91 protein-coding genes (1 of these 91 only partly in view) are annotated in these 115,343 nt (G+C 63.5%); 40 read left to right on the forward strand and 51 right to left on the reverse strand.

The window, feature by feature from the left end:
- Positions 1-593, reverse strand: the 5' portion of a protein-coding gene (locus C0Z18_RS16490; protein WP_102646493.1) for an ABC transporter substrate-binding protein. The gene continues 460 nt to the left of window position 1, outside the view; only the first 593 of its 1,053 coding nucleotides appear in the window; its start codon is at positions 591-593; its stop codon lies beyond the left edge, outside the window.
- 164 nt (positions 594-757) lie between these two features.
- On the opposite strand from C0Z18_RS16490, the gene C0Z18_RS16495 reads away from it, so the two are divergent.
- The 5 genes from C0Z18_RS16495 (at position 758) to C0Z18_RS33205 (ending at position 7,915) form a co-directional block, all read left to right on the forward strand.
- Positions 758-1,423: a response regulator transcription factor gene (locus C0Z18_RS16495; protein WP_102646494.1), complete on the forward strand. Its 666-nt coding sequence runs from the start codon at positions 758-760 to the stop codon at positions 1,421-1,423.
- Complete coding sequence (locus tag C0Z18_RS16500; RefSeq protein ID WP_102646495.1) at positions 1,410-2,807, forward strand: sensor histidine kinase; 1,398 nt, start codon at positions 1,410-1,412, stop codon at positions 2,805-2,807. Before C0Z18_RS16495 ends, C0Z18_RS16500 begins: the two co-directional genes overlap by 14 nt.
- Before the next feature lie 214 nt (positions 2,808-3,021).
- Positions 3,022-4,119 carry a 3-phosphoserine/phosphohydroxythreonine transaminase gene (gene serC, locus C0Z18_RS16505; RefSeq protein ID WP_233217336.1) on the forward strand — a complete coding sequence of 366 codons (1,098 nt, stop codon included), beginning with the start codon at positions 3,022-3,024 and terminating at the stop codon, positions 4,117-4,119.
- A 185-nt stretch (positions 4,120-4,304) separates the two neighbouring features.
- Positions 4,305-7,544: a hypothetical protein gene (locus tag C0Z18_RS16510; RefSeq protein WP_102646497.1), complete on the forward strand. Its 3,240-nt coding sequence runs from the start codon at positions 4,305-4,307 to the stop codon at positions 7,542-7,544.
- A gap of 227 nt (positions 7,545-7,771) precedes the next feature.
- The gene (locus C0Z18_RS33205; RefSeq protein ID WP_199189465.1) at positions 7,772-7,915 is read left to right on the forward strand and encodes a hypothetical protein; all 144 of its coding nucleotides are present in this window, start codon (positions 7,772-7,774) and stop codon (positions 7,913-7,915) included.
- A 16-nt stretch (positions 7,916-7,931) separates the two neighbouring features.
- On the opposite strand, the gene C0Z18_RS16515 is transcribed toward C0Z18_RS33205, so the two are convergent.
- A complete protein-coding gene (locus C0Z18_RS16515; protein WP_199189466.1) occupies positions 7,932-8,852 on the reverse strand; it encodes a LysR family transcriptional regulator in 921 nt (306 codons plus the stop codon).
- A 98-nt stretch (positions 8,853-8,950) separates the two neighbouring features.
- Between C0Z18_RS16515 and C0Z18_RS16520 the strand changes: the two genes are divergently transcribed.
- Both C0Z18_RS16520 and C0Z18_RS16525 read left to right on the forward strand, forming a co-directional pair.
- Positions 8,951-10,183, forward strand: coding sequence for an MFS transporter (locus C0Z18_RS16520; RefSeq protein WP_233217337.1), 1,233 nt, complete (start codon positions 8,951-8,953; stop codon positions 10,181-10,183).
- A gap of 116 nt (positions 10,184-10,299) precedes the next feature.
- On the forward strand, positions 10,300-11,301 hold the full coding sequence (locus tag C0Z18_RS16525; protein WP_102646499.1) for an urea transporter: 1,002 nt from the start codon (positions 10,300-10,302) through the stop codon (positions 11,299-11,301).
- Here C0Z18_RS16525 and C0Z18_RS16530 read toward each other — a convergent pair.
- A complete protein-coding gene (locus C0Z18_RS16530; RefSeq protein WP_233217338.1) occupies positions 11,219-12,109 on the reverse strand; it encodes a DUF817 domain-containing protein in 891 nt (296 codons plus the stop codon). The two genes, C0Z18_RS16525 and C0Z18_RS16530, sit on opposite strands and share 83 nt — an antisense overlap.
- Before the next feature lie 236 nt (positions 12,110-12,345).
- Between C0Z18_RS16530 and C0Z18_RS16535 the strand changes: the two genes are divergently transcribed.
- Positions 12,346-13,434: a calcium:proton antiporter gene (locus C0Z18_RS16535; RefSeq protein ID WP_102646500.1), complete on the forward strand. Its 1,089-nt coding sequence runs from the start codon at positions 12,346-12,348 to the stop codon at positions 13,432-13,434.
- Positions 13,435-13,458: 24 nt separating this feature from the next.
- Here the strand turns inward: C0Z18_RS16535 and C0Z18_RS16540 are convergent, their stop codons facing one another.
- The gene (locus C0Z18_RS16540) at positions 13,459-13,986 is read right to left on the reverse strand and encodes an Lrp/AsnC family transcriptional regulator (protein WP_102646501.1); all 528 of its coding nucleotides are present in this window, start codon (positions 13,984-13,986) and stop codon (positions 13,459-13,461) included.
- A gap of 152 nt (positions 13,987-14,138) precedes the next feature.
- Here C0Z18_RS16540 and mdeB point away from each other — a divergent pair, with 152 nt between their 5' ends.
- The gene (mdeB, locus tag C0Z18_RS16545) at positions 14,139-16,859 is read left to right on the forward strand and encodes an alpha-ketoglutarate dehydrogenase (protein ID WP_102646502.1); all 2,721 of its coding nucleotides are present in this window, start codon (positions 14,139-14,141) and stop codon (positions 16,857-16,859) included.
- Between the two features lie 17 nt (positions 16,860-16,876).
- On the opposite strand, the gene C0Z18_RS16550 is transcribed toward mdeB, so the two are convergent.
- Positions 16,877-18,199 (reverse strand): chloride channel protein, encoded by a 1,323-nt coding sequence (locus C0Z18_RS16550; protein ID WP_102646503.1) that lies wholly within the window; start codon positions 18,197-18,199, stop codon positions 16,877-16,879.
- 235 nt (positions 18,200-18,434) lie between these two features.
- Here C0Z18_RS16550 and C0Z18_RS16555 point away from each other — a divergent pair, with 235 nt between their 5' ends.
- The 10 genes from C0Z18_RS16555 to C0Z18_RS16600 all read left to right on the forward strand — a co-directional run bounded on the left by C0Z18_RS16555 (position 18,435) and on the right by C0Z18_RS16600 (position 31,061).
- Positions 18,435-18,803: a DUF2946 domain-containing protein gene (locus C0Z18_RS16555; protein ID WP_102646504.1), complete on the forward strand. Its 369-nt coding sequence runs from the start codon at positions 18,435-18,437 to the stop codon at positions 18,801-18,803.
- A gap of 78 nt (positions 18,804-18,881) precedes the next feature.
- Positions 18,882-21,284 (forward strand): TonB-dependent receptor, encoded by a 2,403-nt coding sequence (locus C0Z18_RS16560; RefSeq protein WP_233217339.1) that lies wholly within the window; start codon positions 18,882-18,884, stop codon positions 21,282-21,284.
- 13 nt (positions 21,285-21,297) lie between these two features.
- The gene (locus C0Z18_RS16565; RefSeq protein ID WP_102646579.1) at positions 21,298-22,737 is read left to right on the forward strand and encodes a PepSY-associated TM helix domain-containing protein; all 1,440 of its coding nucleotides are present in this window, start codon (positions 21,298-21,300) and stop codon (positions 22,735-22,737) included.
- A 53-nt stretch (positions 22,738-22,790) separates the two neighbouring features.
- Positions 22,791-23,240 carry a copper chaperone PCu(A)C gene (locus tag C0Z18_RS16570; protein ID WP_233217340.1) on the forward strand — a complete coding sequence of 150 codons (450 nt, stop codon included), beginning with the start codon at positions 22,791-22,793 and terminating at the stop codon, positions 23,238-23,240.
- Between the two features lie 150 nt (positions 23,241-23,390).
- Complete coding sequence (locus C0Z18_RS16575; protein WP_233217341.1) at positions 23,391-24,470, forward strand: LacI family DNA-binding transcriptional regulator; 1,080 nt, start codon at positions 23,391-23,393, stop codon at positions 24,468-24,470.
- Between the two features lie 165 nt (positions 24,471-24,635).
- On the forward strand, positions 24,636-25,667 hold the full coding sequence (locus C0Z18_RS16580) for an ABC transporter substrate-binding protein (RefSeq protein ID WP_102646506.1): 1,032 nt from the start codon (positions 24,636-24,638) through the stop codon (positions 25,665-25,667).
- A 67-nt stretch (positions 25,668-25,734) separates the two neighbouring features.
- Positions 25,735-27,297 (forward strand): sugar ABC transporter ATP-binding protein, encoded by a 1,563-nt coding sequence (locus C0Z18_RS16585; protein ID WP_199189467.1) that lies wholly within the window; start codon positions 25,735-25,737, stop codon positions 27,295-27,297.
- A gap of 23 nt (positions 27,298-27,320) precedes the next feature.
- Complete coding sequence (locus C0Z18_RS16590; protein WP_233217342.1) at positions 27,321-28,298, forward strand: ABC transporter permease; 978 nt, start codon at positions 27,321-27,323, stop codon at positions 28,296-28,298.
- A gap of 7 nt (positions 28,299-28,305) precedes the next feature.
- Positions 28,306-29,391, forward strand: a complete 1,086-nt coding sequence (locus C0Z18_RS16595) for an ABC transporter permease (RefSeq protein WP_102646508.1) — start codon at positions 28,306-28,308, stop codon at positions 29,389-29,391.
- Positions 29,392-29,645: 254 nt separating this feature from the next.
- Positions 29,646-31,061 (forward strand): sensor domain-containing diguanylate cyclase, encoded by a 1,416-nt coding sequence (locus tag C0Z18_RS16600; RefSeq protein ID WP_102646509.1) that lies wholly within the window; start codon positions 29,646-29,648, stop codon positions 31,059-31,061.
- Positions 31,062-31,070: 9 nt separating this feature from the next.
- On the opposite strand, the gene C0Z18_RS16605 is transcribed toward C0Z18_RS16600, so the two are convergent.
- From C0Z18_RS16605 to C0Z18_RS16625, 5 genes are all read right to left on the reverse strand, one after another.
- Positions 31,071-32,294, reverse strand: a complete 1,224-nt coding sequence (locus C0Z18_RS16605) for a sensor histidine kinase (RefSeq protein WP_233217347.1) — start codon at positions 32,292-32,294, stop codon at positions 31,071-31,073.
- Positions 32,295-32,440: 146 nt separating this feature from the next.
- Positions 32,441-33,121 carry a response regulator transcription factor gene (locus C0Z18_RS16610; RefSeq protein ID WP_102646511.1) on the reverse strand — a complete coding sequence of 227 codons (681 nt, stop codon included), beginning with the start codon at positions 33,119-33,121 and terminating at the stop codon, positions 32,441-32,443.
- 94 nt (positions 33,122-33,215) lie between these two features.
- The gene (locus C0Z18_RS16615) at positions 33,216-33,944 is read right to left on the reverse strand and encodes a cytochrome c biogenesis CcdA family protein (RefSeq protein WP_102646512.1); all 729 of its coding nucleotides are present in this window, start codon (positions 33,942-33,944) and stop codon (positions 33,216-33,218) included.
- 27 nt (positions 33,945-33,971) lie between these two features.
- Positions 33,972-34,352: a thioredoxin family protein gene (locus C0Z18_RS16620; protein WP_102646513.1), complete on the reverse strand. Its 381-nt coding sequence runs from the start codon at positions 34,350-34,352 to the stop codon at positions 33,972-33,974.
- Positions 34,353-34,459: 107 nt separating this feature from the next.
- Positions 34,460-34,918, reverse strand: coding sequence for an Lrp/AsnC family transcriptional regulator (locus tag C0Z18_RS16625; RefSeq protein WP_102646514.1), 459 nt, complete (start codon positions 34,916-34,918; stop codon positions 34,460-34,462).
- A 118-nt stretch (positions 34,919-35,036) separates the two neighbouring features.
- Between C0Z18_RS16625 and C0Z18_RS16630 the strand changes: the two genes are divergently transcribed.
- Positions 35,037-35,678 (forward strand): LysE family translocator, encoded by a 642-nt coding sequence (locus C0Z18_RS16630; RefSeq protein ID WP_102646582.1) that lies wholly within the window; start codon positions 35,037-35,039, stop codon positions 35,676-35,678.
- A 66-nt stretch (positions 35,679-35,744) separates the two neighbouring features.
- Here the strand turns inward: C0Z18_RS16630 and C0Z18_RS16635 are convergent, their stop codons facing one another.
- Positions 35,745-36,122: a YunG family protein gene (locus C0Z18_RS16635; protein WP_102646515.1), complete on the reverse strand. Its 378-nt coding sequence runs from the start codon at positions 36,120-36,122 to the stop codon at positions 35,745-35,747.
- 326 nt (positions 36,123-36,448) lie between these two features.
- Between C0Z18_RS16635 and C0Z18_RS16640 the strand changes: the two genes are divergently transcribed.
- Entirely contained in the window at positions 36,449-36,736 is a 288-nt protein-coding gene (locus tag C0Z18_RS16640) for a putative quinol monooxygenase (protein ID WP_102646516.1), read from the forward strand.
- Positions 36,737-36,909: 173 nt separating this feature from the next.
- Positions 36,910-37,929 carry an alcohol dehydrogenase gene (locus C0Z18_RS16645; protein WP_102646517.1) on the forward strand — a complete coding sequence of 340 codons (1,020 nt, stop codon included), beginning with the start codon at positions 36,910-36,912 and terminating at the stop codon, positions 37,927-37,929.
- A gap of 38 nt (positions 37,930-37,967) precedes the next feature.
- Here the strand turns inward: C0Z18_RS16645 and C0Z18_RS16650 are convergent, their stop codons facing one another.
- The gene (locus C0Z18_RS16650) at positions 37,968-38,717 is read right to left on the reverse strand and encodes an SDR family oxidoreductase (protein WP_102646518.1); all 750 of its coding nucleotides are present in this window, start codon (positions 38,715-38,717) and stop codon (positions 37,968-37,970) included.
- A 108-nt stretch (positions 38,718-38,825) separates the two neighbouring features.
- Between C0Z18_RS16650 and C0Z18_RS16655 the strand changes: the two genes are divergently transcribed.
- The gene (locus tag C0Z18_RS16655) at positions 38,826-39,743 is read left to right on the forward strand and encodes a LysR family transcriptional regulator (protein WP_102646583.1); all 918 of its coding nucleotides are present in this window, start codon (positions 38,826-38,828) and stop codon (positions 39,741-39,743) included.
- Between the two features lie 21 nt (positions 39,744-39,764).
- On the opposite strand, the gene C0Z18_RS16660 is transcribed toward C0Z18_RS16655, so the two are convergent.
- Positions 39,765-40,283 (reverse strand): metal-dependent hydrolase, encoded by a 519-nt coding sequence (locus C0Z18_RS16660; protein WP_102646584.1) that lies wholly within the window; start codon positions 40,281-40,283, stop codon positions 39,765-39,767.
- Positions 40,284-40,598: 315 nt separating this feature from the next.
- On the opposite strand from C0Z18_RS16660, the gene C0Z18_RS16665 reads away from it, so the two are divergent.
- Positions 40,599-42,569, forward strand: coding sequence for a putative bifunctional diguanylate cyclase/phosphodiesterase (locus tag C0Z18_RS16665; protein ID WP_102646519.1), 1,971 nt, complete (start codon positions 40,599-40,601; stop codon positions 42,567-42,569).
- Here C0Z18_RS16665 and mdtD read toward each other — a convergent pair.
- The gene (gene mdtD / locus C0Z18_RS16670; RefSeq protein ID WP_102646520.1) at positions 42,537-43,985 is read right to left on the reverse strand and encodes a multidrug transporter subunit MdtD; all 1,449 of its coding nucleotides are present in this window, start codon (positions 43,983-43,985) and stop codon (positions 42,537-42,539) included. The genes C0Z18_RS16665 and mdtD overlap by 33 nt on opposite strands.
- 174 nt (positions 43,986-44,159) lie before the next feature.
- Here mdtD and C0Z18_RS16675 point away from each other — a divergent pair, with 174 nt between their 5' ends.
- Positions 44,160-45,020, forward strand: a complete 861-nt coding sequence (locus tag C0Z18_RS16675; RefSeq protein WP_102646521.1) for a LysR family transcriptional regulator — start codon at positions 44,160-44,162, stop codon at positions 45,018-45,020.
- 29 nt (positions 45,021-45,049) lie between these two features.
- Here C0Z18_RS16675 and C0Z18_RS16680 read toward each other — a convergent pair whose 3' ends face one another.
- The gene (locus C0Z18_RS16680) at positions 45,050-45,955 is read right to left on the reverse strand and encodes an SDR family oxidoreductase (protein ID WP_199189469.1); all 906 of its coding nucleotides are present in this window, start codon (positions 45,953-45,955) and stop codon (positions 45,050-45,052) included.
- Positions 45,956-46,001: 46 nt separating this feature from the next.
- Positions 46,002-46,754 (reverse strand): SDR family oxidoreductase, encoded by a 753-nt coding sequence (locus C0Z18_RS16685; protein ID WP_102646523.1) that lies wholly within the window; start codon positions 46,752-46,754, stop codon positions 46,002-46,004.
- Between the two features lie 121 nt (positions 46,755-46,875).
- Between C0Z18_RS16685 and C0Z18_RS16690 the strand changes: the two genes are divergently transcribed.
- Complete coding sequence (locus C0Z18_RS16690; protein ID WP_233217343.1) at positions 46,876-47,778, forward strand: LysR family transcriptional regulator; 903 nt, start codon at positions 46,876-46,878, stop codon at positions 47,776-47,778.
- A gap of 14 nt (positions 47,779-47,792) precedes the next feature.
- On the opposite strand, the gene C0Z18_RS16695 is transcribed toward C0Z18_RS16690, so the two are convergent.
- From C0Z18_RS16695 to tssB, 23 genes are all read right to left on the reverse strand, one after another.
- Positions 47,793-49,394 (reverse strand): methyl-accepting chemotaxis protein, encoded by a 1,602-nt coding sequence (locus C0Z18_RS16695; protein ID WP_102646525.1) that lies wholly within the window; start codon positions 49,392-49,394, stop codon positions 47,793-47,795.
- A 204-nt stretch (positions 49,395-49,598) separates the two neighbouring features.
- On the reverse strand, positions 49,599-50,354 hold the full coding sequence (locus C0Z18_RS16700; protein ID WP_102646526.1) for a Fic family protein: 756 nt from the start codon (positions 50,352-50,354) through the stop codon (positions 49,599-49,601).
- Positions 50,355-50,478: 124 nt separating this feature from the next.
- Positions 50,479-51,102, reverse strand: coding sequence for a hypothetical protein (locus C0Z18_RS16705; protein ID WP_102646527.1), 624 nt, complete (start codon positions 51,100-51,102; stop codon positions 50,479-50,481).
- A 27-nt stretch (positions 51,103-51,129) separates the two neighbouring features.
- Entirely contained in the window at positions 51,130-52,242 is a 1,113-nt protein-coding gene (gene tssA, locus C0Z18_RS16710) for a type VI secretion system protein TssA (protein ID WP_102646585.1), read from the reverse strand.
- The gene (locus C0Z18_RS16715) at positions 52,239-56,396 is read right to left on the reverse strand and encodes a type VI secretion system protein (RefSeq protein WP_102646528.1); all 4,158 of its coding nucleotides are present in this window, start codon (positions 56,394-56,396) and stop codon (positions 52,239-52,241) included. The genes tssA and C0Z18_RS16715 overlap by 4 nt, the downstream gene beginning before the upstream one ends.
- Positions 56,397-56,433: 37 nt before the next feature.
- On the reverse strand, positions 56,434-57,192 hold the full coding sequence (locus C0Z18_RS16720) for a DotU/TssL family secretion system protein (RefSeq protein WP_102646529.1): 759 nt from the start codon (positions 57,190-57,192) through the stop codon (positions 56,434-56,436).
- A gap of 14 nt (positions 57,193-57,206) precedes the next feature.
- Positions 57,207-58,538, reverse strand: a complete 1,332-nt coding sequence (gene tssK, locus C0Z18_RS16725; protein WP_102646586.1) for a type VI secretion system baseplate subunit TssK — start codon at positions 58,536-58,538, stop codon at positions 57,207-57,209.
- An 81-nt stretch (positions 58,539-58,619) separates the two neighbouring features.
- Positions 58,620-59,159, reverse strand: coding sequence for a hypothetical protein (locus C0Z18_RS16730; protein ID WP_233217344.1), 540 nt, complete (start codon positions 59,157-59,159; stop codon positions 58,620-58,622).
- On the reverse strand, positions 59,156-60,577 hold the full coding sequence (locus C0Z18_RS16735) for a dicarboxylate/amino acid:cation symporter (RefSeq protein WP_102646530.1): 1,422 nt from the start codon (positions 60,575-60,577) through the stop codon (positions 59,156-59,158). Before C0Z18_RS16735 ends, C0Z18_RS16730 begins: the two co-directional genes overlap by 4 nt.
- Complete coding sequence (cuyB, locus tag C0Z18_RS16740) at positions 60,574-61,284, reverse strand: cysteate racemase (protein WP_102646531.1); 711 nt, start codon at positions 61,282-61,284, stop codon at positions 60,574-60,576. Before cuyB ends, C0Z18_RS16735 begins: the two co-directional genes overlap by 4 nt.
- A 9-nt stretch (positions 61,285-61,293) precedes the next feature.
- On the reverse strand, positions 61,294-62,571 hold the full coding sequence (locus C0Z18_RS16745) for a dicarboxylate/amino acid:cation symporter (protein ID WP_102646532.1): 1,278 nt from the start codon (positions 62,569-62,571) through the stop codon (positions 61,294-61,296).
- Positions 62,572-62,601: 30 nt separating this feature from the next.
- The gene (locus C0Z18_RS16750; protein ID WP_102646533.1) at positions 62,602-63,579 is read right to left on the reverse strand and encodes a substrate-binding periplasmic protein; all 978 of its coding nucleotides are present in this window, start codon (positions 63,577-63,579) and stop codon (positions 62,602-62,604) included.
- A 20-nt stretch (positions 63,580-63,599) separates the two neighbouring features.
- Positions 63,600-63,824: a hypothetical protein gene (locus C0Z18_RS16755; RefSeq protein WP_102646534.1), complete on the reverse strand. Its 225-nt coding sequence runs from the start codon at positions 63,822-63,824 to the stop codon at positions 63,600-63,602.
- Between the two features lie 12 nt (positions 63,825-63,836).
- A complete protein-coding gene (locus C0Z18_RS16760; protein ID WP_102646535.1) occupies positions 63,837-64,223 on the reverse strand; it encodes a DUF4280 domain-containing protein in 387 nt (128 codons plus the stop codon).
- A gap of 3 nt (positions 64,224-64,226) precedes the next feature.
- On the reverse strand, positions 64,227-64,955 hold the full coding sequence (locus C0Z18_RS16765; RefSeq protein WP_146014024.1) for a toxin-antitoxin system YwqK family antitoxin: 729 nt from the start codon (positions 64,953-64,955) through the stop codon (positions 64,227-64,229).
- A gap of 30 nt (positions 64,956-64,985) precedes the next feature.
- The gene (locus C0Z18_RS16770) at positions 64,986-66,911 is read right to left on the reverse strand and encodes a type VI secretion system Vgr family protein (protein ID WP_102646536.1); all 1,926 of its coding nucleotides are present in this window, start codon (positions 66,909-66,911) and stop codon (positions 64,986-64,988) included.
- A gap of 1 nt (position 66,912) precedes the next feature.
- On the reverse strand, positions 66,913-69,615 hold the full coding sequence (tssH, locus tag C0Z18_RS16775) for a type VI secretion system ATPase TssH (RefSeq protein WP_102646537.1): 2,703 nt from the start codon (positions 69,613-69,615) through the stop codon (positions 66,913-66,915).
- Positions 69,616-69,625: 10 nt separating this feature from the next.
- Positions 69,626-70,696, reverse strand: coding sequence for a type VI secretion system baseplate subunit TssG (tssG, locus tag C0Z18_RS16780; protein ID WP_102646538.1), 1,071 nt, complete (start codon positions 70,694-70,696; stop codon positions 69,626-69,628).
- A complete protein-coding gene (gene tssF / locus C0Z18_RS16785; RefSeq protein ID WP_102646539.1) occupies positions 70,651-72,414 on the reverse strand; it encodes a type VI secretion system baseplate subunit TssF in 1,764 nt (587 codons plus the stop codon). Before tssF ends, tssG begins: the two co-directional genes overlap by 46 nt.
- A gap of 5 nt (positions 72,415-72,419) precedes the next feature.
- Positions 72,420-72,869: a type VI secretion system baseplate subunit TssE gene (gene tssE / locus C0Z18_RS16790; RefSeq protein WP_102646540.1), complete on the reverse strand. Its 450-nt coding sequence runs from the start codon at positions 72,867-72,869 to the stop codon at positions 72,420-72,422.
- 68 nt (positions 72,870-72,937) lie between these two features.
- Positions 72,938-73,426 (reverse strand): Hcp family type VI secretion system effector, encoded by a 489-nt coding sequence (locus C0Z18_RS16795; protein WP_102646541.1) that lies wholly within the window; start codon positions 73,424-73,426, stop codon positions 72,938-72,940.
- Between the two features lie 78 nt (positions 73,427-73,504).
- Positions 73,505-74,998, reverse strand: a complete 1,494-nt coding sequence (gene tssC, locus C0Z18_RS16800; protein ID WP_102646542.1) for a type VI secretion system contractile sheath large subunit — start codon at positions 74,996-74,998, stop codon at positions 73,505-73,507.
- Between the two features lie 62 nt (positions 74,999-75,060).
- Positions 75,061-75,600: a type VI secretion system contractile sheath small subunit gene (gene tssB, locus C0Z18_RS16805; RefSeq protein WP_102646543.1), complete on the reverse strand. Its 540-nt coding sequence runs from the start codon at positions 75,598-75,600 to the stop codon at positions 75,061-75,063.
- Positions 75,601-76,499: 899 nt separating this feature from the next.
- Between tssB and C0Z18_RS16810 the strand changes: the two genes are divergently transcribed.
- The 6 genes from C0Z18_RS16810 (at position 76,500) to C0Z18_RS16835 (ending at position 85,147) form a co-directional block, all read left to right on the forward strand.
- Positions 76,500-77,720, forward strand: a complete 1,221-nt coding sequence (locus C0Z18_RS16810; RefSeq protein WP_102646544.1) for a DUF5621 domain-containing protein — start codon at positions 76,500-76,502, stop codon at positions 77,718-77,720.
- Positions 77,721-77,899: 179 nt separating this feature from the next.
- Positions 77,900-78,946, forward strand: coding sequence for an efflux RND transporter periplasmic adaptor subunit (locus tag C0Z18_RS16815; RefSeq protein WP_102646545.1), 1,047 nt, complete (start codon positions 77,900-77,902; stop codon positions 78,944-78,946).
- 14 nt (positions 78,947-78,960) lie between these two features.
- The gene (locus C0Z18_RS16820; RefSeq protein ID WP_102646546.1) at positions 78,961-82,194 is read left to right on the forward strand and encodes an efflux RND transporter permease subunit; all 3,234 of its coding nucleotides are present in this window, start codon (positions 78,961-78,963) and stop codon (positions 82,192-82,194) included.
- Positions 82,195-82,204: 10 nt separating this feature from the next.
- The gene (locus tag C0Z18_RS16825) at positions 82,205-82,414 is read left to right on the forward strand and encodes a YgaP family membrane protein (RefSeq protein WP_102646547.1); all 210 of its coding nucleotides are present in this window, start codon (positions 82,205-82,207) and stop codon (positions 82,412-82,414) included.
- 35 nt (positions 82,415-82,449) lie between these two features.
- Entirely contained in the window at positions 82,450-83,820 is a 1,371-nt protein-coding gene (locus C0Z18_RS16830; RefSeq protein ID WP_102646548.1) for a TolC family protein, read from the forward strand.
- 49 nt (positions 83,821-83,869) lie between these two features.
- Positions 83,870-85,147: an NAD(P)/FAD-dependent oxidoreductase gene (locus tag C0Z18_RS16835; protein ID WP_102646549.1), complete on the forward strand. Its 1,278-nt coding sequence runs from the start codon at positions 83,870-83,872 to the stop codon at positions 85,145-85,147.
- A gap of 17 nt (positions 85,148-85,164) precedes the next feature.
- Here the strand turns inward: C0Z18_RS16835 and C0Z18_RS16840 are convergent, their stop codons facing one another.
- From C0Z18_RS16840 to C0Z18_RS16850, 3 genes are read right to left on the reverse strand one after another with little or no spacing between them, the layout of a single operon-like run.
- Positions 85,165-88,371 (reverse strand): EAL domain-containing protein, encoded by a 3,207-nt coding sequence (locus C0Z18_RS16840; protein ID WP_158244248.1) that lies wholly within the window; start codon positions 88,369-88,371, stop codon positions 85,165-85,167.
- 45 nt (positions 88,372-88,416) lie between these two features.
- Positions 88,417-88,836 carry a type 2 periplasmic-binding domain-containing protein gene (locus tag C0Z18_RS16845; RefSeq protein ID WP_102646551.1) on the reverse strand — a complete coding sequence of 140 codons (420 nt, stop codon included), beginning with the start codon at positions 88,834-88,836 and terminating at the stop codon, positions 88,417-88,419.
- A gap of 28 nt (positions 88,837-88,864) precedes the next feature.
- Positions 88,865-89,980 (reverse strand): porin, encoded by a 1,116-nt coding sequence (locus C0Z18_RS16850; protein ID WP_146014025.1) that lies wholly within the window; start codon positions 89,978-89,980, stop codon positions 88,865-88,867.
- Between the two features lie 155 nt (positions 89,981-90,135).
- Between C0Z18_RS16850 and C0Z18_RS16855 the strand changes: the two genes are divergently transcribed.
- The 3 genes from C0Z18_RS16855 to glgX all read left to right on the forward strand — a co-directional run bounded on the left by C0Z18_RS16855 (position 90,136) and on the right by glgX (position 94,562).
- Entirely contained in the window at positions 90,136-91,266 is a 1,131-nt protein-coding gene (locus C0Z18_RS16855; protein ID WP_102646553.1) for a branched-chain amino acid ABC transporter substrate-binding protein, read from the forward strand.
- A gap of 34 nt (positions 91,267-91,300) precedes the next feature.
- Positions 91,301-92,308 carry a trans-3-hydroxy-L-proline dehydratase gene (lhpH, locus tag C0Z18_RS16860; RefSeq protein ID WP_102646554.1) on the forward strand — a complete coding sequence of 336 codons (1,008 nt, stop codon included), beginning with the start codon at positions 91,301-91,303 and terminating at the stop codon, positions 92,306-92,308.
- 70 nt (positions 92,309-92,378) lie between these two features.
- The gene (glgX, locus tag C0Z18_RS16865) at positions 92,379-94,562 is read left to right on the forward strand and encodes a glycogen debranching protein GlgX (RefSeq protein ID WP_102646555.1); all 2,184 of its coding nucleotides are present in this window, start codon (positions 92,379-92,381) and stop codon (positions 94,560-94,562) included.
- Between the two features lie 252 nt (positions 94,563-94,814).
- Here glgX and C0Z18_RS16870 read toward each other — a convergent pair whose 3' ends face one another.
- Positions 94,815-95,960 (reverse strand): hypothetical protein, encoded by a 1,146-nt coding sequence (locus C0Z18_RS16870; protein WP_102646556.1) that lies wholly within the window; start codon positions 95,958-95,960, stop codon positions 94,815-94,817.
- A gap of 133 nt (positions 95,961-96,093) precedes the next feature.
- Positions 96,094-97,137: a double zinc ribbon domain-containing protein gene (locus C0Z18_RS16875; RefSeq protein ID WP_102646557.1), complete on the reverse strand. Its 1,044-nt coding sequence runs from the start codon at positions 97,135-97,137 to the stop codon at positions 96,094-96,096.
- Positions 97,138-97,486: 349 nt separating this feature from the next.
- Here C0Z18_RS16875 and C0Z18_RS16880 point away from each other — a divergent pair, with 349 nt between their 5' ends.
- A complete protein-coding gene (locus C0Z18_RS16880; RefSeq protein WP_102646558.1) occupies positions 97,487-98,353 on the forward strand; it encodes a crotonase/enoyl-CoA hydratase family protein in 867 nt (288 codons plus the stop codon).
- 36 nt (positions 98,354-98,389) lie between these two features.
- On the opposite strand, the gene pdeR is transcribed toward C0Z18_RS16880, so the two are convergent.
- The 5 genes from pdeR to C0Z18_RS16905 form a co-directional block, all read right to left on the reverse strand.
- Positions 98,390-100,393, reverse strand: a complete 2,004-nt coding sequence (pdeR, locus tag C0Z18_RS16885; RefSeq protein ID WP_102646559.1) for a cyclic di-GMP phosphodiesterase — start codon at positions 100,391-100,393, stop codon at positions 98,390-98,392.
- A 197-nt stretch (positions 100,394-100,590) separates the two neighbouring features.
- Positions 100,591-102,357, reverse strand: a complete 1,767-nt coding sequence (locus tag C0Z18_RS16890) for a diguanylate cyclase domain-containing protein (RefSeq protein ID WP_102646560.1) — start codon at positions 102,355-102,357, stop codon at positions 100,591-100,593.
- Positions 102,354-103,496, reverse strand: coding sequence for an extracellular solute-binding protein (locus C0Z18_RS16895; RefSeq protein ID WP_408647027.1), 1,143 nt, complete (start codon positions 103,494-103,496; stop codon positions 102,354-102,356). The genes C0Z18_RS16890 and C0Z18_RS16895 overlap by 4 nt, the downstream gene beginning before the upstream one ends.
- 1 nt (position 103,497) lies before the next feature.
- Positions 103,498-105,300, reverse strand: coding sequence for a methyl-accepting chemotaxis protein (locus C0Z18_RS16900; RefSeq protein WP_102646561.1), 1,803 nt, complete (start codon positions 105,298-105,300; stop codon positions 103,498-103,500).
- 229 nt (positions 105,301-105,529) lie between these two features.
- Positions 105,530-106,387, reverse strand: a complete 858-nt coding sequence (locus C0Z18_RS16905; protein ID WP_199189471.1) for a class I SAM-dependent methyltransferase — start codon at positions 106,385-106,387, stop codon at positions 105,530-105,532.
- Between the two features lie 535 nt (positions 106,388-106,922).
- Here C0Z18_RS16905 and C0Z18_RS16910 point away from each other — a divergent pair.
- The 4 genes from C0Z18_RS16910 (at position 106,923) to C0Z18_RS16925 (ending at position 111,071) form a co-directional block, all read left to right on the forward strand.
- On the forward strand, positions 106,923-108,350 hold the full coding sequence (locus C0Z18_RS16910) for a class I SAM-dependent methyltransferase (protein WP_102646562.1): 1,428 nt from the start codon (positions 106,923-106,925) through the stop codon (positions 108,348-108,350).
- Between the two features lie 14 nt (positions 108,351-108,364).
- Positions 108,365-109,204, forward strand: a complete 840-nt coding sequence (locus tag C0Z18_RS16915) for a 4'-phosphopantetheinyl transferase family protein (protein ID WP_158244249.1) — start codon at positions 108,365-108,367, stop codon at positions 109,202-109,204.
- Between the two features lie 179 nt (positions 109,205-109,383).
- Positions 109,384-109,713 (forward strand): helix-turn-helix domain-containing protein, encoded by a 330-nt coding sequence (locus C0Z18_RS16920; RefSeq protein WP_233217345.1) that lies wholly within the window; start codon positions 109,384-109,386, stop codon positions 109,711-109,713.
- Positions 109,710-111,071 carry a HipA domain-containing protein gene (locus tag C0Z18_RS16925; protein WP_102646564.1) on the forward strand — a complete coding sequence of 454 codons (1,362 nt, stop codon included), beginning with the start codon at positions 109,710-109,712 and terminating at the stop codon, positions 111,069-111,071. Before C0Z18_RS16920 ends, C0Z18_RS16925 begins: the two co-directional genes overlap by 4 nt.
- 28 nt (positions 111,072-111,099) lie before the next feature.
- Here the strand turns inward: C0Z18_RS16925 and C0Z18_RS16930 are convergent, their stop codons facing one another.
- The gene (locus C0Z18_RS16930) at positions 111,100-113,154 is read right to left on the reverse strand and encodes a PAS domain-containing hybrid sensor histidine kinase/response regulator (RefSeq protein ID WP_102646565.1); all 2,055 of its coding nucleotides are present in this window, start codon (positions 113,152-113,154) and stop codon (positions 111,100-111,102) included.
- Positions 113,141-114,652, reverse strand: a complete 1,512-nt coding sequence (locus C0Z18_RS16935; RefSeq protein ID WP_102646566.1) for an ATPase domain-containing protein — start codon at positions 114,650-114,652, stop codon at positions 113,141-113,143. Before C0Z18_RS16935 ends, C0Z18_RS16930 begins: the two co-directional genes overlap by 14 nt.
- Positions 114,653-115,343 lie beyond the last annotated feature (691 nt).

The following is a 115,343-nucleotide window of genomic DNA, read 5'->3' on the forward strand; positions in this document are numbered from 1 at the left end:
GCCTGCGGATGCGGCAGATTGACCGTGATCGAGTCGAGCCGGGCAAAGTGCTCCGGGCCCAGCATCTTGCTCGCAAGCATTTGCAGCACGACGGCGGACAACGAGGTTCGGATGCCCGGCACGGCGATGCGATCGCTCGATCCAAAATCGCCGAGCGATTTGATTTCCGGACGATTCGTATTGAGCGACAGCGTGGTCGTCGATAGGCCGCTGATGCCGATGACCTCGACGTTCGGGATACCGCGCGAGCGCGCCCACAATTCGATGAAGCCCGGGGCGCCGGCCGCCGCGAAATCGAGCGAGCCCGCCATCATGGCGTCGTCGATCGAATTGCCTCCGTCGAGCAGCACCCAATCGACCCGAAGCTCGCGCATACCCAACCGCGCGGCGTGGCGTTCGAACAAGCGCTGACGCTCCATGACGAGCAACGGCAAATAGAGCAGACCATAACCCTTCGAGATGCGAACCGGGCGCACGGTGCCGAGCGCCAGAGCCGGCGACAGCAAAGCGCCGAGGCCAGCCGCCACCAGCGCGCGACGCCGCGGCGAAGGCTGTCTCGAGCCGCCGCGCCGGCGGCCCTGCTCGTCCTGCATCGTATCGTCTCCTCTAATTTCAACTTGGCGCTCGCGCCTTCATGCTTGACAAGGTTATCGAGCGAGTCTGAGAAAATGCTGACATCGGGTCCCCGGGAAAACCCCTAAATCCGTGAACGGGATCGACACACTGTACGACCGCACACATCGGCAGGAACGGCATTATGCGTATTTTGGTGGTAGAGGACGACGCTCAGATCGGCGAGGCGATACGCGCTCGCTTGACGCGTCTTGGGCACGCCGTCGATCTGGAAGCCGACGGTGCAACGGCAAACTCACTGTTGCGCGTCGAGCGTTTCGATCTCATCGTACTCGACGTCATGTTGCCGACGATGGACGGCTTCACCATCTTGCGCAATCTGCGCGCGGCCGGTTCCGTCAGCCCGGTGCTGCTCGTCACCGCGCGCTCGGCGATCGACGATCGCGTCAGCGGCCTGGGGCTCGGCGCCGACGACTATCTGGTCAAGCCGTTCGACTACCGCGAACTCGAAGCGCGCGTGCAAACGCTGTTGCGCCGAAATACGGGGCATGCGAGCAATGTGCTCCAGGTCGGCACGCTCGCGATCGATCGCAGCAGCCGCCTCGTGGAACTCGACGGTAAGCCGCTTTCGCTCTCCCGGCAAGAGTTCGCGCTGCTCGAAATCCTCGCCAGCCGCCCGCAACGTATCTTCTCGAAGGAAGAGCTGCTGAATCAGTTGTTCAGCTTGGGCAACGAGCCCACCACCAACGCCGTCGAACAATACGTCACGCGCGTACGCAAGAAGCTGCAAGGCAGCTCGGTCGAGATACGGACGGCGCGCGGCATGGGGTATCAGATTGCAACGCTTTAAGTGGTTCCCGAAGACGCTATTCGGGCGCACGCTCCTATTCATCGCGCTGATCGTCGTCTCCGGGGCCGTGGCGCTCGCCGTGATCGCCCGCTATTACGCGGGCGTGGCCTCTCAGCGCGCCTATGACCAGCTTCTAGCCGGCGCCACGATCCAGGTGGCCGAGGACCTCTACGTGCAAGGGGGCGTACTCGCGCTGAACCTGCCGGTGGCGGCGCTGTCGACACTCTCGCGCTACGACCTCGTCTATTACAAGGTGGTCGATTCGCGCGGTGTCGTGGTGGCGGGCTACGCCGATCTGCCCAGCCCCGCGAGCAGCGCGGCCGCGCGCACCGGTCCGCAATTCGCGAACGCCGCTTATCAGGGCCAGTCTATTCGCACCGCGTCGCTCGCGCGCTACCTGCCCGAGGAACATACGCCGGGTTGGGCGGTCGTCACCGTCGCGCAAACGACACACGCACGCAAGCAGCTCACGAACGACATGAGCTTCAAGGTGTGGACGCTCATTTTTCTAATGAGCCTCCTCGCGATCGGGGCAAGCGGCCTTGCGATTCGGCGCGGCCTGCGTCCGTTGGCCCGCATCGAGACGATCATCGCCGCGCGCGACCCCGCGGATTTGCGTCCGGTCGCGGCCGATACCCCCAGCGAAATCAACGCGATCATCGGCGCGATCAACGGCCTGATCGGCCGCCTTGCCGAACGTATGACGGCGATGCAACGCTTCATCGCGGATGCGGCCCATCAAATGCGCACACCGCTGGCGCGCCTCGACGCCCAAATCGAGTTGCTTGCCGACGAGCATGACCCGGCTCGCCTTGCCGCGCGCTTGGAAGCGCTGCGCACGACCTGCTCGGACGTGGGGCGGCTCACGGGCCAATTGCTCAATCACGCGATGGTCACGCATCGGACGCAAGCCGTTCCCCTTCAGCCCGTGGACCTCGTGGCACTGGCGAAGGAAGTGCTCGGGCGCGCGATTCCGCTCGCCGACGAGCGCGACGTCACGGTAACGTTCGCGAGCGATGCGCCGCAGGGCTATATCGCCGGCGATCCGATCAGCCTTCAGGAAGCCCTATCGAACGTGCTGCACAACGCGCTGCTGCACGGTAAGGCGGACGACATCGTCGTGTCGGTCGCCACCGCGGGCGCTCCGGTCACCCTGACCGTGACGGACAACGGTCCCGGTATTGCGCCGGAACATTGGGAGGCCGCGCTGCGCCCGTTCGAACGATTGGGCCAAGAGCACGCTTCGCGGCGCACGGGCTCGGGGCTCGGTCTGGCCATCGTGCAAGAGGTCGTGAAGGCGCATGGCGGCAGCATCCGCTTCGCTTTCCCACCGGCGGGCGGCTTTGCCGTGACGTTGGCGTTTCCACCGATGCCCCCGCTCTGAGCGCGCGGCGCGCCCCGCCCGGTCGGCGCCACATTGGAAGGGGCAGAACAATCGGTCGGCTCCATGTAAGGTCGTTTGCCGAAATTGACACCCGTTTCCCCTTCATCTCGCCGAGTGGGCCGCGAATCCGCTCTGGTACGCTTGAGCCACTTCATCACCGTCAGTACGACCGAGCGAACGCGTGCCCGGGCCTGACAGACTCGACCCGATGCCCATGCCGCACGCCAATACCTTGAATTTCTCCGCCGGCCCCGGCGCGCTGCCCGCAGCCGTCTTGGCGCAAGTGCGCGATGCGATCGCCGCCTTGCCCGAGACGGGCGTGTCCGTACTGGGCATGAGCCATCGGTCGGACTGGTTTCTCGCGATTCTCGACGAAGCCGAACGCCACGTTCGCCATCTGCTTGGCTTGTCCGACCGCTACGCGGTGTCCTTTCTGCAAGGCGGCAGCAGCTTGCTGTTCGCCACCGTGCCGATGAATTACGCCACGCCCGCGTTCGCCGCGCCCGAGTATGTCGTCTCCGGGTATTGGAGCGCGCGTGCGTCGGCTGAAGCCGGCCGCGTCGGCCCTCATCGCATCGCTTGGGACGGACAGCGCGCCGGCTTTCGCGAATTGCCCGTGCTCGAGCAACTCGACGTCGATCCGCGCGCCGCTTACCTGCATTACGTTTCGAACGAGACCATCGAAGGCTTACAGTTCGCGTTGCCGGCGCGGCCGGCGAGCGTACCGCTGATCGCCGATATGTCGTCGGATTTTCTTTCGAAGCCGATCGATGCGTGGCACTTCGGGATGATCTACGCGCACGCGCAAAAGAATCTCGGCGCGGCGGGAGTGACCGTCGCCGTGATCGATCGCGAACTGTTGACGCGCATTCCCGGGGGCTTGCCGCACATTCTCGATTTCCGAACGCAGATCGCGCATGGGTCGAACTACAACACGCCGCCGGTTTTTGCGATCTACGTCTTGACGCTGATCACGCGCTGGCTGCGTGATGACATCGGCGGGCTCGAGCAGGTGCAGCGTATCAACGAGGGCAAGGCGGCACGCTTGTATGCGGTGCTCGACGAAATGAGCGATGCGGTGACCATTCACGCCAAGCGGCCGTGGCGCTCGCAGATGAACGTTGCCTTCACGTTCGGCGATGCGCGGCTCGATCGCGCGTTCCTCGATACCGCCGAGGCGCGCGGCATGAGCGGACTCGAGGGCCATCGTTCGCTGCGCGGTTTGCGGGCCTCGCTCTATAACGCCGTTACGCCGCAGGCCGTTGAAATACTATGCGAAACGCTGATCGAGTTCGCTTTGCAACGCGCTTGATACGATCCATACGCAACGTTGCCTCTTCATCACCGCGATGCATACGAGGCTTCGTAGCAACGAAAAAAATCAATCGAAAATCTACGATAGTTCGTAAGTCATCCTAATCAATTCGTTCGATGTGACATGCCGTCGTCATTTGCGGATGGGACGCTAAACGCTCCCGATTTCTTCGATGAGCGACTATGTCCTTCCGAATCGACGGCACCGGCAGCACGACGAGCACCGAACCCCAGCAACCCGCCCCCGCACCGACGCAACCGCCCCCGTTTCAATTGAAGGCAGGCCAAAAGCTCACGGCCGGCCAATCGATTCGATCGGCCGACGGCCGGTTCGAGTTGACGATGCAAAGCGACGGCAATCTCGTCGAATACGATCTCAAGACGAACGTGGCCGTTTGGGTCAGCAAGACCGCAAACTCGGGCGCGACCGTCGCGGATATGCAGCAAGACGGCAATCTCGTGCTCTACAAGACCGACCCGGACACGCTTTGCGTCGCCGGCAAGAACGACGTATGGAGTACGAAGACGAACGGCCACGCCGGGGCCGCCTTGACGATCCAGACGAACGGCGATCTCACCGTCGGCGATACGTCGGGCAGCGCAAAGGGCGCGTTCTGGCATTCGGGCGAGGCCCAGTATGAAGTGCCCGGCGCGTTGCCGCCGCTGACGGTCGGCACTGACTCCACGCCTGACGATCCGCTCTCGCGCGCGGCCGTGGGCCTGTTCGCCCCGGGCGCGGGCGAACTCGGCATCAGCCGTTTCAATTTGAACGAGGGCGGCAGCGCATACGACGTGCTGCGCGATCAGCACGTTTTCGATCAACCGAATCTGACCGACGATACCGCCCTGCTCGATGCCAATCTCGCGGCCACGCCCTCTCTCGATCAAAAGCCGTTCGGCGATCGCCCGGCGAACGCACCGAGCGACCTATCCCACTTGCCCGTGGGGCAAACCGTCGTCGTGCTCGACTCCACGCGACTCGGCTATCTCGAGCAGCAACGTACGCAGCTTCAAGCGATCGAGCAAGGACCGGCCAAGGATCGCGCGAACGCGTCGAGCGAACTGACGGCCAGCGTGTATCAAGAGCTGCTCTACGCTTCGACGCAGCAATCGGTGCCGAATGTCGATCAGCTCGCCTCCACGCTGCGCGGCCGCGCGCCGCAAGACCCGGCTTATCAAAGCGCGATTGCCGATGCCGCCGGCATGCTGCAAAAGACACTGTCGTCGCAGGGCCGCACCGGCGATCAACTCGGCAAGATCGACGCCGCGGCGGCCGCCGGCGATTGGAATGGCGTGCGCCGGCTCGTGCACGATCAAATCGTCGCAACGGCCGGCAGCGATCAAGGCGCGCAAGCGCTTGGCGATATGACCGCGCGCGCCAGCGTCTATCTAACCTATGCGGGCGGCGATCCGCGTTTCGCGGCCGCGGTACGAGGCGGTATCGACGACGCCAAACACACCGTTCTGATCGATCGTCCCGCCCAAGCGGTCGTCGATGCCTACAAGCAGCATGGCGCCGCGGCGGCGATGCAAACGCTCGCGAGCGTCACGGACCCGCAGACGGCCACGATCGGCCAGGTCAGCTCGATCATGGCCGACACGCGGGTGCAAAACGTCATCCAGCAAACGCTGCGCGATACGGCGTCTTGGCAAGGCAATGGCCCGAATCGACCGACGGCCGTCTTGATGTCGTTATCGGCGGCTTGCCAGCATGCGATCGAGAGCGATCAGGGAACGAACGGTACCGGCAAGGCCGCGGTCGATCGCATCGCAGCTTACATCGTCGCGCAGGCCGACGGCGTTCCTCCGGACTCGGGCGAGGACGTCTTTCAAAATGTCCAGTTCACCCGGCAAGTATTCGCCGATGCGGGCCGGCAGGGTAACGTCGCGCTCGCGTTCGCCGTCGGTGCGCAAGCGCGGCTTTATCGGAACGATATCTACGCCAGTTGCGTGCTCGATGGCGCGCGGCAAGGACTCGACGGCTTCGCCGACAACGTGAAATCGCTCAAAGACAAACTATCGAGCGACGGCGCATTCGCCAGCGAGCCGCTCGCGAATTGGGGCGGCGCCGGCACGCCGGCCGAGCAAAGCGCGCTCATCGACAAGCTATTCGCGGCCAACCCGAAGGCGGCCAAGCAATTCGAAGACGATTCGGCCGGCATTCCCGCCTTGCAGGAAACGGCCGACGGCGTGCAAGCCGCCGTGACCGCCTACGGCGGCGAGCTCAAAGGCGTCCAGGGGTTCGATACCGACATCCCGAAGTCGATGCAAAGCGGCCAATACATGTGGTCGGTATCCGATTCGCAGAACATCGTCGCGGCGCTGCATTCGGCCGACAGTCTCGGTATCGTGAGCCCCGACGCGAAGCAAGAGCCGACCAACACGTTATGGCTCCAGCGTTCGATGCGAAAGGTGTACGAGCAGATCGGCAAGCGTCTGATCGGCTCGCTCGCCGCGGACGGGGCCGATAGCGTGCTGTCTCCGAGCGGCGCCAAGATGGCGCAGTCGGTCTGGAAGCGGGCGAATAAGTCGCTCGGCGCCGAATTGTATTTTCAGAACGCGGCTTATTCGCTCGGCGAAGCGTCCTCGGGCGGGCTCTTCTCGGCGCTGCAGAACGGCGCCTCGGCGATTCGGCAAGAACTCGGCGGCGTGTCGTACGCGCTCTCGGCGGGCATCCCCGCCGGCAAGCTGCCGTCGCTGCGGCCCGACTCGGGCGAGACGCCGCTGGCAAAAGGCTATGCAAGCCTCACCGAAAGTATCGACAGTCTAGATATCCCGGCCAGCGCACGCTCGAGCCTGAAAATCTCGACGAAGCTGATGCTGCAGGACACGTCCGATTTGGCATCGGCTATCCTCGGCATCACCGAGGCCGTGGACGACTTCAGCAAAGGCAAGCCGATCCAAGGCGTGGGCGATCTGTTGAATTCGGCGGGCTACGCCACCTTGTTGACGGGTTCGGGCATCGATGCGGCCGAATTGCCCGAAGGCGCCACCGTTCTTGGCCTGAGCGGCGACGCGTGGGACCTCATCGGCGGACCGACGGTTGCGGTTGCCGCGCTTTTGGTCACCACGGCCAATGCTTACGAGAACTCGCACACCCACGACGGCGACGACAAACAGGCCCTGATTTCGATCGGCGTACACCCCGACGTGGCCGCGCAACTGGCCAAGCACGCCACCTCGTTCGACGGCTCGCCGCCGAGCGCCGGCCCTTTCATCACGCAGTACTTCAAGTATGGAAACGCGACGCAAAAGGAAATGGTCGACTGGCTCAACTCGCTGACGCCGCACCAAGCCGATGCGATCGCCTCCGCGCTCAAAGCCGGCGACGGGCTATGGCAAAAGGAGCCGATGTCCACGGCTGCCCGCCAGTTCGACGATGCGTTGCTCCAATACGGCGTGATGCCGCCGGTGCGGTTCTAAGCGCCGTTCGGCACCCATCGAGAGGAGAGCGGCCGGACGCGCCCCGTCGCGCCGGCCGATCCGGTCCGCTTGCGCGCCGGTCCCATTACTTGGATTAACCCGGAAATCCGCTTCATTTCGCCCAATCGATTTGCCCGTACGCGTTCCATACTGCCAATCATCGACTCGCTGACCGGCCCTCGGGCCTGACAGACTCCGTCGCGATCCTCGACTTTCAGGAGATTGGCATGAGCACGTTGGCCGTAATTATTTCGATCTGGGCCCTGATGGCCACTTGCGCCGCCTTGTTCATCCGCGGCGCCAGCCCGCGTCTCGAACGCGCCACGGTATTGGCCGAACGCCGCACGGCGCGCTCGCCCATCGCCGAATAAGACTTCCTGCCGGGATCTAGGCCGAGGCCGGCTCGCGCAGCGCCTCGATCCCGCTCAAGGCCTGAGCGAATACCGCCAGTTTGGCGGGAGGCCTCGGTAGTGCCCGCAGCAATTGAATGTCGTCCCGGCGCTGAGCGGGATCGTCGAACACGCGTATCAAACGCTTGCAGGCCGTCGCCTCGTTCGTTACCCACGTCGGCAAATAGGCCAGGCCAAGGCCCGCCGCCGCGGCTTGCAATAACGTTTCGAAGTCGTCGCACGTCAATGCGTTGTCGGCGGCTTCCGCCGGAATCCATCCTCCCGCGCGCAATCCGCGCCACCCCACTCCGTCCGGATCGCTGCGTTTGTCCAATAAACGGTGCCCGGCCAGTTCCGCCGTCGTCTTCGGATGCCCATGCGCGCGCAAATACTGCGGGCTCGCGCAAATGGTCCAGCGCTGCGTGCCTAGACGCTGCGCATACAGACGGCTGTCCTTAAGGGGACCGATACGGATTACGGCATCGAGCCGGTCGCGCACGGGATCGGCCAAGCGCTCGGTGAAATCGAGCTCCACGCGTAACTCGGGGTATCGGGCCAATAAGCTCGGCAGCAACGGCAGCACATGATGGCGGCCGAACGTCGGATAGCACGCCACGCGCAGCACCCCACGCGGGACATCGCTCAGCGCCGCCACTTCGGCACGCAAATCGACGAGTTCGTCGAGCAAGGCCGGGGCACGCGCGAGCAGCAGCTCGCCTGCATCCGTCAAGGCCAGCCCTTGCGTGGAACGCATGAATAGCCGCGTGCCGAGTTCGGCCTCCAACGCGTCGATCTGACGAGACACCGACGAGGGGGCGATGCCCTGCTTCGCCGCCACGGCCGAAAAGCTGCCCGCGCGCGCCACCGCGACAAAAGCCGGTAAGAGTTCTGCATAGGGAATCGGGGTCATGTTTTGCATTTTACGCAAAACGATTGCGCAAGGCCCGTCGTTCCTTCATGCCCGCACGGCGCGCATCATCGCGCCGTGGCAATGGTGCCGCGCCCATGGAGTTGCCAGTGAATCCCCATCCTTCCGATCCCGCGCCGCTTGCCGATCACAGTGTGTTCGCGTTGTCGGCCGCGTGCGGCTTCGCCGTCGCTAGCCTCTATTACAGCCAGCCGTTGTTACCGGTCATGGCCGCCTCGCTCGCCGCCGGCTCCTTCGCGCAAGGGGCCATCGCGATGCTGACGCAATTCGGCTACGCCAGCGGACTGCTGCTGTTCGGCCCACTCGGCGACCGGCTCGATCGTCGTGCACTGATCCTCACGTTGCTGGCGGTGAACGTGGCGGCACTGGCGTCGTGCGCTATGGCGACGAGCTTGATGTGGCTGTTGATAGCCAGCGCCGTACTCGGGCTGACGGCGATAAGCGCTCAAGTCGTCATTCCGGCCGTATCGGGGCGAGCCGATCCCGCGCGGCGCGGTCAAACCGTCGGCCGGCTCATGAGCGGCCTATTCGCCGGGACCCTGCTGGCTCGCACAGTGAGCGGCTATCTCGGCGCGCACTTCGGTTGGCGGACGACGTTCGAAGTTGCGGCCGCGCTCGAGTTCGTTCCGATGGTATTGGTTTGGCGCTTTTTGCCGAGCACGGTGCCGGACACCGCGCTTGCCTATCCACGGCTGCTTCGCTCGCTTTGGGATTTGCTGCGAACGCAGCCGCGCTTGCGCGAAGCGTGCGTGACGGGTTTCGTCTTGTATGCCGCCTTCAACGTCTTGTGGGGTTCGCTCGCGCTCATGCTCGCACGGCCGCCTTATCACTGGGGCAGCGACGTGACCGGGCTGTTCGGTCTCGTCGGGCTGACGGGAATGCTGGCCTCGCCGGCCACGGGGCGCCTCGCCGATCGCTGGGGCGGGCGCCGCGTCGTCGCGCTCGCGGCCGTCTCGATCATGGCGGCTTTCGTGCTCATCGCCGGCGCGGGGCGCTCGATGGGGTGGCTCCTCGCCGGCATTTTGCTGCTGGACCTCGGCAGCCGCGCGAACCTCGTCGCCAATCAGACGCGGTTGTATGCGTTTCTGCCCCACGCTCGCGGCCGGCTCAATACGGTGTTCATGACCAGCTACTTTCTCGGCGGCGCGATGGGCTCGGCGCTGGGCACCGCGGTAGCGGCCCGCTTCGGTTGGACCGGTGTCTCGGCCGCCGGCTTGCTGTGCGGCGCAGCGGCCCTCGGCGCCACGGCGAAGTTCCGCGCCGCCGCTGGAGGGCGCGAAGACGCGTGGCTTCGACACCCCGCTACGTCGTCCGGCAAATAGCGATTATCAAGGCGCGCGGATGGCGGGTGCGCCAGTTCGCGCCTATGCTCGCCGTTCAAAATCGAGAACCATCGCGCCCGTTCGCCGCAACGCATAGGCGGGCGCCCCTCTTCGCTATGCATGCCGGCCAAGACGACGACTCATCCGCGCTGCGAACCGTACTGCGCTCGATCGGGCAAACGGTCCTGCAGTGCAATGCGCTCACGGGCGCATGCGTGCTCGCAGCGCTCGCGCTGTGCGACCTACGCCTCGCCTGCGCGGCGCTCATCGGCGCCGTGACCGCGCACGTCAGCGCCCGGCTCGTTCACTACGAGCCGAGCGCGATCCGCGACGGTCTGCACGGATTCAACGGCGTGCTCTGCGCGCTGGCGGCCGCCTCGATCATCGACGACACTCAAGTCGCACTCGCCGTCGCCCTGTTGTCGGCGATCGCCGCCACCTGCCTCGCTCTGCCCGCCTCGCGCTGGCTGTCCACGCGCGCGCTCGCGGTTTATTCGAGTCCTTGCCTCGTCGTGACATGGGGTTGGCTCGCGCTGCGAGCAAGCGCGCACGCTTCGACAGGGCCGTCCGGTGCGGACATCGGTCACGTCTACGGCCAAGCGACCTGGGTTCGTTTCCCCTGCGATGCGTGGTTCGGTGGCAGCGCCGTTCCCCTCCCGGGCGCATTCGGTGACGCATGCGCGGCACTGGCACAAACCGTTTTCGCGTCGGGAGCACTGCCTGGGTTACTGATCGCGATCGGAATCGCGCTCGCCTCGCGCCGAGCCGCCGTTCACGCGCTTTTAGGCGCGGCTGCATCGAGCGCCATCGCCTGGTTGTGCGGCGAGTCTCTCGCGCCCCTTCACACGGGCGTCGCCGGTTTCAACGGCGCGTTGGCCGCACTGGCGCTCGTCGATCGGGGCGCCGTGGCGGCGAGCTCGGCTGTCGTGCTCTCCGCCTTGGTCCATCAGGCCGCCGCGCATTGGGGTTGGCCCGCGATGAGCGCGCCGTTCGTCGCCTCGGTGTGGTGTGTGAGAACCGGCGCCGCCGGCCTGATCAACCGATACGCACCGCCCCCACCGGCGCTTCGGCGATCCCGCGCGGGCGATCGACGAGCGTCACCATCACGTAGCTCATGATCGTCAGCATGAACCAAGAGCCCCATTTCGCGACCGATACCATGGCCCAGCCGTTGATTTGGCTCGGATACAGCCACGCGCGACTGTACGTACCGACATTTTCCGCGAGCCAGATGAAGCCCGAGATCAGCACGAAGGCGAGCAAGAACGGCATCCTGTGCACTGCCTTACCGATGACGAAGTACACCCAGCAGCGGCGGAAGAGGATCACGGCGGCGCCCATCAAGAGGTAGCGGCAGTCGGGCAAGTAATGATGCAGGAAGAAGTTCGCGTAGATGCCGGCCGATAGCGCGGCGGTAGCGACGAACGGCGGGTGATGCGAAAAACGCAAATTGAATCCTCGGCACGCGCGCGTAATGTAGCTGCCCACCGACGCATACATGAAGCCGCTGAAGAGCGGAACGCCGCCGATGCGAAGGTATGAGAACTCCGGATAGACCCACGATCCGACCGCCGTCTTGAACAATTCCATGCACGTGCCGGCCACGTGAAATAGCGCAATGACAGCTACTTCGTCCCACGTCTCGAGGCGCAGCGCGATCAGCGCAATCTGAATGACGACGGCCGCGATCGTCAGCGCATCGTACCGAGGCAGCGCCGCGTGCGCCGGGTACCACATGTGCGTACCGATCAACAGCGCCACCATCAGCCCGCCGAAGAGGCACACCCACGCCTCCTTGATCCCGAACGCGAGAAATACGCGAACGGCATGAGCGATGCGGCCGCGTTCGTCGCTCGCGGAAAGAAGCCGGGCAATCACGCTGTCGAGCCATGCGCTCGCACGCCCCGGCGCTGCTTGTAGTTCCACGTTTTGGTCGGTGTCGGTTGGTCGTTCGGAAGCCGGCCGAGCCGTGGCTCGAACCTGGATAGGCGGCGTGACGCGGCCACGCGCAGCATTGTCCGCGAAGAGCTCGCCGCTTAGCAACATCGCACCATGCAACCCACGCGCGCGCCGCGTGTCGTATTGCTTGGCGCCTCGCCGCGGGCGCACGGCGACGCCTGATAATATCGCCGCTTGCGTCAGCCACGATCAAGGACCTCGTTATGTCGACTTCATCGCACGCACTCCCGCGCTGGACGCTTGGGGCCCCGCTCGCGGCATGGGTGATTCTCGGGCTATCGAAGGTCATCGGTGCCGAAGGGTTTGCGATCGCCCTCATTGCGATCGCATTGGCCGGCAGCGTCTTCGCGGCCGTGCATCACGCCGAAGTCGTCGCCCACCGCGTGGGCGAGCCGCTTGGAACGCTCGTGCTCGCCGTGGCCGTGACGGTGATCGAGGTAGCGTTGATCGTCTCGGTGATGCTGTCCGCCGGCCCCGAGAAAGCGGGCCTGGCGCGCGATACCGTCTTCGCCGCCATCATGATCGTTTGCAACGGCATCGTCGGCCTGTGTCTGCTCGTGGGCGGGTGGAAACATGGCGAACAGGACTTCCAAGGGCGCGGGGCGAGCAAGGCGCTTGCGGTGCTCGCGGCCCTATCGGTGCTTTCGCTCGTCATGCCCAACTATTTGAGCGCGATGCCCGGGCCGCAACTGTCCACCTCGCAACTCGCGTTCGCGGGCGTATCCTCGCTCGTGCTCTATGGCGTGTTCGTCTTCGTGCAAACCGTACGCCATCGCGATTACTTCCTTGCCTCGGACGAGGCCGGCGAAGCGTCGCACGCCGCCGCGCCGCCAAGCGGACGCGTCGCGTTGACGAGCCTCGGCTTCCTGCTCGTGAGTCTCGTCGCCGTCGTTTTGCTCGCGAAGCTTTTGTCGCCCGCCGTCGAACACGGCGTCGCCACGGTCGGCGCGCCGGCCGCCACCGTCGGGATCGTCATCGCGGCGCTCGTCTTGCTGCCCGAAGGACTCGCGGCGGTCGGCGCGGCGCGGGCGAATCGGCTGCAAACGAGCATGAACCTGGCCCTAGGCTCCGCGCTCGCCAGCATCGGCTTGACGATTCCTACCGTGGCCGCCGTCTTCGTCTGGACCGGCCGCCCATTGGAACTCGGTATCGGTGGCATGGAAACCGTGCTGCTCGCGCTGACGCTTTTCATCAGCAGTCTCACGCTGAGTACGGGGCGCACGACGGTACTGCAAGGCGCCGTGCACCTCTCGCTCTTTGCCGCGTACTTGTTTCTTTCGATCACGCATTGAGACGGCGCGCGCGGCACCGATCCGCTACTCCCACTCGGTTCGATTGCCGTTGGGGTCCACGAGCGTCAGCCCCGCCGACGGCAACGGCAGCGCAGTCTTGTAGCGCACCTGCTTGAGCGCGAAGCTCGAGCGAATGTTCGACACGCCGGGAATGGTGGTGAGCCGCTCGATGATGAAACGCTCGAGCGCCCGCATGTCGGGCATGACGACGCGCAGCAGATAGTCCGCGTCGCCCGACATCAAGTAGCACTCCATCACCTCGGGCTGCTCCGAAATCGCTTGCTCGAAACGCTGCAGCGCATCTTCCACCTGCTTTTCCAAGCTCACTTGAATGAACACGTTGATGCTCAGCCCGAGCGGCTCGGGGTCGAGCAGCGTCACGTGCTGCTTGAACAGGCCGAGCTTCTCCAGCGCGCGCACGCGATTGAAACACGGCGTCGTCGAAAGATTGACGGCCCGGGCCAGCTCCGCGTTCGTGATCCGCGCGTTGTGTTGAAGCTGGTTCAGGATGCCGATGTCGATGCGGTCCAGCCGCTTCGGGTTTGCACTCATAGTTTCCAAATTCCACGAAAACGCCAACAAGAAGAATATTTACACTACTCGGCGATGAAATCACAGGGAAATCAGACGCAAATTTTGCGACGTTGCCGGTAGCATGACTCTCATTGATGCGCGCCCCAGAGACGGCGCGCGGGAGAGCAGCGATGACCGACTTATCGAACGGTATGCAAGAAGCCCAGCGCATCGGCGAGGCGTCGATCGACGCCGATCCGCAAGAAACGGCCGAATGGCTCGAGGCGCTCGACGGCGTCCTCGCGCATGTGGGCAAGGCCCGCGCGCGATATCTCATCGAGCGGCTGGCCGCACACGCGCATGCACAGGGTATTTCCTGGGACCGCTCGCGCGTCACGCCTTACTTGAATACGATCGCGCCGAGCGAACAACCGCGCTATCCCGGCGACCTGGAGATCGAGGCACGCCTGTCCGCCGCCCTGCGCTGGAACGCCTTGGCGATGGTCGTGCGCGCGAACCGCGCTTACGGCGAGTTGGGCGGCCATATCGCGAGCTACGCGTCGGCGTCGGATTTATTCGAAGTCGGCTTCAATCACTTCTTCCGCGCGGGACCGGCCGAAGCAGAACAAGCGCACGGCGGCGATCTCGTCTACTTTCAGCCGCACTCGTCGCCCGGCGTCTATGCGCGCGCGTTCTTGGAAGGCTTCCTGACCGAAGATCATTTACGGCACTATCGCCAAGAGATCGCGGGCCCGGGATTGTGTTCCTATCCGCATCCGTGGCTGATGCCCGATTTCTGGCAATTTCCCACGGGCTCGATGGGCATCGGCCCGATCAACGCGATCTACCAAGCGCGGTTCATGCGCTACTTGCAGCACCGCGGGCTCGCGCAAACCGAGGGCCGCACCGTCTGGGGCTTTTTCGGCGACGGCGAAATGGACGAACCCGAATCGCTGGGCGCTTTGTCGCTGGCCGCGCGCGAGCGGCTCGACAATCTCGTCTTCGTCATCAATTGCAACTTGCAGCGGCTCGACGGACCTGTGCGCGGCAACGGCCGCGTGATCGACGAGCTCGAGGCGCAATTCACGGGCGCCGGCTGGAACGTCATCAAAGTGCTGTGGGGCTCGGACTGGGACGCGCTCTTCGCGCGCGACCATGCGGGCGCGCTTGCCCGCGCCTTCGCCGATACCGTCGACGGTCAATTCCAAACTTTTTCCGCCAACGACGGCGCCTACAATCGCGCCCGCTTCTTCAGCCAAGATCCTGCGCTCGCGCAATTGGCGGCCTCGCTGACCGATGAAGAGATCCACCGCTTGCGCCGTGGCGGCCACGACGCACGTAAGTTGCACGCGGCCTACGCACGCGCGCTGTCGCACAAAGGGCAGCCGACGGTGATTCTGGCCAAGACGATGAAGGGTTTCGGCATGGGCTCGGCGGGCCAAGGCAAGATGACCACGCATCAACAAAAGAAGCTCGAGTTCGACGATTTGAAGGCGTTCCGCGATCGCTTCGCGTTACCGCTGTCGGACGATGACGTCGAGCAGTTGAAGTTTTACAAGCCGAAGGAAGACAGCCCGGAGATGCGCTACCTGCATGCACGCCGGGCTGCCCTGGGAGGCTATCTGCCCAGAAGGCGGAGCATGGCATCGAAGGGGCTGACCGTCCCTTCGATGCCGTCCTGGGGATCGTTCGCGCTCGAGACGCAAGGCCGCGAGATGTCGACCACGACGGCGCTCGTGCGCATGCTGACCGCACTCCTGAAAGATCCGCAAATCGGCTCGCGCGTCGTGCCGATCGTCGCCGACGAAGCGCGCACGTTCGGCATGGCCAACATGTTCCGTCAAGTCGGCATCTACGCGCCGCTCGGGCAGCGTTACGAGCCGGAAGATCTGGGCTCGATGCTCTATTACAGAGAGGACACGCGCGGTCAAATTCTCGAGGAAGGCATTTCCGAAGCCGGCGCGATTTCGTCGTGGATCGCCGCCGCGACCGCGTACAGCGTGCACGATCTGCCGATGCTGCCGTTTTACATCTACTACTCGATGTTCGGCTTCCAACGCATCGGCGATTTGATCTGGGCCGCGGCCGATCAGCGCTCGCGCGGGTTTCTCGTCGGCGCCACCTCGGGCCGCACCACGCTCGGCGGCGAGGGCTTGCAGCATCAAGACGGCAGCAGCCACCTCGCGGCATCGACGATACCGAACTGCCGCGCCTACGACCCGGCCTTCGCCTACGAAGTGGCGACGATCGTCGAGGCGGGCATGCACGAGATGCTCGAGGCGCAGCGCGACGTGTTCTATTACGTGACGGTCACCAACGAAAATTACGCGCAGCCCTCGTTCCCACACGAGAACGCGGCAGCCGTGCGCGAGGGCATCCTCAAGGGCCTTTACCGGCTTCCCGCCGCTTCGGCCGGCGCGGCGCGCGTTCAATTGCTCGGCTCGGGTGCGATCCTCGGCGAGGCGATCGCCGCCGCCCGGATGCTGAAGGACGATTGGGGTATCGACGGCGCCGTTTGGAGCGTCACGAGCTATACCGAACTGCAGCGAGAGGCGATGACGGTCGAGCGGCAAGCGCGGCTCGGCGAGGAGCCGGCCGTGCCGTATTTAACGGCGACGCTTGGGGCGACTTGCGGGCCGGTCATCGCGGCGACCGATTACGTGCGTGCGCTGCCGGAATTGGTTCGCGCTTATGTGCCGCGCCGCTACGTGACGTTGGGTACCGATGGTTTCGGGCGCAGCGACACGAGGCAGGCGTTGCGATCGTTCTTCGAAGTCGATCGCGCGAACATCGTCATCGCCGCGTTGAAAGCGCTGGCCGACGACGGGGAGATCGACGGCGCTGTCGTGCGGGCAGCGCGGACACGGTACGAGGCGGCGCAGCCTACGAGCGCGCCCGCTTGGCAGCGCTGAAAGGAAAGCAGCCGGTGTTAGACGCTATCGTGCTGCTTCGGCATGTAGCGCTCGGATAGCGCTTCGTAGAGCGGCGGTGCAAAGAACCGCGAGACGCGGCTTGCGATCAAGGCCGTTGCCATCAGCGAAATCACGAGCGCGTGCCCGTTGATCATCTCGATCACGATCACGAAGGCCGTGATGGGGCTTTGGGTGACGGCCGCCAAATAACCGACCATCCCCAGCGCGATCAGCATCGGCAATTGCATCTGCGAAAACACCATGTGCAATGCGTTGCCGATGCCCGCGCCGATCGCGAGCGACGGCGCAAATAGGCCGCCCGGCGCGCCCGGCAGATAAGAGCCCACCATCGTGATCATCTTGAACACCGGGTACAGCGCGCTGACGTTGCCGTGCCCCGCCAGCATCGAGCGGGCCTCGGCATAGCCGCTGCCGAACGTATGCCCCGAACTCGCAATACCGATGACCGCGATCACCAAGCCGCAAGCGGCACCGAACGCGACCGGACGCTGCGCGCGTAGATGCAGGACGTTAGCCGGCATCCATCGCCGCGTATTGAGCAACAACCAGCAGAAAACACCTCCGGCGATCCCCGCGAGCAATCCCATGAGCGGCACCGCGATAAACAGCAAGTCGGGAAGATGAGGACCGATATCGATCGTTCCGAAGTAGACGTAGTTGCCTTGAAGGCCCAGCGACACGACACCCGCGAAGATGATCGCGGTGATCAGCACCCCGCTCGTGCGGGCTTCGAAACTGCGCGTGAGCTCTTCGATAGCGAATACGACCCCGGCGAGCGGCGCATTGAAAGCAGCCGATAAACCGGCCGCGGCCCCGGCCAATGCGAGATTGCGCTCGAGCGCGGCGCCCCGGATCGCGCGGAAGCGCTTCGGATAAAACTCTCGCAAGCTGAACATCAGCGATGCGCCGACGTGGATCGTCGGTCCCTCGCGCCCGATCGTCAAACCGCCGAGGATCGCGAGAAACGAAATCAGGATCTTGCCGACCAGGATCGGAATCGTCAGCAAGCGTTGCCCCAATTCCCTGGGGCCGTGCAACGACGCGATCACCTGCGGAATGCCGCTGCCTTCGGCTCCATCGAAGTAACGCCGCGTAAGCCAAACGCAAGCGGCACTGACGGCGGGCGTCACCAGCAGCGGCAACCATACGTTATGGGCCACGTGTTTGAGGAATAGGTCGTAACCGAAGTCGATCAAGCGGGCATAAAGCACCGCGATCAGCCCGGCGACGACGGCACCGATCCAGAACACCCCGTAGTGAAGCCACAGTTTATGGATGTGCTGGAGGGACCACTTGCTAGCCGAGGCTCGGATTTCCATAACGTCGGGGGTTCACGCGAAAGGGCAAGTATACCGGCCTCGCCGTCGATTTCCGACCTCCGGCAAGCAAGAAAAATGCGCACCCAGCCCGTCCCTTACTGATTGCTAACGATTATTGCGAAATCGAAAGCCCGCACGACGTTCAAAATCGCCCGTTCCCCTGCGGCGACGGCGCACTCGCATACCCATTGCGTCCGATGGTAGACTGCGGCGCACGTCAATCCGACCCTCGACCATGGCTTTCCGCTCCCGAACGCATTTGACCGCATGGCTTGGCCTCATCGCCATGTGGCTCATCGTGCTCGCGCCGATCGTCAGCCAGTTGGTCGTCGCCTCGCACCGGGACGATCCGGCAACCGCGGCGCTGTGTTCGGCGAGTCAACCGGCGGGCGACGCCGCGCATGTCTCGCATGCGGACCCGCTCGCCGCCTGCGGTTATTGCGATCTGCTGGCCGATCACATCGCGGTCCCGGCCCTCCCGCCGGCGCCGCTCGCGCTCGTCATGGTGCTCGTGGCGATCGCGGTGCCCCTCCTTGGCACGCGGCATACGCCGCTCGGCGCCTTCCCTTCCGGGCAACCGAGAGCCCCACCCGCTTTTTCCTGATCCCCGTTATCCGCTGCCGCTCCGGCGCGCCCATCGAAAGCGCGCGCGGCCGCTCGTTCAACGATTCAGGAATATCGCATGTCGTACTTCGCACCGCGAAGGGCGCGCGCTCATGGGCACCGCCCCGCGCGCCTGGCCGCGTCCGCACTCGTGCCGCTCACGTTCGTCACGCCCATCGCATGGGCGGCGGCCGGCGTCACACCGAACCTCGAAGCCGAGAGCCGTCCGGCTCGCCAGCCGCAAACATCGAGCGGCGCCGAACCGAGCCGTGTCGTCTTGCCGACGATCACCGTCAGTGCGCACGCCGATAGCGCGAGCGCCACGCCGATGCTCGACCCGAACTTGCCGGCTTCGACTGAAACGGTCACGCGCAAGCAGTTCGAAAATTGGAATGTCGTCAACACCGAGGACACGCTGAAGTACATGCCGAACCTCGCCGTGCGCAAGCGCTTCATCGGCGATTTGAACTCGATCATCGCCGTGCGCGGGACGAGCAATACGCAAAGCGCACGCGGCCTCGTGTACGCGGACGGGCTTTTGCTGTCGAACCTGCTCGGCAGCAGCTACAGCTTTCCGCCGCGCTGGTCGATGGTCTTTCCCGACGAAATTCGCCGCGTGGACGTCGTCTACGGACCCTACTCCGCGCTCTATCCCGGCAACTCGCTCGGTGCGACCGTGCTGATCTCGACGCGCATGCCCTCGAAGTTCGAAGCCGATGCCGACGTCAAAGCATTCACGCAACACTTCGATCTGTTCGGCGTCAATCAGAGCATGGGCGGCAGCCAAGCAAGCGCGACGATCGGCAACCGCGTCGGCAAGTTCGCGTTCTTCATCGGCGCCAATCACTTCGAGAACACGAGCCAGCCGCTTCAATTCGCCACATTCGCGAAATCGAGTACGCCGGCGAAGGCGAGCGATACCCCGGTCAACGGCGCGTACTTCTACAACAATCAAACGAATACGCCGACCGCGGTCATCGGTGTGAACGGCGAAGGCATCGAGCACGTGGTCCAAGACCAGCTCAAGCTGAAGATGCAGTACGACTTCACGCCGACCGTGCGAGCCGCCTTCACGCTCGGCTATTGGCATCGCACGTACAACAGCCGCACGTCGACGTTCCTATCCGACGCGAGCGGCAAACCCGTCTATAGCGGCCCCGTGAATATCGGCGGCAACGAATACAACATTCCGGCCTCGGCGCTTGCGCCCAGCGCCGGATGGAGCGAGAACTGGCTCTACGGCGTGTCGCTCGCCACGCACAACGCCACCGGCTGGAACGGCGAGGCGATTGCGTCGTACTTCGACGTGCCCAATAGCGTTGCCCGCACGGCCAACGCGGGCGGCCCCGGCAATGGGCCCGGCGTGCTCACGCTCGGCGACGGGACCGGCTGGAAGACACTCGATTTGAAAGCGACGTGGACGCCTTCGTCATCGCGCGCGGGGCTAGCGAATCATGCCCTCGCATTCGGTTATCACTACGACGACTATTTCCTCGACAACGAAACGTACAACACGCGAGCGTGGATCGACGGCGCGGCGGGCAGCTTCGCGAATGCGTTCAAGGGCAAAACCGAAACGCAAGCGTTGTACGTCCAAGACGCATGGCATTTCCTCCCGCGTTGGAAGTTCGTCTACGGCGTGCGCTACGAGGATTGGCAAGCGTTCGACGGGATGCAAGCCGTCGGTGCCGCGGCCTTGCCTTATCCGAATGCCGGAGCCCATCACTTCTCCCCGAAGGCATCGCTCTCATTCGATGTAACCGATGCCTTGACGCTGCGCGCCTCGGTCGGCCGGGCCTATCGATTCCCCACCGTCAGCGAACTGTTCCAAGGGCAGATCAACGGCAGCTCGGTCGTCAACAACAATCCGAGCTTGCAGCCCGAGAACGATCTATCGAAAGAGTTGACCGCCGAATGGGCGAGGGGACAGGGACTCGTTAGGTTGTCGTTGTTCGAGGACGACGTGAAGAACACGATCTTCAGCCAAACCGACACGACCGTCATTCCCAACGTGACGAGCTTCCAAAATATCGGCAAGGTTCGCTCGCGCGGAGCGGAGCTCAGCTACCAAGGCGAGGACGTATTCATGCGCGGGCTCGACTTGATCGGCAGCGTCGCCTATACGCAATCGAAGATTCTGGCGAACGGACAGAACCCGGCGACCGTCGGCAAGTACTTCTATCGCATCCCGCTCTGGCGGGCCGACCTCGCGGCGACCTATCGCTTCGGCGAGCGCTATGCCCTCACGATGGCCGCGCGCTACTCGGGCCGCGAGTACAACACGCTCACCAACACCGACACCAATCCGAATGTGTTCGGCGGGACCAGCACCTATACGGTGGTCGATGCCAAGTTCACGATTCGGCCCACCAAGCAAAGCGAACTCGCGGTAGGCGTCGATAACCTGTTCGACGAGCGCTATTTCGTCTATCACCCTTATCCGGGCCGTACCTTGTATGTCGAAGGCCGGTTGCGAATGTAAAGGAGGCATGCCGATGTCGACTTCTCCTCGTCAAATCGATGGCGCTTACGCTCGGTCGTCCGATGCACGCCCCGCCATGGGCTATCGGACGCTTTGGCGTTGGCATTTTTATGCCGCGCTTTTCGTCATGCCCTTTCTCGTCGTATTGGCGATCACGGGCACGATCTATTGCTTTCAACCGCAGATCGAACCGCTGCTCTACCCGCACCGGCTCGTCGTCGCGCCTCGTCAATCGCCGCGGCTCGATGAAGACGCATTGCTCGCCCGCGCTCGCGCGGCGATGCCGCCGGGCGCCTCCGCTACGACCGCGCGCATCACATCGCGCCCCGATCGCAGTGCCGAATTCATCTTCCGGCTGCCGAGCGGGCACAAACAAAGCGTCTACCTCGATCCGTACGACGGCACCTTGCTCGGTACGCTCGACGTCGATCGCCGTCTCATGCAGATCGACCGGATGATTCATCGCAAGCTGCTGCTCGGCAAGACCGGCGAATTGTTGATGGAACTCGTCGCATGTTGGACGCTCGTGATGATCGGAACGGGCGTGGCATTGTGGTGGCCGCGCCGGAGCGCTTCGATCGGGGCGTTGCTGATGCCTGATTTCAGCCGGCGCGGACGCGCTCTTTGGAAAAGCCTGCACGCGACGCTCGGCATTTGGATTGCGCTCGGCGCGTTTGCATTCGTGACGACGGGGTTGCCGTGGACGGGGTCATGGGGCAAGCAGTTCAAGGCGCTCGCCACCAGCGTCAAGCTGGGCTCGCCCCCCGGCGCCTGGGGCGGGCTGCCGGTGAAGGCGATCCGGCCCGGAAACACAAACGTGGCCATGCCCGGCATGACGATGGACGAGATGCCTTTTCCCCAGGTGCCTTGGGCCGTCGGAGCGGTACGCGTGCCGGGTGCGCGCGATGCAGGGACGCCGGGCGAGCCCGCGCGCCCGATCTCGCTCGCGCACATCGTCGCAACGATGCGTGCGAACGGGCTGATCGACGGTTACGATGTCGCGCTGCCCACCTCGGCGCACGATGTCTATACAGTCTCGTATTTCCCGGCGGACCCGAAACTGGAACGCACGGTTTATATCGACCCGTACAACGGCGCGCTGTTGAAGGACATACGCTATGGCGATTACGGGGCGATCGGCAAAGCCGTCTCTTACGGCACGTCGCTCCATATGGGCCGCTATTTCGGCATTGCCAACCAGATCGTCTGCGCCCTGTTATCGCTCGGGTTGGCCGTACTTGCCATCACCGGCTGCGTGATGTGGTGGCTGCGCCGGCCCTCGGGTACCCTAGGCGCGCCCGCGCGCGAACGCCTTGCCGGGCCGATGCGCGGATGGAAGATCGCCCTCGTCGCGCTCGGCATCGTCTTCCCACTGATGGGGGCGACGCTAGCCGCCGTTTGGTCGATCGATCGCCTTCTTTTTAGCCGTGCCGCCGCATCGGCCACCGTATGAACAACGATCGCTGCAATTTCTCTCAATGCGCTAATCACCACGACAGGAAAATCATGAAACGCTCGATGAAGACCACCTTGCTGCCCCTCGCCCTCGCCGTGTGCGCCGCCCCCGCGTTGGCCGCGCCCGCCTCCTTGATGGTGTCCGATTGCTGGGTGCGCTTATTGCCCGGCGCTCTGCCGTCCGGCGGCTACTTCAGCGTCATGAACATGAGCGCCAAACAGGTCAATCTCGTCGATGTGCAAACCGACGCGTTCGGCATGGCCATGCTGCACCAAACGCGAAGCAACGGCAGTACCTCCGAGATGGTCATGGTCGAAAAGGCCCCGGTACCGGCGAACGGCACGCTCAAGTTCGCGCCGGGCGGATATCACTTGATGCTCGAACAACCGAAGCATGCGCTCAAGGTCGGAGAGTCGATCCGCATGACGTTCGTCTTCGACGACGGCGAAAAAGTGACGAGCCAATGCGCCGTGAAAAGCGCGGGGGCGACGGCGCAGTAAGGCGATTCGCGCCGATGCGGCGTCATCGCGCTAGCTGAAGCACTCGCGCCATCGCCAATTGCGGGTCATAAATATTAGTGATACCGTGACCGTCACCTCGCGCGCTCCAGTTGGCAATCGATGAAAAAATCCACTCAACGTCGACCGACCATGACCGACATCGCCAAGGCAACCGGCGTGTCGCAGTCCACCGTTTCGCTGATCCTGAACGGAGCGGTGGGCGCCAAATTCTCCGAAGGCACGCGTAGAAACGTTCTGAAGGCGGCCCAGGAGTTGGGCTACCAACTGCCCACACGCACGACGGCCCCCGTGGCCCCGGGCGAGCGCAATCTGATCGTCTACGTGGCCGACGAAATTTCCACGAGCCCGCACCCGGTCGTCAACGTAGACGGCGCGCGCGACGCCGCGTGGAATAACGGCTGCCTGCTGGCCGTGTATTCCACGCACGGCAATGCCGATATCGAACAGCGCGTGTTGCACGACGCACTCGCCAATCCCAACGTGCTGGGCGTGATCTACGCAACCGTCTACACGCGCAAAGTCGCGGTGCCGGCCCCGCTGTTGAAGGTGCCGACGGTCCTGCTCAATTGCTACTCGACCGATGCCGTCCTTTCGTCGGTGGTACCGGCCGAAGTCACCGGAGGCTACACGGCCACCGAACACCTGATCGCCGCCGGCCATCGCCGAATCGGCTTCATCAACGGCGAGACCTGGCAAGACGCGGCGAAAGACCGGCTCAAGGGATACCGTCAAGCGCTCGCCACCGCCGACCTGCCCTTCGACGAAAGCCTCGTGCGCGACGGCGATTGGAGTTCCGGCAAGGGCTACGAACTTACGCTGTCGCTGATGCGCGTGCCGAATCCCCCAACGGCGATCTTTTGCGGCAACGACTTGACCGCGATCGGCGCGATCGAAGCGGTCAAGCAACTCGGCTTGCGCGTGCCGGAGGACGTCTCGGTCATCGGCTACGACGACCAGGAAATCGCCCGCCATACGCATCCGCCGCTGACCACCGTCGTCCTACCCAACTACGAGCTTGGCCGCTGGGCCGTCGAAACCCTCTTGCAGGAAGAGGAAAACCGCGGCGCCGGTGCGCCGTTCAAGCGCCGCACGATCAAGCTCGACGGTCCGTTGATCGAGCGCGGCTCGGTCGCGCCGCCGCGCGCGGGCGAGCCGGCACCGCCCGCACGCAGTGCAGGGGATACCCTTATTAATATTCTTAATGAATAGCAAGTAATATTACTTCGCAGCAAGTCGATGAAGCTGGATATAGGCGTTATGCAAGTGGAAACCCGAGGTCGTCCACCGCTGATGTGAAGCCACGCTGCGCAGGACGATGCGGTCGATAACAACGTAGTCGGGCCCCTCCCGGGTCGAGAACAACGGAGACATAGCATGTCAAAAGCAACGCTGCGGCATCGTTTCGCCACATTGACTTTATGCGTCGCCGGCGCATGGTCGCTGGGTGCATGGGCGCAAGAGAACGGTGCGCAGAAGGTCCAAAACGCATCGACCGAAACCTGCACGAATCCCAAACCGAGCAACCTCAAGCTCAGCGGGCTCGTGGTCGGGTTCTCGCAATCGGAAAACGAACAGAATCCGTTTCGCGCGACCGAAACGGCATCCGTGCGCGCGGCAGCGAAGGCCGCGGGCGTGAAACGTCTGCTCTACACGAACGCGAACGACAATCAGGCCAAGCAAGTGGCCGATATCGAAAGCATGATCAATCAGGGCGCCCAAGCCCTGATCGTCGCGCCGAACGACTCCACCGGTTTGCAACCCGCGTTCGCGCAGGCCAAGGCAAAAGGCATCCCCGTCGTCACGATCGACCGGCAAACGGCCGGCACCGCGTGCGAAGACTTCATCACGTTCCTCGGCTCCGACTTCTACGCGCAAGGCAAACGCGCCGCGAAAGCGCTGGCCGATGCAACGGGCGGCAAGGCCGTCGTCGCCGAAATTCAAGGCGGCTACGGCAATACCGTGGAAAGCCAACGCACGGACGGCTTTGCCGAAGTGCTCAAGACCTACCCCGACATGAAGCTTGCCGCCGCGCAAACGGCGAATTGGTCGACCACGGAAGCACAGAAGGTCATGGAGCAGATTCTGCTCTCGCACCCCAACGTCAACGCCGTCTACACGCATGCGGACGTCATGACGCTCGGCGCGATCACCGCGCTGCGGCAGGCCGGCAAACTCAAGGGCGTGACGATCGTCTCGATCGACGGCACGAAGGACGTCGTGCGCGACATCTCCGACGGCATCGTCGCGGCCGACGTCGAGACCAATCCGCGCTTCGGTCCGCTCGCGTTCCAATCGCTGGCGGACTGGTTCGCCGGCAAGCCGGTCGCGCAAAAGCAGATCATGCACGACGCGCTGTACGACAAGGCCAACGCCAAGAAATCGCTGGCCGCGGGCGCGGTGTACTGATCGCCCATCGGGCATAGGCGCGCGTCGTCACGCACCGCGCGCGCTCTTTCACGCTCTAGGCTGACGCATGAACGATCCGATGCATGCAGTCCCCGACCCGGCCGGTCCCGTTAGCGGCCGGGTCGTACTCGAAACCCGCAACGCAAGCAAGACGTTCGGCGTCGTGCGCGCGTTGCGCGACGTATCGCTGACGCTTCGGGCCGGCGAAGTACACGGTCTCGTCGGCGAGAACGGCGCGGGTAAATCGACGCTGATCAAAACGCTCACGGGTTTTCATCGGCCGGACGAAGGCGCGGTCGTGCTCGACGGCACACCCGTGACATTCGATTCGCCGCGCGCCGCGCAACAACTCGGGGTATGCGCGGTCTATCAAGAAATCAATCTGATTCCCGATCGCAGCGTCGCCGAAAATATCTTCATCGGTCATGAACCGAAACGCTTCGGGTTCCTAATCGATCGCCGCGCGATGAATGCGAAGGCCGACGAAATACTGCAACGTTACGGCCTCATGGTGGACCCGCGAGCCAAGCTTGGCACGCTCGGCCTCGGCGAGCAGCAGATGGTATCCATCGCGCGCGGCGTGTCGCTTGGCGCGCGCGTGTTGATTTTGGACGAGCCGACATCGGCCCTCTCGGGCACGGAAGTCGACGTGCTCTTCAAAGTCGTCGATCGATTGAAAGCCGACGGCATCGCGCTGTTGTTCGTGAGCCACCGGCTATCCGAATGCTATCGGCTCTGCGACCGCTTCACGGTCATGCGCGACGGCGCCGTCGTCAAGACCGGCACGCCCGGCGAGTTGCCGCGCAACGCGTTGATCGCCGCGATGCTCGGGCGCGAAGGACACGGACAGGGCACGCGTGCCGGCGAGCGAGCGCTTGAAGCGGCCGAACGCGCCGAGCCCGCGCTGGATGTCGAGGGCCTGCGCTGGAGCACACGCGTGCGCGAGGTATCGATGCGCATCGCGCCGAAAGAGATCGTCGGGCTTGCGGGACTGCTCGGCTCCGGCCGTACCGAGACCTTCAAGGCCGTTTTCGGCGCGCAGCGGGCCGATGCGGGCGTCGTGCGGCTGAAGGGGCGAGCGCTCGGCGGCGCGGGCCCGGCTCGCTCGATCCGCAGTGGACTGGCGTTTCTCTCCGAGGACCGCCGCTCGGAAGGCATCTTCCCTCGCCTGTCGGTGCGCGAGAACATCGTCGCCTCGGTCTTGCCGCGCATCGCTCGCTTCGGCTTTATTTCGCGCCGCAAGGAAGATGCGCTCGTCAAGCAGTACATCGAGCAACTCGGCATCAAGACAGCGGGGCCGAGTGCATCGATCTCGACGCTCTCGGGCGGTAATCAGCAAAAGGCACTGATTGCGCGCTGCCTATCGACGCATCCCGCCGTGCTGCTGCTCGACGACCCCACGCGCGGTATCGACGTCGGCGCGAAGGCCGAGGTTCATCGCGTGATACGCGGGTTCGCCGACGAAGGACTCGCGATCGTCGTGACGTCCTCCGAAATGGAAGAACTGCTCGAGCTGACCGATCGGCTCGTCGTACTCAACGAAGGCATCAGCATCGGCGAGATACAAACGCGGGACGCAAGCGCGGACGACGTGCTTGCGATGCTCGCGACCCACGCGCCGTCGCTATGAACCTGCTACCAGCGAGGAAAAGCTTGAGTCTTTCCACTCCCGCGGCTCCGGGCACGCACGCCACCCGGCAGCCGGGCCATGCGGCGCTCGCGTGGGCCCGCGAAAACAGCGTCTACATCGCGCTCGCGTTGCTCGTTTTGCTGAATCTGGCGTTGACGCCGGGGTTTTCGAATCCGCTCGCCGCCCGCAGCCTGCTGTTCGAATCCGCGCCCGTCATCCTCATCGCGCTCGGCCAGAACCTCGCCATCGCCACACGCGGCATCGATTTGTCGGTCGGCTCGCTCATGGCGCTTTCAAGCGCGACCATCGCCGTATTCCTCGACTACGGCACCGGCACGGCTATTTGCGCGGGTATCGCGATCGGATTGGTCTGCGGCATTTTCAACGGCGCACTGGTCTCGATCGTCAAGATCGATCCGCTGATTTCGGGCCTTGCGCTACTCGTCGCCGCGCGCGGGCTGGCGCAAGCGCTGGTGGGCGGTTCGCGCGTCAACCTGCCCCCCTCGGACGCGTTCGATCTGCTCGGCACGGGTGCCGTCGGGCCGATCCCGGTCGTCATCCTCATTGGGCTCGCGCTGGCAGTGCTGATTGCGGTGGTCGTTCGACGCACGACGTTCGGACGCTACGCGATTTTGATCGGCGCCAGCCGCGGCGCGGCGTTCCTTGCCGGCATCCCCGTGCGGCGCACGCTGTTCATGGTCTATGCCGCGAGCGGCATCCTGGCCGGATTCGCGGGCGTGATCGCTTCGTCGCGCCTGGGCGCGTCCGACCCGAACTATGTCGGCGTGAACTTCGAACTCGATTCGATCGCCGCCTCGGTAATTGGCGGCACGCCGCTGTCGGGCGGCCGCATTTCGATCGTCGGCACCGTCTTCGGCGTGGTGCTCTTGCAGGTGCTCGACGCGAGTTTCATCATGAACAACATCAGTTTCACCTATGCGCAGATCCTGAAAGCGGTGTTCATCGTCGTGGCGCTGTACCTGCAACGCCAGGGAGGCTGACGCGAACATGAACACCGGTCTCGACTCAGCGGATTTGAAAGCCGATACCCACGCGGCCAGCCGGCCCGGCCAGCAGCGGGAGAGCCGGCATCGCGCGCAGGCACGAGCGGCATCGACCGGGGGCAACGCGCCGCTCGGCAACAACAAGGAACGGCGCAATCGCATCGTCCGGGTGGTGCAAGCGCGCGGCGCGATCGGCATTTTGATCGTCGTCAGCCTCATCGCCGGCGCCATCTTCCCCGACTTTCTTCATCCGGCGAACCTCGCCGATATCGTCTCGGCGGGCTCGTTTTTGGGGCTCATCGCGATCGGTCAAAGCCTCGTCATCGTTCTGGGGGGCTTCGATCTGTCGGTAGGCTCCATGGTCGGGCTCGCCACGGTGATCGCGGCCTACGCCGCGCCGTACGGATGGGCGGCGGCGCTCGTCGCGCCGATCGTGGCGGGATCGTGCGTCGGTCTCGTCAACGGCGTGCTGATCGCCCGCGCCCGGATGGCACCGTTCATCGTCACGCTCGCCGCGTTGCTCGGGCTCAAAGGTCTTGCGCTCGTGCTCGCGAATCAAGACCTCTTGATCGCCAACCCGGGCTTTTTTGCCCATCTCGCCAACGGCTCTCTCCTAGGCATCGGCAATCTGATCTGGATCTTGGCGATCGCCTATGCGCTTGGCGCGCTCGTACTCAATCACACCGCCTATGGCGCCGCCATTTTCGCGATCGGGGGTAACGAGGAAGCCGCGCGCATGCTCGGCGTGCGCGTCGAGCGCGTGAAAATCGTCACGTACGGCTTGAGCGGCGCGCTGGCCGGCTTCGCCGGCGCACTGCTCGCGTCCCATCTCGACTCCGGCCTCTCGGGTGCGGGCACCGGCTATGAATTGCAGTCTATCGCCGCCGCGGTCATCGGAGGCGTCTTGCTCACCGGCGGCGTGGGCACGATGGCGGGGCCGCTCGCGGGCGTGATCCTGCTCGGCGTCATCGAAAACGTCATCAATCAGATCGGCACGCTGAGCCCGTATTATCAAAACCTCGCCAGCGGCGCGTTCTTGCTGATCGCAGTCATTGCGCAAACGGTGCTGACGAGTTCGCGCAAGGCATAACCGCGCCGTCGTCACCTCTTCGGAACCCGGGCCGGCCGCGTGGGCGCGACTTGGCCCTGTCTCCACGATCCCCCTTCTCGTACAGGCTCCTTCGGCACATACGCTTCAGTTTTTTCAAAACATGCCGTTGACCAGGGAAATCGTCGCGCTCGGCGCGTGTAATCAATTCGAAAGCTAGTTAATCACGCTTGGAGCCGCGACGCTTCGCTGTTTCGATATCGATACGGCGTGCGCCGATTAGGCAAGATTCGACAATGGAAGCAACGCTTATCCAAGTACCCGTCGAGCGCCGTCACCGCTGGGCGGCCGCGGCCGGCGCCATCGCGCTCGTATGCGTCGTACTCGCGGCTTGGTCGCACTTGACAACGCAAGCCGCCGTGTTGCGCCCGTTCATACCCATCTTCGCGACATCGGTCGCGCTGACCGAAGGATTGACGGCGTTTCTACTGTGGACGCAATACCGCGCTTGCGGGCGGTTCTATTTCGCCATATTGGCGAGCGCGTACGCTTTCACGACCGTCGCGGCGGCGTTTCATTTGGCCGTGTACCCAGGCGTGTTCGTTACCGTTTCCTCGCGCAGCGACGGATCGCAAACGGCCATTTGGATTTGGCTGTTTTGGCGCGGCGCTTTCGCATGCCTCGTGACCGCGGCCCTCGCGGCGCGAACACGGCCGCCCGTTCAACTTGCGGCGCGCCGGTGCTTTTTCGGCGTCGTCACGATCGTTGGCGCAATCGTGTTGTCCGCCGCCCTGTGCCAATGGGCCATTGCCGAGCGAGCGACACTGCCGGACCTCGTCGCAAACGCTGGAGCCTATCGGCACTTGTCGGTGAATCCCGCCACGCTTGTCGTGGCCGCTCTATGTTTCGCGGCTTTATGCATTCATATTTCGGCGACTCGGCTGCGGACGTTGATGGATCTTTGGCTTGCCGTCGCGCTTTTTGCGGGACTGGCCGACGTGGCGTTGACGCTCGGGGCGGGAGCGCGTTATAGCGTGGGTTGGTACGCGGCTCGTATCGCCTCGATGGTCTCGGCCAGCGCGTTACTCGGGATGCTGATGTACGAGACGAGCCGCACGTATTCGAAACTCGCCGATGCGCACCGGGCGCTCAAGGCGTTTTCGGTGAGAGACGGTTTAACGGGTGTCTTCAATCGCGCGCATTTCGACGAACGTTATGCAAGCGAATTGGCACAAGCTATGGATCGCGCGTCCGCGCTGACGATCCTTTTGGTCGACGTCGATCATTTCAAGCATTTCAACGACGCATTCGGTCATCTTGCCGGAGACGAATGCTTACGCCGAATCGCGCGAACGCTCGATGCGGCATTGACGCATCGAACCGAATTCGTTGCCCGCTATGGCGGGGAGGAGTTCGTCGTCGTGCTTCCGGGTTGCGGCGCACACGCTGGCTTGGTCACAGCCGAACGCCTGCGGCAAGCCGTTGTCGACTTGGAAATGGCCGCGCCGACGCCCGGTATGCCCTATGTGACGATCTCCGTCGGTCAAGCATCGAGCGATTCGGGTCTCGACAGTCGCCCCGCCGACTTGCTGGCCAGTGCCGATGCGGCGCTTTACCGGGCCAAGACGTTGGGCAGAAATCGGGTGGAGGGCGAGGTATCACCTGGGCCGAAGACTGCATTCAGTGAGCCTAGCGCCATCTATTCCAGTTAAAGCGAGCGTCTAGCAGACGATCGCGCCGCGAGGCAGCGAAATACGAAAGATGCTGCCCTTGCCTTGCTTCGGCTCGTACTCCAACGTGCCCCCGCTGAGCCCAATCGCCCATCGGGCGATGGCCAGCCCGAGCCCGGAACCGCGCGTGGCCCGCGAACGACCCTCATCGATTCGATAAAACCGTTCGAAGATTCTTTCGCGGTGCTCAAAAGCGATACCGGGACCGTTGTCGTGCACTTCGACGAGCGCCTGCTCACCGGGACAGCGCAGCACGCGCACCTCGATCTCTCCTTGCGCCGGTGTGTACGCGATGGCATTGCCAATGAGATTGATGAGGGCTTGTTCGAACATCGGTTTGTCCAGCATGACATTCAGGTCGGCTTGCTCATGAAAGACGAGCGTTTGTTCCTTCTCCTCCGCCAACACGCGCAGACAATCCACGACCCCGCGCGAGACCTCCGCGAGCCGGACCGCCGCAAGGTCTCGCGGCCGATGCGGCGACTCGGCCCGGGTCAACGTGAGCAGGCCCTCCAGCAGGCGAGTCATACGCTCCGTTTCCTCCAGAATGCTACCCATCGCGTCTTCATAACGCGCGGCATCGTACGGACCACTCATGGCGTTGTCACCGAGCGTTCTGATGACGGCCAATGGCGTACGAAGCTCGTGGGAAGCATCGGCCGTGAATCGCCGCAAGTTTTCAAACGAGCCCTCGAGCCGATCGAAGGTCTCGTTGAATACGCGCGCCAGACGATCGAATTCATCTCGTTGCTGCCCAACGGTTAACCGCTCGGACAGACGATCGGCTGAAATCGCTTGAGCTTTGCGCGCCATGTCGTCGATCGGCGAGAGAAACCGCCCCGCTAGGAAATAGCCTCCGGAAAAGCTAACGAGCAAAATGCCGGGAACGGACAACGACAACACCCATAGCAGCCTACGCAGGTTTTGAACCGTCTGTTCGTTATCTTCCGCTACCCCGATTCTCAACGATCGGCCCTCGAACGGGACAGCGGCCTCGCGCAAAGCATAGTGCCGACCGCTCGAGGAGGCGCGAACAGCGTACCCGCGCGAATCGGCGCGTACCGGGGCCAAGATTGCCGCCCTCGTCCAAGCCGCGCTCGTATAAACCGGCCGGCGATCAGTCGCGACGTAAAAGCTTATCGCCGGCAACGCTTGTTCGGCCGACACAAGACTGCTCGGCGTTTGCACCACCGCATTCGTCACCGACAAAAGCATGGCGTCCAACCGCGCCCTCGATTCGGCGATGCAGCCGTAGCGAAACGTCACGAAGACGCAGCAGGCAAACACCAGATAAATGAATGAGATGGACAGTGAATACCAACACGTCAGACGCCAACGGACGCTTCCGGCGAAAAACCTCATCAGTCAGGCTCCCGCGCGATGAACCCGACACCGCGAATGGTTTGAACGATCGGGAATGCGAAACCCTGATCGATTTTTTTTCGCAGCCTCGCCATATGAACGTCGATGACGTTATCCAACGGCACTGCTCTGGCCGACACTTTCCAAATGTCGCGCGCCAACATCTCCCGCGTGACAATGGTGCCCTCGCGCCGCAGCAGATATTCGATGATTTCAAACTCTTTCGTGGTCAACTCGATCGGGCGATCGTCGCGCGCGACGCTACGCGTCAGCAAATCCACTTCAAGGCCGGCAAGCCGCAGCGTAGTCGCATTTTCGCCGCGTCCCCGCCTTAGCAAAGCACGGATGCGGGCAAGCAACTCCGGTACCGCGAACGGCTTGACGAGGTAGTCGTCGCCACCGCTATCCAGGCCCAGCACACGGTCCTCGACGGTATCCTTCGCCGTAAGGATGATGACCGGCGTCTGTAGCTTAAGCCTCCTTAGCGTCGATAACACGTAAATGCCGTCTCGGCCCGGCAGCATGAGATCGAGCACGATCAAGTCGAATTGCCGCTCGTTCACCAGAAAGAAGGCTTCCTCGCCCGTATGGGCGATTTCCACGGCATACCGCTCGAACTCGAGGCTCTCTTTCAAAGCGAGAGCAAGTTTCTCTTCGTCTTCGACAATCAGAATGCGCATCGTACGTGGTCCTGATCCCCGTCCCTTTAAAACGCAAGCATACCTGTGGCAGTGCTACGCGATGCGAGAACGGTTTTCCCCGAGAGCGATACGCTCAGATACGAGTGGTCAAGTCGAGCAGCCATGGAGGCGAACTATCGACCGCCCAAGCTTCGACGGCCTTGTCGAGACCGCTTAGCGTCAGTACCCCGAGCAACAACAGCGAACCCCCAAGCAAGTACTTTCCATGCTTGCCGGCCAGCGCCAAACCACCGCGCCATCGGGCCGCCGCCGCACGTGACGCCAAGCCCAGCAGCAGCATCGGCGTACCGGCGCCCAAGGCGTAGATCGCCATGAGCATCGACGTTTCAACCAAGTCTTTGCCGCGCGCGGCGAGAGCGATCGCACCGCCTAGCGTAGGCCCGACACAAGGACTCCATACCGCACCCAATGTCAAACCGATCACGAACTGGCCGCCGATACCGCGGAGCTCCATCCGCTGAAGAAAAATTTGACCGCCCGTCGATACGCCGCTCGCGAGCGATGCAAAACGCCGAGAAAGTGCCGGTACCAGCAAAATGGCTCCGGCCGCCAGCAACAAGATCGCGGCACCATAGCGGAACGCACTTTCGCTGAAGCCGAGCATCGTGCCGACGCTCGCGAGGAAGGTGCCCGCCGCCGTGAAGGAGAGCATGACGCCCGCCGTCAATGCTAGCGGCCCGAGCCGATTCGACGCGGCCGCGCCGCCGAGCACGATCGGCAGCAAGGGCAACACGCATGGAGAAAGCGTGGAGATGACACCCGACAAGTACCCGAACACATAAGTTGCAAGCCCGAAGCCCATGACTATCCCTTCGCGACAGAAGCTGCGTCACAGTGCTTTAGCGAACAATGCCTCTATCGAATCCTTGTCGGTATCCGCCAGCGAGCGCCCCAGTTCGACTTGGCCTCGATAGGCGACGAAAAGGCTACGTTTCGATAGATCGAGGGTTTTCATGATGTCTTTGTCCGCATCTACGTCGACGACCAGGACTGGTAGGCGCTTGAAACGCGGTTCTTGCTCGATCGTACTCAATAAATCTTTCTGCTTTCTACAGATCGGGCACCAACCGGCATCGGTATGGACGATGAACGGTTCGCCCTTGCGGCGAAGATCCTCATAGGTTCGCGCGTCGAAATGGATCACTTGCGCGAATGCTGTCAGGCTCATCGCCGATAGCAGTGCGCCGATAAGAACTTGCCGGGCCTTCATGAGATTCTCCTTTGAGTCGTCTCGCGACGAGTTGCGCAAGACTACCAGCCGGACTTTTCAGGGATCAACTGAAGCTTTCGTGAACAAAAAGTAAGGAAATTGGCCGCCTATCGGCTCTTTTTCGCGCCGGCGGGCGGCTGCTTCAACGGCCGCTCGGGCAGCGGCGTGGACATGACGATCGAGGTGCGCGTCTCGCCGTAAAGATTGATGCGGCCGATCAGCCGTTCGAGATCCGCCATGCTGACGGCGACCAATTGCATGATGTACGAGTCCGCGCCCGTCACGTGGTGGCACTCGAGCACCTCCGGGATCGTCTCGAGCAGCTTCAAGAACTTCGTTTTAGCGGGCTGCTGCACCGTGATCGCAATCAATGCCGTCACCAGATAGCCCGCGGCGGCCGGATTGACGCGCGCGGCATAGCCCTCGATGACGCCCGCTTCTTCGAGCCGCCTGACGCGCTCGATCACCGCCGGCACCGACAAAGCGACTTGGCGCGCCAGCTCGGTATAAGTCATTCGGCCATTGTCTTGCAATAGCGACAGTAGCTTCCAATCGAGATCGTCCATTGCGCTGAAGTTTTTAAGGTCGATGGCACATTCTCCCTTAAAAAACGCCTGTTGCGTCGACGCCGATACGCCTACGATCGAGTCTGGTATCCAACTCCATCACGAGGCGACATCGGACATGCTGTTCCTCAAATCCATGACGATCGGTCTATCCATCGCGGCGCCGGTCGGGCCGATCGGCATGCTGTGTATTCAGCGCAGCCTCAGCCGAGGCTTTCGCTACGGCTTCGCGACGGGCTTGGGCGCCGCGTGCGCGGACGCCATCTACGGCTTGCTCGGCGCGCTCGGAATCGCCGGCATCGCGACGGCCCTGCCTGGGCTGAGCACCGTCCTCAAAATCGCGGGAGGCGCGTTCCTGCTGTGGCTAGCGTTCTCGATCGCGCGTGAAAAACCCGTCGCGCAAGATGCGGATGCCGCCGTACCTCGCGCCTCGACGGCGCGCGCGTTCTTGACGACGTTCGGGCTAACGCTGTCGAACCCGATGACGATCATTGCATTCATCGGCATATTCGCCGCGCTAGGGCCGATGGCGACTCCATCCGGTGCCGCGGGCGGTTCGCGGTGGTTGACGGTCGGACCCATGGTGGCAGGTGTATTCGCGGGCTCGGCCGCCTGGTGGCTCTGTTTGAGCGGTGCGAGCGCCGCCCTCGGCAAGAAAATGCCCACTTCATTCATGCACGGTATCGCCCGAGCGTCGGCGCTAGTCATCGGCGTGTTCGGGGCAGTTCAATTGATCGCCGGCGTGCGGTACCTCATTTAGCCGCCGCACGCGGCAAAACCGTCCAGCGGCGCTCCAGGCGAATGCCTTGGATCGACGCTGGTGCGGTCAAACCCGATTCATCTCAGCCTCGAGCCTCGACGTCAGCAACGCATATTTCTCGGGCGACGTATCGGCCAGCGCCGATTCGCGGCTCGAGGCCGTATCGTCGTAGGGGATCGGCTCCTTGAATTGGCTCACCGTGATGTCCCACTTTTTTCCGTCGATAAGATTGTAGAAATGCGTTCCGCCCACGGTCCGGGTGCACAGAATGTCGCCGCCGAAATAGGCTTGCACGACCAGCGCGGTAATACTGCAGTGATTTTGTGCCGGATTCGAAGGCGACCATGCATCGGTCGGGCTCGACGTGTCACCCGACCATACGCGGGAAATGACTCGGTATAAGTCGATGGGCGTTGCGAACTTACTCGTTTTAAGCGACGTCATGGTTTCATCTCAGGTTGAGCCGACAACGTACGGGGTAAGCCAAAAAACAAAAGCCCCGTCGGGATCGGCGGGGCTTCGTAACACGGGGCGCTGCAAACTTTTAACGCACGCACGCTCCCGGCCGCAACCCCAAGTGGGTGTGCCAATGATGGTGCAAGGCGGTGGAGAGCGAGAGCGAATGCATGGGGAACGAGTGTGCCTGCAATGAGTAATGTCGTCAATCCAGTTTTCGAGCATTCGAAGACCCAAGATCGCCACGAGCAAGTACGCGATTCCATATGGCATGATCGAAGGCCCGAATGCAAATCAGAAAATTGAGGCCTGTCATGAGCGTATCGTTGGTTGTCTTAATCGAAGTGCAAGCCGGTAAATCGCAACAGCAAATCGAGGCGTTTCGCGCAATCGCCCCCTTGGTTCGAGCCGAGGCTGGATGCATCGAATACGAGCTTCATCGCGTGCAGGGCAACGACGAGCAATTCGTGATAACCGAACAGTGGGCGTCGGAAGATGCGCTCGCAGCGCACAGCGTCGCGCCGCACATGACCGAGGCGGCGGAGAAGAACAAGGCCTTTCGCGCCGGTCCGGCCAAGCTGCTCAAGTTGATGCCTGTCTAGCTCGAGCGGCGGCGGCTCGTTCCACGCCCCCGGCGGTGAGTTTCGGCATCGCATTTGCTGTTCCTGCATAAACCCATCGCGCGTCCTATAGTCATCAAGGGTCGCCCTCCGCGACTCTCACATGATCCGGACAACGCCGGAATCGGGTTCGGCCACTCATTCAGGAGCCAACGATGCGTACGATGAAAGCCGTGCAGGTAACGAGTGCGGGCGGACCGTTCGAACTCGTGGAACGCGAGGTACCCGAGCCGCCGGACGGCCATGTCTTAGTCAAGGTCCAAGCCTGCGGCATCTGCCATAGCGATTCGCTGACGAAGGAAGGCATGTGGCCGGGGTTGCAGTTTCCGCGCGTGCCGGGCCATGAAGTCGCGGGCGTCATCGATAAGCTCGGTGCCCGCGTCGACGATTGGCGAGTGGGACAGCGCGTGGGCGTGGGTTGGCACGGTGGGCATTGCGGTCACTGCGAGCACTGCCGGCACGGCGATTTCGTGCTTTGCAAAAACGGCCAAATCCCCGGCATCAGCTACGACGGCGGCTACGCCGAGTACATGGTGGCGCCGCAGGAAGCGTTGGCGCGCATGCCCGACGATCTTTCCGATATCGATGCGGCCCCTCTCCTGTGTGCCGGCATCACGACGTTCAACGCGTTGCGGCACAGCGGCGCGCACGCGGGCGACGTGGTTGCCATTCTCGGCATTGGCGGTCTCGGCCACCTCGGCGTGCAGTATGCGAGCAAGATGGGCTATCGGACGGTAGCGATCGCGCGCGGGCAAGACAAAGCCCCGCTCGCGAAAGAACTCGGCGCGCACCACTACATCGACAGCGCGGCGCAAGACGTCGCGCAAGCGTTGCAAGCGCTCGGCGGCGCACGTGTGATCCTGGCCACCGCGACCAGCGGCAAGGCCATGACGGCCGCGATCGGCGGTCTCGGCTTGAACGGCAAGCTGATCATGGTCGGCGTTTCCGAAGAACCCGTCGAGGTCCCGATCACGCAATTCATCATGGGGCGCCAATCCGTTCAAGGCTGGCCCTCGGGCACCTCGGCCGACTCGCAGGACACGCTCGCATTCAGCGCCTTGACGGGTGTGAGGCCGATGATCGAGCCCTACCCGCTCTCGCGTGCGGCCGAGGCTTACGATCGGATGATGAGCGGCAAGGCACGCTTCCGGGTCGTGCTGACACCGGGTAAGTGAGCCCGCCACTCCGACCGCGCCGGGGAGCGTTCGCCCCGTTATAGCTGACTCATTCCGCCGTCGATGACGATTTCGGTGCCGACGATGAAAGCCGACTCGCTCGATGCCAGATGCAGCACGGTCGCGGCGACTTCCCTCGGCTCGCCGAAGCGGCCTGCGGGCACCTGGCCGCGGATGCTTTCCGCTGCGGCGGCAACCTGATCGGCTTGCAGGCCGAGCTTGCCGTAGAGCGGGGTCGTCACCGGGCCGGGGCTCACGACGTTCACCCGCACGCCGCGCGGCAAAAGCTCGGCTGACAGCGTCTTCGCAAACGAAATCAAGGCCGCCTTGCTCGCGCCGTAGATCGCTGTGTTCGGCATGCCGATATGCGCATTGATCGAGCCGTTCAGCACGATCGACGCCCCTTGATTCAGCAGCGGCGAGAGCGCTTGCAGTTGAAAGAAGACGCCCTTCACGTTGCTGTCGAAGATCAAGTCCCAAAGCGCCTCGTCGGCTTGCGCAAGCGATGCGAACTTCGCCACGCCGGCATTGAAGAAAACCGCATCCAACCGCACGCCCGCTTCTTCCAACGCGGCTGCGAGTTCCCTTGCGGCGGCTGCCGTGCCTGTTTCGTTACGCACGCTAAGCGCCATCGAGCCCAGTTCGGCCTTTGCCCGATCGAGTGCTTGCGCATCGCGGCCCGTGATGACGACGCGTGCACCCTCGGCGATGAACGCCTGAGCGGCCGCGAAGCCGATGCCGCTGCTTCCGCCCGTAACCAATACCGTTTTTCCCGAAAAGCGATTCATGATTCTCTCCACCAAAAAATGTCGTTCGACGACGTTGAATTCATGATGGACGCGTTCGGCGTCTATGCCGTACGATCTTGTCGACGCACTCGTTCGAAGGAATCGAACATGTTGTCGGAAGACGAATTGATGCTGCTGGAAGCGATCCGGTCCACGGGGAGCCTGTCGCGCGCGGCCGCTCGGCTCGGCAAGGCCCCTTCGACGGTGTCGCATGCGGCGCGGCAGTTGGAGACGCGCTTCGATGCCCTATTGTTCGACCGCCGCGGCTACCGGTTGCGGCTCACGCCCGCCGGCCAGTTGCTGGCGGACGACGCCGCGCGCCTGATAGAAGACGTCGGCCGCCTAGCGCGCCGCGTACGCCAGGTCGCCAGCGGATGGGAAGACCGCTTCTGGATCGTGACCGATGAACTCATCGAATTCGAATTGCTGTTGCCGGTTATTCGTTCGTTCGACGCGCTCGATTCGGGTGTGACCTTGCGCGTCACGCACGAGGTGCTGGGCGGCACATGGGAAGCGCTGCGCGACGGCCGCGCCGATCTAGTGATCGGCGCCACCAACGATCCGCCGACCATCGCCCATCTGCGCTGGATCGAACTCGGGGCCATGGAATGGGTGTTTGCGGTGTCGCCGCGGCATCCGCTCGCGCGAGAGCAGGCGCCGTTGTCCCGCGAGCGCATCGCCGCCCATCGGGCTGTGGTCGTCGCCGATACGTCGCGCGCCACGTTCGGACGTGCATACGGCGTATTGGGTGGGCAGGCCGCGCTAGCCGTCCCGAGCATGCAAGCGAAAATCGCCGCGCAGCGCAATGCACTGGGCGCCGGCTGGTTGCCGCGACATCGCGTGGCGTCGCTGCTCGAGCGCGGCGAACTCGTGGAGCTGAAAACGGCCGACCCGCGCGAACCGAATACCTTGTATGCGGCGTGGCGCAGCGATAGAGACGGCCGCGCATTGCAATGGTGGATCGATCAGGTACAACAACCGCGGCTTGCGAAGCGCATCGTCAGAGGAATCGATGCCTTCGCTTGAAGCGCGCGGAAGCCGCCGGTGTCAGCGAACGACAGCATGCAACCAATGCGTCAAACGCTCGACACGCTCCATCCATAGCGGCCTCGCGATCCAGCATGCCGCGGCCCAAGCCAGCGCCACGACGAGCAAATCGCACCGCCCGCTCTTCCACAAATTCAGCGAATGCCGCTTCCATATCCACGGCACGCCGAGGGGATTCGGCCAATCCGCGAGCAAGTGCATCACGCCCCCGCAAGCGAAGCCGAACAATGCGGTGGTGTACGGCCTCGCGTGATGAAGCGAAGCGTACGCCAAGACGACCGCCGCGATCCAACCCAATCCCCAATGCGTCGCGGTGCGATGCGTGATCCATAGCCGTCGCGCCCGGCTCCACCACGCTACCTCCATCCAATCGGGCGCAGTGCCGCCCGCCACCCCGGCCACGAACGCGGCAAGCCCGCCGAGATGCCACGGTCCGGCCGCACCGGCTTGCACGACGAGCGCGGCCGCGATCAATCCCGCGGCCCAACCGGTGGCGTGATGTGCGCTATTCGATGCCATATCGTCAATGCGTTGGCGATGCCAAGAAAACAAAGGGGACGGTATTGTCGCAGAACGATGCGCTTCACATGGCGCCTCTTGCGCGCCGCGCACTCGCGGCGCCTCGGCCTGCAACCCACACGCCGAATGGGGATCGCCCGTGCAATTGTCCCTGTATTCGTATGACGTTATGCATCAAATTCGCGGCCGGCAAGCAAGGGTTTTGGAGATAGCGCCGAGGCGTTTCCGACTTCAGAATTCCCCGCATCGCCCGTAAACAAGGACAGGGACATTTCGCTCGAGCGGATCCATATCGACCCGAACTATCCGTCTTAAATGCGATCGATCAACTTATTCAAGCGTAGCGACGCAGCGAACATCGCATTGATGCGTAGCCAGTTCGAGGCGTTCTCAAGACAGTTGCCGCTGCTTTACTTCACGTTGATGGTCAACAGCATCGCCGTGGCGTACACGCACGTCGAGACCGCACCGGTCTTCATGAGCAAGGTCATTCCGTCGATTCTGTGCGCCGGCTGCACGCTGCGCTTGCTCGTATGGGCGCGGCGCCGCGCATTGGGCACGGTGCTGACGGACGGCCAGATCGCAGTGCGGATGCGCAACACGGTGATTTTGGTCGTGCTCTTCGGCATGGCTTTCACTTTCTGGGGCCTGAGTCTGTATCCGTACGGCGGCGCCTATGAGCGTTCGCACGTAGCGTTTTACATGTCGATCACGGTCATCGCCTGCATCTTTTGTTTGATGCATATGCGCATGGCCGCCCTGCTGCTCACGGCCATCGTCCTGGGCCCGTTCGTCGTCTTTTTCTCCCTGACGGCCAACACGGTGCTGATGGCGATCGCGATGAACGTGGTGCTCGTCACGGTCACCATGGTCAAGGTCTTGCTGACCTACTACCGCGACTTCGCCGATCTCGTGAACGCCAAGAAGGTGCTCGAGGACAAGCAGCAACAGTTGCTCGCGCTGAACAGCGAAAACCAGCGATTGGCGAATATCGACAGCCTGACGGCACTGCCGAACCGGCGCCACTTCCTGGCTCTGCTCGGCAAGCATTTCGCCGACGAACGTTTGGACGAAACGCGCTTCGCCGTCGGCATCGTCGATCTCGATGGCTTCAAGCAGGTCAACGACCTTCACGGCCACCGGGCGGGCGACAGCCTCCTGCGCGAAGTCGGCCAGCGGCTCGCCGCGTTCGTGAGCGACGACTTGCAGATCGCGCGGCTCGGCGGAGACGAATTCGGATTGCTGTTCGCGCGCGTCTGCTCGAGCGACGCGCTGCTCTCGATCAGCTCGGCGCTATGCGACGCCCTGCGCAAGCCGTACGCGTTGTCGGAAACGACCATGCGAATCTCCGCCACGATAGGCATCGCACTCTTTCCCGAAGCCGGCCGCACCGCCGAACAACTGTTCGAGCGCGCGGACTACGCGCTCTACCATGCAAAGGCGCACCGCCGCGGACAGGCGACGATCTTCTCGGAGCAACACGAAAGCACGATCCGGCACCTCGGTAGTATCGAGCAAGCCTTGCGGCAAGCCGATCTCGAGCGCGAGATGAATTTGCACTTCCAGCCGATCCTGAACGTCGCGACCGGAGAAGTCGTCTCGTACGAATCGCTCGCGCGTTGGCACAGTCCTACTCTTGGCAAGATCGCGCCCGACGTCTTCATTCGTGTCGCGGAAAAGAGCGATCTGATCCACGAACTGACCGCGGTGCTCCTGCATAAAGCACTCGCTTTCATGGAAAAAAGCGATCCGCGTATCGGCGTGTCGTTCAATCTATCGGCACGCGACATCGCCTCGCCCGATGCGGTCGAATGCATCCGTCAAATCGTGTTGCAAAGCGGCGTCGATACGAGCCGGCTGACGTTCGAGGTCACGGAAACCGCCATCATCGAAGATTTCGCGAAGGGCCGCGAGGCGTTATCGCGACTGAGCGCGCTCGGCGCGAAGATCGCCCTCGACGACTTCGGCACCGGCTATTCGAGTCTGCACTGTATCCATCAGTTGCCGCTGAACAGCGTGAAGGTCGATCGCACATTCGTCGGCGATATCGAGCGCGATAGGCTCGCGCAAGGCATCGTGCGCACGATCGTCGAGCTTTGCCGCAACCTCTCGCTCAGTTGTGTCATCGAAGGCGTGGAAACCGAGCGGCAAGCCGCCGCGCTCGCCGAATTGGGCTGCAACTTCATGCAGGGGTATCACTTCGGCAAGCCAGCCGCGATGGATGACTGCGCCGTCCGGCACCCAAACCTAAAGCTACCCTTTCCCGCCTCCGGTTGCGTCGGCTAACTCGCCGGCCGTTGCCGGCGCGGGAGCGGCCGGCGCGGCAACGGCCGGCGCGGCAACGGCCGGCGACGCATCTTCAATCCGGCGGAAGATGAGCGCCGCTAAAAGCGTGATCCCGCCGACACAAATAAAGCTCATGCGAAAGCCGAAGATGCTCGACCCGGCGTGATCGGAAAAGAGCTTCACCAGCGTGCCGCCGATCGATACCCCGAGGCCCATCGCCAGCATTTGGACCATCGAAAAGAGGCTATTGCCACCGCCGGCATCCTCGTGCGATAGCCCTTTGAGCGTCACGCTGTTCATGGCGGCGAACTGCATCGAGTTGGCCGCCCCGAAAACGGACAGCACGACGATCGTCACGATTGCCGGCGTGGTGCGCGTAATCAAAGCGAACGCGACGATCGCACCGCCGACGATCGATGTATTCGCCAGCAAGAACGTGTCGTACCCGTACCGGCGAACCAACGGCGCGATCCAACGTTTGGCCACCGTTCCCGCGAGCGCGGCCGGCAGCATCATCAATCCGGACTGCAACGGCGCATAGCCGAGTTGGAGTTGCAAGAGCAGCGGAACGAGGAAGGGAACGGCACTCGATCCGATGCGCGACACCAAGTTGCCGATCAAGCCCACGCTGAAGTTCGGCTCTCGGAACAGAGACAGCTTGAACAGCGGATTGCGCCGGCGGCGCGCGTAAGGCACGTAAGCGAGCGCGGCAAGCAAGCCGATCGCGAAAAGCGCAACCGACCACGCCGCGCGGTGCGATTGCGCGGGCGCGTCGACGGCAAGCGAAAACGCGATCATGCATAACGAGAGCAACGCACATCCGCCGAGATCGAACGGCGGCGCGCTGCTGCCGGTGACGCGCGGCAAATAGCGATGCACGGCAACGAGTCCCGCCAGGCCGATCGGCACGTTGATCAAGAAGATCCAGTGCCACGAGATCGCTTCGACGAACCAGCCGCCGAGCGTCGGCCCAACGATGGGGCCGACCTGGCCCGCCACCGAAATGAGCGCCAGCGCCGAGACGTATTGCTCGCTGCTGACGCTGCGCAACACCGCGAGCCGCCCGATCGGCAGCAACATCGATCCGCCGATACCTTGCAGCACGCGCGCGATGACGAGTTGCTGCAGCGTATGCGCGCCCGCGCAACTGAGCGAGCCCAGCACGAAGATCAGAATCGCGCCGAAATAGACGCGACGGGTGCCGAATCGGTCGGCGAGCCAGCCCGAGGCAGGGGTGAGCATGGCCATCGTCAACGTATAAGCGACGATGGCCCACTGCATGGCAAGCGGCTGCACGTTCAGGCTATGCGCGATCGAGGGCAGCGCGGTATTGACGATCGTCGTGTCGAGCGCCTGCATGAAAAAGCCCGCGGCGACGATCCAAAGCAACGCGGTATGGGTCGAATCCTTGCTCATCTTTACTCTCTCGAGCGAGTGGAGGGGCCGAGCCGGCAAGGCTTTCCGACCGGCACGACCCACGCGCTCGACGCCATGACTGGGAACCGGAATATGATATTGGAATCGGTTTCAATCGCGAACCCCACTAACGACATTGACTGTTATCGGAATTGCCGATGACCACTACCGACCATGCTCAATCCTGTCTGGCTCAAGACGTTTGCAACGGTTTCGGCCTGCCATAGCTTCACCGAGGCCGCGCGGCAATTGGGGTTGACGCAATCGAGCGTCAGCGAACATATCCGCCGGCTGGAAGACGCCGTCGGGCGCAGACTCTTCGTGCGCGACACGCACTCGCTCGCCATGACGGCGGATGGCGAAGCCATGCTCGCGCATGCCGGTGTCATCTTGCAGGCGCTCGAGCGGGCCGAATCTCAGTTTCGGGGGCCGCGCCTGAAGGGTCGCGTGCGCCTGGGTTCGTCCGACGACATCGCGCTCGGGCCGCTGCCTACCGTGTTGGCCGCGTTTCGGCGTGCCCACCCCGACGTCGAACTCGAGATCGTGATCGGTATGACGGGCCGGCTTTACGAGTTGCTCGACGCAGGGTCGATCGACCTGCTGATCGGCAAACGGCGGGTGGGCGACAAGCGCGGCGTCCCGCTCTTCACAGGGCGGCTCGAGTGGATCGGGCGCACGGGCACGCGCGTCGATCTCGATCAGCCGTTGCCCTTGATCCTGGTCGCCGAGCCGAGCGTGACACGTGCGATCGTCTTGGACACCCTCGCGCAAACCGATTTCCGTTGGCAAGTCGTCTGCACGAGCAGCAGTCATTCGGGCTGCATCGCGGCGGCGCGCGCCGGGCTCGGCATCACGGTGCGCGCGCAATATCTCTCGGGGCGAGGTTTGTCGCAACCGCTCAATGCCCCGAGCCTGCCCACGCTCCCCGATATCGAATTCATCGCGCTCGCGGCGAAACGGCTCAGCCGCCCCGCGGGGACGCTCTTGCAACTGCTGTACGACAGCGACCTGCGAGGATCTTGGATCGACGAGTGAGCGATTCGGCGCGCCCGCGATTGCGACGCTCAGCGTTGATCGTATCGACGCGGCGCGAGCAACTCGGCCATGCCGACTCGGTGCAGCATCTCCGCTCTGAGCCGGTCGAGTACGGCGAAACCGACGTCGGCGCCATCGCTTGCCGGATCGACGTGCACGCGGAACGGCCGCTCGCCGAATGGCTTATCGACCACATCGACGATCGCATCGGCGACGAGGCCTGCATCGGCATCGGCGGGTACGATCGCGGCGAACGCTTGCTGGATTTGCTCGCCGAACCCGGTGTAGGGTCCTTGTTCATACTGCGCCGACGTCGCTTCGTCTCGTGGGCTGCCCGCGTGCGCGAAGTGGTTCGTGCCGGAGGTGAAGGCGCCGGGCACGACGATCGACGTCTCGATTCCCCAGCGCGATAACTCTCGGGCGTATTGGACGGCGATCGAATCCATCGCCGCCTTGGCTGCGAAATACGGCGCCAAATAGGGTGGCGTGCCGCCGGCCGAGCTGCTGCTCGATACCCACACCAACAGCCCTTGCTTGCGTTCGCGCATATGCGGCAGCACGGCGCGATTGACCCGTTGCGTGCTCAGGACGTTGATGTCGTAGAGCTGGGCGTACTGCTCGGGCGTAAAGGCTTCGGCCGGGCCGAACGCCATATGACCGGCGTTGTGCACGATGACGTCGATGTAGCCGGCCTGCTCGATGACATGCGCGATTGCCGTATCGACCGACTCCTGCGACTGCACGTCGAGTTCGACACTGCGCAGGTCCACGCCGTTGTCTTCGGAAAACGCCGCCATCTGCCGGACGACGTCGGCGTTACGCCCCGTCGTCGCCCGCATCGAGGCATAGACGATATGCCCGGCCCGGGCCAACGCTTCGGCGCTCAGCCGGCCGAAGCCGCTCGACGCGCCAGTCACGACGATGACTTTCTTCATGATCTGCTCCTTTCATGGGTTCGGTAATGACACGAGCGTGCATCGCTCACGCAGCGCCGCCGTTGGCGCGAATGGTTTGCCCATCGATCCACGCGCCGTCCGGCCCCACGAGGAACGACACCACCGATGCGATATCCTCCGGACGCGCCAAACGCTCGAGCGGCGGCATCTTCGCGAGGCGTTCGACCTGCTCGGGCGTCTTGTCCTTCAGGAAGAGCTCCGTCGCCGTCGGCCCCGGCGCCACCGCGTTCACGGTGATGCCGCGACCGCGAAGCTCCTTGGCGAAGATCAGCGTCATCGTTTCGACGGCCGCCTTGGTCCCCGCGTAGATCGAATAACCGGGCAGCGCGAACGCAGTCAAACTGCTCGAGAAATTGACGATGCGCCCACCTTCGCGCAGCTTGTTCGCGGCAAGGCGCAGCGTGTTGAAGGTGCCCTTCAGGTTGATGGCGACCAGCCGATCGAACAGCGCGTCGTCCGTTTCCGCCAGCGTGGTCAGGCCCGGCTGCATGATGCCCGCATTGTTGACGAGCACGTCCACGCCGCCGAACAGCGTGATCGTTTGGTCGAACATGGCGGCTACCTGGGCGGGTACCGAGACGTCGGCTTGGATCGCGGCCGCGCGGCCGCCGTCGGCTTTGATTTGCTCCACGACCGCGTTCGCGTCCGCTGCGCGGCCCGCATAGTTGACGATTACGGCGAAGCCGTCGGCGGCCAGCCGCGTGGCGATGGAGGCGCCGATGCCGCGCGACGCGCCGGTGACGATAGCGACCTTGCCTGCGTTCATTTGGGTGCTCATGGTGATGCTCCTTTTCGGTTGAGGGGGTGATCGAGTGATGCGATGGGTGCATCTTCCCGCCGAATCGGTTATCTTGGAACGCGCATAACCGTCATATCGCCTATGCAAAAACCGTATGAGCATGTTCGACGACCTTACCTTACTGCGTGCCTTCGTCTCGATCGTCGAGAGCGGCAGCATTTCCGCCGCCGCGCGCAAGCTGCGCGTCACGCAACCGACGTTGAGCCGTCAGCTTCGCGCGCTCGAAGCGCAATGCGCGGCGCCGTTGATCCGCCGCGATACGCACCGGATGCATCTGACCGACGCCGGCCATCGGTTTCTTGCCGATGCGCAGGCGCTCCTCTCATTGGCCGATGAAGCGCAGCAGCGCTTTCGCGAAGACGAGCATGCGCTAGCCGGGAATATTCGCGTGTTTTCGACGATCGACTTCGGCCAATCCGTGGTCAGCAGATTGATCGCCAGCTTCATCCAAGCCAATCCGGGTGTGCGGATCGAGCTGGGCTATTCCAACCGCCCGTTGCACATGATCGAGGAAGGGTGCGACGCGGGGATCGTCGCGGGCACGCTCGCCGACGAGCGCGTGGTCGCCCGATCGTTGGGCGAGATTCGACGCTTCCCGGTGGCGGCGCCGTCGTTCATGGCGCGGCACGCGGGACTGAACCGGATCGATAAGGTGGCCGGCGCTGCGTGGATCGCGCTATCGAGCAGTCAATTCGGCGGTGCGAAGGAGGTGGTGTTGAATTCGGGAGCGACGGAGCAACGCTTTTCCATCGATCCCGTGATGATCTCGGAGGGGGTCACGAGCATGCGCGAAGCCGTGCGGATGGGGCTCGGCATCGCCGTACTGCCGCAATGGCTCGTCGAGGAAGACCTGATCTCGGGGCGGCTCGTGCGCATCTTGCCCAAGTGGCACGCCAAGCCGCTACCGGCGCAGATCGTCTATCCCGTGCAACGCAGGCTGCCGTTGCGCGTGCGGGCATTTATCGACTTCGCTACGGAATATCTGCGCACGGTACTCAAATAGACGCCCGAGGGCGGCTAGGCCGCCTGCCTCGCCATGCCGCGCGCGGCGCCGTCGATTCGGAAGAACGCGACCGAATCCGTCAGGACACGCCCTTGATCCTCCAACGACTTCGACGCGGCAGTGGCCTCTTCGACGAGCGCGGCGTTTTGCTGCGTGACTTCGTCCATTTGCGTGATGGCCAAATTGACTTGCTCGATACCGCGGCTCTGCTCGCTCGATGCCGCCGCGATCTCGCCCATGATATCGGTGACCCGTGCCACGGCCTGCGTCACGTCTCGCATCGTCGTTCCGGCCTGGCCCGCGAGCACCGAACCGTCCTGAATCTTTTGCACCGAGGCGCCGATCAATTCCTTGATCTCTTTGGCCGCGCTCGACGAGCGCTGCGCGAGCGTTCTCACCTCGCTCGCGACCACGGCGAAGCCGCGCCCTTGTTCGCCGGCGCGGGCGGCCTCCACCGCGGCGTTCAACGCGAGAATATTCGTCTGGAACGCGATGCCTTCGATCATGCCGGTGATATCGGCGATCTTCGAGGAACTCGCGCTGATGTCGGTCATCGTTTCGACGACCTGCCCGACCACCTCGCTGCCCTTGTGCGCGACGTCCGATGCGTTGGCCGCGAGCGTGCTCGCTTGCTGCGCGTTCTCGGCATTTTGCTTGACGGTGGCGGTCAGCTCTTCCATGCTCGAGGCCGTTTCTTGCAGCGAGGCAGCCTGCTGCTCGGTGCGCGATGACAGGTCCACGTTGCCGGCCGCGATCTGGCCCGAGCCCGCGGCGATATTCTCGGCCGACGCCCGCACTTGACCGATCAATTTCACGAGGCTCGCCTGCATCGTCGACATCGACGCCAGCACGCTGCCGCGCGGCGCTTGTTCGGCGCCCGGAACGGGGCTCAAGTTGCCGTCGGCAATCCGTTGCGTGACGGCCGAGAGCGCGGCCGGCTCGGCCCCGAGCGCGCCCGCAATGCTGCGCACGATCAGGATCGCCGCAACGACGGCCGCGAGAAGCGCCACCACGCAGATACCCAGCAGCCACGCGCGCTGCGTCGCGTAGGTGTTCCCGGCCTCTTGTACGCGGCCCTCCGCGCGCTCCGCGGTATACGCGGAGTAGGCGTCGGTCGCCGCGACGAGTTGAGCGAGAAGCGGCCGGCAGCGTTCGTTCATCTTCACGATCGCCTCGTCGTGCTTGCCGTCGAGCGCCGTGCTGACGATATCCGTCGCAACGGGGCCGTATTCGCCTTCCACTCGATTGATTTCGGCAACGAGAGCACGTGCCTTATCCGTCACGTCGCTCCCGTTCGCAATGAGATCGTTGAGTTTTTTCCGTGCGGCGTCCACGTCGTGATGCGCCTGCATCACCGCGGCCTTTTCCATTTCCACGTCGGCCGGCTTGGTGACCAACACCAAGTTGCGCGCTGCGATCGCGCGGCGATCCACCGCGGTCCGCACGTCCGCGGCCGCGCGTGCGCGCGCATCGACACCCCGCACGTACACGGAAAAACCCGCGTTCACGTCGCTCAGGGAATAGAGCGCGAGACCAGACACACACAACACGAGCGCCGCCAGCACACCAAAAGCTAAACCCAGCTTCGCTTTAACCGTCATCTGGTTCGAATTCATCAATGGACTCCACGCAAGTTCGGGATACAGTCCGAGCGACCGTATTCATCTCCGATGCTTGTCTATCGGCCTGTGCATCGACCGATTGAGTCCGTCCCTGTAAGCAAAACGTTTGCTTTCGGGTAAGCGATGATCTCGCCCGTTTCTTTGATCTGGATCAATATGCGGGGGCGCTGCTTTCGAAGTGCGGTGCGGCGCGCCCTGTCAAGCATGCGGCCCAAGCACCTCCAGGTAAGTATCGAGCGATCGCTGCACCGCCTCGGCCACGAGACGGGTAATGGCGTCGAAGTTGCCGCTCACACAAGCCTCGTCGAGCGCGTCGTAATAGGCCAGCCGGTCTTCCTTGCGAATGACGGCGGGCGGATATCCGAACTTCATCAATTCCAAGTTCAGCAATAGACGCCCGGTGCCTCCGTTCCCGTCCACGAACGGATGAATCTTGACGAACCACGTATGCAATCGCGCAGCGCGTTCGACGGGACTCATGGCCTGCGCCTGCTCATGCCAAGCGACGAGGGCAGCCATTTCAGCCGGCAGATGTAGAAAATCCTGCGGTATCGTGCTGGCGCCGGAAATCACCACATTCTCCTGCCTGTAACGTCCCGCCCCACCATCGTCGATTCCCTTGAGAACCAACATATGGATATTGCGGATCTGCCATTCGGTGAGGACCTCTCGCTTCGCGACGATCTCTTCGACGTAGCGAATCGCATCGCGGTGATTCGTGGCTTCGAAGTGCTCGCGCAATGATTTACCACCGACGGTGATGCCCTCGAGCACCACTTTCGTCTCACGCAGCGTTAGCGTATTGCCTTCGATCGCATTGGAGTGATAGGTCCACTCGAGCGTGAATTTCTCCCGTAGCGATGCCAAGGTGTGCGGCGGCAAGGGGCGTGCGGCGTCAAGCTTCGCCTTTTCGGCGGCAACGGCCTCCAACAGAATTTTCAGCGATGCATCCATGAGTTCATCGTGCGATCCAATGTCGCCCACAAGGGCCGATGCGGAAAACAGTATAAGTCTGTTACCCGCCCCCCTCGCTCACGTTTCCACCAGCGGCCACGCCTGCCTCAGACCATCGCCCCCGTCAAGCAGTCCGCGCCCGCTTGCGCGCACTGCGCCATTCGCGCTCGTGCGAGATGGTCCCCGGTTCGATGACGTTATCGGACTTCGCGCGATTCCACCGGCCGCTCACCACCTGCGCATTGCTGAACGCATCGATCCCGTTCCCCGACCCCGCCTTGGCGATGATGTGATCGACCTGTGGCGCGAACGCGGTCGAGTCCAAGAACAGCGCGCCACGCGGCACCCGAAGACGCGGCGCGAGGTTGACCGCCTGCGCCCATTCGCGCACCGCATACTCGTAACGCCCCATGGTCGAGCGAGGATTGGGCGGCGCGGTCAGGTCCATCGCCACCTCCACCTCGCGGTACACCTCGTCGTCCTCGTTGTCCGAGACGAGCAGCGAATCCTGGCGATTGAACACCATGTTTGCCGCGAAGATCAGCGCATCGAATAGCCGCAGCGCGATCGGATACGACTTCAGGTTCTTACGCTCGCCCGATTTCTTCGCGCCGGCATCGATAAACGCATAGACGCGCGTAACCCGCTCGCGCACCTGATAAAGCGCGGCCAAGCCCACCGGCATGTGCATCGCCGGATGAAATTGAAACGCCGTCGTCTGCACACACCAAGCCAGTACCTTCGCCATCGCTCCGTACCTCTTATCCGCCGATGTTCAAGGCTCGACGCCGAGCATCGCCATATACCGTCCCAAATCGCCTTCCTGGCTCACGATGTCGCGCATCAACTCGGGCAACGGCATGCGGCCCCAGCTCACGGCGCGCGCCAATAAGTAAGGCGTCGGACTATGCGGCTCGTGCTCGGCCAGGTAACGCGCAATATCCTCGAGCAAGCGATACGCGTGCGCGCGATCGACGATATGGTCGCGTGTCAGGGGAAGCGTTCGTGGCTGCATCTCGACCTCTAGGTGCGCGTCTTCGGTTTCGCTCACGCGGATTTCCTCTGAGTGTTCGCTGGGCAAGGCCGCGGTCGCCGCCTCGTCGAGCGCATGGTCGCCGCGCAGCGCACGGGCCGCGCGCTGCAATTCGCCCAGCGTGGTCAGCACGCGCGTGAAGCTCGGCGCATCGTCGCCCAAGCGCTGATCGAGCCGGCGCGCGAGCTCGTCGATGGCGGTCAGCACCGTACCGGCGGTTCGTTCGAGCTGTCGCAGCAGCGCGAGGTTCGATCCCTGCGACGCCTCGCGATCGAGCATCTCGCGCGGCAAAGCCGTAGCCGGTGCATCGTCGTCTTGCAGCGACGCCGCCACGACGCGCTGCCAATCGTCCAGGTTGATGAAGCCGGGCTCGACGGACAGCCCGATCAACGGGACATGGAGCTTGAGCACGGTCTCGAGCCGGCGGCTGATCCAATGCAGCGGCGCGGCGCGCGCTTCGCGATCGTCGCCGTCCATTTGCGGGTACGCATGATCCCAATACCGATCGACGAGTTCGGTCAGCAGCCGCACGCCGGCCATCAGCCCCTCGAGACGATACAGGCGCGTCCATGCATCGCACAGCCACACCGCCAGATGAAAATCCTTGCTGCGCGAGCGAAGCGCATCGGCGCTCAGCGTAGCAACCAAATGCCAGTCCGCCTTGATGAGCGGCCGCTCCCATTCGCCCATCGGCAGCGAAGGATCGTCCTCGCGCTGCGCATCGCGAATCTGTTGCCAAATCGGATCCGAACGTAGCGACACCCCGACGCCCTCGCCTTCGGGCAACGGGCTCAACAGCGGCTGCAGATCGACGGCAAAACTCAACTCGGCTTCGATCAAATCGGACGGGTTCATGATGTGCTCCAGATCGGGGCGTGCGCCGGGAAGCTGCTCGGCCACGCCAGCGGAATCTTCTTACCGCCCGGCGTCAGCCGCACACGCAGAAAGACACGGCCGCGCGGATACTTCGCGACGAGGGCCGAGTCGGCTCCATTGGACGTTGCAAGCGGAAACTCGAACTTCAGCAGCGAGCCGCCCGCGTTCGCCCGCGCCGTCGTATCGGCTACGCGCTGCTCGGAAATGAACGACAGCAACGCCCACGGATCGGCGAACTGCCAGGTCAGCGTTTCGCCGTCCGTCGTGAAGTTGCGCTGCGCCGGATCGTTTTTCGCCGTCAACGGAGAATTCTTCGCGAAGCGCAGGACGAGCGAGACGGGCATGCCGTACTCCCAATGCACCGAATGGGCCGCATCTTGCGACGAGACGCTGTGATCGCCCACTTGGATCGTCCAGTCGATCAATTGATTGCCGGCCACCTCGGCCGCGCGGTCGGCCCGGAAATCGACGCTGACGTCGTAACCGGCCGTCGTCCCGTCCGCACCCGGATAAAGCGGCGCAAGCAACGCGTCGACGGGATCGAACTGCTCGACGAAATGCCGCACCGAACTCGCGCGAATCGCCTTCGCCCCGGCGCCCGACGAACGAAGCGACGGCGCCACTTGTTCGTAGCGCTTGAGCGCCACGCCGAGCTCGCCGTAGTCGGCCGGCATCGCGGGTGAATCGGTCAGCTTGACGGGCGCGAACCCGCCGCCGAACGGGCGCCGTCCGGCCACGCTTTGGTTGTACACGGACGCGAAGTTATCCCACTCGCCGCGCAGCGCATCCGCGAGACCCGAGCCGCAGCGCGACAGCAGGCTGTCGTACAGACGCATATGCAACGACGTGAAGTAATCGCCGCCCACGCCGCCCGGCCGCGCGGGGAAGCGCTCGACACACTCGCCCGCGTTCGGATCGGCCGCGACCGTCTGCAGGAATTGCTCGAGCATCAGCAAGCTGCTGTTCGGGTTCTTGAGCTGATAGCGATCGAGATCGGTCACGATCGCCTGCCAACGCTGCGCGAGGGGCGTGTTCGCATCGGCGCCGTCGAGCGCGGACAAATACGTCTTCGCCTGTTTGCCTAGATCGAGTGCCCGCTGCGACTGCTGTTGCAAATAGACGTTGAGCGCGCCTGGATCGTTGACGCCGAACGCGGCGAGCACCGGTTTGCCGCCGATCGCACCACCACCGGCCGGACGGGTCGCATACAGATCCGATTGCGCGAGCGCAGTGTCCACTTGGCGCAGATGCTGCATGGCGTCGCTCGACACGAGCGTATCGAGATCCGCCGCTTGCGCATTGGCGCCCATTTCCGCGAGCGTGCCGCGAATCTTCACGAGCCGCGTGCGGGCCGCGTCGAACGCTGCGTTCGCCTCCGCCGCCGTATCGCCCTGCGCGGGCGATACCGAAGCGGCCGATGCCACTTGGTCGAGCACCAGTCGGGCGAACTGAGCGTCGAGGGCCTGTTGCACGGCGGGCCGAACCGCATCGGGCAGCGTCGCGAGACCCTCGGCCAGGTAGTGCTTGCGTTCGTCGCCGAGCGCGATCGCCTGGTCGAGTTGCGTGCGGTCCCACGTCACGATCGAACCGTCGGGCACGCTGGGCAGCGGCAGATTGCGCGGCGCGACCATGAACGGCTGCGACAAGAGTTTCGCCAATCCGTCGCGCAAAGCAAGCCGCGCGGGCGAGACGACGTAGCGCGCATCCTTGTCGACCCAAACCACACCGCCGTCCGGGCCGCCGAAGCGCTGCGTCATCTCGCTGGCAAAGACTTGGAACGCGGTGCCGGAACGCTCGCGCAGGCGCGCGACGAGATCGGCCCCGAGGAGCCGGTTCTGGGCCGCGCGAATGAACGTGCGATCCCAGACCGGGCCCGGATTGAATTGCGTCTGGTGCATCCAGCCCGCCTTGCCGGATGCCAGCAACGTCTGCTGCGTGTCGATGCCGGAAACGATCGCTCGATAGCTCGCGCTCGTCTGCGCGAAATCGCCGAGGCCGACGCTACCGACCGATAGCGCGTCGATCTGGCCGGTCACCGCGCGCTCGGCCGCGAGCAGCGGATTGGCCGTAAACATCTGCGCGTCCAACTGCTGCGCGCCTTTATCGAACGTGCAACGCACGGCTTGGCCGATGACGGGCAAGTTCAAGCCGCCCGTGCGGTCGGCTGTGTACGCATCGCCGCGACTCGAGGCATCGCGATAGAAGTAGCGCAAACTGCCCGCCACGTTGCCCTGCAATTCTGCGCCGAACGCGTAGCGCACCACGAGCCGCAGCGCTTCCTCGTTGCCGAGCGAGGGGCGTTGCAGGCGTTGCATCGCCGTGAGCGCGGCGTCGAGCTGATCGACCGACGTCACGTAGTGTTGCATCGCGTGCATCGCCGGCAAGTCGGCGACGGCCAAACTGCCGACGACGGGCGAATCGCTGCCGAGCGTGGGCGCCGAGCAATCGTCGCCGACGATCAGTTGTCCCGTGCTCGGATCGGTCGCCACGCCGGTCATCTGGCTCACATGCGCGAGCATTTCGCGCTCGAGCGCGGTAAGCGCGATCTCGCCGAACTCGCGCTCGAAGCGAGCACGCACGCGTTCGTCGAGATCGTCGAAGACGCTCCACGAACCGGGCATGAATACGGTCCAGAAGGTACCGATGTGCTCGCCGTTCAAGCTGATCAGCGAGAGTGTCTTGCCGCGATACCAATCCGCCGGCAGCGATTCGCCGCCGCGCGCCGCCGCATCGCGTTCCTGCGCGTCGGCATGCAGTTCGCCTAGCGCGGCGACGAGCCTTGGATTGCGGTGGCTCAGCGCGAGCGTGGCACCCGTGAGGCCGATCGCCCAGCCGCCCAGCAATGCAATACCGCCCCAACGCACGGCCCGATGCATCATCGGCCGCGTCAGGTGTTGCGAGCGCGAGGGCCGCGTCAAGCCGTATTCGAGGAAGATCTTCTTCTCGAACAGGTCGCGCAAGAACGCCGGCTGCAGCATCAGATCGTTCAGTGCACGGCTACCCTCTTGCGCGCCCTCCTCGGCCGAGTCGCCGCCGGCATTCGCGGCGAAGCGGGGTTCGGCGCGTTCGGCGTAGGGGTCGAAAGCCTCGGGCGATTCGAGCGCTTCCGGCTCGTTCGCTTGCTCGGCCCCCTCGCCGCGCTGCGAAAGCTCGCCGCTGTCGCCGGTCAGATAGATTCCGCGGAAGAAGAACGGCTCGTGATATGCGCTGGGCCGCATCAACTCGTCGACGTAAAGCTGCAATTGCGCGCGCATCGCATCGACGCGAGCCGGCAGCAACAGGCAACCTTGTACGTCGATGCTGCCCGTATCGAGGGTGAAGAGTTCGGCGCTAGCGTCCGACACGGCGCGCTCGATGCTACCCATGGCCGTATCGACCCAATTCGATTGATAGGTCGTCGATAAATCGAACGGCGAGGACCAGCCCAGCATGCTCGCTCGCAGCGGCTCGGGCAGTGCGCGCGCAAACGCCGCGAATCCGGGCAACGCTTCGCACCCGGTTACGACGACATAAACCGCGAAACGCATGGCGAAGCGATTTTGCGCCAGCCACAAGCGGCGGTGCGCGAGTTTCGCGTGGCGCTCCAATTCGAGGCGCGCATCGGGGTGATCGGCGAGCAGCATCGAAGCGGGAACCGTGACCACCACCGAATCGAACGGCCGCTGCGGCCGATAGTTGCGGCACAAGCTCAGGAATTCGTCCCAAGGCTTCTCATCGCTCTCGTCGTCGGGCGAACCGAGATACGCAGCTTTGATGTCGATGGCGATACCGCGATCGAAAAAATTCCACGAGATACCCTGGATCGCCGCCGGATTGGCGGCCTCGGAACTCAAGACGCTCGCCACGCCCGCCTGCGCGATCGGCAACGGCCGCGGATCGTCGCCTTCGTTCAAGACGATCACCCATGGCACGTTGTAGCGCTCGCTGCGCGAGGCGATGTTCGTTTCGATCAGCTCGACGGCATGGCGAAACGCATTGCGCAGCGAATCGGTGCGCAGCCGCACGATCTTGCGGTCCGCGGCCGGTTTGTTTTGCGCGCTGTGCGCGGCGATCCACAATACCGCGCCGAGCACGATGAGCACGAGCGCGATCAGAACGGCAACGGACAACAGGAATAAATTGCTCGTCAGCATGGCGCCGCCCCCGCAATTAACCTACGATGCAAGGCGCTCATGAACTCGCTCCCACCACGGTGTCGCCGTGCAGGGCCTGGCGCACAGGCCAGGATTGCCACAGCCACAAGATCTCCGATATCGCCAGCAACGCCACCACCGCGAGCAAGGCCATCACGCTCCAGCGGCTGACCGTCGGCAGCTTGCGCGGCGCGATATGGGAAAGGGTATTCGTATAGGCGGATTCGGCCACCACACGGTCGCGCCCGCCCAAATCGGCACGGCGCTGATAGATGAATTCGTAAAGCTCTTCGCGGTAGCTGCGCAAGCGCGCATCGGCTTCGTCGCCGCCGCCGCGAAAACGCCCTTGAAAGCCCATGGCGAGCGCGAACAGATACAAACGCGCGATCTCCCGGCGCGACGGCTCGCGATCCGACAACAACTCCTCGATCTTCTTGAAGACGAGGTCGCCGGCGATGTTCGTGCGAAACAGCGCCGATTCGAGCAAGTACGACGTCCAGCGCTCGCGCCCCGCCCACTGCGTGTTCAGCAGCATTTCGTCGGCGAGCACGGCTTTGAGGTAGCGGGCGTCGGCCACGTTTTCGATGTCGAAACGCGTGCTGTCGCGGCGCGACTGCAGCGTTTGAATCTCGAGTATGTTCAGCAGATGCCGCGACATGCCCTGCGCGGCCTCGTCCGCGTCGGTCGCGGCGGCCTCGGAGAAACGCCTTTGCGCCTTGACGAGCTCGTCGAGGAACGCGCGAAACTGCTCCATCGCGAGGTCGTTCTCTTCGGTTTCAATACGGTTGCGTGCCATCGTCGTGTCGATCGTCAGTCTTTCGTGAACAGCAACATTTCCTGGGGCCGCTGCGCGCTCGCCCCTTCGTTCGGATTGCTGATGACCAGTGCCTCGCCCGCGCGAACGAGCGCGGGATCGGCCGCGACCTCGAACAGCAGATAGCCGGAGCCGGAACGGATGCCGAGTTCCTCGGCATACTCCACCGGGCGGCGCGCGGCACCGAGCACGCGCCGGCTGCGCAGCGAGGCATACACCGACTCGGAGCCGATCACGGCGCCGTCCATCCAGGCCAACAAATCGCGATCCGATTGGCCGCGCAAGCCGACCACGAGCCGCCCGTCCGCCCATTGCGGTTGGACGGCGATGTCGAACATGTCGTTGCCGAAGCGGAATTTGCGCTCGCGATACCCTTCGCTGACCTCGGCGATCGCCTCGCGCAGCGAGCTCAGCAGCGGGGTGAAAACGGCAACCGGATCGGCATGGTCGTAATCGGGCGGCACGGGCGGCAAACCGCCGGGCGCGAGCATCGAAAGCGAACCATGCAACGCGGCGAGTGCATGGTAGAGCGCGAGCGGATGCAGATGCGGTGTTCGAAGGACCGCCTCGGCGAGCGGCAACGCGCTCAGCAAGCTACGCAGCCGGTCCTTCAGTTCGAGTTGGGTCAAACGATCGTCCGCCTTCGACGAGGGGATCGCCGTTTGCCGCGCGACGAACGCGGCCTTGCCGCGCACTTGGCCGAGCAACGAGGCGACGGCCGTCCAAAGCGGGTTGTCGCGCGCCACTTCGAGCAAGGGCGGCTGACGTTCGCCGAGCTTGACGACCTCGTTGTCCTTGAAGACCGTGCCGAGGCACAGCGACACGAAACGCGCCGAAGGAATATCGCCCGCCTCGAGCGCGAGATTCGGCAGCAAGCGAGGAATGTCGGCGGGCGGCGCGCCCGAGGTGGTGTCCTCCACCGGCTCGCCCGGCACCGAGCGGAACCGGCGCAACTCGGCCTCGCCGCGCATCGATGCGGCCACCGGCAGCGTCAGATAAATCTCGAGATGCGCGCTGGCGAGCCGCTCCGCGAACGGAGCGAGCGACAGCTCCAAACGGCCTTGCTGGGCGTTATCGGCCGAGTACGACACCGCCGTGCCATCCGGCATGATCGCCTCGAGGGCCAGCACACGCACCACGCCGGCGGCGAGCAAGCCCTCGTCGAACACGAGGCGCCGCACGCCCCAACTGAACGGCGCGGCTGCGAGGCTCTGCCACGCGACGAGCGAATCGACGCGCGAACCCAGTAGCTGAAAATGCTGCGGGGCGAGCATCATGCCTTCGAACCATTCGACACGCTCGACGATCGGCAACAGTCGATCAGGCATGACGGCCCTCCGCACCATGGGAAACGGCCCGGCCGCACGAAGGCGCGGCGCGCCGGGAATCGGAAGCACAGCAAAGCTCTGTCATTTCACACTCGAAACGGTAAAGGCGTTCTCGCCGAGTTGCACGACGAGCCGGCCATCGAAACGCTCGACTCGGACGCGATGGGCACCCGGTCCCGGATAGTCCGCGAACACGAACACGCCGGCCACGCGCGGCCCGCGCAGCTTGTCTTTCTGTACCACGAGGCGCTGCCCCGGCACGAGCTCCCAACTTTGATAGCGCAGCGCATTCGGGAACGTGCCGGTCAGATCGCCGCGCACGGAAAACCATTTCGAAGCGGGCAGCTCGGCGATGCGTTCGAGCAAGGCCTTATCGGTGACGAACACGACGTCGACGGCGACCGGACTATCGTTGTTCGCATCGTCGCTCGCAGCAAGGGTCAGCTCGTCCCACTTCACCTTGTCGCCCGACGGGAACAGCATCGAACAGCCGGCAAGACCCACGAAGCACAAGGCGGCCAAGAACCCGGCACCCCAGCGCCGCGGGCGCGCGTTGCCGCCAAGCGGTGCATCGCCACGCTCGAAGAGAAGCCGCCGCGCACGGCGTCGCCAGTCCGTCATCTTGCTCCCACTCCTATACCCATGATTACGATCAGAGAAGCCGCCACGATCGCGCACCCGGCCACCAAGGCGAGCTGCGCTCGCGTAAATGCTAGGCGTACCAACGCGGATTCGCCATAAGGCGTCGTCGATTGCGCCGATGCGGGGGCACGCTCGGCCTGCAAGCCCGCCGACACCAGCGCGACCACCGTGCAGGTCGACAGCAGGCTCAGCAAATTGCGCGGCCCGTCGCAAACCAAATCGATCGCCACGAACAGCACCAAGGCAGCCTCGGTCGGCAGGCGCAGCAACGACAGCGCGATCCCCGCCGCGGCAATGCCCCCCGCCCCGTTACGCCCGGCCGAAGCGAACGCGGCGAGGGTGGCGGCGGCGCCGATCATCGCATAGTCCGCGACGTCGAGCGAATGCGCATAAAGGTTCGCCACGAACGAAGTGACCAAAGCGAAATACAGCGCGGAGCCGGCACGCACGAATACCGCGCCGAACGGCACCACGAGTTCCGCCACGCCCCGGCTGCAACCGAGCTTCGCGCTCATCGCCTCGATCGTATGCGGGATCGCCGCGGTGGCCGTGCCCGAGGTAAAGCTAACCAGCATGGGGGCGCGCAAGCAGGTAAGCGCTCGCCCGAACGACACGCGCGTGCGTATGGCGATCGCGGCCACCGCGATGCACGACAGTCCCAGTGCCGACACGAGAAAAACGGAAATGAATCCGCTCATCGCCGACAGTATTTCGCGCGGCGTATGCGCGACCAAATGCGCCGCCGTACCGAACACGAGCACGGGCAACAACAGATTCGCGTAGTCGATGAGCGCCTCGAGCGCGCGATAGACGCTTTCGAAAATCCCGTTCAGCACTTTGGTCTGCTCGCTCGAGAGCGCCGCGAAGGCCATGCCGAAGAGGATCGTGCAGGTGAGAATGCCGAGCGCCCGGCCGTTCGCGAGCGCGCCGAAGAAGTTGTCGGGAACGACGTCCGTCAGCGCGAAGGCGCCGTCGCTCGCCGCCGCTGCGCCCTGCGAGAACAACGTCATGCTCACTTCGCCCGCGTTGCCCCCGCTCGCCAGAATCAGCCGGCCGAGTTGCGCGTGCGCGGCCGCCGGCAAGTGCAGACCCGGCGCCGTCAGCACGCCCGCCACCGTGCCGGCGGCACCGCCCAAGGCAACGAGCGCGATCGCCATCATCAGCATCGTGCCGATCCGCAGGCCGGGGCGCGGCAGCGCCAGCAACTGACGCAGCCCGAAAAACATCGCTACGACGAGCAGCGGCACGGCCGCCATCGTGACGAGCGAAATATAGACCTGGCCGATGGCATAGGCGGCCGCGCCCACCGGCTCCACGAAGGCGCCGGCGATGCAGCCGAGCACGATGCACAGCAGCAGCACCGGCGCGGAATTGGGCAGTTGTCTCAGCGCGTTCATCGTGGGCAATTCCAGCCGCGCTCGAGGCCGTACGAGACGGTCGCGCGCGCCAATTCGAGCGTGCTGTCGACGATCGGAATCGACGGCACGGTCATCTCCCGGGCCGCGAGCGGCAACTCCGTGCATCCCAGCACGACCGCCTGCGCGCCCTGCGCCAGCAGCCAATCGAGGGCAAGCGCGAGATGCAAGGCGGATGCATCGAGACGGCCCGCTTTGACTTCGCGGATACAGGCATCGATATGCTGCTGGGTCGCGCTATCGGGTTCGACCGGTTCGAGGCCCCGCGCGAGCAACATGCGCTGATAGAGCCCGCAATGGTACGTGCCGCCCGTTGCGAGTACCGCCACGCGCGACACGCCCGGCGGCAGCGCCGCCACGCTTGCTTCGGCGATATGAATGATCGGCGCTTTGCTATGCGTGCGCATCGCGTCGTACCAGTGATGCGCCGAGTTGCATGGAATGACGATCAGCTCGACCTCGTTGCGGTTGAGCATATCGATACCGCGCAGCAGCCCGGGCAACGGGCTCTCGCCGTTGCCGAGCAGCGCTTCGGACCGGTCCGGGATATGCGTGAGGTGCGCGACCAGCAACTCGAGATGCTGCTGATCGCACGACGCGCCCGCGGAGCTCGTCAACGCGATCACCTGTTCCATGAAATCGACGGTGGCAAGCGGCCCCATGCCGCCCAGGATGCCAATTAGCGCCATGGCGAGGTCCTAGAGCTTCAGCGGCCGGGGGCAAATGATCGACACGGCCGCCGTATTACCGATGACGAGGATCAGCGTGCGCAGCATGTCGCACAGCGGATCGACCGCGAGGAACAGGATGAAAGCCGCCTCGAACGGAAGGTTCAGGTAGACGCAGGTCATGCCGATCAGCGAGACCGTCACGAGCCCGGTCATGCCCGCCGAGGCGAACCCCGCGAGGATCGACGCGAGCAAGACGGTGCTGACTTCGGCTACCCCCAAGTGGCGCCCGTAAAGCTGCGCGATGAACAGCGTCGCGCAGACGTAGTAGACCATGGGGCCGACCCGTAGCAGCGACACGGTCAGCGGCACCATGAGTTCGACGCGCGCACGCGCGAAGCCGAGGCGGTCGGCCAAGCTTTCGATCATGCTCGGCATGCAGGCCGCGCTGTTGCGCGTCGCGAGCGCGAGTGCGAACGGCGCACGCAAGGCATCGAGCGTGCCGGCGAGCGAATGGGTCGAGCGTTTCCAAATGATCGCGGCCGCCAGCACGAGCAGCAATATCGCGACGACGAAGAACGCGACCACGAACTGAAGCATCGCATGCAGCGGCCCCACGCCCGACTTGCCCAGTTGCGCCGCGCTCATGCAGAACAAAATGAGCGGCAGCGGATAGCTGAGCCAGTGCATCAGCTTTTGGCAAGCATGGTAGACCGTCTCGAGCGCTTGACTCAAACCCACCGAGATCCGTTCGGGCACGCGGCCGACGGCCAGCCCGAAGAGCAGCGCGAACACGAGCGCCTTCAGTGCGTCGCCGCTCGCGAGCGCCGCGAAGATATTGCTCGGCACGAGGCTTTTCAGCATGTCGGTGAAACCGATCGTCTTCGGCACGGTATCGGCGCCGTACAGGCTCATGACGGTTTCGTTCGTGCCCGAGGCGTCGCTGCCGACCATCGCGCCGAACGTCTGCATCGTCGCGGTGGATAAGTTCGAGCCGGGGCGCATCGTGAGCAGCACGATGGCACCGATCACCGCGACGGTCGCAGAGGCGCCGAGGATCACGATCAAAACGCGCAGCAGCAAGCGTGAGGTCCCGCCGTCGCGAAACAAGCGCTGCAGGCTGAAAATCACGGCGGACACCATGAACGGCAGGGTCGTCATCTTCAGCAAGTTGACGTACAGGTCGCCGATCACCTCCAGGCGTTGCGCCATCATCGGCAGCAACAGGCCGAACGCGCTACCGATCGCGAGGCTGCCGATCACCATCCATGGATTCACCGCGAGGGCGTACAGTTTGTTCGAATTCATCGTTCGGTCTCCGAAATGCGCCTTATCGTTTTAGTTATCGGTGGCTTGCAAAAGCGTCTTCACATCGAGTTTCTTACTGCGCTCGCCGAGGAATTGATTGACGAACGCAAGTAGCGCCGGGTTAGATACGTTCACCCCGATCGCGATCGCGTCCTCGAGATCGTCCAGCGTCACCACGCGCAACTTCAGCGAGGCCGTCGGATCGCTCTTGAGCACGTGCTTGACTTCGAATTCGTCACGGTACGCGGCCGTCACCTCGCCCTTGTCGAGCGCGCCGAGCAGCGCGTCCCAACTCGGATAGGCCTTGACCTTCGCATTCGGGAAGTTGGTCTGCACATACTGCGAATACGACGAATTCATCACCACGCCGATCGTGCTGTCGTACGAGCGAATGACTTCGGGCGCCGGGCGGCCGTGGGCCACTTGCGCGAAGTTCAACCGGTTGAGCAGCAACGCGCGGTGCAAGCGAACATACGGCGTGCTGAAGCTGATGAGTTCGGCTCGCGCCAGCGTGCGCGAGAGTTTGCTGACCGCCAGATCGGCATCGCCGTTCGCGAGTTGCGCGACGACGCCGTCGAACGTTTTCGCCTCGCGATTGAAGCGCACCCTGACGCCGAGTTTCGCGGCAAGTTCATCCGCGATGTCGACGTCGATGCCTTGCAGGCGGCCGTTGCGCGTCTCGAAGAACGGCGGCTGGTCCACGCCGAGCATCGCTACGACGAGCTCGCCTCGGCTCACGATGCGGGCGAACTCGGGGGCAAGCAGGCGGCCGTCGGGCATGCGCACGAGCCCCGTCGCGGTCATCGCCATCGGCGCGCTGGCCGCGGCCGCAGGCGCGGCGGCGGGCGCCGGAGAGGGAGCGGCACTGGCGGCATTCGCGGCGTTCGTCCCGGCGAGAAGGACGAACAGCGCGAGGAGCGTCGAAAGAGCGGCGGCGGCGATGCGGCCCGCGAGCGGGATCGTCAAAGGCCGGCGAGAGGCGGGACCCGAAAAGTGAAGCGTAGGCATAGCAATTACCGGTTGCGTTTTCAAGAAGCGTTGGAAGCAGGGACGGCCGACGCGGCGGCATCGGGGCTCGCGGGCACGGGCGCGGGCGCGGTTTCGCTCGCGGCCGGCGTGCTCGCCGCTTGGGCGGGCGCGACATAGCGCGCACCGATCTCGACGCCGAGCAGGAACAGCAACACGCACAGCAGCAACACGCAGCAAGCCGCGATCGTCGCCATCCGTGTCGTCATGGAAAAAACGTAAGGCATCGCAGCGCGTCCTCAGGGAACCATGGTGGTGAATTGCGCCGGCGCGACGATCTGGATCACGCCGCCCCAGTTGCACATCAATTTCGAATCGTTTTGCAGCGCCGGCATTGAGCCGATCAGCACGGTCGGCGAACCGGGCGCCCACGGCGCCGCCGTGGCCGGTACGCACGGCATCGGCGTCAACACGCCCAGTGCCGCCGCGGTCGCCGCCGCGACCATCGGGTTCGCCGGGCAATTGCACATGCCGAACGGCATGACGTTCACCATGGGCGCGTTGTCCATGATGGTCGCGGCGGGCGCGCCCGCCATGACGCACGGCGTCGGCAAGACGTTCAACGACGAGGGCGCCACGCCGAAGCTACATTGCAGCATGGTGCCCGTGGTAACCAAGATGCCCATCGATCAGCCCTTCACCCATTTCTCGAAGTTCGACACGATCTTCGGCAAGCCCGCCGCTTGACCGGCGACGGGCGTATCGATATCGCGCCACGCCTCTTGCGGCTTGCCGCTCACGTAGCGGCGCTCGGCCATTACGCGGCCGTCCGGATCGAAGCGCCGCGCCGTCCCGTGCAGCAAGCCGGCGTGATACGGCAGGCTCTGCACCAGCGTGCCGTCGGCGGCGTACTCGCGCGTCTCGCCCTCGAGCGCCCCTGCGCGGTATCGCGCGCGCCGCACCACGACGCCTTCGTGCAAATAGAGCGCCTCGCCTTCGAGCTTGCCCGCCTCGTAAGGCAACCGCGCCGTCACCTGGCCCGATGGGGCATACGACACGCTCTCGCCTTGCAGCACGCCCGCCACGTAGCGCTGCCGCGCGGCCACGCGCCCGTCCTGATAGAGCGTGGTCACGCCATGCTCTTTGCCCTGCGCGTAGTGCGCTTCTTTCACGAGCACGCCCGGTGGATCGTACGCGCGCATCGGCCCCGACAGCGCACCGTGCGCATACTGCGCCTCGAACGTGGGTTCGCCTCGCGGCGTGCAGCGCATCATCGGGCCATGCGCCACGCCATTCGAGAGCGCATCGCGTCCGACGACCGCGCCGTTCGCATCGCGCTGCTCGATGACGACACGAGCCTGCTCCCCCGGCGGGGTGTCGGCAGAGGCAGGCAGGCGCTTAGGCTCGAGATCGGACATGGCGGTATCTTTCGGACGATGTGGGCGCGGTCAATTCAACTTCACGAGGCCGCCCTTCAGGGCCAGCATCCCGCCGCCGTCGATCGTCGCCGTCGCCGATGCCTTGCCCTGCACTTCGAGCCCTTGGAGCGAGAGGGTCGTGCCGGCCTTGTTTTCGAGCGTGGTCCCCGCCTCGTTCGAGAGCGACGTCCCGGCCTTCGAGGAGAGCGACGTCCCCGATTTGAACGTGATCGAACCGCTCACGTCGATCGTCAAATTCCCGCTGACCTTGAGCGTGTAATCGCCCGTGACGTCGTGCGTGAATTTCGCATGGTTCGTGTGCGTTTCATCGCCCGTCACGTCGAGCGAGCGCGTGCCTTTGACCGTGTGCGTTTCCTTGCCCGTCTGCACGTCCACGGTGCGGTCGCCCTTTTGCACCGTATGCGTCTCGTTGCCCGAGATGACGGTCGTGGCCAGCGCGTTTTCGATCGACACGTTCATGTCTTTCTGCGCATGCAGATACAACTCCTCGCTGCCGGTTTTGTCCTCCATCCGGATTTCGTTACCCGCGGTGCCGCTCTTGGACGAACGCGACATGATCGTGCTGCGCGTTTGCATCGACGGCATCTCGTAGGGCAGCGTGTTCGAATGGTTGTACACGCAGCCGGTTACGAGCGGACGATCGGGATCGCCGTCGACGTAACTCACGATCACCTCTTGACCGACGCGCGGCAGGAAGAAGTGTCCCCAGCCGTTGCCCGCCACGGTTTGGGCGACGCGCACCCAGCACGAGGTGTTTTCGTGCTCGGTGGTCGATCGGTCCCAATGGAACTTGACCTTGATTCGCCCATAGGCGTCCGTCCAGATTTCCTCGCCCGACGAGCCGCTGACCGTCGCCGTATGGTTACCGGCCACGACGGGCCGCGGCGTGACGAGCGGCGGACGGAACGGGACCGACGAGGGAAACACCACGAATTCGTTGCTGTACTGGTCGTTCGTCGCGCTGTGTTCGACGGCGCGCACGATGTAGTTCGCGTTCGCCGCGCTATTGGCGTGACCGCCGAGCGTGAAGCTCGAGCCGGCCGTCAGCGCGAAGCACACGCTCGCGCCCCTGCCCGTTTGCTGACCGACTTGCTGGGCCGCCAGCCGCAAATCGGCCGTACGGGTGCTGTCGGATGCCTGCGCATAACGGCCCGGAAACGTATAACGCGTGCCGTTCGTCGTCCCGCCCGAGGCATCCGACGTCGCCGTCGAAACGGCGGCCTGCGTGAAGTCGTAATCGGCCACGATGTGCGTGCGCTCGGTCAGCCCGGTCACGAGTTCGAAGGCGCTCACGCGCTCCGCCGGACTATGCGCCACCGAATCGCTGGAGAACCACAGCTTCGAGGCATTGGCTGTCGGCTCGTGCGCCGAGGGGCTATCGGCCAGCACCATCGTGTGGCTGCCGTTGGCGAACGTGAAGAAGTAGAAGATGCCCTCCTCCTCCATCAGCCGCGAGATGAACTGGAACGGGCTCTCGTCGTACTGCACGCAGTACTCGCGCACGGCGTAGGTACCCGTCGTGCTCTTCTTCACCGTCACGCCGAGGCCCGTCAACACCTGCTCCACGATATCGAGCGCGCTCTTGTTCTGATAGATCGTGCGGTCGCTGCCGAGCGTCGCGAGCCACAAACGCGGCGCGAGCGCCGCCGAGTAGTAGCCGTTAGCCGCGTCCGCTCCCACTTGGGCAAAGCGCGTGACGATCCCATTGAAATAGCGGGCCGTCCCGCCCTGCGTTTGCAGCGTCACGGTCACGCTTTGGCCGACGATCGACGCCGGCGCGAGCGCCGTGTTGGTCGAGCGCATGCGCAACTCAAAATGAAACGGCTCGGAGATCGCCTCGCGGCCCGAAAAACCCTCGAGCAACAGCACGTCCGCGCCGAACGGCGTGGTCACCGAAAGAAAGCTGCCGGACTGAACCGTCGTCGCTTGCGGCATATCAGGCTCCGTCCCCCGCGGTGAAACTGAACGCGAGGCTGCCCGTCGGCGTAAACGCCAGATGCACGGCGTCGAACGTTTCCGCCACCGAGATGCGCTCGAGCACCTCGCGCGCCAACTCGGGCAGCACGATTTGCGTGAGGATGTGGTCGACGTTGCGCGCGCCGCTGTCCACCTCCTTGCAACGCTCGGTGATCACGCGCGCGAATTCGTCGTCCCACGTGAGTTCGGCGTGATGGTTGCGCGCGAAGCGTTCCGCAAGCCGGTTCAGCTTCAAATTGACGATCGCCGCGATCTGCGCGTCGCCGAGGTGGTAATACGGCACGAGCACGAGGCGGCCCAGGAAAGCCGGGCTGAACTGGCGCAGCAACGCCGGCCGCAACCGTTCGATCAACTCCTCGGGCGGCGGCCGGCGCCCGCCTTGGCTCGCCTCGGTAATGATCTCCTGCGCCGCGTTCGAGGTCAGCAAGATCAACGTGTTCTTGAAGTCGATCGGCACGCCCTCGCCGTCTTCCATCACGCCTTTGTCGAATACTTGGAAGAACAACTCGAGCACGTCCGGATGGGCCTTCTCCATTTCGTCGAGCAGCACGACGCTATAAGGACGGCGGCGCACCGCTTCGGTCAGCACACCGCCGCGCCCGTAGCCGACGTAGCCGGGCGGCGCGCCTTTGAGTCCCGAGACGCTGTGCGCCTCCTGGAACTCCGACATGTTCACCGTAATCATGTTGCGCTCGCCGCCGTAGAGCGTGTCCGCCAAGGCGGCGGCCGTCTCGGTCTTGCCGACGCCGCTCGGGCCGACGAGCAGGAACACGCCCACCGGCTTGCCCGGATCGTCGAGATCGGCGCGGAACGTGCGCACGCGGCGGGCGATCGCGTCGAGCGCCTCGTCTTGACCGACGACGCGTTCGGCGAGCTTGTCGTGCAGATAGAGCACCGTATGCAGTTCGTCGGCCAACATGCGGCCGACGGGAATACCGGTCCAGCCCGAGATCACCTCGGCGACCATGGCCGAATCGACGTAGACGGGCACCATCGGCTCATCGTTTTGCACCGCCTCGAGGCCTTTTTCGAGGCGCCCGAGATTGGCCAATAGCGACTGCGCGTCCTCGCCCTCCTCGCACGGCTCAGGCGTCTCCACTTGACGCGCGATCTTGCGCCGCCAAGCCAGAATCTCTTCCACGGCGCGCTGCTCCGTGGCGAGCTTTTCCGTGAGGCGCGCGTGCTTCGTGCGCTGCTCGTCGAGCTGCTTGGTCAACGCCGCGATCGCATCGGCATGATCGGCGCCCGTCGCCGCCTCGTGACGCAAGATGCGTAACTGGTTCTCGCCCGATTCGAGGGCGCGGCCGAGCGCTTCGATATCCTGCGGCACGCCGCTTTGCCCGATGGCCACGCGCGCGCACGCCGTGTCGAGCACGCTGATCGCCTTATCGGGCAACTGGCGCCCCGAGATGTATCGATGCGAGAGCTTGACCGCGTCGCGCACCGCCTCGTCGACGATCTCCACGCCGTGATGATGCGCGAGCTTGGGTACCATCCCGCGCAGCATTTCGATGGCGACCGCCTCGCTCGGCTCGTCGACCTTGACGACTTGGAAACGGCGCGCAAGCGCCGGGTCGCGTTCGACGTACTTCTTGTACTCGGCCCACGTGGTGGCCGCGATCGTGCGCAGCTCGCCGCGGGCAAGCGCGGGCTTGAGCAGATTGGCCGCATCGCCCTGGCCTTCGCTGCCGCCCGCGCCGATCAGTTGATGCGCTTCGTCGATGAACAAAATCACCGGGACCGGCGACGCTTTCACTTCGGCAATGACCGACTTCAGCCGATTCTCGAATTCGCCCTTCACGCCCGCACCGGCTTGCAAGAGCGCGAGATCGAGCGAGCGCACGGTGACGTTCAGCAATGCGGGCGGCACTTGCCCGTGGACGATGCGCTGCGCGAAGCCCTCGACGACCGCGGTCTTACCCACGCCGGCCTCGCCCGTCAGGATCGGATTGTTCTGGCGCCGCCGCAACAGGACGTCGATCAGTTGCCGGATTTCCAGATCGCGACCGCAGATCGGATCGATCGCGCCTTCGCGCGCCAGCTCCGTGAGATCGACCGTGTACTGTTCGAGCGCCGAGCCGCCAGGCCTCGAGCCGGCGGCGGTGGGCATCGCGGGCACCGGCCCTTGGCCCGGCGCCGAGGCGCCCGCCGCCGTGCCCGCCGCGGCCGCGGCGGCCGGCCCGCCGTCTTCGTTCGACGCAGCCAGCACCGCCGCCAGCGATTCGCGCAACGTCGCCCGCGGAATCTTCAACAGCGAAGGCGCGGAATCGATCAACATCCCGCGCAGCGAGTCCTCTTCGAGCAAGGCAAGCAGCACCGTACCCGAGCGAATCTGCTGCTGGCCGAGCAGCATCGAACTCAATAGCCAAGCTTCTTGGAACAGGCGGGAAAAGTTCGGCGACAGCGCCGGCGTGCGGCCGTTGCCGCGCTTGAACTGATCCACGGCTTTTTGAAGCTGCGCGCACACGTCCGCCGAAGCCACCTCGAAATGCTCGAGGATGACGCGAAGATCGGGGGCATCCGATTCAAGCAGTTGCAGCAAGAAGTGCTCGACATCGACGCTATAGTGCGTTTGCCGCACGCATAGCTGCGCCGCAAGCTCCATCGCGTGCTTGCATGCCGGATCGAGCCTGCTGACCAAAGTGCGGATGTCGATTTCCATAGTCGCTCGGTTATGCGTTCGATGTGCGCCATGCCGCCGCGCTCGGCGTCATGCGCAGGGTGAGTCGTGCCGGCGCGCGCTCGGCGTTCGCGGCACGCTGCGCGCCGAGCCAAGACGTCCAGCCCAAACGCGCCGCGCCCGCGCCGCCGACCGCGCAAGCCGCCGGCCCCGGCGCGGGCCGCAGCACGACGTGTACGTCCAGATCCTGTTCCAAATACGACTGCACGAGCCATGCGGTCAACTCGTGCAACTTGCCGCCGGGTAACAGCGCTTCGAACCGGTCCGCCGGCAGATCGACGAATTCGATGCGGATGCCGGCCGCTTGATCCCAGCAGCGGCGTCCTACCACCGCTCTGCCGTTCAAGCGCGACGCACCGCGAGCCAGGCCCGATAAGCGCACCGAATCGCGCGCGTCGAGCTCGCGCCAGCCGCCGATGAATTGACCGCCGCGCGCCGCCACGCCGAGGCGATCCGACAGCATCGCCAACAAGCCGGCCATCGAACGCGGCGCGGCGCCGAACAGGCCGGCGTGACGCAGCCAGCGCCGGGCGCCGCCGGGTCCGCGCTCGCCCGCGCGCAGCCCCAAATTGCCGAGCGCGTCGAGGCATGCGGTCAGCGCCGCGTCGTCGGGCGCGCGTCCGTTGAGCCCCGGCGCATGCTTTTGCCGGCTTCGATACAGGAACGAAAGAAAGCGGTGATTGAAAATGTCGAGAAAATCCGACATCGCCGTCTCGCGCGCAGCGCGCCGCGCGAGCAGCCATTCCGTGAACGGCAACGGCAACGGCCCGTTCGCCCCGGCCAGTGTCATCGCCGCGCTGCTCACGGTGTAGGTCGTACGTTCGGGCTGCGGCGTCTGCGCGCGCACGGCGCGAATGTCGCTCGGCTCGAACGCGAGCGAGACGTGGCCGGCGAAGCGCACGGCCTCGTCGGTCCCATCGCCCGTTCCGACGGGCCGCGCCCACGATTGCGTACGCTCCAGCAGATGAATCGCCTGGAACAGATCGAAATCGTGCGGATGCGCGAGGAGCCGGGCGATCAGAGCAGTTGCTGGCAACCGGTCATCGGTTCCCATTGCTTCCATATCTCATCTCCACGGCAAACCACGAGCCGGACAAAAGAGTTGACCGAGGTGCACATCGCGAAGAAACGCGCGAGCACCGCGGCCATGAGCAGTGGCGAGCCGCCCACGAACGCGTCGGCATCGAACTCGACGTTCACCTCGGTACCGCGGCAATAGCCGCGCCAAGCGTCGGTCCCGACATGCGCCGTCACGTGCCGGGCCCCGATGCGGCTGATGCCGCGGATCTGATCTTGTTCGCGCAGCGCATCGGAGGCGAACAACATCAGCATCTCCTGCAACTCGCGCCGGCCGCCCGGCCCGCTGACGAGCGAGTGATAGTTACGCGTCAACACCGACACGAGCCGCCAAAGCGTCTCGCTGCCGAGCGGCGGATCACGTTGCGCGGTGGGCTCGTAAAGACATCGCACGCGCGCGTTGCGCGACACACGCTCCACCAGCATCCGAGCGCCGACCGGCACGTGCTCGGCCAGCCGGCGGTTCGTGCACAGCACGTTCGCGTAGACGATCGGCGAAGCGGGCGCCGCGAAATTGTGGCTGGCGTCGACGAAACTCAGGTACGTATCGACGCCGGGCACATTGCCGCGCACGCTATGTTCGCGCCGCGCGAACCAAAACGTCGAAGGCCGAGCCGCGCTATCGGCGTCCATGCGATCGACCGACGTGAAGCCCGGCAGCACGATCGCGCGATCGGCAACCGGATCGGAAGCGATGACCGAGACGATCGAATGCACTTCGGTGATCGCTTCGCGCTTTTGCTCGGCCACGAGCCGGTACTCGTAGCTGCGCCCATCCACGGCGATCGGCTCGGTCGTCTGTGCGAACAGATTGACCACGGGCGTGCACCCGAGACGGAAATGCTGCGCGCCGAGGTGCGCGAGCGAGCGCGGCATGCGATCCAGATGCAGCACGATTTCGCAACTACGTCCGCTACCGAACGCGCCGGCCGGCACATCCAAATCGAAGAAATGAAACTTGCGGGCGAACGCGAAATACTCCTGCAACAGCCCATAGGCCGGATGTGCGTGCGCCGGCTGCGGCAGCACGCGGTCTTCCTCGGCGTATCCCACTTCGCGCCAGGCCGCTTGCGAGAGCCGAACGAGCGGCGCGCCGGCCGGTGCGAGCGACACGCCGACGACGCCCGAGACGAGCAACTCGTACAGCGGCATCGTCACCATCCAGTCTCCATGCAGATGCAGCCTCAGCGTGCGTAGCTCGAGCTCCGAAAAATCGACGCCCGGCTCGCACTCGAGGCGAAGGCGCAGCGTCGAATCATCGCCGAAACGCGCGTCGGCGATCGTGAGCGGCCACAGCACGGTTTCCCACGCGGTGCGGAAGCGGCACGCATCGCCCGCTTCGGTCTGCGCGGAGAGTCCCGTATGGCGCGGCACGCGAAAGCCCGCCGTCACTTTGCCCTGGGTCGGATCGAGTTCGAACTGCGCGACCGTCATCGACGGCACGCTTTGCGCGAGCGAAGGGCACACGTTCTCGAGCAGCGCCGAAGCGATCTGCGGAAACGCTTGATCAAGATCGCGATGCACGCGCGCCGCGAGAAACGCGGTGGCTTCGATCAGCCGCTCGGTGTGGGGGTCGAGCGATTCCGTTCCGTGCAGGGCGAGACGCGCGGCGACCTTCGGGTAGCGCTGCGCGAAGTCGGCCCCCTGCACGCGCAGGTAGGACAGCTCTCGCTTGTAGTACTGAAGAATGTCGTCTGGCGCCATGTCGCTCAAGATCCGTCGAGGTCGTCTTGGGGATCGCCCGCGCCGGCCGCCATTTCGAAGAACACGTGTTCGACCGATCGCTCCACGCGAATGTCACCCTCGACGATGAGCACCGCGTCGCGGCTACGCTCGTCCTTGAAGCCGAACTTCACTACGACGTTGACGAGCCGCGGCTCGAAGAGCGCGATCGCGCGCCGCACCGCCGCCAAAATCGCATCGCGATCCGCGCCCGAACGCAGCGAGCGTTCGGAAAAATCGGGCACGCCGTAATCGAGCACGCCGCACTCGCTCTTCGCGAACTCGGCCATCGTCAGCCGCGAGCGTGCGTTGAGCAGGCGTGACAGTTCGCGCGCCACCGATTGCCGCAGCGCGCCCTCGCCCTCGAGCCAGGCGCCGGTATCCTCGACGAGCCGCTCGAAGAGCGGCATCGGATAGCCATGACGAAGGGTCGACATAACGAATCGCGTGGAACGATCGGTGACACGGCGCGCCGCGTGTGGGCGGCGCACCGCGCGCACCTCGGTTACGAGGCGCTAGCCGCCTTGTTCGCGGCGAGATCCCAGCCGAACGAGGCGTTACCCTTCTTCGTCGAGTCGGTGCTTTGCTGCGTGTACTGCGACGTGATTTGGGTGAAGTGGATCGTGACCGAATCCGACATTTCCGAGCTGCCGCCGCCCGTGCTGATGTGCGAGATCATGGCGTTGGTCAGCACGTACTTCATCAGCAGCATGAATTTGCCGCCTTCGTTGCGGCCGATCGAAATCGTCGCATCGCCGAGCTTCGTGCCGGCGGCGCAAGCCGCGTACAGCGCCGGTGTGGCTTGATCGGTCGCCTTCGTCACCGAAAACTCGCTGAACGTCGGACGGCCCATCGTGCGTTCCGTGTTCGACGTGTCCGAGTTCATCGGCATGCTGACGCTGTGGCTGAACGAGTACAGGATGATGCCGTCGGCGTAGCCGTCGATCATCGAGTTGCCCTTGATGTCCTTGAACTGCAGGATGACTGTATCCATGTTTGATCCGATTCGATAAATGGCGGAAGAAGCCGCGGCGCTCGAGCGAGCGCCGCGCGTTCATAGGTCGCTCGAGCGTTAGGCAGCCGCTGCCGGCAGATCGGCCACGAGGCGGATCGAAGCCGTCAGATCTTCCATTTGGAAGTGCGGCTTGATGAAGCACGTCGCGCGATAGGAGCCGGGCTTGCCGGGCACCTCCGTCACGTCCACGCGTGCTTCGCCAAGCGGGAAGCGGGCCTTTTGCTCCTGCGACGCCGACGGGTTGATCAGCACGTAATCGGAGATCCAGTTGTTCAGATACGCTTCGATGCCGCCGCGCGTCTGGAAGCTGCCCACCTTGTCGCGCATGATGACCTTCAGGTAGTGCGCGAAACGCGACGCCGCCAACACATACGGCAAGCGCGCGGAGAGTTGCGCGTTCGCATTGGCTTCGTCCTTGTTGTAGAGCACCGGCTTGTTGGTCGTCTGGCCGCCGAAGAAGGCCGCGAAGTTCGACCCCTTCGAATTGACGAGCGCGATGAAGCCCAGATCGCTCAATTCCTTCTCGCGCCGATCGGTGATCGTCACTTCGGTCGGGCACTTGAGCACCACGTCGCCTTCGGACGTCTTGTACGCATGGGCGGCGATGCCGTCCACCTTGCCGCCGCCTTCCACGCCGCGAATGGCCGTGGACCAGCTGTACTTGGCAAACGCGTCGGTGATGCGCAGGCCCATCTGGTAAGCGGAATTCGCCCACAGATACTTGCTGTGATCCGAACCGTCCACGTCTTCCTCGAAGCTGAACGTTTCGACAGGCTTGGTCTTCGCGCCGTACGGCAAGCGCGCGGCGTAGTTCGGCAGCACGAGCGACACGTAGCGCGAATCCTCCGACGAGCGGAAGCTGCGCCACGTCGCGAGTTCGGCGCTCTCGAAGATCTTCGACAGATCGCGCGTCACGCCGAGTTCGGTGAACGACTTCAGATCGAACAGGCTCGGCGCGGCCGCGGCGATGAACGGCGCGTGCGCGGCGGCGGCCACCTTCGAGATGCGCTCGAGCAGCGCGATGTCCTGCGGATGACGGCCGAACGTGTAATCGCCGATCAAGAGCGAGTACGGGTACCCGCCGAACGTGCCGTATTCTTCTTCATAGACTTTCTTGAAGAGCACGCTCATGTCGTGATCGACCGCGGTTTCCAGGTCCTTGAGCAGTTCCTTCTTCGTCACGTTGAGCAGACGCAGCTTCAGCCGCGTGCTCGTCTCCGTGCCGTAGACCATGTCGTGCAGCCCCGTCCACGAGGCTTCGAGCGCTTGGAACGCCTCGTCGTGCATGATCGCGTTCAGTTGATCCGTGAGCAGCTTGTCGATTTCGGCGACGCGCTCGTTGATCATCGCCACCACGCCCTTGTCCGGGCTCGTGCGCATGCCTTCGTCGAGAATCTGCGAGGCGAGCTGACCGATCAGCTTTTTCGCATAGACGCCTTGCGAAGGTTCGACGGCCATGTTGCCCTCGAGCACGATACGGTCGAGCAGGCTCAGGTCTGCGGTCGTCGTGGCTGCGGCGGCCGACGATTCGACGGCGGAATTCGTTTCCATCAGATAGTCCTTTGTCAGTTCGTTGCATCAGCGACGACGGGCGCATGCCCGCGTCGCGCCGCTCACGCCGCCGGCGCGCCTTCGGCTGCCGGCTCCGCGCCGGCGGCAGCACCGCCGTTCGCCTCGCTCTGCACCTTCTTCAATTCCTCGGAGTTCTGCACGATGCGCTCGAGGATCGAATCGAGTTCGTCGTTGCCGTCGAGCTTGCCGAGCAAGTCGCGCAATTGTTGGCGCGCTTCGAGCAGCTTGGCCAAGCGCGGCACTTGACGCACGATGCTTTCGGGGTGGAAATCGGAGAACTGATTGAACTTGAGTTCGACCTTCAGATTGCCTTCGCCCTTCATGGTGTCCGGCACCGACAGATCCAAACGCGGTGCGACCTTACCCATGATTTCGTCGAAATTGTCGCGATCGATCTCGACGAAGCGCCGCTCTTTCAACTTGGGCAGCGGCGTGGCCGGCTGGCCCGACAGATCGGCGAGCAAGCCGACGACGAGCGGCAGCTCGCGCTTTTCTACGGCGTCGCCGATCTCCACGTCATAGGTGATCTGAACGCGCGGCGGACGATTGCGCCCGACCCACTTCTGCAAACTATTGGACATGGTCCCCTCCGGACTGAAAAACACAAACACGCGATCGACATAGCGCCGTGCATGACACTTCGCGATGAAATGACTCGGATTCGTAGGGGGGCGGGTACTTCGATACGGGGAGCGAAAATCACCCCTAAAGATGCCGGGAGGACTGCGGACGCGAAGGCTAGCCATATAGGCCGTTGCATCGCACCGCTTCCCAGCCGTGGCGATGAACCGGCACGCCCCCCCGACCGCACACCGATTCACTGCAAAGGCAAGCGCGATCGTCATCCGACGTTGCGCGTACCTCGTAATGGCTTACTCAAACGGTAGACGTTCGAAGATCCGTGGGTTGGTCCTGTGTTGGAAAGCTGATGTGGTCCGTCACGCTTAGCAAACTTCTGTTCTGATGTCTTTGAGGCCGGACTCTAGCATAGAAAACTTAAAAAGTGTGGTGTATCCAACAGACACGCGCGCATTTAAATTTGGGACTCAGTCGCCAGCACAAATTGTTAAGTAACGGAGTGAAATTTATGCCGCTCGCGGCGAAAGCAACGTTCCGTGAAAACCCTAGTTGTGCGGACCGGGCTCCATCGTCGAACTCACTCCGACTAGCGGCGCTTTTCGTAGGAAAAGTAAAAAGTCGTGCTACGGGCCCGCTATCCCGAGCCGGGAAATGAAACCGTTCCCATCGTTCCCGAGCGCGGCTCGCTACCTTCAAGCCATTTCAACTCAATGACACTCTCTGCGCCAAAGATCGCCATCGGACCGATGCGCCGGGCACCTACAGTCGGGCTTACCATCGTTGCAACGCGCTCGGCCTCGCTGCTATCCTGCGCGGGATTTCATGGTGCGTTCGATGTGCCTGCGCCCGGATCTTCAGCAATAAAAAGCACGTCGTTTTTAGATCCAAAGGTGAATACCTCATGCCTGCATTTCAATCTCCCGTATTCACCGTTTTTAATCACGGAACATGCGCCAGCCGCGATGGGCAAGGAGAAATCGTCGCCGAATTCGGACGCCTGGCCGCTGGCGTCGAATATCGTGACTTTCTCATCTGCGACGGCCCCGGCAGTAATCCGACGACAAGCGCGATACCCGGGCAATTCAACCCGTTCACGCGCGACAAACAAAAGAAGGCATTTTTCGGCAGCAAGGAGATGGGACACACCCATCATAATTGGCAAGCCACCGGGATAATGACGGGGGCGGGCTGGGACGATAACGTCATGCACGCCGTGGCGACGATCGCGGAACTCAATCCCCCGCCAAAAACGGTGAATATGCTCGGCTGGAGCCGTGGCGCCGTGACTTGCACGAAGCTTGCTTATAAGCTGCGCGAAATCTTTCCCGACATTGCCGTCAACATCTTCGCGGTGGACCCGGTCGCGGGCATCGGTAACAAGAGCGACGACGATGCCAGCACGATCCGCGGCAACGTCAAGAATTACTTAGCGGTCCTATCGATGCACGAGACGCGGGGCTTCTTCAAGCCCCAAGACGCCAAGCGGGTCACGTTCACCAACGGCGCGACGAACGCGATATACGTTCCGTTCCCGGGCAATCACAGCGGCCAAGTCAATCTCGACAAGACCGTTAAAAAGGATTTGGGCGAATCCGCGCAAATGGTCTGGTTTCTTGCGTGGAAGTTTCTCGATCATTTCGGCACGCGCTTCACGGCCCCCCCTTCACCCAATTACAGCGGGCTGGAGCAGTGCAACCTCTATGCAAAAATGATCGCGAAGATGCCGGGATATAAAAAGACGAGCCCGGGGTTTTCACAAGCCGTGTTAGGCGCACGCAAGACGCGGGACTTCCTGAACAACCGGGTCGATCAGTACGTCAAATTCTCCGAATTTTTCATCAACGAGCACCATCGCCGCATATTCAAGCGTATGTTGCCCGCGCTTTACGCATGGGTATTCGAGAACCAGGGGATCGACACGGGCGCGGTCATTCAGGACTACCGGAAAGCCGAGTTTCATTTGGCCTTGAAGCAGTCGCTGATCGACATCGGCTTTCAGTCGACTCGGCTCGGCGGGGTTCCCACCGTGTTGCTCCCGATTCGGGGCGGCGGCGCACAAGCGGTCGACATTTCGGTCCGGCAACTCACCGCGAGCATGTCCGGCATGGGACTGTATGTTTGAACGTCGAACTCGATCGACCCGAAGCCGGTTGAGGCAACCCGCCGTCGCGATACGTTGACTTGCGTCAACCGCGGCGGCCGCCGTACGGCCAAGATAAAGGTACCTAAAGGTACCGCTATGCCGGACACGGCAACGATTAGCGGCGAGCTTGAATCTTGACTGCCGACGGTTGCCGAACAATGCACAAACGACACTCGATACGCTACTGGTGGTGGCTCTTGCCCGCGGCGTTCGGCGTGGCGCTCGCTGCTCGAGCCGAGGCGGATAAGCTCGCCACGCGTATCGTCGTTCCAGCGCAACGCTATGACGAACTCGTCTCCGATGCAGTAATCGAATCGACGCGACAAACCGAGATCGCGGCACAGGTCCCGGGGCGCGTCACCGCGCTGTACGTCAAAGCGGGGGATCGCGTGCGTGCCGGCCAACCGCTATTGGCGGTGGACCAGCGTGCGGCGGACCAGCAACTAGCGGCCGTGCGCGCGCAGGCCGCGGCAGCGCAAGCCGAACTCGACGTTGCGAGGCGCGAACTCGAGCGCACCCAAACGCTGTTCGCTAGAAAGTACGTGAGCCAGGCCGCGCTCGAGCGCGCGCAAGCGCGCTACCAAGCGGCATCGGCCATGACGAGCGCCCGCCTTGCCGACACCCGAGCGGCCGCCGTCGTACCCACGTTGCACAGCATCGCCGCGCCCTACACCGCCATCGTCGCGCGCGTGGACGTCGAGCTCGGCTCGATGGCGATGCCCGGCACCCCGCTCGTCACCGTCTTCGATCCGGGCGCGCTGCGGGCCGTCGCGACCGTACCGCAATCGCGCGCGGCGACGTTGCGCATCCAATCGGCCGTACGCGTGGAGTTGCCCGATTTGCCCGAGCCGCAGCGCTGGCAAACGGCGAGCGCGGTCACGATCTTGCCGCTCGCCGATCCGCAGAGCGACTCCATCAAGATTCGTCTCGCCTTGCCCCCTGCGACGGACGAGGCGATACGGCCGGGCATGTTCGCGCGCGCGCACTTCCCGGTCGGCACGCCGCACGCGCGTTTGATGGTGCCGCGCTCGGCCGTGATACGCCGCACGGAGGTCGATGCCGTCTATGTCGTGGCCGGCGACGGCAGCGTCACGCTACGCCAGGTGCGGCTCGGCGAGACGAGCGCCGATCAAGTCGAAGTGTTGGCCGGGCTGTCTGCCGGCGAGCGCATCGCCCTCGATCCGCTCGCCGCGGCCAAACGCTGACGCACGAGCGCGCCATGAATGCGCCCAAGCTCGGCATCTCCGGCCGCATCGCAGGCTTCTTCCAGGCGAGCCGCATCACCCCCTTGCTCGCGCTCGTCGCGTTACTGCTCGGCTTGTTCGCGATGGTAATGACGCCGCGCGAAGAGGAGCCGCAAATCAACGTCACGATGGCCAACGTGATCGTACCGTTCCCCGGCGCGAGTGCCCGCGATGTGGAGCGGATAGTGGCGGGGCCGGCCGAACAAGTGCTCGCGCGCATGACAGGCATCGAACACGTCATGTCGGTCTCGCGGCCCGGCGTAGCCGTGCTCACCGCGCAATTCAAGGTGGGCGTGCCGCGCACGGAAGCCCTCGTGCGCTTGTACGACACCGTGTTCTCCAACGAAGATTGGCTGCCTAAGAATCTCGGGGTGCTGCCCCCGCTCGTGAAGCCCAAGGGTATCGACGACGTTCCCATCGTCGTGCTGACGCTGTACTCGACGCGAGCCGACGGCAACGCGTATGACTTGGAGCGCATCGGTCATTCGATCGAGTCTGAGCTCAAACGCGTGCCCGGCACCCGCGACGTGACGACCGTCGGCGGCCCGCACCGCGCCGTCAATGTCCTCATCGACCCGGGCCGGATGCGCGCGGCGGGCGTCACCGTCGCCGATCTGCGCCGCGTGCTGACCGCAGCCAATGCGGGCGCCGAAGTGGGCGATCTCGTCAGAAACAACCGCACCGTCCACGTCGAAAGCGGCCCCGTGCTGACCGATGCGCGCGACGTCGGCGAAGTCATCGTCGCCGTCCACGACGGCCATCCCGTGTTCGTTTCCGATATCGCCGATGTCGAAGTAGGACCGCCCGCCGCCACGCACTATGTTTGGGAGGGACTCGCGGGCGCGCACCCGGTGGAGTATCCGGCCGTCTCCGTCACCGTGACGAAAAAGCCCGGCGAAAACGCGGTGACCGTTGCACGCGAGGTGCTGCGCCGTGTCGATACGCTGCGCAACACGGTGATTCCCGGCGACGTGAAAGTCGAAGTCGCACGCGACTATGGTGTAACGGCGAATGCCAAAGCGATGAAGCTGATCGAGAAGCTCGCGTTCGCCACGACCTCGGTCGTCGTCCTCGTGCTGTTCGCGCTCGGCTGGCGGGAGGCGATCGTCGTCGGCGCGGCCGTGATTCTGACGCTTACGGCAACCCTCTTCGCCTCGTGGGCGTGGGGCTTCACGCTCAATCGCGTCTCGCTGTTCGCGTTGATTTTGTCGATCGGCATTCTCGTCGACGACGCCATCGTCGTCGTCGAGAACATCCATCGGCATCAACTGCTCGATCCGGAAGCGCCGCTCGCGGCGCTGATTCCCCATGCCGTCGACGAAGTGGGTGGCCCCACGATACTCGCGACGCTCACCGTGATCGCGGCCTTGCTGCCGATGGCGTTCGTGAGCGGGCTCATGGGCCCGTACATGAGCCCGATCCCGATCAACGCGAGCATGGGTATGGCGATCTCGTTGTCGGTTGCGTTCGTGGTGACGCCATGGCTCTCGCTCACATGGTTCGCCAACGCTCGCCACGCGCAAGGCGGCCCACCATCGCGCCGCGACCTGCGCGGCAAGCTTTTGCCCTTGTTCGAGCGCCTATTCGCCCCGTTCCTCGGCGAGGCGCACGGCGCGCGAAATAGAACCTTGCTGTGGCTCGGCGTGGCAGGCGCGATCGTGCTGTCGTTGGCGCTGCCCGCCATGCGGCTCGTCGTGTTGAAGATGCTGCCATTCGACAATAAGTCGGAATTCCAGGTGGTGGTGGATATGCCCGCCGGCACGCCGCTCGAACGCACGAGCGCCGTTCTGCACGACATGGGCGCCTACCTCGCGACCGTACCGGAAACCGCGACGTACCAGGCCTACGCCGGGCTATCGGCGCCGATCAATTTCAACGGGCTGGTCCGGCAATACTATTTGCGAAGCGGCGGCAACGTAGGCGACATCCAGGTCAATCTCGTCGATCAGTCGAAGCGCCATCGGCAAAGCCACGCCGTCGCGACCGCGGTGCGTCCCGCGCTCGTGCGGATCGCCGAACGCGCGGGCGCTCGCGTCAAGGTAGTCGAAGTGCCGCCGGGGCCGCCGGTGCTCGCACCGATCGTGGCCGAGGTGTACGGCGGGGACACACCGCAGCGCAACGCCGTGGCGCATGCGGTGCGCCGTATCTTCGCCGCCTCGGCCGGTGTCGTCGATGTGGACGACAGCACCGTCGCCACGGCCCCGCAGCGCGATCTGGAATTGGACCGCCGCAAAGCCGGTCTGCTCGGCATCGCCCAGCAAGACGTCGCGCAAACGCTGCGCACGGGGCTCACGGGAGAGGACGTGACGTACGTTCGCGACGGCAGCAAGTATCCGCCCGCCGTGCGGCTTGCGCTGCCCGCCTCGCTCGACGGCGATTCCGACGCGTTGCTAGCCCTCGCGGTGCGCGGCGCCGGCGGCCAACTCGTCCCGCTATCCGAACTCGTCGATGCTCGCGCAACGCAGGTCGAGCAACCGATCTATCACAAAGATTTGTTGCCGGTGACGTACGTCTTGGGCGACATGGCGGGCAAAGTCGATAGTCCGCTATACGGCATGTTTGCGATGCGCGGGCCGCTCGCGAAGGTGCAAGTGCCGGGCGGCGGCGTGCTCGGCGAGTGGTTCGTCCGGCAGCCCGACGACCCCTATCGCGGCTTTTCGATCAAATGGGACGGCGAGTGGCAGATCACCTACGAGACGTTCCGCGACATGGGTATTGCGTACGCGGTGGGGCTCGTTCTGATCTATCTGCTCGTCGTGGCGGAGTTCGGTTCGTATCTCACGCCGCTCGTCATCATGGCGCCGATTCCGCTGACCATCATCGGCGTGATGCCGGGCCATGCGCTGCTCGGCGCGCAGTTCACCGCCACCTCGATGATCGGCATGATCGCGCTGGCCGGCATCATCGTGCGCAATTCGATCCTGCTCGTCGACTTCATCAATCTGCAATTGGCGGAGGGCGTACCGTTGCGCGACGCCGTCATCCGTTCCGCGGCCACGCGGGCCCAACCGATCTTGCTCACCGCCGTCGCGGCGATGATCGGCGCGCTGTTCATCCTCGACGATCCGATCTTCAACGGCCTCGCCGTCTCGCTGATCTTCGGCATCCTCGTCTCGACGCTGCTCACGCTCGTCGTGATTCCGTTGCTCTATTACACGGCCTATCGGCACCGCGTTCCCGTGGCGCCGCCCTCTCCTCCTCATCCGTAAGGAGCCCATCATGACATCCTGGCAAATCACCCGAATCGTCGCCGGCCTCATCGTTCTCGTCACGCTTGCGCTCGGCGCGCCGGCCAGCCCGTTGTTTTTGAGCGCTTGGTGGCTCTGGGGCACCGCCTTCGTCGGCGCCAACCTCCTGCAAAGCGGCATCACGCAGTGGTGTCCGATGGAGATCTTCATGCGCAAGCTCGGCGTACGCGGCGGCGCGTAACGAACCGCACGGCTACAGCGGACTAGGGGACGGCCATGAGGCTCGGCTTAAAAGCATGGGTCATCGCGCTCGTTGCGATGAGCGCCGGCGCCCGTGCCGAAACGGATCTGCTCGACGCGGCCCGCAGCGCGCTCGCGCACGACAGCGCGTACGCAGCCGCGGCGGCGCAGCAACAAGCCGATCGCACGAAGCGCGCGCAAGGCCGCGCCGGATACTTGCCGCAGATCTTCGCGACGGGCAACGTCCGCTACGGCAGCATGGATCAGGAAACGACCGGCGCGCATTTTTCCGGCGGCGGCTTCGGCGCCAGCGACGGCATCGCATTCGATACGCGCGCGGCAGGCGCCACCGGCGCCGGATGGGCCATCACCATCAAGGAAAACCTCTACAGCGCGGCCAAACATGCCGACGCACAACAGATGAGCAACGCGGCCGATGCGGGCGACGTCTCCCTGAAGCTCGCACGGCAAACGCTTTTGCTGCAAGTGGCCCAGTCGTACTTCGCCGTGCTCGCCGCCCAAGACGACGTGGCGGCATTGCAATCGACGCACGATGCGGCGCTCCAAGCACGCGACATCGCTCAGGGCCGCTTCGACACCGGCGACGCCTCGATCACGGACGTGAGCGATGCCCAGTCCGGCGCCGACCTTGCGCAAGCGCAATGGCTGGCCGCGCAAACGACGCTCGATTTAAAGCGTGCCGAGTTGCAGGACCTAACCGGACCATCCGAGGCAGCCATCCGGCCGTTGCCCGCCTCGGCCCGCGTCGAATCGCTGGCCACGGGCAGCTTCGCCGATTGGCAGTCGCACGCGATGCTCGACAACCCGTTGATCGCGCTGCGTCGTCTCGGCGTGGATAGCGCGCGAGCCGAAACGTCGCGCTACCGCCCTGGCGCGGGGACGACCGTCGATGCGTTCGCCTCGTACATCGGCGACCGCGCAAACGGCGCGGGGTACGGCGGCAATAGTTCGATGCGCAGCAACAGCGCGGTCGTCGGCATCACGGTCACGATCCCGCTTTATACGGGCGGCTTGCGCCACGCCAAAGCGCAAGAGAGCGCCGCGCTGTTGAAACGCGCCGATCTCGACGAAGACGCCGCTCGCGTGTCCGTCGCCCGGGAAGTGCGACAAGCCTTCCTCGGCATGCAAAGCGCACAGATCCAAGTGCGCGCGCTCACGCAAGCCCTTGGCTCCGCGCAGTTGCAGCTCGACGCCAACCGCACCGGGTTCGAAACGGGCGAGCGTCCGTCGATCGACGTGCTCAACGCGCAACGCGTACTGTTTTCGACGCAGCGCGATTTAGCCGCCGCGCGCTATCAGGTGTTGTTCAACCGGCTCCGTCTCGCGGCGGCGGCGGGCGAACTCGACGAGGACGAGATTGCGCGGATCAACGCGCTTTTGCACTAATCGCCAAGCGGGCAAACACAACGCGCGGCGCATCGTAGGAGAAGACAGCATGGCTCATATCGTGATCGTGGGCGCCGGACTCGGTGGCCTATCCATGGCCTACGCAATGCGCAAGGCCGCGCGCGACGACGACAGCGTGACGGTCGTCTCGGACAATACGCACTTTCATTTCGTGCCGTCGAACCCCTGGGTGGCGGTGGGTTGGCGCAAGCGCGAAGACGTTGCCGTCGAGCTCCAGCCCATTCTGGAGAAAAAACGTATCGGATTCGATGCGGCCGGGGCCAAACGCGTGCATCCCGAACGCAACGAACTCGAACTGGCCGGCGGCAAGACGCTCGCCTACGACTACCTGATCGTCGCGACCGGGCCCAAGCTCGCCTTCGACGAGGTGGAAGGCCTCGGCCCCGAAGCGCATACGGTCTCCATCTGCCATATCGATCATGCGGAGCAGGCAGCGGCCCGATGGGACGCTTTCGTCGCGAACCCCGGTCCGATCGTCGTCGGCGCGGTGCAAGGCGCTTCGTGCTACGGGCCCGCCTACGAGTACGCGATGATCATGGACACCGACCTGCGCCGGCGCAAGATTCGCGACCGCGTGCCGATGACGTTCGTCACGGCGGAGCCCTATATCGGGCACCTCGGCTTGGGCGGCGTGGGCGACTCCAAGGGCATGCTCGAATCGTTGATGCGGGAGCACGACGTCAAATGGATCTGCAATGCGAAAACGACGAAGATCGAGGCGGATCGCATGTTCGTGACCGAGCACGACGACCTGGGTCAAGAGCGGCGCAAGCACGAGCTGGCGTTCAAGCACTGCATGATGCTGCCCGCGTTCAAGGGAGTGGATGCGTTGGCCGGCATCGATAAGCTCACGAACCCACGCGGTTTCGTGCTCATCGACGAATTTCAGCGCAATCCGACCTATCGCAATGTCTACGCGGTGGGCGTGTGCGTGGCGATCGCACCGACCGAGACGACGCCCGTCCCGACGGGCGTGCCGAAAACGGGATTCATGATCGAGTCGATGGTGAGCGCGACCGCGGAGAACATTCGCGCGGCGCTCGACGGGCACGAACCCTCGACGCGCGCCACGTGGAATGCCATTTGCCTCGCCGACTTCGGCGATAAAGGCGTCGCGTTCGTCGCGCTCCCACAGATACCGCCGCGCAACCTGAATTGGTCGAGCGAAGGAAAGTGGGTGCACGTTGCCAAGATCGGGTTCGAGAAGTACTTCATGCACCGTATGCGCACGGGCGGGACGGAACCCGCCTACGAGCGCATGCTGCTCGAGTTGCTGGGCGTGAGGAAACTGAAACCCGGCGCATGAGCGCGTGAACGACGCCGCTACGCGACGGCTTGCCCAGCGTCGCGCAGCATCGTTTCGATCTCACCGGGCGCAACGGGCCGGCTGAAGTGGTAGCCCTGAATTTCGTGGCAATTATTGTCCGCCAGAAAGTCGACCTGCTCCTGCGTCTCCACGCCCTCGGCGATCACGTTCAAATTCAACCGCTGCCCCAGCGAGATCACGGCAATCGCGATCGCTTTGTCGTCCTCGCCATGCGGCAACTCCCGCACGAACGACTTATCGATCTTCAGCCGCCCGACGGGGAAGTGCTTGAGCGCGCTCAGGCTCGAGTAACCGGTGCCGAAGTCGTCGATCGAAAGACGCACGCCCATCTGTTGCAGCCGCTGCATCGTCTCGATCGATCCTTCCAAGTCGCGCATGATGAGGCTTTCGGTCAATTCGAGCTCGAGATACTCCGGCGCCAGCGCCGTGCGGGCCAACGCGGCGGCGACGTGCTCGATCCAGTCTCGGCGTAGGAATTGGTGCGCCGACACATTGACCGACATCGTGATCGGCGGCAAGCCTTCGTCTTGCCAACGGCGGTTCTGTGCGCACGCCGTCTCCAACACCCAATCGCCGATCGGCACGATCAGCCCCGTTTCCTCGGCGATCGGAATGAATTCGGCCGGCGAAATGGTGCCTTCGACCGGATGATCCCAACGCAATAGCGCCTCGACGCCGAACACTTCCTTCGTTCGCGCATCGATCTGCGGCTGGTAGACGAGCCGGAATTGGCCCTCGTCGAGCGCGAGGCTCAATTGCTCGCGGCGGCGCAACCGCTCGTGCACCTTGATGTTCATCTCCGACGTATAGAACTGGTAGTTGTTGCGGCCCAGTTCCTTCGCCCGGTACATCGCGGCGTCGGCATTCATCAGCAAGGTCTGCGCATCCTCGCCGTCGGCCGGATAGCGCGCGAACCCCATGCTGCAAGTGACTTTGTACGATTGCCCTTCCAATTGCACCGGCTCCGCGATCGTCTTGCGCAACCGTTCGATCACCGCGCGCAACTCCTGCTCGTTGAGCAGGTCGTCGAATAGCACGAGCACGAACTCGTCACCGCCCAAACGCACGACCGTATCGGTACTGCGTATGCACTCGCGCATGCGCGTGGCGATCGTCTTCAGCAATTCGTCGCCCGAATGATGACCCAAGCTGTCGTTGATGAGCTTGAAGTTGTCCAAATCGACGAAGGCTACCGTCACGCCACGCGCATAGCGCCGCGCATGAGCCAGCGCCTGACTCAACCGGTCGGCGAGCAGCGTGCGATTGGGCAGCCCTGTCAGCGCATCGTGATTCGCCATGTGACGGATGCTGTCTTCGGCGCGCGTACGTTCGATCGCGATGCCCGCGATTCGCAGCGCCATTGCGACCGTTTGCGCTTCGATATCGTCGTGCGCGCGCTCGCCATGGGAGAAGACCGTCAGCGCGCCGAGCGCACTGCCCTCGTGCGAGAGGATCGGCATCGCGCGGCACGCGCTGTACGCCTGCATCTGCGCCTTCAAAACGAATTCGCGATGCTGCGCGTGGCCGAGCAAGTTGTTGATCGATACCGGCTGATGCGTATAGATCGCGAGCCCGCTCGGCCCCGAGTCCGGGCCGATCGTCCAGCCGTTCGCGAGTTGACTGAACGCCGCGGGCAAACTGGGGGCCGCGCCGACACGCAGGTGCAAGCCGTCTTCGTCACGCAGCATGACGACACAGGCACTGTCGGGAATTTGCGATTCCAGCAAATGCATGAGCGCGCCGAGCACATCCTGCAGCGGCGTGCTCGTGGCAATCATCTCGAGCACGTGATTTTGTTCCGCGCGCATGACCTCGGCGCGCTTGCGCGCGCTGACGTCGCGCACGATCGCGACCACCCCGTCGTCCACGCGCACCAACTGCCGATGCAGCCAGACCACGGAGCCGTCCGGGCGCACGTGCCGCCACTCGCGCTCGGCAACTTCGCCGCCGTCGAATACGTCCGAAAACTCCCGGGCCGTACCGCCCTCGCCCTGATCGAGAAAAACCTCGTCGGACAAGGCGCCGATCAGCGCCTCGCGCGGCTTGCCCATCATTTCGACGCCTCGGCGGCTGACATCGCGCAAGACGAAACACGATGGAGCGACGCGCGGTGCGTGCTTGCCCGATCCATCGCTCTCGGCGGGCACCCGTTCCCAAACGAAGAAGGCATCCAAGCTCGCCTCGGAGGCGACCGAATACGTTTGGCGCAACCGCCGGGCGCGCGCTTGGCTTTTCGACAACTCGCGGCTTTTCACGCTCAGAATCGTCGTCAGCACGACCAGCAAAATGCTGCCGGCGATCGTCTCGCCGACATAGACCATGCGATCGTGCCGGTAACGCGCCAGTTGCTCGTCTCGCGACAACCCGACGATCGCGATCAACGGAAAGCCGTGCAATGCGCGGATGTTCGTGAAGCGAGCGACGCCCTCGTCCCACGGATGGACGGCGAGCTCTTCGGTCTCATCGGCCGAATCCCCGCCGGGCGAAATGACGGCGCCCCACGAGGTGTCCTCTCCGGTTTGTTGCACACGCATCGAGCCGTCGGTACCGAGCAAACCGAGAAACCCTTGCCGCCCCATCCGCAACGAGTCGTAGCTGCTCGTGAAATACGAAGGATCGACCGTGAGCATCACGACGCCGGCGAACTCCCCGGCTGCGTTCGACAACCGGCGGCTGAACACCAACTCGGGCGCGTTCGTCTCGCGGTTCGTACGCGTACGGCCGATGAATAGCGTATCCGCTTGCCGTTGAGCCCGAAAGAAGGCGCGGTCGGCGACGTTGCGCGTCGTGACGGCGTGGGTACTGGCCGTGACGTTGCCGCGGCTGTCCGTGATCGCCATTTGAAATACGATGGCCGAGGGCAACATGTCTCTGTTCTGCAGCCGGCCGAGCGCCTCGTCCCCGCTAACCGCGTAGGCGTAAGCGACCGTCTTGAGCGTCTGATCGATCGATACGATGCTGCGCACCACCTGCGCTTCGTACGTATCGGCCAACTCGCGGCTCGATTTCACCGCGGCGATCGTCGCCGCCGTATGTTCGACGTCGAGCACGTCGATCAACGCGCCCCATGCCAATACCAGTATGACGACGGCAAATATCGGAAACCAGAGCCAGGTCTGCGCGAGTCTCGGCCGCGCATAGGCGATCAAGGACCGGATCTGCTCGCCGGCTCGGCAAAGCGCGGCAAGCATTCGACCACCCATCGTTGTTCTCTTTTCGTTCATTGGGGTCCGGCGTTCATGTCACGGTCAATGCAAGGTCAGCACGGCTTTGACGCTGGCGTCGAGCTGGCCGCTATCGATATAGCCGATCGCGTTCGTTCCGCTTGCGATCAGCTTCTTCAGGGCTTCGGTATCCGCTACTTCGCGCGGAGGCTGGCCGCTGCCGGTGAAAACGAGTTTCGACCAATAGGCACGCAATTGCGCGGCGGACTTGCCGCACACGATGCGATAAAAACTCGCCCGCCGGTCGGCATCGTCGGCCAAGTCGATGGGCACGACGCGCGCGCCGCCCGGCAATTGACTCGTTCGGCCCAAGTAGATGTCGGCGACCTCGTCCGCCGACAGCGTGCTCACAGGGCTTTTCGCCGAGACGACGACCACCAGTTCAGCATGACCGGCGCTCGCGCACAGCGCCAACGCGGCACCGGCACAGATTGCCCGAAGCATTCGAATCGCGTTTCTCATCGCGCCCCTGTCAAAAAACGAAGTCGAGGGTTGCGGTGACCACGTTGGTGCCGCTGCCGAGTTGGAAATCCGGTTGCTCGTTCATAAAGAGCCCCGACGATCCCGCCGGTGTCCACACGCGGTCGTATTGCACCTTCATATCGAGATTCTTCGCGAAATCCCAGCGCACGCCGGCCGATGCGCTCCGTTGCCCGCCGTTCGAATTCGGCGACAACATCGGGCGATCGAGCGAATGCTCGGCCGCATACGCGACATAGGGCGTGAATTTACCGATGCGCAAACCGGCCGTCGCATACCCGGCCACGTAACCGGGCGTCAAGCCGGAGACCGTCTCGCGCGCGAGCTCCGCCTGCACGAACCAGCGCTCCATATCGAGGCTGGCGGCCGCGCTATAGACCGACACCGGCAAATGGCTTGCAAACGGCACCGACACGTGCGCGTGCAGATACCCGAAATGCGTCGTCAACGCGCGATATTCGGCGGTATCGAAAACGCCGAAGATGCCGGTACCCTGTGCGCGCAACGCCCCCGGGGCGATATGAAACGTGCTCGCGCCGTAAACGACGTGCACCGTGTTCGTCACCGCGCCGATGTGCATCCGGTAGGAGCCGTCCACGCCGTCGCTGTTCGTGATCGGCTCCATATCGTAGAGCTCGATCGGCACGCGAACCCATGGATTGGCATAACCCACCGCACGATAGTCGGACGTGAGGAACGTAGGCAACTCGATGCGGCCGACACGCAGATTGATATCCGGCGTGAAGGCGTAGTTCAGGTTCGCCCACTCGAGGTCGGGCGTGAAGCTGTTGTCGTAGTTTTCATGCGAGACGACTTGCACGAACGCCGACAACCGGTTCGTCAATTTGGCGGTCAATTGCACGCCGAGCCGCGAGTCGCCCGCGAAATCGATATGGCGGCTCGCACCGGCGCCGGCAGGCTCGAAGGGGCCGCCCGTGTAGTCGGCCGTATGCAAACTGGAGTACGTCGCGCCGAGCGTGCCGAAGCCGCTCAGCGTAAACATCGAAAGAAAATCATCCGCATAGGCCGAGCGCGCCGTGCACAGCACGGCGACGGACATGCCCAACGTAACAACGCGCGCGGCAATCCAAGGAAAGGGTCGAAACATTGCCGCTACTTATCGGTTTGCCTTTCTTCATATACGGCACGGGGCGGCTTTTCTTTAGCCGATGCCGCGCATCGTCGAGCCATCGTTGAGCACCTGTCGCTCGCGCGAAATGTGACCTACATTGATTGTTCCCTCAACTCGATCTCGACCGGACTATGCGCTACACCACTCCCATCGTCGCGACCATCTCCGCACTCGTCTTCGTTACGGCGGCACAGGCTCAACAAGACGTATTGATCGGCCATTCGGCGCCGCTGACCGGCCCGCAAGCGGCTAACGGCAAAGACAACGAGAATGGCGCACGGCTAGCCATCGACGAATTGAATCAACTCCCATTCAAAGTCGCGGGCAAGCCTGTCAAGTTCGAACTCGTTTCGGAAGACGATCAAGCAGATCCGAAGGTCGGCGTGCAAGTAGCGCAAAACCTAGTCGACAAGAACGTCGTGGCAGTCGTGGGGCCCTACAACTCGGGCGTGGCCATTCCGGCCTCGCGCGTGTACAACAGCGCCGGCATACCGATGCTGCCCGTCGCCTCGAACCCCGATCTCACGAAGCAGGGATTCAATAATATTTTTCGAATCGGCGCGAATGATTCGCAGCTCGGCGGAACGATGGGCGAGTTTGCGGCGAAAACCCTGAAGGCCAAAAACGCCGCCGTCATCGACGATCGAACCGCCTACGGTCAGGGCGTGGCCGAGGAATTCATCAAGGAAGCCAAGAAAAACGGCATCCAGATCGTCGACCGGGAATACACGAACTCGCAAGCCAGTGACTTTCTCGGCATTCTGACGACGATCAAATCGAAAAATCCCGACGTCATCTTCTTCGGCGGCTATGCCGCGCAAGGCGCGCCGATGGCCAAGCAAATGCTGCAACGCGGCTTGCGCGCGAAATTGCTCGGCGGCGATGGTATTTGCTCGGCCGACATGGGCAAGGTGGCCGGCTCGGCGGCCTCGATCGTCTATTGCTCGCAAGGCGGCGTCGCGCTCGATTCGACGCCGGCGGGACGCGCGTTTCTGAAAAAATACCTCGATACCTACCATACGCAACCGCAGGTGTACGGGGTCAACTACTACGACGGCGTGAAGCTCATCGCCGATGCGATGGCGAAAGCCGGCACGACGACGGATAAAGCCAAGCTCATCGCCCAACTGAAGAAGGCGCATTACAAGGGGGTGGCAGGCACGTACTCGTTCGACGACAAAGGCGATCTCGAAGGCGCGCCGACCACCGTGTATGTGATTCGCGACGGCTTGCCCGTACCGTACACGAAGAACGCGAAGTGATAGGCTACGAGCCGACCACCACCATGGGCGCGGCATGAAACTGAATCGATCGCTATCCACTGTCGAAGTCCACACGGGCGGCGAGGCATTTCGCGTCGTCACGAGCGGCTTGCCGCGTCTTCCGGGTGCCACCATCGTCCAGCGGCGCGCATGGCTCAAGGACCATGCCGACGAAATACGCCGCGCGCTCATGTTCGAGCCGCGCGGACACGCCGACATGTATGGCGGCTATCTCACGGAGCCCGTGTCGCCCGGCGCCGATTTCGGCGTGATCTTCATCCATAACGAAGGCTACAGCGATCACTGCGGCCATGGCGTCATCGCTCTGGCGACAGCGGCCGTCGAACTCGGCTGGGTGCAGCGCAAAGCGCCCGAAACGCGCGTGGGCATCGATGCGCCCTGCGGTTTCATCGAGGCGTTCGTGGCGTGGGACGGCGAGCACGTATCGAGCGTGCGTTTCGTCAACGTGCCGTCGTTCATTTGGCAGCGCGACGTATCGGTTCACACCCCGTCGTTCGGCGACGTGACCGGCGACATCGCCTATGGCGGCGCGTTCTATTTCTATGCGGACGGAGCGCCGTTCGACCTGCCGATTCGCGAGGAGGCCGTCGAACGATTGATTCGCTTCGGGGCCGAAGTGAAAGCCGCGGCCAATGCGAAATATCAGGTCGTGCATCCCGATATCCCCGAAATCAATCACATCTACGGCACGATCATCGCCAACGCGCCGCGTCATCCCGGTTCGACGCAGGCGAACTGCTGCGTGTTCGCGGACCGCGAAGTCGATCGTTCGCCCACGGGATCGGGCACGGGCGGCCGCGTCGCGCAGTTGTATCAGCGTGGCCTTTTAAAGGCGCAGGACACGCTCGTCAACGAATCGATCGTCGGCACGATTTTCAAGGCACGGGTGCTCGGCGAAACGCGAGTGGGCAAGTTCGAGGCCGTTATTCCCGAAGTGCAAGGCAGCGCGCATATTTGCGGCTTCGCCAATTGGATCATCGACGAGCGCGATCCGCTCACCTACGGCTTCCTCGTGAGGTAGGCCACCGGCACCGCCCTGGAACGAACCTTGCTCCTTCCTGGCGCCAATACGAAACCCGCCGGGAGAGGCCATGCCGACCACACCATCGATCGCCGAAGGGCTTCCGTTTCCGCTCGGCGCTAGCTGGGACGGCGCGGGAGTGAATTTCGCGCTGTTTTCCGCCAATGCGACGAAAGTGGAACTGTGCCTATTCGATGAAGGTGGGCAACGCGAACTCGAGCGGATCGAACTGCCCGAATATACCGATGAAGTCTGGCACGTTTATGTGCCCGATTTGAAACCCGGTACCGTCTACGGATACCGCGTGCACGGCCCCTACGAGCCCGAATCGGGCCACCGCTTCAATCCGAACAAGCTGCTGCTCGACCCGTACGCCAAGGCGCATGTCGGCGCGTTGAAATGGGACCCGGCCGTTTTCGGCTACACGCTCGGGGCGCCCGGCGACGACCTCACGTTCGATGAACGCGACAGCGCGCCGTTCATGCCGAAATGCGTCGTGGTCGATCAGAATTTTTCTTGGACTCACCCGATGCGCGTACGCGTGCCGTGGGATCGCACGATCGTCTACGAGGTGCACGTGCGAGGCTATACGAAACGGCACCCGGCCGTCGCACAGCGCTTGCGCGGCACCTTCGAAGGACTGGGCCAAAAGGAAGTCATCGATCACGTCAAACGGCTCGGCGTGACGGCTATCGAACTCATGCCGATTCATTCGTTCGTCAACGACAGCTACCTGCTCGACAAGGGCCTGACGAACTACTGGGGATACAACACGATCGGCTTTTTCGCGGCCGACCCGCGCTTCTTCGCGCGCGGCGCCGATGCGATCGGCGAATTCAAGGAGATGGTCGATCGCTACCACGATGCGGGGCTCGAAGTCATTCTCGACGTCGTGTATAACCACACCGCGGAGGGCAACGAACGCGGACCGACCCTGTCGTTTCGCGGCATCGACAACGCCTCTTACTACCGGCTCCTGCCCGACCAAAAACGCTACTACATCAACGATACGGGCACCGGCAATACGCTGAACCTGTCGCACCCGCGCGTGCTGCAAATGGTCACCGACAGCTTGCGTTATTGGGTTGGCGAAATGAACGTGGATGGGTTCCGCTTCGATCTAGCGACGATCCTCGCGCGCGAACCGTATGGCTTCGACGAAGGCGGCGGTTTTTTGCATAGCTGCCGGCAAGACCCGGTGCTCTCCAGCGTCAAGCTCATCGCCGAACCTTGGGATTGCGGTCCCGGCGGCTATCAGGTGGGCGGTTTCCCGCCGGGCTGGGCCGAATGGAACGATCGCTTCCGCGATACGGTTCGAGCCTTTTGGAAAGGCGACGACGGCGTGGCGCCGGAATTGGCGAGCCGCATCACCGGCTCGGGCGACAAATTCAACCGGCGCGGGCGCAGGCCCTGGGCCAGCGTGAACTTCGTGACGGCTCACGACGGCTTCACCTTGAACGACCTCGTCTCCTACAACGATAAGCACAACGAAGCAAACGGCGAGGACAACAACGACGGTCATTCCGACAACAAATCGTGGAACTGCGGCGCGGAAGGCCCGACCGACGACGAGCAAATCCGCGCGCTGCGCGAGCGGCAAAAGCGCAATCTGCTCGCCACGCTGCTGTTCTCGCAGGGCACGCCGATGATCGTGGCCGGCGACGAGTTCGGGCGTACACAACGCGGCAACAACAATGCTTATTGTCAGGACAACGAAATAAGCTGGGTCGATTGGGATGCGATCGACGACGACGGTCGCGCGCTGACCGATTTCGTCGTCAAGCTGACCACGTTGCGCCATACGCTGCCCGTCTTGCGCCGCAATCGTTTTTTGACCGGCCAATTCGACGATAGGCAGCAACTGTGCGAAGTTCGCTGGATGAGTCCCGCGGGCACCGAATTGACGCAGGAGCAATGGCAAGATCCGCAGATGCGCTGCTTCGGCGTGCTGCTGGACGGCCGGGCCCAGACGAGCGGCATTCGCAGACCCGCGTCCGACGCCACGCTGCTCGTGGTCCTCAACGCGCACCACGACGTCGTCGAGTTCAAACTGCCCGACATTCCCGGCAGCGATCAATGGAGCTGCCTCATCGATACGAATATGCCCGTGCGCGACGAGTTGCCCGAGTTCGAAACGGGCGATGTCTACCAGGTCACGGGACGATCGTTGTTGCTCTTCGCCCTGCATGCCAAAGGACAGACGCAGCGCATCTTCATGCGGCTCGAGAAGAAGCTGACTGAAGACGTCGAATAGCGCGGCGATATGCAACGAGCGGCACGGGCGCGAGTCTCGCCTGTGCCGCTCCGAGCAGGTCAACGGATTCGATCGGTTGGTGATTCAGTGATACAGCAACGCGATCAAGATGATGATCGGAATCGGTACACCGAGCAGATAGAGCAGGATCGAGCGCATAGGTCCTCCTTGGCCGGTTGAATTCGGAAGCGGGGATAGGGGTTGCTCGTCCCCATCCCCGGTCGTCGAGTCAGGCGGTTTCGCCGGGGTGCTTCATACGTCGCGCAGACGCCCGCCGAAGATCGCCATGAAGCTTGCGGAAAACGCGCCCAGCAGCAGCGCGACGAACAGCCAAAGCGCCGCGCCCGCGCTGGCATGGCGTGCATGGTCCGCGGCCACCTTGGCAGCGCCTTCCATCGCCACCACCTTCTGTTGAAGCTGCCCATAGGTGGCGGCCACGCGCAATTGCGCGGCCTGCGGCGAAAGCCCCGTATCGCGCGACACGATATTCGCCACGTAGGCGGTGTCCGCGACCGATAGCGGATCGTCCGTTGCCAGGCTGTTGACGAAGATGCGCGTCACCTCCTGCTTCGGCGGCTCGCCGGCTCGAGCGGGTACGTTCGTCGCGGCGCCGAGTTCGGCACTGCCGGAGACGGCCGGGGTGGCGACCGGGCTGATCACGCTGCCCGAGGCGGTACTCGCACCCGCACCCGCACCGGCGCTTTGGCTTGCCGCGAGTGCCGGCGCGGCCGAAGCGGGCGCCGATGCGCTCGTCGCGTTGCTTGCGGCGGCATTGGCGGCCGGGCTAGCGATCGCGGGCGCGGCCGACGGTTGAACGGCGGATGGAGCGGACGGTGAGGCCGAAGCGGCGGCCGGACGGCGGAATAGCGAATCGACGTAATAGCCCACGGGCCACCGGTCCATCGCGGCTTTCGCATCGCCGCGATCGACGACGGGTGCGTTCGATGCGGCCTTTTCCAACGCTTGCGCCCCGGCATGTTCGGCTGCCGGCAACATCGCGGCGGCCAGCCCGGCCGTGACTAACGTCGCAAGCGCCCACGACAGGAAACCATGCGCCGTGTCGCGGAAGTAGACTTCATCCATTTCCACCGCCGGCCACCGATGCCTCAATCGACCCGCGAGGTAGCCGCCGAGGCCCGAGGTCAGGATCTGCGTTACGCAGACCCAGACGATCGCGGCAAAGCCGAACGCCGTCGCGCTCTGGCCTGCAAAATGCCAGGGCGAGAGCGCGGCGAGCCCAAGGCCCGTACCGAGCGTCAAGAGGATCAATCCGAAGGCGGCGGCCGCGACGGCCCCCGCGAATACGGCACTCCATGAAACGACCGCCGAGTGCGGTCGCCAAGCGTCGACATCTTCCGCCCACGCGGCGGAGGTAACAGGTGCGTTGAGTTCGGCCATGACTTGTCTCCGAGGAGCCGCGCGATTCGGCGGCTCAGTTCAGGTACGGAATAAACGCATGAACTCGGGGAGCACGTCTTGTGCCCAATCGATGGCAGCGCCCGCGGCCGGGCGCGAACGCGCGCGGCAAGGACTAGTTCTCGCCCTTCCCGCAGGCGTGGCAAAAACGGCTGAACGCGTTCTTGCGCGTCTGGCAGTGGGCGCAGTGGTTGAATACGGCAATACCGCAATGCGGACAAAAGTTCGCATGCGGATCGGCCGTATCGATCGGCCGCTCGCAGCCGGGGCACACCTTCGCGGCCACTTGCGCGTAAGCCTTGACGAAATCGAGCGCTTCCCGCCGGCTTGCTCCCGGCTGCTGCTCTTCCTCGCGCTTGCGCTCCAGATACCGCGATAGCGCGCGAATCGCATACCGGCCGAGCAATACCGTCAACACGATGCCGACGGCGTAGCGGACATAGCCGCCATAGCTCGGCAAATACGGCACCAGCTCCACGAAGAACGCGAACAATGCGAAAAAGATGAAGCCCCACGCGAATGGCCAGTAACGGCTTTGGCGCTTCTTCGCGAACAGCCAACCGGCGATCAGCAACAAAGGCAACGTGAACAGCAGGCGAATGCCGAATACGCGCAACTCCACGATGCGCTGCGCTTTCCGATATCGTTCGTCCGCTTCGGCGTTCAGCGTGTCGAGCGAGCGCGTCGCGGTATCGCGCTCGCGTTCGAGCGTGAGCCGGCTTTGCTTGAGCGAGTCGACGCGCGCTTGCGCGTCGCGTTCGCGCCGCGTCGCCGCCTCGAGCGCTTGGGCATGGGCGGTGACCGCCGGATCTTGCTGAGCGTCGGCCGTGGCGTGACGAGTGGCAATGGTCGTGCGGAAGGCTTCACGGGCCTGCTGCGTGTCGTGCTCGGCGGCCGTCAGCAGCAGCATGGCTTGATCGATCGCATCGCTATTGGCCGCGAGCTCGGTTTGCGCCTTCGATAAGCGCGCTTGCATCGGCGCGCTGACTTGCCGATCGACGAACGCATCGCGACCCGGCGCATCCTCGACTCGCGGAAGATCGCCCACGACCTTTCCACCCAAGCCGATCAGAAATCCCGCGAATACGATCGCGATGATCCACAGCCCGCGCTGAAACCATACTTCGGCCAATCTCAGCCCTTTCGTCGACATCGTCATGAATGCGATCTCCGCGCACCGCCTTCGTCTCGCCGTTCATATGAAGGCGAGCGATCCGGCCATCGTTGGATAAAAGAAATACGGACAAAGATGATGCCAGAGATAGGGGGCACCGGCATTCAATTGCTTGGAATCACTGTTCGAATGCCCCTATAAGCGGGCGAATAACCCGCTATTCGAGCCGCTATCGGCCCCTTCATCTCGCCCCCTTCCATCGCGCAATCGATTGCGCCCCCCGGATTTTCACTGAAAGCGCTCGGCAGACGAGTTGCGTCCCGCAAAATTGCTGCGCCCAAAGACGCGTTCGGCTCTTTGAGTGCGGTTCAACTCAATGCCATAGAGGATCACCATGCGATTCGAACTCACCCCCGAATGCCGTCCTTTTCACGAGGCCGGCGAATTCAGTCAACTCACGGCTTACTACGAAGAGGACCGGCATGTCATGTGGATGATGCTGCGCTCCGCGCCGCGGCCTTGCTTCAACCAACAGTTGGTATCGGACATCATTCGCCTCGCCCGCGCGGCGCGCGAATCGGGCCTTCGATTCGACTTCTGGGTGACGGGCTCGCTCGTTCCCGAGATTTTCAACGTCGGCGGCGACCTGAACTTCTTCGTCGACGTCATTCGCCGAGGCGAACGCGATCGGTTGATGGCGTATGCGCGCTCGTGTATCGATGGAGTTTGGGAAATCTACAACGGCTTCGGGACGGACGCCGTCACCATCGCGGCCGTCGATGGCAGCGCGCTGGGCGGCGGCTTCGAAGCCGCGCTGGCCCATCACTACGTTCTCGCGCAACGCGGCACGAAACTCGGTTTCCCGGAAATCGCATTCAACTTATTCCCGGGCATGGGGGGCTATTCGCTCGTTACGCGTAAATCGAACCGCCGTGTGGCCGAAACGCTGATCAGCACCGGCGAATCGCGCTTTGCCGAGTGGCACGAGCAGCACGGGCTCGTGGATGGGGTGTTCGAGTCCGGCGAGGCCGCCATATCGACACGCACGTTCATCGACGTCATCCGGCCCATGCTGAACGGCACGCGCGCGATGTTGCGGGCCCGCCAGCGCGTGCTGCCGCTCTCCCGCTCGGAATTGATGGACATTACCGAGGACTGGGTGAACGCAGCCTTCATGCTCGAAGAAAAGGACATCGCGTTCATGGAACGGCTCGTCGTACTGCAAAACAGGCGCGTGTCGAAGCTCCAAGCCGTTCTTTGAACGGGCGCGGCGAAACCGGCGCCGGCCTCTCGAAGCTCAGGCGATGAGCCTGAGCTTCTTCTTATCGAGGAGCCAAGCCTCGAGCGCCTCGGCCGGCATCGGCTTCGCGTAGAAAAATCCCTGCGCATAGTCCACGCCGATGTCTCTCAAGAACTGCGCCTCGCGCTCCGTCTCGACGCCTTCGGCCACGATCGCGAAGCCGAAGGCACGCGCCAGCCCCAATACCGAACGCACGAGCGATTGAGCTTGAAAATTCTGATCGATGCCCGTGATGAAACTTCGATCGAGTTTGATGACATCGATCGGCAGCCGCGTCAATTGCGAAAGCGAGGAATACCCGGTGCCGAAATCGTCCAGCAAAATGCGCGCGCCTAGCTGCTTGAACTGCCGCATCAAGTCGATCGCCGCCCTTTCGTCTTCGATAAAACAGCTTTCGGTCAATTCGATATCGATCAGCGTGCGCGCGGCGCTGTCCTGCTCCACCAGATCGCGCAACTGATTGACGATTTCCGTATCGCGTAGCTGCCGCGCGGAGACGTTGACGGACACGCGGATGTCCAATCCGGCTTCATGCCACCGAGCCGCCTGCCACGCCGCCTCGCGCATCAACCATCGGCCGATCGGAATGATGAGGCCTGACTCCTCGGTGAAACGAATGAATTCCGAAGGCGGCACTAGCCCCCGGCTCGTGGATTGCCAGCGAAGCAATGCTTCGACGCTATGCAAGCGGCCCGTGCACAGATTGATCAGCGGCTGGTAGTGCAAAACGAACTGCTTTTCCTCGATCGCCTTTCTAAGCTCGGTGTCCAGCCAAATATATTTGGCGACCTTTTGGTTCATCTCCGGCGAGAAAACGCGATAGGTTTGCTTGCCCGCTTCCTTGGCCGCGTACATCGCCGTATCCGCGTGCGAGATCAACGCCTCGAGCGTCTTGCCGTGTTGCGGGTAAAGCGCGATTCCGATCGAACAACTCGTGTAGACATCGATCAGCTCCAGATGCATCGGCACACGAAGATGATCGATGATCTTTTGCGCGAGCGTCTCGAGCGATTCCTGCGTGCACGAATCGACCAAGATCAAGAATTCGTCGCCGCCGAGCCGGGCGAGCGTCATGCCGTCGTCGAGGCATTCGGTCACGAGCTCGGATACGCGCTTGATCAGCCGATCGCCGTTGACGTGCCCGTAGTGATCGTTGACGCGTTTGAAGTTGTCGAGGTCGAGAAAGACAATGCCGAGCACCCGCGACGGATCGTGACGCACATCCTCCAGCGCCCATTCGATCCTCGCATTGATCGCATAGCGGTTCATGAGGCCGGTCAACACGTCCTTCGAAGCCAACTCCTTCAGGCGCCGCTGCGCATCGCGCTCGTCCGTGATATCCGTTCCCGAGCAGATGATGAACGTTTCGTCGATGCCGCTGCCGCTATGGACGAACTTATTGCGGAACTGAAATAGACGGGGCCCTTTGATCGTGTTGATCACGCGCTCCACTTCGAACGATTGTTGCCGCTCGAAAAACTGCTTGATGTTGGTGCGCGACTGCGACCCCTGATCGGGCGTCATGAACAATTCGAACGCGCTCTTGCCGATGACGTCGACCTCGCGCAAGCCCGTGACCTCTTCGCACATGCGATTGAAACGCTGCACGATGCCGTTGCGATCCAAAATGACCACGAGCGAATTGACTTCGGAGACCACTTGTTCGGCCGCGGCGAGCCCGTTCGATAGCGCGCCGGCAACCGAAAGCGTGTCCGAATACTCGCACGCGGTACCCGCCCAATCGCGCGAATCGACCTTCTTGCCGACGAGATGAAGCGTGACCGGTTGCCCGCGCAACGATACCTCGATCACCCGGTGCGACGTGACGCCCGTCAATTCGCGAATCGCGCGCGCTTGCTCGCCGGTCAGCGCCACGCTCAGGTTCGCGACGCCGCGCTGCGCGGAAAGCTCCAAGGCATTGCTGTCGCCGGGAAGCCGCCAAAGCGGGTTTTTCGTTCCGAGCAACACTTCCAGCACCGCGCCGTCATTTTCGTCGAACATAGCTGGCCCCGTTGAACGAGCAATCGGATTGCACGTGCGATCAGCAAGATCCGAACCGGGCTAAAGGCACGCCGGTCCCGGCACGCGCCGATCCCCAAGATTAAAGAAACACTGCGTTGCAGCATTGCGCGGGCGCGGCCATCGGCGCCCTCTTTTTTGGTCCAACCCAGTCTTTGCGCGCATCGCGCGGCGCGCCGTTAGGTGAGCCCGCCGACGCTCCCGTACTGCTCTTGCCCTTCATCCGCATTCAGATCCCGGTAGCGCACGAAGCGGCGCCGCGGCGAGGTTTTCGCAACATACATCGCGGCATCGGCCTTGGCCAGCAGTTCCTCGGCGTTCTTTGCGTCGCCCGGGAATTCGCTGATCCCCATGCTCGCGCCCACCCTCATCCGGTGCGGCCCGATCGCCACCGCCTCATCCAGGGCGGACTGAATCCGCTGCACCGTCGCGTCGATCGCATCGATCGATCGCTCATCCGAAAACAAAATGACGAACTCGTCGCCGCCAAGACGCGCGACGAGATCGGTTGGCGCCACCGCCTCGCGCAAGCGCTGCGCGACGATGGCCAACGTTTCGTCGCCGGCAAAATGGCCGAAGCGATCGTTGATCTGCTTGAAGCCGTCGAGATCGACGAACATGATGGCTAGCTGCTCGCCTTTCGGCAACGCGTGCCCGATCGCCGCTTCCAGCCGCTCCATGAACCGCATCCGGTTCGGCAGGCCGGTGAGCGCATCGTGCCCGGCAAGATGGCTCAATTCGAGCTGCCTGGCATGAAGTGTACTCATTTGCGCGCGAATTTCGAGCCGCATTCTATCGAAGCAGCGCGCGAGCACCCCGATCTCGTCGGAACGCTCGACCGGCAGGCGTTGCGCGCGCGCATCGTCGAGCAGATCGGTCGCGGCGTCGGCGAGCACGCGCAGCGGGCGCGCCAGCGCACGCGCGAATAAGATCGCCAGCACGATGGCGATCGCACTGGAGACGAGCACCATGCGCACGATCTGCCCGCCGAGTGCGTTTGCCGAATCCAATACGCTCGTCAACGAACGCCCGAGACCGACGACGATGAAGCGGTTGCCCTCGACCGCGCCGAATGGCGCGCGCACGAAGGCGAACGCATGCACCGGCGCCCGTCCGCTGCCGGCCTCTCCGTTGAACGTCACGCTGCTCGGGCCGCCGTCGAATAGGACGTGGGTGGCGGGAAACGTCTGTTGCATCAGCACGCGCCGCCCATGCGCGAATCCAAACGTCTGGCTCGAATCGGGATGAATCAGGAAGTCGCCCCATTCGTTGGCTAGATACACGAGGTAGCCGGCGGGCGAATCGCGTTCGAGCCGATGGAAGACCTGGGTGAGATCGACTTCGACGACGACCACGCCCACGGTGTTTCCTGCTGCGTCCACGATAGGTGCGCCGATATATATGGCGGGCCGGCCCGTCGCCGCATCCGCGCTCGAGTCGGGCGTGAGGCCGATCGGCGAGAGATAGGCATGCCCCTGAGCCGTCGCCAGCGTATCGAACACATAGGCGAAGTGCCCTTTTTCCTGCAACCGCCCATCGGGCACGACGACGATACCGCGCGCGCCCCGCTCGACACGAATCCGCTCCAACCCATGGTGCGCTCGCGTGACGAGGCGGATGGTCAGGTATTCCGGGTGATGCATCATGAACCGGAGAAACACCTGCGAGAGCCTTGCGCGGCCCGCATCGGCGGCGTCATCGCCGCGGGCGACGGCCACGGACGAGGGCATCGTCGACAGCACCAACACGTCATCCGCCACGTCGCTCAACGCGGTGGTGAAGCGCTGTGTCAGCAATTGCGTGGCGGGAAGCAGACTGCGCTCGGCCTCCTGCATGATCATGGAGCGATTGGCGCGATAAGCGTAGTAACCGGTCGCGCCGGAAGCCGCCACGCCGATACAGACGAGCAGAATCGACAGCCGGGTGCTCAAGCCGAGCCTGATCATTTCGGGAAACTCCTGAGCCGGTCGCCCGCTTCGATCCGCTTCCACAGCGCCTCTCGCTCGTCCGGACTTTCGACGCGCTCGATCCAAACAAGGTGGTCGGCCGCGCCCGACGCCTTTTCGGGCTCGGGCAACAGCGTATTGGCCAGCCCTTCGCGCTGAGTCAGTTGCGCTCCGATCTGCGGTTCGAGCATCTGATTGATCCAGTCATAGGCCAGCGCCTGATTGCCCCCGCCCTTGACGATCGCCCAGCAATCGAGCCATGCGAGCGCGCCTTCGTCGGGAATCGCGTAGCCTACGTCCACGCCGGCCCGGCGCAGCAGTTCGACTTGCTGGGTGCCGTAGTTGCCGAACATGAGCGCGATGCGATGCTGGACGAACAGCGCCGTCGCCTCCTCGGGCAACGTGTAATACGTGAGCAGATTGCGTCGCAATCGAACGAGTTCGCGTGCCACGGTGCGCATCTGCTTCGGCGACAAACGAAAGGGGTCGCTGTATCCGAGTGCCAGCGCGGCGAACGAAAAATTGTGCTGAGCACTGTTGAAATCGAGCACCTTGCCGCGATAGCGCGGGTCCCAGAGCGCGCGCATCGAGTGCGGCGCAGCGCTCACCTGCTTGCGGTCGTAGATCAGCCCCATCGACGAGTAGGTGAACGGAACGGCGTAGACGTCATGGCCGGCGACGAGTCCTGGAATGCCTTCCAGATGCCGGAAATACCGCTGTTGCCGCGCGCGATTCGGGATCGACGACAGATCGAGCGGCGCGAGCAGGCCGGCACGCGCGTAGCGCTCGATCTCGGCGGTATTGGCCGCGATGACGTCGAACGGGGCAGAGGCGGCGCTATGCATGCGCGCCCACAAGGCCTCGTCGGAATCGACGAACGTGATTTCGACTTTGACGTGGTAGCGCTGCTCGAACGCTTCGACCCAGTCGTCGTCCGCATAGCCGGGCCATGCCAGCACGCGCAAGACGGCTGGGCGCGACGCTGCCGGCTTGGCCGGCTCGGCCCGCGCGCCCATCGCGAACGGGCAAAGCAAGAGCGCGACGACGGTAACGCGCGCGATCGCGTAGCTAGCCCATCGTCGCGAGATTCGGTCTTTGCCGCGCATCGACTTCGATGCCCGGCGTCGAACGATCGCCATACTAAGCCGATAGTTTGAACTCGCCGACGGCTTGCGCGAGTTTCGCGGCTTGCTCGCGCAGCATCTGCGCCGCCGCGGCCGATTCTTCGACGAGCGCCGCGTTTTGCTGCGTCGTGCTGTCGAGTTGGGCGAGCGCCTGGTTGACTTGGCCGAGCCCCGTGCTTTGCTCCGTCGCCGCCACCGAGATTTCGCCGATCACGTTCGTGATGCCGCGCACGCCTTCGACGATTTCGTCCATCGTCGCGCCGGCCGTTTGCACCAACGTGGAGCCCGCCTCGATCCGCTCCACCGACGAGCTGATCAATTGTTTGATCTCCTTGGCGGCCTGCGCGCTGCGTTGCGCGAGCGCGCGCACCTCGGCGGCCACGACGGCGAAGCCTCGCCCGTGCTCGCTCGCGCGGGCCGCTTCCACCGCCGCATTCAGCGCGAGGATGTTCGTTTGGAAGGCGATACCGTCGATGACGCCGATGATGTTCGCGATCTCCGCCGATGCCTTCGTGATCGCATCCATGGTCGAGACGACGTCTCCCACCACCTTGCCGCCGCGCATCGCGACGTGCGACGCCGATCCCGCGAGTTCGCTCACTTGGGTGGCCGCATCGGCGGAATTGCGCGCGGTACCCGAGATTTCCTCGAGCGCGGCGGCCGTCCTCTGCAAGTTCGCGGCGGCTTGTTCAGTGCGGCTCGACAGATCTTGATTGCCCTGCGCGATCTCGGCGCTGGCCACGTTCACCGATTCGCTGAAATCGCGAATATGCCGCAAGATCGCGCTGATCTTCTCGGCGAACAGATTGAATGCGTGCGCGATTTGCGAAGCTTCGTCGTTGCCGTTCACCGGAAGCCGCCGGGCCAGATCGCCGCTGCCGCTCGCGACGTCGGTCAAGGCGTCGCGCACCAGCAATACGCGTTTGAATGCCGCGTTCGTCAACGCCCCGACCAGCGCGGCCGAGAACAGCGCGACGAGTACGATCGCCACGAGGGTCGTCGTCGCCACGGCGCGCATGCCTGCCGTCACGTCCGCTTTGTCCATTGCCAGCACGAGCGACCAATCGGTGCCGGTAATCGGCTGAGCGCGCAGCAACTTCGTCGAACCGTCGATTTCGACGGCCAGCGAGGACGAGGCGCCTTGCATCGCTTTGAGCGCGTCCTGCGTCAGCGCCGGCGCCAATTCGGTGGCCGGCTTCATGATGAGATCCGTCTTGGCGCTGGCGATGACATTGCCCTTCGCATCCACGAGGAAGGCGAAGCTCGCCGGCGTGGGGTGAACGGACGTCACGATCTCGCTCACGCTTTGCATGAAAAGACTGGCCGCCATGACCGCTTTCACGTTTCCGTCACGAACGATCGGTACCGCGAACGCGACGGCGGGCTTCCCCGACGAGGCATCGCGATACAACGCCGTCACGACGATGTGACCGGCCGCGACGGCTTGCTTGTACCACGGTCGCGCGGTCGGATCGTAGTTGGGGGAAAGCGGCACGTTCGAAAACGCCGTCTTGTCCGGCAAGCCCAGCGTCATGACTTCGAAGCCGCCGGATTTGGCCAGCAGCTTGAGCGCCGGCACCGGATCGCCCTCTCCGACCGCGATCGTATCGGCCAGGGCTTGTGTTTCGCGGGTCCGGCTTTCGGCCCATCCGTCGATGGCGAGCGCATGGCCCGTCAGAATGGACTTGAAGTTCTGATCGATCGCCTCGTCGTTATGAATCTTGACGACGTAATAGAGGAGCCCGCCCGTGACCGCTAGTGCGGTCACCACGATTGCGACGCAAGCCACCAGGATTCGACCGCGAATGGTTCCGAGCATTACCGTAAGTCTCCGAGAGCTGCAAGATGCGATTGGGAAGCGAAGGCATTACGGTGGAGTTAACGACACAGTACAAACGAAACTTGAGATGCAAGGATCGAAAAGTGGGCAATTGCGCAATTAAGAACACCCTTAATTGCATGCCGCGGGGGAAGTCAACACGGCGGGGAAAGATGGGCGCGCGCCGCGCCGGTTGAAGATGGGGCGCGGCATTCGGTGCTCCGCCGGCTCAAAGTGGCGCGGGATAGAACGTATTGCCCACCACTTCGTCGGTTGCGACGTCACCCCAATCGAACCCGTCGATGTCGCGGCGCTTTACGCCCAGGTATTGACTGTGGCAATACAAGCCGTGCACCCAACGGCCACGCAAATACGGATCGGCAAGCGCCGAGAACTTGGCGGAGATCGGGTTCGCCATCGTTGCCTCCAAGCACTCGAACCCCAGCGCCGGAGAGAATAGCGCCCGCAATCCCATATCGCTGAATTGGAAGAAGTGCCAGGGACGCTCGTGGGAGGAAAAAGAGAAGTGAGTTTCGATGAAGAGCATGCCGCCCACTTTCAGCAGCTTCGATATCTCCGCGGCCACCACCCAAGGCATCGCCAGATGTTCGAACACCGCGCTTGAAAAAATCAGGTCGAACTTTTTGTCCTCGGCGAAGTAGCTCGATAGCTTATGAGCGTCGCCTACCACATCGACATTCGGTCCCGGATAGTAATCGAAGCCGATATATTTCGCTTTTGTGAATCGTTCCCGCATCGTGGATGCGCCGGTGACTTCCCGGCTGCCGATCTCGAGGACACGCATGCCCTCTTTATTGCCCAGTTCGACGCACAAATTCGCCTGGTTTTGGTGGGCATCCCTCAGTTTGTCGGGTAGCGGGACGCTGTTGTCCAACAAGGCGCGATCTATCTCAGCGTCCGACAGGGCCGGCTTGAATTGCTTTCTTTGTTCGTTCTTTCCGAACTTGGAAAAATGCACGAACCCGGTTACCAAGGGGTTGCGCAACACTTCCTGCGCAACGTCCGGATTCGCCAATAGATAACCCAACTCACTGAAGTTCTCGAAGGTCGCAAGCTCTATCATCATTTTATTTCAACGAATGTGCCGTAACGGTTGATGAAAACATTACGGGCTGCAATTCTCACGATTGCATGCCGGCGCACCGTACCGATCCGGTTTTAGCGGAACGACGACGTTAGCGCTCGCGGATGATAGCGCCGCCAATTGAGTTAATGAGCGGCCCAACGCGGACAATGAATAGGATTCCAAAGAGTGGAATCAATAATTCCTTGGTTTTAGTAAACTCTTTCGATTTCCAAAAAAATTCGCCCCTCAATCAAACCACTTCCGCTAAAGACGGAGGGGGCCGCGCCGAGGTTCAAGAACGCGCTACCGAGCCGGCTCGCTCCCGTGCAAGCCCGGCACGGTGACGAGCCGCGGAGGCCAATGGGTACTACCGCACACGCTCATCGTTCATCCCCTCGTCAATTGCGCTGCGCGCATGTCGAGCAACCATTATCGGAAGCGGGGAAGGAAAAGCGAACGAATCGTTTGGACTAACGATAGTACGGTTCGTGCAGCCGCTGTGGCACCATACTAAGCTCGCGCGGAACTACATCTCATGCAAGCATCCGATTCTTCCTCCGGCTACCTGAGCGACGTGACGTTTCCGGACCGCTTCCATCGGGAGTTGTCCCCCACGTGGCTGAACTACGCCAGCGTGCTCGGCGGCGCTCGCGCCAAGGCGCTGGGCCGGCCGTTTCGCTACCTGGATCTCGGCTGCGGCTTCGCGCATTCGACCATCGTCAACGCGGCCGCCTTTCCGCATGCGCAGTTTCACGCCTGCGATTTCAACCGGGCGCACATCGAAGCGGCCTCGCAGCGCGCCGCCCGGCTCGGCGTGGGCAACGTCGTCTTCCACGAGTCGAGCTTCGAGGCCCTGCTCGAACACGATTTGCCGGAATTCGATTTCATCGTGTTGCACGGCATTTATAGCTGGGTCGACGCCGACGTTCGCCAGGCGGTGCGGCGGCTCATCTCCGAGCGGCTTGCAGAAGAAGGGCTCGTTTATTTGAGCTACAACTGTCAGCCGGGCTGGTCCGCCGAGGCGCCGCTGCGCAAGCTCATGCTCGAATTTGCTCAATCGACTTCGGGCAGCATCGAAACGCGCACCGGCAACGCGATCGCAGGCATGCAAGCGCTCGGCAACCCGAGCTTTCGCTACTTCCGCGACAACCCGAGCGCCACGGAGGCGCTTTCCGCACTGGCGGCGAGCCCGCTCGACTATCTCGCGCACGAGTATTTGAACCGAACCTGGGAAATCCACTATTCGGTGGACGTACTCGACGATATGGCGCACACGGGCCTGGCCTACACAGGCAGTGCTACGCTCGCCGACAATCACCCCACCCTCTTGATGGATCGCCAGGCGGCCGAGGCGATCGCGGCTCTGCCGAACGCGCGGCTGCGGCATCTGGCCGAAGACTTCGCAGTGAATCGGCGATTTCGCCGCGACGTGTTCGTGCGCGGCGCGCGAGCGAGCCGATCGCAAGCGCAAGCGCTCGAGTCGCTAGAAGGCCTGGCCATCGGCTGCACGACCGAGATCGAGCGAATCGATACCCGCGCGACGATCCCTCGGGGCGTCCTCAGTTTCCAGCCCGAATTCATCGCCGATCTGCGCGCGCTGATGCAGCAAGGCTCGATGCGCATCGGCGAGATCGTCGCGAAGCTCAGCGGGGAAAGCCGTAACCCGCGCGAGATTTTGCAGAACCTGCTGTTTCTCGTCGCCGGGGGCGTGTTGACGCCGTTCGCGCACGCGGGCGGATATGACGCGACGGGCGTGCGGCGTGCCGCGAACGCGTCGGCCATGGCCGCGCTGGTTCGTAGCGCCGATGAAACGCAGGGCGCTTATGTGCCGAGCGAACTGCTTGGAAACGCCGTGGCCGTCGGTGCCGACGAAGCCAAGCAAGCGTTGCAATGGATCGCCGGCGATCCGGCAACGCCCTGCCCATCGCGTCTCGCGCGCCTCGGCGTGCTGTGCGGCACTTGAGCGGGGCGCGTGCGATGACTCCATCAAGCAGCGTACAAGCGGCACTCGGCCCGCAATGGCTCGAGCCGCTCTTGCTACGCGAGGGCGACGTCGATATTTGGGTTGCACTCGTGGCCCACGCGCCGGACGCCAGCCTGGCCGCGCAATTCGATTCGGTTTTAACAGCGGACGAACGCATCCGTCACGGCAAATTTTTCTTCGACAAAGATCGCCGCCGCTACCTCGTCACGCGCTCGCTGGTTCGATATGTTCTCTCTCGTTACATTCCGATCGCACCGCCCGATTGGCGCTTCGAGGCCACGGAGTTCGGCCGCCCGGCAATCGCGAATGTCCACCCGGACGTTCCCGGGCTGACGTTCAACATTTCGCATTCCGACTCAGTCGTGTTGCTTGGGGTAACGCGCGATGCGCAACTCGGGATCGACGTTGAGGACCTGCAACGGCGGGTTCCGCTCGATGTCGCCGACGGTTATTTCGCGGCCGATGAAGTACGGCAATTGAGAGCGTTGCCGCCGGCGCTGCAACCAGCGCGCTTCCTCGATTTTTGGACGCTCAAGGAAAGCTATATCAAAGCGCGCGGCAAAGGGCTGTCGATTCCGCTCGATCAGTTCGCATTTGATTTGAGCGATGGAGCGCCGGTGACAGTCACTTTCGATCCAAGGCTTGGCGATACGCCCGAGCGTTGGTCGTTCTGGCAATGGCGCCCGAGCGCGGAAAGCCTCGCCGCGCTTTGCGTCGAAAACAAGCGCGGTATAACGGCGCGCATTTCGGTCCGGAGGGCCGTGCCGTTCGTTTCTGAGCAGACGGTCGGGTTCAAGGTTTTGCGGGGCTCGGGGTTTTGCAAAACGCTTTGACCAGCCGCGGCGATCGCCGATCGCCACATACTTCACCGATTCCCCAGCACGCTCGAAGGCAATTATTTCCCATATTGGAAATAACTAGCGCTCACCTTGGAAATACGGTATTGTTTCTCAAGTGAGAAACATCGCGCATCGGCGCGCGAATTCCCGATTTGTTTCCGAGATGGGAAATTATGGCACGTCCGCTTGAAGCGCCTGGTCTCAAACCTCCCCCGCAGGTGCTCGACATCCAGGCGCTGGGAGAACTGGTGCGCCATCGGCGTCTCGAGCTGGAGCTGCGCATCGATGACGCCGCGCACGCGTGCGGCGTGGCGCCAAACGTCCTGTCTCGGCTGGAAAACGGCAGATCTATTGGCGTCGACCGCCTTCTGTTAGTGCTCTCCGGGCTGGGGTTAGGCATGCTTGTGACGCCCAAGGAAGCGGCGATGCGCTACCTACCGGATGATTCCGCCGGCGCCTACACGGCCAGGCCGTCGGACGAGGATAAGGAGCATAAGCAGTGAGCGAACATTCCCTTCATGCTTTCACCGATGGCCGTCTCGTCGGCAAGCTGATCCATGAGAGCCAGGAAGGTCGTTATAGCTTCCAGTACGCCGAAGGCTGGAAAGACAGCCGGGATTCGTTCTATCTCTCGCCTGCGATTCCGTTGGCCCGCGCCCCGGAACGCCCCGGCGCGGTGCAGCGATTCTTGGAGAATCTGCTGCCGGAAGGGCGTGCCCTCGATATCGCCTCCATCATCAATCAGGTGTCCAAGGGCAACACATTCGCCCTGATTAGCGCGCTCGGCAAGGAGCCGGTGGGCGCATTTGGCTTTGTCGCGCTCGACGCTAGCGAGCACGAGGCGGAGCACCTCGTCCGTCAACAACAGCTTCAGCCCGAACGCCGGCCGATGCCCGATGACGAGTTAAGTCAGCGTATCCGAGAGCGCGACGCCATTCCGTTCCCGGTATGGGATCGCAAGGTGCGACTTTCGCTCGCGGGATACCAGGACAAGCTACAGGTGCTCGTCGAGGGCGCCCAGCTTTCGCTCGTCGACGGCTCGCTCAGTTCCACGCACCTGCTCAAGCCGGAGAGCTTCAACCCGCGCATGCCATTCATGGTGGCCAACGAGCACTACTGCATGAGCCTCGCAGCTCGCCTGAATTTGCCGGTCGCTCCCGTGTCGATTCGCCGGCTGCCTGAACCGGTTTTACTCATCGAGCGCTTCGACCGCAAGGTTGAGTGGCGCGGCGGACTGGCGCACCGGGTTCAGCGGCTGCACGTCATCGATGCCTGCCAGGCGCTCGACCTACCGCGAGACTTCAAGTACGAGCGCAACCTCGGCGCGGGTGAGCACGTGCGCGACATCCGCGAGGGCGTGAGCTTCGAGCGCCTCTTCACGCTGCTCAACGAGATGGTGACGCCCGCGACCGCGCGTCCTTTTCTGCTCCGCTGGGCTTTGCTGCAGTTGATGCTTGGAAACAGCGACGCGCATGGAAAAAACATCTCGTTCTTTGTGAGCCGCGCTGGTCTTACTCCCGCGCCCATGTACGACCTCGTGTCCGTGAACGTCTACGGAGGGGATGTGGAGGCGGACATGGCAATGGCCTACGGCGATGCATTCACGCTCGAGGAAATCGGACCGTATCCGCTCGCAGATTTCGCACATCGTACGAAGACACCGCAGGCAACGCTCGCGCGTGAGATTACGCGCATGGCCGATGGCATCCTCAAGATCGCGCCTGCTCAGGCCTCATCCGACGTGTATGTCGGCGACGAGCGAGCGCATGTTCGACGTATTTCTGATTTCGTTTGTGCGCAGGCAAGCCGGCTGCGGGCCATGGCACTCGAGGTACCTAAGGTCGCCAGGAACTTGCTGTAGGACAACGAGGTTTGCAGTCCATCGCCGATTAGCGAACACCGCGCAACGCCCTCGCGATCTCCGCCACGAGTTGATGCTGTTGATACGGTTTGCGCAGCCGCACGATATCCGTCGTGCTTGCCGCCGGTAGCTCCGCATACCCTGTCGCCATGACGATTGGGAGGCCTGGCCTCAACTCGCGCGCGGCATGCGCCAACTGCATACCTGTCATCTTCGGCATCGAGTAGTCGGTAAAGAGCAGATCGACCTTCTTCCCACTCCTGAGCACTTCGAGGGCATTCGCGCCCGAATCGGCTTCGATCACCTCGTGCCCCAGGTCTTCGAGCAAATAGGCCGTGCTGTCGGAAATCAACGCGTCGTCGTCGACGAGCAAGATCGTCACGCCCTGAGCCACAACGGCGCTTTCGTCCCGCGCCGCTTCGACCGGTGCGGGGACCTCGGCCGCTTCCGGCGCCACGGGCAGCCATAGCTCTGCCTGCGTGCCGAGGCCAACCGCGCTTTCGAGCCTTAGCGCGCCGTTCAGTTGGAGGGCCAAGCCGTGAACCATCGAGAGCCCAAGGCCCGTGCCTTTGCCGAGTCCTTTGGTCGTGAAAAACGGCTCCATCGCCTTGGAAAGCGTCGTCGCGTTCATGCCGTACCCTGTGTCGGCCACACTGACGCGCATATAGTCTCCATCCGCGAGATCCACGCATTGGGTAGCATGCGCCACCTCGACAGCGATCGAAATCGTTCCGCCGTCCGGCATCGCATCGCGTGCGTTCACAACGAGGTTCAAGAGCGCGAGTTCGATCTGATTGGCGTCTGCAAGCGTGAGCGGCAGTTCCTCGGGCAAGGTCAACGCCAATTCGATGCCGGCCCCGACGGAACGCTCCAACAGGTCGGCCATCCCCCTGATCAGCCTCGATAGGTGGATCGATTCGATTCTGAGGTCTTGTTGCCGAGCGAACGCTAAAAGACGCTGCGTCAATGATGCGCCGCGCCGGGCACCCTGTAGTGCCCCATCGACGAGCCGCACGAGCTTCTCGTCGCGAACCTGCTTGCGCAGCAGCTCGAGATTGCCCATGACCGCCATGAGTAGGTTGTTGAAATCATGAGCGACGCCCCCCGTCAATTGCCCAATCATTTCCATCTTCTGGACCTGACGTAAGACCTCCTCCGCGTGCTCGCGCTGCCGGATTTCATCGAGCACGGTTTGATGCGCGCGCTCGAGCTGTGAGGTACGTTCGGACACCTTTGCCTCGAGCGTCTCATTCATGCGCTGCAAGTTCGCTTCAGCCGTTTTTCGTGCCGTGATGTCCGATGACACACCGACGAGCCGGGCCGCCTTGCGTTCCCGATCGAGCACATGCCTCGCCCGAAAATCCACCCAATGCAACGTGCCGTCTGGCCAGATGCACCGGAATTCGATGGCTACATCCGTGCGCGTTTCCATACTGAGTTTGATTGCATCGCGCATGCGACCGCGATCGTCCCGATGCAAGCAAGCTTCGAAATCCGCGTAGGTCAACGTCCTGCTCCCTGTGCGGCCCAGGACTGCTCTCGCCGCTTCGGAAGCGGCGAAATGCGTAGGCGGCAGGTCGAGTTCCCACTGACCGAGTTGTCCGGCGGTTAGCGCGATCCGCAACCGGGCTTCGCTCTCGCGGAGCTCTTCCATACGCGAGCGCGCTTCGTACTGCCGATGACGCCCCCGCTGCGCCGTCGCGACCACGCTGACAAACGTCATCGGATGAAACGGACGTTCGAGAAAGACGACATTTCCGAGCGCTCTGATCAGCGTCCGCGCACCGGAGTTGTGATCGGCGGCATGGCCCCTGTGGGTCAGGACGATAAAGGGGAAGTCCGACCATTCCGGCTGCCTCCTCACCCAAGCGGCGACTCGCGTGATATCCGCATCGCGCAGCGCTTCTTCGGTCACCACCGCGCAGCCGATCTCATCGTTCAGCAACGCCGAAAAATGCTCGAGATCCGCGCATATGACGGCCTCGGTCCCTGCCTCGCGCAATAACGCGGCGGCAACGGGGGCGTCTCGTCCAAGCGGCGCGAGAATGAGCGCCGGACAAGCATTGCGCTCAATCGTCGTCATTGGGCGCAATACCAACGTCCGGCGGTGTGTCTTGCCCAACGAAACTCGGCACGCCGCGCAGCACACCTTGGAAATCGTTGAGCGCTGGTCCCACGGTCAAGCCATTAGCGCCGATCTGGAATTCCCGGATCGTTTTTTCGTGGCCGCCTGTGCGCTTCTTGATCACGGACACCGCGCGACGGACGTGCCCACGCGCTTCGAAATAGCGCAGCAGGATCACCGTATCCGCAAGATAGGTGACGTCCACAGGGGCTCTCATGTCTCCAACCAAACCATGCTGAGCGACTGTCAGGAACGTGCTCGCGCCCTGCCGGTTCAAGTATTGGAGAAGCTCGTGAATATGAAGCACCAGCGCGTTTTCTTCCGGCATGGCGGCCTGATAGCCGTTCAAGCTGTCGATCACCACCGTTTTCGCCTGGGCGTCGTCGACACAGGCACGAACACGTTGGGCAAATTCACCGGGGGATAGCTCCGCGGCGTCGACTTGCTCCACATGCAAGCCGCCCGCATCGCGCATTGCCTCCAGATCGAAACCCATCTGGCGCGTGCGATCGAACAGCAGCCCGAGTTCTTCATCGAACACGAAGAGGGCCGCCTTTTCCCCGCGCTGAAGCGCCGCCCAGATGAATTGCAGCCCGAACGTGGACTTTCCTGTACCGGCGGGGCCGAGAACGAGCGTGCTCGAGCCTCGCTCGATGCCGCCGCCGAGCACGTCGTCGAGTTCGCTCACGCCACTGCTGATGCTTCCGCGGTCGAGCCGCGAGCGGTGCTCTGCCGCGACCAGGCGAGGGAAGACCGAAACGCCGCCGGTTCTGATCGCGAAGTCATGATATCCACCGCGGAACTGACGTCCGCGATATTTGGATACTCTTAGCCTGCGCCGCTCCGCCCCGTAGGCGGGGGCGAGCTCTTCCAGCTTGATGACGGCGTGAGCAATGCTGTGGACGGTCTTATCGTTCGAATCCGAGCTTAGATCGTCGAGCAGTAGGACCGTTGCGCCGGATCGCGAGAAGTAGTGCTTGAAGGCAAGGATTTGACGGCGGTAGCGCAGGGAGCTTTGGGCGAGCAATCGGATCTCGGACAAGCTGTCGAGGACGATACGCTTCGGCCGCACCCGTTCGAACGCGCCGAGAATCGTCCGCGTGGTTTCGCCCAGCTCGAGGTCGGACGAGTATAGGAGGCTCTGTTGGTGCTCCGCATCGACCAGGCTTTCCGGGGGCACGACCTCGAACACGTCGATTGCGTCGCTAAGACGCCAACCGTGCGAACGTGCGCCGCTGCGCAGTTCTTTTTCGGTTTCGGACAAGGTGACGTAAAGTCCCCGCTCGCCCGCCTCGGCGCCGGTAATCAGAAAGCGCAGCGCGATCGTGGTTTTTCCCGTTCCGGGGGCGCCTTCTAGGAGGAAAATGTTGCCTTCGGCGAGTCCGCCCATCAATACCTCGTCGAGCCCAGGCACGCCGGTTCTGGCCGTCAGTGTAATTCCCGTCTCTGTATCCATCCATCGCTCCAGTTGATCGAGGGGTTTCGGGACGTTGTGACCTGAAATTTTTGCAAAACGTTCGTTGGATGCAGGCCTCCCCTAGGGGCTTGATGTAGCTTTAGGGGAATGCGCGCAGTCTTCGTTTTGCTGCCTTTCGGGAAGGCTACTTGCTTGAGCAGGTTTTGTGCCTGCGAGCGTTCGACGGGAACTGACGGCTGACCTTCACGTATCGAAGCGACTTACCGGATCAGAGCGCGGCCTTCAGGTCCGCCAGCGTCATCATGACGGTCATCGGTGCAAGCGGCGAGACCTCGAAGCCCAGCGCGATCCACGGCCAACCGTGCGAGCACGATCACGGGGATAGGATCAGGCATGATGCGGCGGAAACGGCCCAGCGCCGCGTCGACATCGACAGCGCCCGAGGCGAGCGCGTAGTAGGCGATCAGTTGCGCATCGTCGAAGACGACGAAGGTACGCGTGGCGCCGCTCGCTTGATTTTTGAGCGCCCGGCGCCTTAGCCATTCATCGGGAGGCGGCGATGCTGCCGACTGGAGAATTCAGGGCATCCGAGGAACGGCGGACGCGGCCCCCTGCCATGTCGACGACACCCAAGTGAGAGGTTCCCCAACCCGGGATGCGAGCAAGCACAAGCCGCACAGTCTGCTACACTGGCCCGACGGGATTACTCCAGACGAAACGAGCGTTCTTT

This window comes from Trinickia dabaoshanensis, assembly GCF_002879885.1.
Classification (GTDB): domain Bacteria; phylum Pseudomonadota; class Gammaproteobacteria; order Burkholderiales; family Burkholderiaceae; genus Trinickia; species Trinickia dabaoshanensis.

What these genes read in the sequence shown, in the direction of transcription:
- C0Z18_RS16495 (WP_102646494.1), top strand. Translation starts at nt 758, where the DNA reads ATGCGTATTTTGGTGGTAGAGGACGACGCTCAGATCGGCGAGGCGATA.
- serC (WP_233217336.1), top strand. Translation starts at nt 3,022, where the DNA reads ATGCCGCACGCCAATACCTTGAATTTCTCCGCCGGCCCCGGCGCGCTG.
- C0Z18_RS16510 (WP_102646497.1), top strand. Translation starts at nt 4,305, where the DNA reads ATGTCCTTCCGAATCGACGGCACCGGCAGCACGACGAGCACCGAACCC.
- C0Z18_RS33205 (WP_199189465.1), top strand. Translation starts at nt 7,772, where the DNA reads ATGAGCACGTTGGCCGTAATTATTTCGATCTGGGCCCTGATGGCCACT.
- C0Z18_RS16515 (WP_199189466.1), bottom strand. Translation starts at nt 8,852, where the DNA reads ATGCAAAACATGACCCCGATTCCCTATGCAGAACTCTTACCGGCTTTT.
- C0Z18_RS16525 (WP_102646499.1), top strand. Translation starts at nt 10,300, where the DNA reads ATGCATGCCGGCCAAGACGACGACTCATCCGCGCTGCGAACCGTACTG.
- C0Z18_RS16535 (WP_102646500.1), top strand. Translation starts at nt 12,346, where the DNA reads ATGTCGACTTCATCGCACGCACTCCCGCGCTGGACGCTTGGGGCCCCG.
- C0Z18_RS16540 (WP_102646501.1), bottom strand. Translation starts at nt 13,986, where the DNA reads ATGAGTGCAAACCCGAAGCGGCTGGACCGCATCGACATCGGCATCCTG.
- mdeB (WP_102646502.1), top strand. Translation starts at nt 14,139, where the DNA reads ATGACCGACTTATCGAACGGTATGCAAGAAGCCCAGCGCATCGGCGAG.
- C0Z18_RS16550 (WP_102646503.1), bottom strand. Translation starts at nt 18,199, where the DNA reads ATGGAAATCCGAGCCTCGGCTAGCAAGTGGTCCCTCCAGCACATCCAT.
- C0Z18_RS16555 (WP_102646504.1), top strand. Translation starts at nt 18,435, where the DNA reads ATGGCTTTCCGCTCCCGAACGCATTTGACCGCATGGCTTGGCCTCATC.
- C0Z18_RS16560 (WP_233217339.1), top strand. Translation starts at nt 18,882, where the DNA reads ATGTCGTACTTCGCACCGCGAAGGGCGCGCGCTCATGGGCACCGCCCC.
- C0Z18_RS16565 (WP_102646579.1), top strand. Translation starts at nt 21,298, where the DNA reads ATGTCGACTTCTCCTCGTCAAATCGATGGCGCTTACGCTCGGTCGTCC.
- C0Z18_RS16570 (WP_233217340.1), top strand. Translation starts at nt 22,791, where the DNA reads ATGAAACGCTCGATGAAGACCACCTTGCTGCCCCTCGCCCTCGCCGTG.
- C0Z18_RS16575 (WP_233217341.1), top strand. Translation starts at nt 23,391, where the DNA reads ATGACCGACATCGCCAAGGCAACCGGCGTGTCGCAGTCCACCGTTTCG.
- C0Z18_RS16580 (WP_102646506.1), top strand. Translation starts at nt 24,636, where the DNA reads ATGTCAAAAGCAACGCTGCGGCATCGTTTCGCCACATTGACTTTATGC.
- C0Z18_RS16585 (WP_199189467.1), top strand. Translation starts at nt 25,735, where the DNA reads ATGAACGATCCGATGCATGCAGTCCCCGACCCGGCCGGTCCCGTTAGC.
- C0Z18_RS16595 (WP_102646508.1), top strand. Translation starts at nt 28,306, where the DNA reads ATGAACACCGGTCTCGACTCAGCGGATTTGAAAGCCGATACCCACGCG.
- C0Z18_RS16600 (WP_102646509.1), top strand. Translation starts at nt 29,646, where the DNA reads ATGGAAGCAACGCTTATCCAAGTACCCGTCGAGCGCCGTCACCGCTGG.
- C0Z18_RS16605 (WP_233217347.1), bottom strand. Translation starts at nt 32,294, where the DNA reads ATGCTTTTGTCGGTGACGAATGCGGTGGTGCAAACGCCGAGCAGTCTT.
- C0Z18_RS16610 (WP_102646511.1), bottom strand. Translation starts at nt 33,121, where the DNA reads ATGCGCATTCTGATTGTCGAAGACGAAGAGAAACTTGCTCTCGCTTTG.
- C0Z18_RS16615 (WP_102646512.1), bottom strand. Translation starts at nt 33,944, where the DNA reads ATGGGCTTCGGGCTTGCAACTTATGTGTTCGGGTACTTGTCGGGTGTC.
- C0Z18_RS16620 (WP_102646513.1), bottom strand. Translation starts at nt 34,352, where the DNA reads ATGAAGGCCCGGCAAGTTCTTATCGGCGCACTGCTATCGGCGATGAGC.
- C0Z18_RS16625 (WP_102646514.1), bottom strand. Translation starts at nt 34,918, where the DNA reads ATGGACGATCTCGATTGGAAGCTACTGTCGCTATTGCAAGACAATGGC.
- C0Z18_RS16630 (WP_102646582.1), top strand. Translation starts at nt 35,037, where the DNA reads ATGCTGTTCCTCAAATCCATGACGATCGGTCTATCCATCGCGGCGCCG.
- C0Z18_RS16635 (WP_102646515.1), bottom strand. Translation starts at nt 36,122, where the DNA reads ATGACGTCGCTTAAAACGAGTAAGTTCGCAACGCCCATCGACTTATAC.
- C0Z18_RS16640 (WP_102646516.1), top strand. Translation starts at nt 36,449, where the DNA reads ATGAGCGTATCGTTGGTTGTCTTAATCGAAGTGCAAGCCGGTAAATCG.
- C0Z18_RS16645 (WP_102646517.1), top strand. Translation starts at nt 36,910, where the DNA reads ATGCGTACGATGAAAGCCGTGCAGGTAACGAGTGCGGGCGGACCGTTC.
- C0Z18_RS16650 (WP_102646518.1), bottom strand. Translation starts at nt 38,717, where the DNA reads ATGAATCGCTTTTCGGGAAAAACGGTATTGGTTACGGGCGGAAGCAGC.
- C0Z18_RS16655 (WP_102646583.1), top strand. Translation starts at nt 38,826, where the DNA reads ATGTTGTCGGAAGACGAATTGATGCTGCTGGAAGCGATCCGGTCCACG.
- C0Z18_RS16660 (WP_102646584.1), bottom strand. Translation starts at nt 40,283, where the DNA reads ATGGCATCGAATAGCGCACATCACGCCACCGGTTGGGCCGCGGGATTG.
- C0Z18_RS16665 (WP_102646519.1), top strand. Translation starts at nt 40,599, where the DNA reads ATGCGATCGATCAACTTATTCAAGCGTAGCGACGCAGCGAACATCGCA.
- mdtD (WP_102646520.1), bottom strand. Translation starts at nt 43,985, where the DNA reads ATGAGCAAGGATTCGACCCATACCGCGTTGCTTTGGATCGTCGCCGCG.
- C0Z18_RS16675 (WP_102646521.1), top strand. Translation starts at nt 44,160, where the DNA reads ATGCTCAATCCTGTCTGGCTCAAGACGTTTGCAACGGTTTCGGCCTGC.
- C0Z18_RS16680 (WP_199189469.1), bottom strand. Translation starts at nt 45,955, where the DNA reads ATGAAGAAAGTCATCGTCGTGACTGGCGCGTCGAGCGGCTTCGGCCGG.
- C0Z18_RS16685 (WP_102646523.1), bottom strand. Translation starts at nt 46,754, where the DNA reads ATGAGCACCCAAATGAACGCAGGCAAGGTCGCTATCGTCACCGGCGCG.
- C0Z18_RS16690 (WP_233217343.1), top strand. Translation starts at nt 46,876, where the DNA reads ATGTTCGACGACCTTACCTTACTGCGTGCCTTCGTCTCGATCGTCGAG.
- C0Z18_RS16695 (WP_102646525.1), bottom strand. Translation starts at nt 49,394, where the DNA reads ATGAATTCGAACCAGATGACGGTTAAAGCGAAGCTGGGTTTAGCTTTT.
- C0Z18_RS16700 (WP_102646526.1), bottom strand. Translation starts at nt 50,354, where the DNA reads ATGGATGCATCGCTGAAAATTCTGTTGGAGGCCGTTGCCGCCGAAAAG.
- C0Z18_RS16705 (WP_102646527.1), bottom strand. Translation starts at nt 51,102, where the DNA reads ATGGCGAAGGTACTGGCTTGGTGTGTGCAGACGACGGCGTTTCAATTT.
- tssA (WP_102646585.1), bottom strand. Translation starts at nt 52,242, where the DNA reads ATGAACCCGTCCGATTTGATCGAAGCCGAGTTGAGTTTTGCCGTCGAT.
- C0Z18_RS16715 (WP_102646528.1), bottom strand. Translation starts at nt 56,396, where the DNA reads ATGCTGACGAGCAATTTATTCCTGTTGTCCGTTGCCGTTCTGATCGCG.
- C0Z18_RS16720 (WP_102646529.1), bottom strand. Translation starts at nt 57,192, where the DNA reads ATGGCACGCAACCGTATTGAAACCGAAGAGAACGACCTCGCGATGGAG.
- tssK (WP_102646586.1), bottom strand. Translation starts at nt 58,538, where the DNA reads ATGCCTGATCGACTGTTGCCGATCGTCGAGCGTGTCGAATGGTTCGAA.
- C0Z18_RS16730 (WP_233217344.1), bottom strand. Translation starts at nt 59,159, where the DNA reads ATGACGGACTGGCGACGCCGTGCGCGGCGGCTTCTCTTCGAGCGTGGC.
- C0Z18_RS16735 (WP_102646530.1), bottom strand. Translation starts at nt 60,577, where the DNA reads ATGAACGCGCTGAGACAACTGCCCAATTCCGCGCCGGTGCTGCTGCTG.
- cuyB (WP_102646531.1), bottom strand. Translation starts at nt 61,284, where the DNA reads ATGGCGCTAATTGGCATCCTGGGCGGCATGGGGCCGCTTGCCACCGTC.
- C0Z18_RS16745 (WP_102646532.1), bottom strand. Translation starts at nt 62,571, where the DNA reads ATGAATTCGAACAAACTGTACGCCCTCGCGGTGAATCCATGGATGGTG.
- C0Z18_RS16750 (WP_102646533.1), bottom strand. Translation starts at nt 63,579, where the DNA reads ATGCCTACGCTTCACTTTTCGGGTCCCGCCTCTCGCCGGCCTTTGACG.
- C0Z18_RS16755 (WP_102646534.1), bottom strand. Translation starts at nt 63,824, where the DNA reads ATGCCTTACGTTTTTTCCATGACGACACGGATGGCGACGATCGCGGCT.
- C0Z18_RS16760 (WP_102646535.1), bottom strand. Translation starts at nt 64,223, where the DNA reads ATGGGCATCTTGGTTACCACGGGCACCATGCTGCAATGTAGCTTCGGC.
- C0Z18_RS16765 (WP_146014024.1), bottom strand. Translation starts at nt 64,955, where the DNA reads ATGTCCGATCTCGAGCCTAAGCGCCTGCCTGCCTCTGCCGACACCCCG.
- C0Z18_RS16770 (WP_102646536.1), bottom strand. Translation starts at nt 66,911, where the DNA reads ATGCCGCAAGCGACGACGGTTCAGTCCGGCAGCTTTCTTTCGGTGACC.
- tssH (WP_102646537.1), bottom strand. Translation starts at nt 69,615, where the DNA reads ATGGAAATCGACATCCGCACTTTGGTCAGCAGGCTCGATCCGGCATGC.
- tssG (WP_102646538.1), bottom strand. Translation starts at nt 70,696, where the DNA reads ATGGAAGCAATGGGAACCGATGACCGGTTGCCAGCAACTGCTCTGATC.
- tssF (WP_102646539.1), bottom strand. Translation starts at nt 72,414, where the DNA reads ATGGCGCCAGACGACATTCTTCAGTACTACAAGCGAGAGCTGTCCTAC.
- tssE (WP_102646540.1), bottom strand. Translation starts at nt 72,869, where the DNA reads ATGTCGACCCTTCGTCATGGCTATCCGATGCCGCTCTTCGAGCGGCTC.
- C0Z18_RS16795 (WP_102646541.1), bottom strand. Translation starts at nt 73,426, where the DNA reads ATGGATACAGTCATCCTGCAGTTCAAGGACATCAAGGGCAACTCGATG.
- tssC (WP_102646542.1), bottom strand. Translation starts at nt 74,998, where the DNA reads ATGGAAACGAATTCCGCCGTCGAATCGTCGGCCGCCGCAGCCACGACG.
- tssB (WP_102646543.1), bottom strand. Translation starts at nt 75,600, where the DNA reads ATGTCCAATAGTTTGCAGAAGTGGGTCGGGCGCAATCGTCCGCCGCGC.
- C0Z18_RS16810 (WP_102646544.1), top strand. Translation starts at nt 76,500, where the DNA reads ATGCCTGCATTTCAATCTCCCGTATTCACCGTTTTTAATCACGGAACA.
- C0Z18_RS16815 (WP_102646545.1), top strand. Translation starts at nt 77,900, where the DNA reads ATGCACAAACGACACTCGATACGCTACTGGTGGTGGCTCTTGCCCGCG.
- C0Z18_RS16820 (WP_102646546.1), top strand. Translation starts at nt 78,961, where the DNA reads ATGAATGCGCCCAAGCTCGGCATCTCCGGCCGCATCGCAGGCTTCTTC.
- C0Z18_RS16825 (WP_102646547.1), top strand. Translation starts at nt 82,205, where the DNA reads ATGACATCCTGGCAAATCACCCGAATCGTCGCCGGCCTCATCGTTCTC.
- C0Z18_RS16830 (WP_102646548.1), top strand. Translation starts at nt 82,450, where the DNA reads ATGAGGCTCGGCTTAAAAGCATGGGTCATCGCGCTCGTTGCGATGAGC.
- C0Z18_RS16835 (WP_102646549.1), top strand. Translation starts at nt 83,870, where the DNA reads ATGGCTCATATCGTGATCGTGGGCGCCGGACTCGGTGGCCTATCCATG.
- C0Z18_RS16840 (WP_158244248.1), bottom strand. Translation starts at nt 88,371, where the DNA reads ATGGGTGGTCGAATGCTTGCCGCGCTTTGCCGAGCCGGCGAGCAGATC.
- C0Z18_RS16845 (WP_102646551.1), bottom strand. Translation starts at nt 88,836, where the DNA reads ATGCTTCGGGCAATCTGTGCCGGTGCCGCGTTGGCGCTGTGCGCGAGC.
- C0Z18_RS16850 (WP_146014025.1), bottom strand. Translation starts at nt 89,980, where the DNA reads ATGTTTCGACCCTTTCCTTGGATTGCCGCGCGCGTTGTTACGTTGGGC.
- C0Z18_RS16855 (WP_102646553.1), top strand. Translation starts at nt 90,136, where the DNA reads ATGCGCTACACCACTCCCATCGTCGCGACCATCTCCGCACTCGTCTTC.
- lhpH (WP_102646554.1), top strand. Translation starts at nt 91,301, where the DNA reads ATGAAACTGAATCGATCGCTATCCACTGTCGAAGTCCACACGGGCGGC.
- glgX (WP_102646555.1), top strand. Translation starts at nt 92,379, where the DNA reads ATGCCGACCACACCATCGATCGCCGAAGGGCTTCCGTTTCCGCTCGGC.
- C0Z18_RS16870 (WP_102646556.1), bottom strand. Translation starts at nt 95,960, where the DNA reads ATGGCCGAACTCAACGCACCTGTTACCTCCGCCGCGTGGGCGGAAGAT.
- C0Z18_RS16875 (WP_102646557.1), bottom strand. Translation starts at nt 97,137, where the DNA reads ATGACGATGTCGACGAAAGGGCTGAGATTGGCCGAAGTATGGTTTCAG.
- C0Z18_RS16880 (WP_102646558.1), top strand. Translation starts at nt 97,487, where the DNA reads ATGCGATTCGAACTCACCCCCGAATGCCGTCCTTTTCACGAGGCCGGC.
- pdeR (WP_102646559.1), bottom strand. Translation starts at nt 100,393, where the DNA reads ATGTTCGACGAAAATGACGGCGCGGTGCTGGAAGTGTTGCTCGGAACG.
- C0Z18_RS16890 (WP_102646560.1), bottom strand. Translation starts at nt 102,357, where the DNA reads ATGATCAGGCTCGGCTTGAGCACCCGGCTGTCGATTCTGCTCGTCTGT.
- C0Z18_RS16895 (WP_408647027.1), bottom strand. Translation starts at nt 103,496, where the DNA reads ATGGCGATCGTTCGACGCCGGGCATCGAAGTCGATGCGCGGCAAAGAC.
- C0Z18_RS16900 (WP_102646561.1), bottom strand. Translation starts at nt 105,300, where the DNA reads ATGCTCGGAACCATTCGCGGTCGAATCCTGGTGGCTTGCGTCGCAATC.
- C0Z18_RS16905 (WP_199189471.1), bottom strand. Translation starts at nt 106,387, where the DNA reads ATGATGATAGAGCTTGCGACCTTCGAGAACTTCAGTGAGTTGGGTTAT.
- C0Z18_RS16910 (WP_102646562.1), top strand. Translation starts at nt 106,923, where the DNA reads ATGCAAGCATCCGATTCTTCCTCCGGCTACCTGAGCGACGTGACGTTT.
- C0Z18_RS16915 (WP_158244249.1), top strand. Translation starts at nt 108,365, where the DNA reads ATGACTCCATCAAGCAGCGTACAAGCGGCACTCGGCCCGCAATGGCTC.
- C0Z18_RS16920 (WP_233217345.1), top strand. Translation starts at nt 109,384, where the DNA reads ATGGCACGTCCGCTTGAAGCGCCTGGTCTCAAACCTCCCCCGCAGGTG.
- C0Z18_RS16930 (WP_102646565.1), bottom strand. Translation starts at nt 113,154, where the DNA reads ATGACGACGATTGAGCGCAATGCTTGTCCGGCGCTCATTCTCGCGCCG.
- C0Z18_RS16935 (WP_102646566.1), bottom strand. Translation starts at nt 114,652, where the DNA reads ATGGATACAGAGACGGGAATTACACTGACGGCCAGAACCGGCGTGCCT.